Origin of the sequence: Microbacterium sp. 1154 (assembly GCF_031455375.1) — a bacterium.
Lineage (GTDB): Bacteria > Actinomycetota > Actinomycetes > Actinomycetales > Microbacteriaceae > Microbacterium.
Window position 1 is genome coordinate 55917 of sequence record NZ_JAVDSN010000006.1, and the last position, 90810, is coordinate 146726.

General features: G+C 71.3%; 72 protein-coding genes (1 of these 72 cut by a window edge). 41 read left to right on the plus strand and 31 right to left on the minus strand.

The genetic code is table 11. The annotated features are described in order from the left end of the window. Nucleotides 1–577, minus strand: partial view of an SDR family NAD(P)-dependent oxidoreductase gene (locus J2X55_RS15650; RefSeq protein ID WP_309824532.1) — the 5' portion only. 179 nt of this gene lie to the left of the window's left edge; only the first 577 of its 756 coding nucleotides appear in the window; the start codon lies at nucleotides 575–577; the stop codon falls past the left edge of the window. Between the two features lie 137 nt (nucleotides 578–714). Then, nucleotides 715–2214, minus strand: coding sequence for an amino acid permease (locus J2X55_RS15655; protein WP_115920965.1), 1500 nt, complete (start codon nucleotides 2212–2214; stop codon nucleotides 715–717). 176 nt (nucleotides 2215–2390) lie between these two features. Here J2X55_RS15655 and J2X55_RS15660 point away from each other — a divergent pair, with 176 nt between their 5' ends. Both J2X55_RS15660 and J2X55_RS15665 read left to right on the plus strand, forming a co-directional pair. Continuing rightward, the gene (locus J2X55_RS15660) at nucleotides 2391–2735 is read left to right on the plus strand and encodes an Lsr2 family protein (RefSeq protein WP_309824534.1); all 345 of its coding nucleotides are present in this window, start codon (nucleotides 2391–2393) and stop codon (nucleotides 2733–2735) included. A gap of 130 nt (nucleotides 2736–2865) precedes the next feature. Continuing rightward, on the plus strand, nucleotides 2866–3282 hold the full coding sequence (locus tag J2X55_RS15665; RefSeq protein ID WP_309824536.1) for an Lsr2 family protein: 417 nt from the start codon (nucleotides 2866–2868) through the stop codon (nucleotides 3280–3282). A gap of 69 nt (nucleotides 3283–3351) precedes the next feature. Here J2X55_RS15665 and J2X55_RS15670 read toward each other — a convergent pair whose 3' ends face one another. Then, nucleotides 3352–4425: a Glu/Leu/Phe/Val dehydrogenase family protein gene (locus tag J2X55_RS15670; RefSeq protein WP_115920959.1), complete on the minus strand. Its 1074-nt coding sequence runs from the start codon at nucleotides 4423–4425 to the stop codon at nucleotides 3352–3354. A 187-nt stretch (nucleotides 4426–4612) separates the two neighbouring features. Here J2X55_RS15670 and J2X55_RS15675 point away from each other — a divergent pair, with 187 nt between their 5' ends. Continuing rightward, the gene (locus tag J2X55_RS15675) at nucleotides 4613–5089 is read left to right on the plus strand and encodes a YbaK/EbsC family protein (protein WP_115920957.1); all 477 of its coding nucleotides are present in this window, start codon (nucleotides 4613–4615) and stop codon (nucleotides 5087–5089) included. Between the two features lie 100 nt (nucleotides 5090–5189). On the opposite strand, the gene J2X55_RS15680 is transcribed toward J2X55_RS15675, so the two are convergent. The 4 genes from J2X55_RS15680 to J2X55_RS15695 all read right to left on the minus strand — a co-directional run bounded on the left by J2X55_RS15680 (nucleotide 5190) and on the right by J2X55_RS15695 (nucleotide 10420). Beyond that, entirely contained in the window at nucleotides 5190–7145 is a 1956-nt protein-coding gene (locus J2X55_RS15680; protein WP_309824540.1) for a glycogen debranching N-terminal domain-containing protein, read from the minus strand. After that, nucleotides 7142–7975, minus strand: a complete 834-nt coding sequence (locus tag J2X55_RS15685) for a carbohydrate ABC transporter permease (protein ID WP_309824622.1) — start codon at nucleotides 7973–7975, stop codon at nucleotides 7142–7144. The genes J2X55_RS15680 and J2X55_RS15685 overlap by 4 nt, the downstream gene beginning before the upstream one ends. 77 nt (nucleotides 7976–8052) lie before the next feature. After that, the gene (locus J2X55_RS15690) at nucleotides 8053–9159 is read right to left on the minus strand and encodes a carbohydrate ABC transporter permease (protein ID WP_115920951.1); all 1107 of its coding nucleotides are present in this window, start codon (nucleotides 9157–9159) and stop codon (nucleotides 8053–8055) included. A gap of 10 nt (nucleotides 9160–9169) precedes the next feature. Next, nucleotides 9170–10420, minus strand: coding sequence for an extracellular solute-binding protein (locus J2X55_RS15695; RefSeq protein ID WP_309824542.1), 1251 nt, complete (start codon nucleotides 10418–10420; stop codon nucleotides 9170–9172). Nucleotides 10421–10625: 205 nt separating this feature from the next. Between J2X55_RS15695 and J2X55_RS15700 the strand changes: the two genes are divergently transcribed. Next, on the plus strand, nucleotides 10626–11624 hold the full coding sequence (locus J2X55_RS15700; RefSeq protein WP_115920949.1) for a LacI family DNA-binding transcriptional regulator: 999 nt from the start codon (nucleotides 10626–10628) through the stop codon (nucleotides 11622–11624). A gap of 37 nt (nucleotides 11625–11661) precedes the next feature. On the opposite strand, the gene J2X55_RS15705 is transcribed toward J2X55_RS15700, so the two are convergent. Further along, nucleotides 11662–12435, minus strand: a complete 774-nt coding sequence (locus tag J2X55_RS15705) for an IclR family transcriptional regulator (RefSeq protein WP_115920947.1) — start codon at nucleotides 12433–12435, stop codon at nucleotides 11662–11664. 61 nt (nucleotides 12436–12496) lie between these two features. Between J2X55_RS15705 and hutH the strand changes: the two genes are divergently transcribed. Beyond that, nucleotides 12497–14035, plus strand: a complete 1539-nt coding sequence (gene hutH / locus J2X55_RS15710) for a histidine ammonia-lyase (protein ID WP_309824544.1) — start codon at nucleotides 12497–12499, stop codon at nucleotides 14033–14035. A 23-nt stretch (nucleotides 14036–14058) separates the two neighbouring features. Here the strand turns inward: hutH and J2X55_RS15715 are convergent, their stop codons facing one another. The 5 genes from J2X55_RS15715 to J2X55_RS15735 form a co-directional block, all read right to left on the minus strand. Further along, complete coding sequence (locus J2X55_RS15715; RefSeq protein WP_309824547.1) at nucleotides 14059–14523, minus strand: histidine phosphatase family protein; 465 nt, start codon at nucleotides 14521–14523, stop codon at nucleotides 14059–14061. A 226-nt stretch (nucleotides 14524–14749) separates the two neighbouring features. Then, on the minus strand, nucleotides 14750–15097 hold the full coding sequence (locus tag J2X55_RS15720; RefSeq protein WP_309824549.1) for a gamma-glutamylcyclotransferase family protein: 348 nt from the start codon (nucleotides 15095–15097) through the stop codon (nucleotides 14750–14752). A gap of 77 nt (nucleotides 15098–15174) precedes the next feature. Beyond that, entirely contained in the window at nucleotides 15175–16449 is a 1275-nt protein-coding gene (locus J2X55_RS15725; RefSeq protein ID WP_309824552.1) for a DUF445 domain-containing protein, read from the minus strand. Further along, the gene (locus J2X55_RS15730; RefSeq protein WP_309824555.1) at nucleotides 16449–17609 is read right to left on the minus strand and encodes an acyl-CoA dehydrogenase family protein; all 1161 of its coding nucleotides are present in this window, start codon (nucleotides 17607–17609) and stop codon (nucleotides 16449–16451) included. The genes J2X55_RS15725 and J2X55_RS15730 overlap by 1 nt, the downstream gene beginning before the upstream one ends. Before the next feature lie 73 nt (nucleotides 17610–17682). Then, the gene (locus J2X55_RS15735) at nucleotides 17683–18435 is read right to left on the minus strand and encodes an alpha/beta fold hydrolase (protein ID WP_115920935.1); all 753 of its coding nucleotides are present in this window, start codon (nucleotides 18433–18435) and stop codon (nucleotides 17683–17685) included. Nucleotides 18436–18507: 72 nt separating this feature from the next. Here J2X55_RS15735 and J2X55_RS15740 point away from each other — a divergent pair, with 72 nt between their 5' ends. Beyond that, the gene (locus tag J2X55_RS15740; RefSeq protein ID WP_115920933.1) at nucleotides 18508–18912 is read left to right on the plus strand and encodes a pilus assembly protein CpaE; all 405 of its coding nucleotides are present in this window, start codon (nucleotides 18508–18510) and stop codon (nucleotides 18910–18912) included. 51 nt (nucleotides 18913–18963) lie between these two features. Here the strand turns inward: J2X55_RS15740 and J2X55_RS15745 are convergent, their stop codons facing one another. Next, nucleotides 18964–20169 (minus strand): MFS transporter, encoded by a 1206-nt coding sequence (locus tag J2X55_RS15745; protein ID WP_115920931.1) that lies wholly within the window; start codon nucleotides 20167–20169, stop codon nucleotides 18964–18966. A gap of 387 nt (nucleotides 20170–20556) precedes the next feature. On the opposite strand from J2X55_RS15745, the gene nrdH reads away from it, so the two are divergent. Genes nrdH through nrdF form a run of 4 tightly spaced genes read left to right on the plus strand, consistent with a single transcriptional unit; the run spans nucleotide 20557 to nucleotide 24408 of the window. Further along, a complete protein-coding gene (gene nrdH, locus J2X55_RS15750; RefSeq protein ID WP_058625194.1) occupies nucleotides 20557–20790 on the plus strand; it encodes a glutaredoxin-like protein NrdH in 234 nt (77 codons plus the stop codon). 28 nt (nucleotides 20791–20818) lie between these two features. Beyond that, complete coding sequence (nrdI, locus tag J2X55_RS15755; RefSeq protein ID WP_115920929.1) at nucleotides 20819–21259, plus strand: class Ib ribonucleoside-diphosphate reductase assembly flavoprotein NrdI; 441 nt, start codon at nucleotides 20819–20821, stop codon at nucleotides 21257–21259. Next, nucleotides 21241–23397, plus strand: a complete 2157-nt coding sequence (gene nrdE / locus J2X55_RS15760) for a class 1b ribonucleoside-diphosphate reductase subunit alpha (RefSeq protein ID WP_115920927.1) — start codon at nucleotides 21241–21243, stop codon at nucleotides 23395–23397. Before nrdI ends, nrdE begins: the two co-directional genes overlap by 19 nt. Nucleotides 23398–23433: 36 nt before the next feature. Next, complete coding sequence (nrdF, locus tag J2X55_RS15765) at nucleotides 23434–24408, plus strand: class 1b ribonucleoside-diphosphate reductase subunit beta (protein ID WP_074696716.1); 975 nt, start codon at nucleotides 23434–23436, stop codon at nucleotides 24406–24408. Nucleotides 24409–24518: 110 nt separating this feature from the next. Here the strand turns inward: nrdF and J2X55_RS15770 are convergent, their stop codons facing one another. Continuing rightward, the gene (locus J2X55_RS15770) at nucleotides 24519–25700 is read right to left on the minus strand and encodes a S8 family serine peptidase (protein ID WP_309824560.1); all 1182 of its coding nucleotides are present in this window, start codon (nucleotides 25698–25700) and stop codon (nucleotides 24519–24521) included. After that, the gene (gene eccCa / locus J2X55_RS15775; RefSeq protein WP_309824562.1) at nucleotides 25697–29683 is read right to left on the minus strand and encodes a type VII secretion protein EccCa; all 3987 of its coding nucleotides are present in this window, start codon (nucleotides 29681–29683) and stop codon (nucleotides 25697–25699) included. The genes J2X55_RS15770 and eccCa overlap by 4 nt, the downstream gene beginning before the upstream one ends. A gap of 128 nt (nucleotides 29684–29811) precedes the next feature. Between eccCa and eccD the strand changes: the two genes are divergently transcribed. The 12 genes from eccD to J2X55_RS15835 all read left to right on the plus strand — a co-directional run bounded on the left by eccD (nucleotide 29812) and on the right by J2X55_RS15835 (nucleotide 54917). Next, complete coding sequence (eccD, locus tag J2X55_RS15780) at nucleotides 29812–31257, plus strand: type VII secretion integral membrane protein EccD (RefSeq protein ID WP_309824563.1); 1446 nt, start codon at nucleotides 29812–29814, stop codon at nucleotides 31255–31257. A gap of 55 nt (nucleotides 31258–31312) precedes the next feature. Continuing rightward, complete coding sequence (eccB, locus tag J2X55_RS15785) at nucleotides 31313–32587, plus strand: type VII secretion protein EccB (RefSeq protein ID WP_309824565.1); 1275 nt, start codon at nucleotides 31313–31315, stop codon at nucleotides 32585–32587. A gap of 84 nt (nucleotides 32588–32671) precedes the next feature. Further along, entirely contained in the window at nucleotides 32672–32965 is a 294-nt protein-coding gene (locus J2X55_RS15790) for a hypothetical protein (RefSeq protein ID WP_103206313.1), read from the plus strand. A 31-nt stretch (nucleotides 32966–32996) separates the two neighbouring features. Then, nucleotides 32997–33281, plus strand: coding sequence for a hypothetical protein (locus J2X55_RS15795; RefSeq protein ID WP_103206314.1), 285 nt, complete (start codon nucleotides 32997–32999; stop codon nucleotides 33279–33281). Nucleotides 33282–33340: 59 nt separating this feature from the next. After that, nucleotides 33341–33673 carry a hypothetical protein gene (locus J2X55_RS15800; protein ID WP_103206315.1) on the plus strand — a complete coding sequence of 111 codons (333 nt, stop codon included), beginning with the start codon at nucleotides 33341–33343 and terminating at the stop codon, nucleotides 33671–33673. A 43-nt stretch (nucleotides 33674–33716) separates the two neighbouring features. After that, nucleotides 33717–37016 carry a hypothetical protein gene (locus tag J2X55_RS15805; RefSeq protein WP_309824566.1) on the plus strand — a complete coding sequence of 1100 codons (3300 nt, stop codon included), beginning with the start codon at nucleotides 33717–33719 and terminating at the stop codon, nucleotides 37014–37016. After that, nucleotides 37013–37414 (plus strand): YbaB/EbfC family nucleoid-associated protein, encoded by a 402-nt coding sequence (locus J2X55_RS15810; RefSeq protein ID WP_115920915.1) that lies wholly within the window; start codon nucleotides 37013–37015, stop codon nucleotides 37412–37414. Before J2X55_RS15805 ends, J2X55_RS15810 begins: the two co-directional genes overlap by 4 nt. Next, nucleotides 37404–37721, plus strand: coding sequence for a hypothetical protein (locus J2X55_RS15815; protein WP_115920913.1), 318 nt, complete (start codon nucleotides 37404–37406; stop codon nucleotides 37719–37721). The genes J2X55_RS15810 and J2X55_RS15815 overlap by 11 nt, the downstream gene beginning before the upstream one ends. Nucleotides 37722–37777: 56 nt before the next feature. Then, the gene (locus J2X55_RS15820; RefSeq protein WP_309824568.1) at nucleotides 37778–48397 is read left to right on the plus strand and encodes a hypothetical protein; all 10620 of its coding nucleotides are present in this window, start codon (nucleotides 37778–37780) and stop codon (nucleotides 48395–48397) included. 48 nt (nucleotides 48398–48445) lie between these two features. Continuing rightward, a complete protein-coding gene (locus J2X55_RS15825) occupies nucleotides 48446–51445 on the plus strand; it encodes a hypothetical protein (RefSeq protein WP_309824569.1) in 3000 nt (999 codons plus the stop codon). Between the two features lie 11 nt (nucleotides 51446–51456). Beyond that, complete coding sequence (locus J2X55_RS15830) at nucleotides 51457–51930, plus strand: hypothetical protein (RefSeq protein WP_309824570.1); 474 nt, start codon at nucleotides 51457–51459, stop codon at nucleotides 51928–51930. Beyond that, a complete protein-coding gene (locus tag J2X55_RS15835) occupies nucleotides 51915–54917 on the plus strand; it encodes an AAA family ATPase (protein WP_309824571.1) in 3003 nt (1000 codons plus the stop codon). Before J2X55_RS15830 ends, J2X55_RS15835 begins: the two co-directional genes overlap by 16 nt. Before the next feature lie 57 nt (nucleotides 54918–54974). On the opposite strand, the gene J2X55_RS15840 is transcribed toward J2X55_RS15835, so the two are convergent. Both J2X55_RS15840 and J2X55_RS15845 read right to left on the minus strand, forming a co-directional pair. After that, nucleotides 54975–55511, minus strand: coding sequence for a sigma-70 family RNA polymerase sigma factor (locus J2X55_RS15840; RefSeq protein WP_115920903.1), 537 nt, complete (start codon nucleotides 55509–55511; stop codon nucleotides 54975–54977). Nucleotides 55512–55636: 125 nt separating this feature from the next. Continuing rightward, nucleotides 55637–57568, minus strand: coding sequence for an Hsp70 family protein (locus J2X55_RS15845; RefSeq protein WP_115920901.1), 1932 nt, complete (start codon nucleotides 57566–57568; stop codon nucleotides 55637–55639). Between the two features lie 170 nt (nucleotides 57569–57738). On the opposite strand from J2X55_RS15845, the gene J2X55_RS15850 reads away from it, so the two are divergent. Both J2X55_RS15850 and J2X55_RS15855 read left to right on the plus strand, forming a co-directional pair. Then, entirely contained in the window at nucleotides 57739–58410 is a 672-nt protein-coding gene (locus J2X55_RS15850; protein ID WP_115920899.1) for a response regulator transcription factor, read from the plus strand. Then, nucleotides 58407–60185: a hypothetical protein gene (locus J2X55_RS15855; RefSeq protein ID WP_309824576.1), complete on the plus strand. Its 1779-nt coding sequence runs from the start codon at nucleotides 58407–58409 to the stop codon at nucleotides 60183–60185. Before J2X55_RS15850 ends, J2X55_RS15855 begins: the two co-directional genes overlap by 4 nt. On the opposite strand, the gene J2X55_RS15860 is transcribed toward J2X55_RS15855, so the two are convergent. After that, complete coding sequence (locus J2X55_RS15860; RefSeq protein ID WP_309824577.1) at nucleotides 60165–61112, minus strand: ATP-binding protein; 948 nt, start codon at nucleotides 61110–61112, stop codon at nucleotides 60165–60167. The two genes, J2X55_RS15855 and J2X55_RS15860, sit on opposite strands and share 21 nt — an antisense overlap. A gap of 96 nt (nucleotides 61113–61208) precedes the next feature. Between J2X55_RS15860 and J2X55_RS15865 the strand changes: the two genes are divergently transcribed. Further along, the gene (locus J2X55_RS15865) at nucleotides 61209–61376 is read left to right on the plus strand and encodes a hypothetical protein (RefSeq protein WP_181906569.1); all 168 of its coding nucleotides are present in this window, start codon (nucleotides 61209–61211) and stop codon (nucleotides 61374–61376) included. 9 nt (nucleotides 61377–61385) lie between these two features. Here the strand turns inward: J2X55_RS15865 and J2X55_RS15870 are convergent, their stop codons facing one another. From J2X55_RS15870 to J2X55_RS15880, 3 genes are read right to left on the minus strand one after another with little or no spacing between them, the layout of a single operon-like run. Next, nucleotides 61386–62309, minus strand: a complete 924-nt coding sequence (locus J2X55_RS15870; RefSeq protein ID WP_115920893.1) for a nucleoside hydrolase — start codon at nucleotides 62307–62309, stop codon at nucleotides 61386–61388. Further along, nucleotides 62306–63166: a ribokinase gene (locus tag J2X55_RS15875; RefSeq protein ID WP_115920891.1), complete on the minus strand. Its 861-nt coding sequence runs from the start codon at nucleotides 63164–63166 to the stop codon at nucleotides 62306–62308. Before J2X55_RS15875 ends, J2X55_RS15870 begins: the two co-directional genes overlap by 4 nt. 15 nt (nucleotides 63167–63181) lie before the next feature. After that, entirely contained in the window at nucleotides 63182–64138 is a 957-nt protein-coding gene (locus J2X55_RS15880) for an FUSC family protein (RefSeq protein ID WP_309824580.1), read from the minus strand. A 397-nt stretch (nucleotides 64139–64535) separates the two neighbouring features. Here J2X55_RS15880 and J2X55_RS15885 point away from each other — a divergent pair, with 397 nt between their 5' ends. Then, nucleotides 64536–65000, plus strand: a complete 465-nt coding sequence (locus J2X55_RS15885) for a DUF3817 domain-containing protein (RefSeq protein WP_309824581.1) — start codon at nucleotides 64536–64538, stop codon at nucleotides 64998–65000. A gap of 14 nt (nucleotides 65001–65014) precedes the next feature. On the opposite strand, the gene J2X55_RS15890 is transcribed toward J2X55_RS15885, so the two are convergent. From J2X55_RS15890 to J2X55_RS15905, 4 genes are all read right to left on the minus strand, one after another. Then, nucleotides 65015–65584, minus strand: a complete 570-nt coding sequence (locus J2X55_RS15890; protein ID WP_309824582.1) for a hypothetical protein — start codon at nucleotides 65582–65584, stop codon at nucleotides 65015–65017. Nucleotides 65585–65658: 74 nt separating this feature from the next. After that, nucleotides 65659–66762, minus strand: coding sequence for a methyltransferase (locus J2X55_RS15895; RefSeq protein WP_309824583.1), 1104 nt, complete (start codon nucleotides 66760–66762; stop codon nucleotides 65659–65661). Between the two features lie 53 nt (nucleotides 66763–66815). Further along, nucleotides 66816–66965, minus strand: coding sequence for a hypothetical protein (locus J2X55_RS15900; RefSeq protein WP_013585971.1), 150 nt, complete (start codon nucleotides 66963–66965; stop codon nucleotides 66816–66818). 24 nt (nucleotides 66966–66989) lie between these two features. Further along, nucleotides 66990–67796 (minus strand): EI24 domain-containing protein, encoded by an 807-nt coding sequence (locus J2X55_RS15905; RefSeq protein WP_115920881.1) that lies wholly within the window; start codon nucleotides 67794–67796, stop codon nucleotides 66990–66992. A 120-nt stretch (nucleotides 67797–67916) separates the two neighbouring features. On the opposite strand from J2X55_RS15905, the gene J2X55_RS15910 reads away from it, so the two are divergent. The 5 genes from J2X55_RS15910 to J2X55_RS15930 all read left to right on the plus strand — a co-directional run bounded on the left by J2X55_RS15910 (nucleotide 67917) and on the right by J2X55_RS15930 (nucleotide 73765). Then, nucleotides 67917–68747 (plus strand): hypothetical protein, encoded by an 831-nt coding sequence (locus tag J2X55_RS15910; protein WP_309824589.1) that lies wholly within the window; start codon nucleotides 67917–67919, stop codon nucleotides 68745–68747. 87 nt (nucleotides 68748–68834) lie between these two features. Continuing rightward, nucleotides 68835–71351, plus strand: coding sequence for an ATP-dependent Clp protease ATP-binding subunit (locus J2X55_RS15915; protein WP_309824592.1), 2517 nt, complete (start codon nucleotides 68835–68837; stop codon nucleotides 71349–71351). A 303-nt stretch (nucleotides 71352–71654) separates the two neighbouring features. Beyond that, nucleotides 71655–72536, plus strand: a complete 882-nt coding sequence (locus J2X55_RS15920) for an LLM class flavin-dependent oxidoreductase (RefSeq protein ID WP_309824594.1) — start codon at nucleotides 71655–71657, stop codon at nucleotides 72534–72536. Next, nucleotides 72533–73309, plus strand: a complete 777-nt coding sequence (locus J2X55_RS15925) for an LLM class flavin-dependent oxidoreductase (RefSeq protein WP_309824597.1) — start codon at nucleotides 72533–72535, stop codon at nucleotides 73307–73309. Before J2X55_RS15920 ends, J2X55_RS15925 begins: the two co-directional genes overlap by 4 nt. 48 nt (nucleotides 73310–73357) lie before the next feature. Continuing rightward, nucleotides 73358–73765: a hypothetical protein gene (locus J2X55_RS15930; RefSeq protein WP_309824598.1), complete on the plus strand. Its 408-nt coding sequence runs from the start codon at nucleotides 73358–73360 to the stop codon at nucleotides 73763–73765. Nucleotides 73766–73856: 91 nt separating this feature from the next. Here the strand turns inward: J2X55_RS15930 and J2X55_RS15935 are convergent, their stop codons facing one another. Beyond that, nucleotides 73857–75506, minus strand: a complete 1650-nt coding sequence (locus J2X55_RS15935; RefSeq protein WP_309824600.1) for a RecQ family ATP-dependent DNA helicase — start codon at nucleotides 75504–75506, stop codon at nucleotides 73857–73859. A 215-nt stretch (nucleotides 75507–75721) separates the two neighbouring features. Between J2X55_RS15935 and J2X55_RS15940 the strand changes: the two genes are divergently transcribed. Beyond that, complete coding sequence (locus J2X55_RS15940) at nucleotides 75722–77266, plus strand: ATP-dependent DNA ligase (RefSeq protein ID WP_309824601.1); 1545 nt, start codon at nucleotides 75722–75724, stop codon at nucleotides 77264–77266. 4 nt (nucleotides 77267–77270) lie between these two features. Further along, nucleotides 77271–77897 carry a hypothetical protein gene (locus J2X55_RS15945; protein ID WP_309824603.1) on the plus strand — a complete coding sequence of 209 codons (627 nt, stop codon included), beginning with the start codon at nucleotides 77271–77273 and terminating at the stop codon, nucleotides 77895–77897. A 433-nt stretch (nucleotides 77898–78330) separates the two neighbouring features. On the opposite strand, the gene J2X55_RS15950 is transcribed toward J2X55_RS15945, so the two are convergent. Together J2X55_RS15950 and J2X55_RS15955 are read right to left on the minus strand one after the other, a co-directional pair. Continuing rightward, nucleotides 78331–79191 carry an NYN domain-containing protein gene (locus tag J2X55_RS15950; protein ID WP_115920861.1) on the minus strand — a complete coding sequence of 287 codons (861 nt, stop codon included), beginning with the start codon at nucleotides 79189–79191 and terminating at the stop codon, nucleotides 78331–78333. Between the two features lie 47 nt (nucleotides 79192–79238). Then, nucleotides 79239–80222 carry a Gfo/Idh/MocA family oxidoreductase gene (locus J2X55_RS15955; RefSeq protein WP_309824605.1) on the minus strand — a complete coding sequence of 328 codons (984 nt, stop codon included), beginning with the start codon at nucleotides 80220–80222 and terminating at the stop codon, nucleotides 79239–79241. A 228-nt stretch (nucleotides 80223–80450) separates the two neighbouring features. On the opposite strand from J2X55_RS15955, the gene J2X55_RS15960 reads away from it, so the two are divergent. From J2X55_RS15960 to J2X55_RS15990, 7 genes are all read left to right on the plus strand, one after another. After that, nucleotides 80451–81476, plus strand: a complete 1026-nt coding sequence (locus J2X55_RS15960) for a LacI family DNA-binding transcriptional regulator (protein ID WP_309824606.1) — start codon at nucleotides 80451–80453, stop codon at nucleotides 81474–81476. Between the two features lie 332 nt (nucleotides 81477–81808). Next, a complete protein-coding gene (chvE, locus tag J2X55_RS15965; RefSeq protein ID WP_115921069.1) occupies nucleotides 81809–82912 on the plus strand; it encodes a multiple monosaccharide ABC transporter substrate-binding protein in 1104 nt (367 codons plus the stop codon). 159 nt (nucleotides 82913–83071) lie between these two features. Next, nucleotides 83072–84598, plus strand: a complete 1527-nt coding sequence (mmsA, locus tag J2X55_RS15970) for a multiple monosaccharide ABC transporter ATP-binding protein (protein WP_103206467.1) — start codon at nucleotides 83072–83074, stop codon at nucleotides 84596–84598. Next, nucleotides 84585–85850, plus strand: coding sequence for a multiple monosaccharide ABC transporter permease (gene mmsB, locus J2X55_RS15975; RefSeq protein WP_309824610.1), 1266 nt, complete (start codon nucleotides 84585–84587; stop codon nucleotides 85848–85850). The genes mmsA and mmsB overlap by 14 nt, the downstream gene beginning before the upstream one ends. A 197-nt stretch (nucleotides 85851–86047) precedes the next feature. Further along, a complete protein-coding gene (locus J2X55_RS15980) occupies nucleotides 86048–87376 on the plus strand; it encodes a histidine kinase (protein WP_309824611.1) in 1329 nt (442 codons plus the stop codon). After that, nucleotides 87364–88029, plus strand: coding sequence for a response regulator transcription factor (locus tag J2X55_RS15985; protein WP_309824613.1), 666 nt, complete (start codon nucleotides 87364–87366; stop codon nucleotides 88027–88029). Before J2X55_RS15980 ends, J2X55_RS15985 begins: the two co-directional genes overlap by 13 nt. After that, complete coding sequence (locus J2X55_RS15990) at nucleotides 88026–88853, plus strand: hypothetical protein (RefSeq protein ID WP_309824614.1); 828 nt, start codon at nucleotides 88026–88028, stop codon at nucleotides 88851–88853. Before J2X55_RS15985 ends, J2X55_RS15990 begins: the two co-directional genes overlap by 4 nt. Here J2X55_RS15990 and J2X55_RS15995 read toward each other — a convergent pair. After that, complete coding sequence (locus J2X55_RS15995) at nucleotides 88832–89746, minus strand: EamA family transporter (protein WP_115920849.1); 915 nt, start codon at nucleotides 89744–89746, stop codon at nucleotides 88832–88834. The two genes, J2X55_RS15990 and J2X55_RS15995, sit on opposite strands and share 22 nt — an antisense overlap. Before the next feature lie 40 nt (nucleotides 89747–89786). On the opposite strand from J2X55_RS15995, the gene J2X55_RS16000 reads away from it, so the two are divergent. Further along, a complete protein-coding gene (locus J2X55_RS16000) occupies nucleotides 89787–90284 on the plus strand; it encodes a MarR family transcriptional regulator (RefSeq protein WP_309824617.1) in 498 nt (165 codons plus the stop codon). Nucleotides 90285–90353: 69 nt separating this feature from the next. Here J2X55_RS16000 and J2X55_RS16005 read toward each other — a convergent pair whose 3' ends face one another. Continuing rightward, a complete protein-coding gene (locus J2X55_RS16005) occupies nucleotides 90354–90665 on the minus strand; it encodes an NIPSNAP family protein (RefSeq protein WP_309824618.1) in 312 nt (103 codons plus the stop codon). Between the last annotated feature and the right edge of the window lie 145 nt (nucleotides 90666–90810).

The window sequence follows — 90810 nt, forward strand, 5'->3', positions numbered from 1 at the left end:
GCTGCCCGGGCAGCAGGTCGGTGGCGACCGACGGCGGTTCCAGTTCGAGCACCGAGACGCTCGTCCCCTCGAGCTGCAGTCGGAGCGACTCGCTGAAGAGGTGGATCGCGGCCTTCGTCGCGTTGTAGGTGGGGGTCGCGCGCAGCGGCACGAACGCCAGACCCGACGAGACGGTCATGATCGTGGCATCCGGTCGGCTCTGCAGGTGGGGGAGCAGGTGCGCGATGAGCCGCAGAGGGCCGAGCACGTTGGTGACGACGGTCTCTTCCGCGGATGCCAGAACCGCGGCGCCCGCGGTCCAGTCCTCGACGCGCATGATCCCCGCCATCGCGATGACGACGTTCAGGTCGGGGTAGCGGCGAACGACCTCCGCGCTCGCCGCGCGGATCGACTCGGCGTCGGCGGTGTCGATGAGCACGGTGTCGAACCCACCCGCGGCTGCGACCTCGTCGAGACGCTCCCGGCGTCGGCCGCCGACGATGACGGTGTTGCCGGCGTCGCGGAGTCGTTCGGCCAGGGCCAGGCCGATCCCGCTCGTGGCGCCGGGGAGGAAGACGGTGTTGCCGGTGATGTCCATGAGCCCAGTCTCGGACGCCGCGTGCGCGATGACCAGGGCGTGGCCATCGGGGGATCGCCGGTACCTGGATAACGACGGATGCCACGACCCCGAGCGTTCTGAGAACGACGGAGACGTGGCATCCGGTGCCTGCTCTCTTACTCCTTCGGCGGCGAGACCACGTTCGGCTTCGTCCCCTCGAGCGGAGCGCCCGTGCCGACGCGGGCGTGGCTGCGCGAGTAGGCGAAGTAGATCGCGAAGCCGAGAGCCAACCAGATGAGGAACCGCAGCCATGTCTCCACCGAGAGGTTGAGCATGAGGTAGGTGCAGATGAGCGCCGAGAGGATCGGCAGCACGGGGCTCCACGGCACGCGGAAGCCGCGTTTGAGGTCGGGGCGCTTGCGGCGCAGCACGATCACGCCGATCGAGACGAGAACGAACGCGGAGAGGGTTCCGATGTTGACCATCTCTTCCAGCACGCCGATGGGCGTGACGCCGGCCACGATCGCGACGATCACGGTGACGAGGATCGAGATGACCCACGGGGTGCGGAAACGCGGGTGCACCTTCGCGAGCGCCCCGGGGAGCAGGCGGTCGCGCGACATCGCGAAGATGATGCGGGTCGCCCCGATCATCAGCGTCAGCACCACGGTCGTCAGACCGGCGACCGCGCCCGCGGCGATGACCGTCGCCATCCACGTCTGACCGTGGAACGCGAAGGCGTTCGCGAGGGCCGCCGAGGGGTTCAGCTCGGAGTAGGGCACCATGCCGGTGACGACGATCGCCACGGCGCAGTAGAGGATCGTGCAGATGATCAGCGAGGCGATGATGCCGATCGGCAGATCGCGCTGGGGGCGCTTGGTCTCTTCCGCCGTCGTCGCCACGACGTCGAAGCCGATGTAGGCGAAGAACACCAGGGCCGCACCGGCCAGGATTCCCCCCACGCCGAAAGTGGCGGGCTGCAAGCCCGAGAGGAATTGCAGGAGGGGCTGCGTGAGGCCCGACGCCGATTCGGTCGGCACGGATGCCGGCACGAAGGGGCTGTAGTTGGCCGGATTGATGAACAGGATGCCGGCGATGATGACGAACAGCACGATGAAGAGCTTCACCGCCACGAGCACGAGGTTCACCCGCAGGGACTCCTTGATGCCGAGGGTCATGAGCCCGCCGAGCACCAGGACGAGCAGGATCGCCGGCAGGTCCACGACCCCGCCGTACGAGACCTCGGGTGGGAGGATGATTCCGAGCTGCTGTAGGAAGGTGCCGAGATACGCGCTCCATCCCTGTGCCACGACGCTCGCGCCGAGGAACATCTCGAGGATGAGATCCCACCCGATGATCCACGCGAACAATTCGCCCAGGGAGGCGTACGAGAACGTGTAGGCCGACCCGGAAACGGGCACCGTCGAGGCGAACTCGGCGTAACACATGGCCGCGAGACCGCAGGCGATCGCGGCGATGATGAAGCTGATGACCACGGCGGGGCCGGCGACGTCATGGGCCGCGCGACCGGTCAGGGTGAAGATGCCCGCGCCGATCACGACGCCGACGCCGAAGACGGTCAGATCGACGGCGCTCAGGGATTTCTTGAGGCGGAACTCCGGCTCATCGGTATCGGCGATGGACTGCTCCACCGACTTGGTACGGAAAAGGCTCACGCGACGCTTCCTCTGTCTCGAGTGATGTCCTGGGAGCGAACACCACCCGTGGAGGATAGTCCCCCGATGGGCACCCTGCCTATCCGATCGACGGGCTGGACGGCGCCACTTTTATCAGAGATGACTTATGCGGGAAATTCATCGAATGCGGGTGTAAGGTTTTTCGTATTATGGCTATGAAGCACATCACGCACCTCGTCGACGACCTCGACGGCTCCGTTCTCGAAGACGGACAGGGAAAGCAGATCACCTTCTCCGTCGAAGGTCGCGCTTACGAGATCGACCTCTCCGACCGCAATGCGGACAAGTTCTACTCGGCCATTGCGCCGTTCGTGGACGCGGCCCGTTCGGTGTCCCGCGGTAATTCGTCCGCGCGTCGGCCCCGCGCCGCCGCTCGCCGCTCGAACGACGTCGATCTCGGCGCCGTACGCGAATGGGCTCGCGCGAACGGACACACCGTGAGCGACCGTGGCCGAGTTCCCGCGACGATTCTCGACGCGTACGCCGAGGCGAATTCCTGACTTTCGGTCCCTATCCTCTCGGCCGGGTGCGCAGGCACCGGCCGAGAGGATTTCGGTGTGTCCGCCCCGTCGTCGGTGGCGTGCGGATGGCGCGGAGAAACGCGGATCGCGTCCTCTGGCGCCGGGGCCGGTGAAAGCGGGTGCGTCGACGGGTGAATTCCGCCCGCTTTGCCCGGAATGCACCCGGTCGGCGGCATATGGTCACGGCATGGCGAAAAAGCACATCACGCAGACGATCGACGATCTCGACGGATCGGTCATCGAAGACGGAACGACCCTGACCTTCTCTTTGGAGGGCCGTTCCTACGAAATTGATCTGTCTGTCGACAACGCCGAGAAGCTCCGCGATGCCTTTCGGCCGTTCATTTCCGCGGCTCGGGTGATCGGGTCTGCTCCGACGATCCCTCGCCGCACCCCGCGGGGGCGCGCCATTCCCACCCGCGATCTGATCGACGTGCGCGCGTGGGCGCAGAAGAATGGCTACCCGATCAATGATCGGGGCCGCATTTCCGGCACTGTTCTCGCGGCCTACGACGCCGCGCACTGACCTTTCCCACAACAAAGAACCGGATGCCCCGATCGGTGGCATCCGGTTCTTTTTCTTTCTCGCGGTGAGCTAGACGAGCGCGGTGCGCCCCGCGCCCGCGGCGAGTCGCTCGGCGGCGAGCCCCTCCGCGGCGGCGAGCGGGGTCACGCCGCGGCTCGCGGCTTCGTCGAAGACGCGGCGAACGGTGTCGCCGATCCCGGCGACCCGGCCCATGATGTCGTCGAGGCTGCCGCGCTCCTTGGCCACCAGGTCGAGGTAGATGACCCCTCCGGCGTTGACCACGAAGTCGGGCGCGTAGAGGATGCCGCGGGCGGCGAGCCGATCGGCGCCGGAGCGGTCGGCCAGCGGGTTGTTCGCGGGGCCGCACACGGCGCGGGCGTCGAGGGCGTCGATCACGTCGTCGGTGAGGACACCGCCGATACCGGCGGGGACGAAGACGTCGGCGGGGATGAGGTGCGCCTCGCTCGGCTCGACCCAGGACGCGCCGAGCTCGGCGGCGAGGGCACGCTTGGCGGGGTTCACGTCGGTGACGGTCAGGACGGCGCTCTCGGCGGCCAGACGCTCGGCGAGGCGCCCGCCGACCTGCCCGAGACCGGCGATCGTGACGCGCCGACCCGCGACGTCACCCGTGCCGACGGCGCGCTCGAGGGTCGCGACGAGGGAGGCGTAGACGCCGAGGCTCGTCGGACCGGCGGGCTCGCCCGAGCCGCCTACGGTGTCGGGCAGGCCCACGACGTGCGGGGTGCGCTCGCTGACGACGAGCATGTCGTCGGTCGTCGAGCCCACGTCTTCGGCGGTGCGGTACAGGCCGCCGAGGCTGTCGACGGCGTCGCCGAGGTCGAGGAAGGCGGCTCGTCGCCGGTCGGCGTCGAGCACGGTCCCCTCGGGGAGGCCGATGACGGACTTCCCGCCTCCCGCGTCGAGACCGGCCGCGGCGTTCTTCAGCGTCATCGCCGCCGAGAGACGGAGAGCGTCGCCGAGCGCGTCGGTCCATGAGGGGTAGGTCCACAGGCGCGCACCGCCGAGAGCGGGGCCGAGGACGGAGGAGTGCAGAGCCACGGCGACGAGCAGACCGCTGCGTCGCCCCGTGATCACCTCCACGCGTTCGTGCGTGAAATCGGGCAGGGGCAGAGCGTTGGTCATCGCGTTCCTTGTCGTCGGCCGCCTTGTGGGCAGCGCTTCTCGGAGGCCGCGGCGTTGCGGCATCCGGAGTCCATTCTGACGGCTCGCTCCATGCTGCGCGAGCGAGGGCGCGGCGTGCCGGCAGGAAGCGCGGGAACCGCGCGATCCGGGGCAGGGCGCCCCGCGCGGGCCGCCTTATGCTGACGGCATGACCGACGCTCTCCCCGCCCGCAGCCGTCTCGTCGCCGCGTCCCTGGACGCAGCGGGAATCGACGGTCGGATCGTCGTGCTCCCCGATGCCGCATCCACCGCGGTCCTCGCGGCTGCAGCCCTGGGGGTCGACGTCGGGGCCATCGCGAACAGCCTCGTGTTCTGGAGCGACGACGAACCCCTGCTCGTCATGACCAGCGGCGCACACCGCGTCGATACGACGGCTCTGGCCGAGCGGCTCGGACGCGGCGGCATCCGTCGTGCCACCCCCGATCAGGTGTTGACCGCCACCGGGCAGCCCATCGGGGGAGTGGCCCCCACCGGGCACCCGCAACCACTGACCACGGTCGTCGACGAGGATCTCGCCGCGTTCCCCGAGATCTGGGCCGCGGGCGGCACCCCGCATACCGTCTTCCCGCTGACCTTCGCCGAGCTGGTGCGGCTGACCGGCGGCACGGTCACGCGGGTGGCGTGAGGTCGCGCGGCCGGCCGGCTGGGGCCCGGGGCCATTTCTGGTGCCCCGCCGCGGAGGGGGCGCGGGGGCGGCGACGATCGGACCGCCACCCCCGGCGGGCTCACTCCCCGGGGGCGGGCCCGAGCGCGGTCAGGCACACCACCGCGGCGGCTGCTGACCACGCCTGGGGCCGGCACGCGGCCGGGTAGGGCGTGGGCACGGACGAGTGTGAGCGCGGATCGCCGGCGTGGAGCTCGGGAACGCGGTATCCGAAGCCCTCGGCGGCATCCATCAGCCCCTCCACCACCGCCCGCGCCGACGCGACGAGTCCCGCGCGCAGCATGCCGTGCGCCGCAATCGCGGTGTCGTGCACCCAGACACTGCCTCCGTGGTACGACAGGGGCCAGTATCCGGCGGCATCCGTCGACATCGTACGGATGCCGAAGCCGCTCGACATGCTCTCGCTGAGCAGCAGCGAGGCGACGTGCACCTCTTCGTCGGGAGAGAGGATGCCGGTGCCGAGGAGATGTCCGATGTTGCTGGTGAGCGTGTCGACGGGGCGCTTGTCGCGGTCGAGCGCGATCGCCGGGTACCGCCCCTCGGGCGTCTCGACCCAGTACGTCGAGGCGAAACGCGTCTTGAGGTCGGCAGCCCAGGCGCGCCAGAACGAGATGTCGTCGGCATCCGCGCCTCCTCCGAAACGCTCGAGCAGGTCGGCGCCGGCGAGAGCCGCCTCGTAGGCGTAGGCCTGCACTTCGCAGAGAGCGATCGGTCCCTCGGCGAGGCTGCCGTCGCGCCATTGGACCGAGTCGCCGGAGTCTTTCCACCCCTGATTCGACAGGCCCGTGCCGAGGCGGTCGATGTAGTCAAGGAAGCCGTCGCCGTCGCTGTCGCCGTAGTCGCGAATCCAGCCGAGCGCCCGGCGGAGCGCGGGCAGCAGCTCGCGCACCTCGCCGTCGGGCATGCCGGCGCGGTGGGCATCGGCCAGCAGACAGATCCACAGCGGCGTGGAGTCGACGCTGCCGTAGTACTTCGGCGGCAGCACGATTCCCTCACCCGGCATCTCGAGCGCGGAAGCACGCAGTTCGTGCAGGATCTTGCCCGGCTCCTGCGCCGTCTGCGCGTCGTCGTCGGTCCCCTGCAGGCGCGCGAGGACGCGGAGAGTGGATGCCGCGATCTCACGGTCCACCGGAAGGGCGAGGCGCGCGGCCCAGATGGAGTCGCGTCCGAACAGGGTGAAGAACCACGGCGCCCCGGCGGCGAAGAATTCGTCGCGCGGGTGCTCGGGAAGCACCAGACGCAAAGCGTCGAGATCGTCGAGGGCTGTCCGCAGCCACCGCGACAGGCGCGGGTCGGGAGCTGTGGCAGCGACGCCCGCGGCATCCCATCGGGCGGGTGCGGTGGCGGAGCCCACGACGAGGGTGTCGTCGCGCAGCCTGAGCGACCAGCCGACCTCGACCTCGCCGAACGCGGGCACCTCGACGCTCCATGTGGCGACCACGCCGTCGACACCGGATGCCACCCGGGCCCCGGGAGCGACCAGTTCGAGCCCCTGCGCTCCGGCGTCGACGCGGGCACCAGCCCCGTCGATCGTGACGTCGGCACGGCGAGGGAGCGCGTGACCGGACTTCACCTCGTGCAACTGCGCGAATTCGGGCTCGACCCGCAGGCGCAATGTGGCGCGAACGGGCCGGTCGAGTCGCGAGCGCAGGGTCCACGCCTCGCTGACGACGCCGTCGGCGACCCTCCGATCACGCAGAAGCCGCACCTTGGGGTCGGGGGTGGTGTCGTCGATCCCGCGGAGGAGTCCGCCGAAGACCACGCGCGATGCTCCGTCAGGAGCGGTCGAGATCCACTCGATCGTGGAGTCGTCGCACGACAGGGTCAGTGCCCGGACGTGCCGCACGTCGCCGTGGTAGAGGCCGTGCACGGCCGCGGGGCCGATGTCGCCCGTGGTGTCGGACCAGACCTGGGTCGGGGCACGTAGCACGATGAGGGCGTCGTTCAGCAGCGGTTGCAGGGGAGCCGAGGCGACGGCGGTCGCGGCGGGCGAGGTGGTCGTGGGGGCGGTGGTCATTCTTTGACGGCTCCTTCGCTGGCGTTCATGATGCGTCGCTGGAAGACGAAGAACACCACGGCGACCGGGATCGTCATGATGGCTGCTGCCGCGAGCTTGAGGGGGAACTGACTGCCCTGACTGAGCTGACCGCTCGCGAGCGAGGCGACGCCTTTGGTGAGGGTGGTGAGTTCGGGCGACTGGGTGGAGATGACGAAATGGCTGAGCTCGTTCCACGAGCCCTGGAACGACAGGATCACGATGGTGATCAGGGCGGGCCGCGCCATCGGCAGCACGACCGACCAGAAGATGCGGAACGTGCCCGCACCGTCGATGCGCGCTTGCTCTTCGACGGACGGCGGGATCGACTCGAAGAAGTTCTTCATGATGAAGACCCCCGCGGCATCGACCAGCAGCGGCAGGATCATGCCGGCGTAGGAGTCGTAGATGCCGAGCTGGTTGATCACGAGGAACTTCGGGATGAGCAGCACGACGGTAGGAACCGCCATGACCGCGATGAGTCCGGCGAAGACGAGACCGCGCCCCCGGAACTGCAGCCGCGCGAGCGCGTACCCGGCGAGCGAGTTGAAGAACACGCGCCCCGCGGTGACGAAGACGGTCACCACGACGGAATTGCCGAACCACACGGGGAAGTCGGAGTTGAGGAACAACCGTTCGTACGCCGCCCACGTGAAAGGCTGCGGCGCGAGCGAGATCGGGTCGGCGGCCGCTGCGGCATCCGTCTTGAACGACGTCGCCACCTGCACGAGGAAGGGGTAGATGTAGATCACGGCGAGCACGATCAGAAGGGCGTAGAGGCCGATCTGCCAGCGGAGCGCTTTGCGCGACATGCGGTGCTTCGTCGGCTTCTCGGGTCCGCCGAAGCGCTGTTCGGCGAGGACCGTGGTCTGCGGGGATGAGGTCGCGGTCATCGTCGGCCTGCCTTCGTGGGCACTTCGTATTGGCGGAGTCGTCGCTTCGACACGGGACGATCGCGCAGCACGAACCGCTGCAGGATCGTCAGCGCCACGATGATCACGAACAGCACGAAAGCGATCGCCGCGCCCTGGCCCCACTGCTGAGACAGGAACGCCGAGGAGTAGCTGAGATAGGCGGGGGTGAGTGTCGTCTTGCCCGGGCCGCCCTGGGTGCCCGTGTAGATCTGGTCGAACACCTGCCAGGTGCCGATGAGGCCGAGTGTCAGCACCGTGAACAGCACCGGCTTGAGCTGCGGAAGGGTGACACGCCAGAACCGCTGCCAGCCGTTCGCGCCGTCCATCATCGCGGCTTCCTGGACGTCGCCGCCGATGTTCTGCAGTCCCGCGATGAAGAGCAGCATGAAGGTCCCCGAGGTGGTGAACACGGCCATGAGGATGAAGGCCGACATCGCGACCGAGGGGCCGGCGAGCCAGTCCCACCACGAGACGCCGAGCAGGGTGTTTCCGGTCAGAAAGGCGGGGCCGCTGCTCACCCCGACGGCGCCGAGCAGGTTATGAACGACGCCCGAGGGGTCGCTGAACCAGTTGGGCCCGTTGATGCCGAGCCACGACAGCACCTCGTTGACGGCACCGGATGCCGAGAACAGGAAGAGCCACAGCACCGTGATGGCGACTGAGCTCGTGACCGAGGGGAAGTAGAAGGCCGTGCGGAAGAGCCCCCGGCCGCGAAGGATCGCGCGATTGACCAGCACCGCGAGAAACAGCGACAGCGCCGTCTGAAGAGGCACGACGAGCAGCACGTACCAGGCGTTGTTGCGCAGCGCCGTGCCGAAGTCGCGCTCGGCGAGCCCGCCCCCGGTCGTGACGGCGGCGTAGTTGTCGAGGCCGACGAAGCCGACGTTCGACGAGAAGGGGCTGCCACGCCCGGTCCAGTCGGAGAAGCTCACCCACAGCGCCATGAGCACCGGCACCAGAAGGAAGACTCCGAGGATGAGGAGGACGGGGGCGGTGAACAGCCACCCGGCGGCGGCCTCGCCGCGCCGGATCCCCGAGGAGGGGGAGCCGGCGCGGCGGGGCGCCGAGGTGAGAGCACTCATGAGGGGGCGCTCACTTGACGATTGCCTCGAGGTTGGACTGAGCCGTCTTCAGCAGGGCCTGCGGGTCGCCCGTCTTCAGCGACTCCAGCTGTGCGTTGAAGTCGGTGATGACGTCGGCGGCGCCGGCCATGTTCGGCGGGAACTGCGCGTACTCGGCACCGGCGAGGAAGGCTGAGAGGTCGGGGTTGGCGCTGGTCCACGCGTCGGCGGCAGACTGGATCGAGGGCATCGGGCCGAACGCCTTCGAGAATGCCAGCTGCTGGTCTGTGCTCGTGAGGTATTCCACAAGCGAGCGCGCCTGGGCTTGGTTGCCGCTGTCGGCGGCCATGCCCCAGCAGTTGGTGAACTGCAGTGTGCCCTTGCCACCGGGACCCGCGGGCAGCTCGGCGACCTGATACTTCACGCCCGGGTAGTCGGCCGACATGGCGCCGGCGATCCAGTTGCCCTCGATGACCATCGCGGCCTTCTGGGTGCCGAACGCCTCGCCGCCCCACCCGGCACCCACGTCGGACGCGAATGCAAAGGTGCCGTCGTTCAGGTGCGTCTTGACGAAGTCCAGCGCCTCGACGTTCGCGGAGCTGTCCGCCGTGGCCGTGCCGTCGGTGACGAGCCCGCCGCCGGCCTCGGCCATGAAGGCTCCGACGCGCTGGTACTCGGCGCCGAACGCCAGGCCCACGCGGCCGTCGGTGGTGAGCTTCTGTGCGACGGATGCCAACTGGTCCCAGGTCGCGGGAACATCAGCTTCCGTAAGACCGGCCGCCGTCCACAGGTCGGTGTTGATGATGAGAGCCAGGGTGGAGAAGTCCTTGGGTGCGCAGTAGAACTTCCCGTCGACGGTGAAGTTGTCCACCAGCGACGGGTAGAAGTCGTCCTTATTGGCCAAGTCGTCGCCGTAGGCGGCGATCGAGCCGTTCGCGGCGTAGCCGGCGAGGGCCTCGGGGGCGAGGTAGAAGAGGTCCGGTGGAGACCCGGCCGCGAAGCCCTGAGAGAGCTGCTGGGGGAGATCGTTGGCGGTCTGGACCTCGGCCTGTACGCCCGACTGCTCGCTCCAGGCGGCGACGGCGTCGGTGACGGCCTTCGTCTCGGCGTCGCCTGATGAGCCGATGAGCAGTTTTAGCGTGCCGCCGCCGGAGGCCTGACCTTCGCCGGGGGTGTCGTTGAAGCCCGACCCGCAGGCCGTCAGGGTCAGGGCGCCGGTGGTCAGCAGCGCGCCGGCTCCGAGCCAGCCTCGCGCGCGGCGGTTGGGGGTGTGCCGTGTCATTGTCTCTCTCCTTCGATGAGGCATGCGACCCCTCCGCGGTGCTCGGAGGGCCATCTTTTGAACGTTCAAATGATGGTTCGACAACGGTAGAGAACGGCGGGCCTAGCTGTCAAGAGGACGTCCAGCGTCCTAGGCTGACGATCTGGCCGGACTCGTTGCGGCCCGGGTCGGATCTCTCCGGAGCGGACCGAGGGGGAGGGCACACATGGCGAAGGCGCCCACTGTCGACGACGTCGCGCGCGTCGCGGGGGTTTCCCGGCAGACCGTCTCGAACGTCGTCAACACGCCGGATATCGTCCGCGAAGCGACGCGCCTGAGGGTCGAGGCGGCGATCACCGAGCTCGGTTATCGGCCGCACGCCGCCGCCCGCCGGCTTCGCACGCGCCGCAGCTCGACCATCGGTATCCATCTCGATCCCTACGCCGGTGGTATCTCGGGCGTCGTCCTGGACCGCTTCGTGCACGCTCTCACCGAACGCGCGGGAGAGCGCGACATGCGTGTGCTGCTGTATGCAGCGCGCACGCCCGAAGAGGAGATCGCCCGCCTCGGCGACCTTCTCGAGGGGGGAGAAGTGGATGCCGTGGTGGTGACCGGAACCTTCCACGGCGACCCGCGCACCGGCTGGCTGATGGACCGGGGGCTGCCCTTCGTCTCGTTCGGTCGCCCGTGGGGCGAGGACGACGTCGAGGAGCCCGCGCACCTCTGGGTCGATGTCGACGGGGCCGCCGGGACCCGCGCTGCGACGGCACACCTGCGGGAGCGGGGCGTCGCGCGCATCGCGTTCCTGGGGTGGCCCTCCGGCTCGGGCACGGGTGATGAACGTGAGCGCGGGTGGCGCGAAAGCCCGGCCTCGGGGCCGCGATGGGTCGTCGAAGAGAACGTCGCCGCCGCACGCGACGTGGTCGCCGCGGGCCTGGCGGCTGACCCCGGTGTGCGCGGCATCGTCTGCGCGAGTGATTCACTCGCGATCGGCGCGCATCTCGCCGTGACCCTGGCCGGTCGCACCGATGTCGCCGTGATCGGTTTCGACAACACCCCCGCCGTCGAAGCTCTCGGGCTCTCGAGCGTGGAGCAGCTGCCCGAGAGGGTGGCATCCGGCGCTCTCGACCTGCTCATGGGCGAGAACGGCACGGTCGTCGCGCCACGCGCCGCGACGGCCGGGGCCGCGCACGTGCTCGTGGAGCCGCGGCTGGTGGTGCGCTGAGGCGCCACGATCCTCCCCGGGGCTGAGGGGCGCGCGACTATGCGTGGCGGCCGATGCGGCGGGCGAGTTCGGCGGCGGTCGCGGATGCCGCGGACGCCAGTGCTTCCGCATCACGCTCGGGCCCGTCGGCGGGCCACGTGATCGCGACGGCCGCGGCGGGCCACCCCGCGTGATCGAGCACGGCGGCGGCCACCGACCGAAAGCCCGGTGTGACCTCCCCGTTCTCGCTCGCGTGTCCGGCGACGCGCACCTCGCGCAGCACCTCGCGGAGGTCGCGCGGGGTGGCGGGGCCGAGGCCGTGGCGCTGCGTGAGGGCCGTGGCATCCGGGAACAGTGCCCGCACCTGCTCGCGGGGGAGAGCCGCGAGCATGGCCCGGCCCGTCGCGGTGAGGTGCGCGGGAAGACGGACGCCCACATCGGTCACGAGCACGGGGCGGCGCGGGGCGCGTTCATCGACGATGTAGAGCACGTCGCGCCCGACGAGCACGGCGAGGTGCGCCGATTCTCCGACGCGGTCGGACAGCCCCGCGATGAGCGGCCGGCCGAGGCGCGCGAGCGGCTGCTGCCGGGCGTAGCCGCCGCCGAGCTCGAAGGCCGACGTTCCCAGGCCCCAGCGCCGATCGCCGGGGAGGTGCACGACGTAGCCGTGCTGTTCGAGGGTCGCGAGCAGGTGATACGTGCTCGAGCGAGGGATCTCGAGCGCGGTCGCGATGGACTGAGCGGCCATCGGTCCGGGCTGCCGCGCGAGCAGCGAGAGAATCCGCAGCGTCTGATCGGCCGCCGGAACCTGGGGACGGGATTTGTCTGACATGACAGACACAGGATGCCAGAACACCCGCGTTCCGCGGCATCCGAGGCGGTGGAATCGGCGTATGAACGCGAGCGTCACCGTCGGAACAGCCCCCCTCACCCCTCGCGAGGTCGTCGACGTCGCCCGGCACGGCCTCCGGGTCGACGTGGACGCCGACGCGGTGCGGCGTGTGGCCGACACCCGGGCGCTCATCGACGGGCTCGCCGACGACCCCCAGCCGCACTACGGCATCTCGACGGGATTCGGCGCTCTCGCGACGACCTTCATCGCCGAGGACCGCCGGGCGCAGCTGCAGTCCAGCCTCATCCGCTCGCACGCCGCCGGAACCGGCGCCGAGGTCGAGCGCGAGGTGATCCGCGCCCTCATGCTGCTGCGCTTGCAGACCCTCGCCACCGGTCGCACCGGCGTCCGCCCCGTCGTCGTCCAGACCTACGCCGCCCTGCTGAACGCGGGGATCACCCCCGTCGTGCGCGAGTACGGCTCGCTCGGCTGCTCGGGCGACCTGGCTCCGCTGTCGCACGTCGCCCTGGCCGTCATGGGCGAGGGCGAGGTGCGCGATGCCTCCGGGGAGCTTCGGGCAGCCGCCGACGCGCTCGCCGCGGCGCACGTCGCCCCCGTCGCCCTGCGCGAGAAAGAGGGCCTCGCCCTCATCAACGGCACCGACGGCATGCTCGGCATGCTGCTGCTGGCGCTTCACGACCTCGACATGCTGTTGACGACGGCCGACGTCTCGGCCGCGATCTCGATCGAATCTCAGCTGGGGACGGATGCCGTGTTCGCCGCCGACCTCATGGCACTGCGCCCGCAACTCGGCCAGGCCGACTCGGCGGCGAACCTGCGCGCGTTCCTCGCCGATTCGCCGATCGTGGCGAGTCACCGGGGCCCCGAGTGCACGCGCGTGCAGGACGCCTACTCGCTGCGCTGCGCCCCGCAGGTGCACGGTGCCGCCCGTGACACGATGACGCACGCCGCCCTGATCGCCGAGCGCGAGCTGGCATCCGCGGTCGACAATCCCGTCGTCACGGTCGATGGACGCGTCGAGTCCAACGGCAACTTCCACGGCGCGCCCGTCGCCTACGTGCTCGACTTCCTGGCGATCGCGGTGGCCGACGTGGCCTCGATGTCGGAGCGGCGCACAGACCGCGCTCTCGACGTCTCGCGGAGCAACGGCCTGCCGCCTTTCCTCGCCGACGAGGTCGGAGTGGACTCGGGCCTGATGATCGCTCAGTACGCCGCGGCCGGCATCGTGTCGGAGCTCAAGCGCCTCGCCGCCCCCACCTCCGTCGACTCGATCCCGTCGAGCGCCATGCAGGAGGACCACGTCTCGATGGGCTGGGCCGGCGCCCGTAAGCTCCGCCGGGCGATCGACGGACTCTCGCGTGTGCTCGCGATCGAGGTGCTGACCGGATGCCGGGCCCTCGACCTGCGCGCCCCGCTCCAGCCTGCGCCGGTCACGGGCGCCGTCCGTGCTCTTGTCCGGGAGCGCGTGCAGGGCCCCGGCCCCGACCGCTTCGTCTCGCCCGAGATCGAGGCCGTGACCGAGCTCGTCGCCTCGGGAGCGGTGGCCCGGGCCGCACGTGCCGCCGTCTCTCGCGGGTAGGGCCCCGGGCCCCTGGGACGGGCCTACGGCGTGAGCAGCTCGAACTCGTCGGGAGGGGTGGCGTCGACGTCGTCCCATGTGCCTTCGTGCCACGTGAAGATGGCCACGGCGCACGTGACCATCCGTTCGTCGCGATCGGCGAGCCGCGACACGAGCGCGCTCATTCCGGGATCGTGGGCCACGACCATCACCTCGTCCGCACCGGCGCCACGCGCGGCGGCGAGGATCTGTGCGGGCTCGGCCAGGTAGAGCTCCGCCTGCTCGGTGATCGGGGCCTCGAACGCGCGGGCGAACGCCTCGGCCGTCTGCCGGGCGCGGAGGGCCGTGCTTGAAAGGACCACCTCGGGTCGGACACCCTTCCGCAGCACGGTCCGCGCCATCGTGGGTGCGTCGCGGCGGCCGCGGTCGTTCAGGGGGCGGTCGTGATCGTCGAGGCCCTCGTCGGCCCAGTCCGACTTCGCGTGCCGCGCGAGGATGAGTTGGATCATCGTCTTTCCGCCAATCCTGCCGGGAACCTCTGAACGCACGGCGCGAGCCGTCGCACCGTGCGAGCGTCGGGGGAGCCGGTCACGGCATCGACCCCGGTGTCGTCGGCGATCAATACCGCGTCGTCGCACGGGGGTGCGCTCGCTCCCCGGACGGTCAGCGTGCCGCGAACGCGCCCGCGATGAACGGGGGCGGACGTGCGGTCGCACGCGTCGACGGTGAGGACGCTCATGCCACGTACACCCAGGCGCGGACACCGCTTGCCAGAACCACGGAGGCGCGACGGTACAGCGACACCTCGTACTCGTCGGCGGCATCGAGCTCTTCGGGCGTGAGGTGCAGCACACGACCGAACACACGATCGCGCGGGTCGTCGGTGCGGCGCAGGATCGGGTGGCGGTCGAGGCCCGAGAGCTGAGCGACGCGTTCGTCGGCGATGTCGGTCCACTCGAGCCGGTACCCCGCGAGGGCGTCGTCGTCGCCGTCGACGCGATGGCCGAAGGTGTCCAGCTGCACGTCGGGCAGCTGCAGCGTCCCGTACGTGAAGAGGGGCTCCATGCCCGAACCGTCGCTCACGCGCACAACGCTACTCACGTGCCGAGCGCCTGGGGCGAGGAGATCTGCGACGTTTCGGCCAGGTGTTGCGCGAACCGTCATGATCCCCATACGAGGTGCGCGACGGTGAAGATGACCAGGCCCGCCAGCGCACCCACGATCGTTCCGTTCAGACGGATGTACTGCAGGTCGCGGCCGACCATGAGCTCGATCTTCTCGGTGGTCTCTTCGGCATCCCAGCGCTCGACGGTGTCGGTGATGATCGAGGCGATGTCGTGGCGGTAGCGCCCGACGACGAAGACCGCCGCGTCGGTGACCCACCCATCGACGCGCTTCTGGAGGGCTTCGTCTCGTTGCAGACGGGCGCCGACCTCGGCGAGGGCTGCGGCGGCGCGGCGACGCAGAGCGCTCTCGGGGTCTGCGAGCGAACGCAGCAGTCCCGTCTTCGCCGTGTTCCAGGCGTCCGCCGCCAGTTGGCGCACGCGCGGGCTGTCGAACACGGCGGCCTTGGCTTCTTCAAGGCGGACCATCGTCGCGGGGTCGTGCTGCAGGCTGTCGGCGAGGCGACCGAGGTACCCGTCGATCGCCCCCCGCGCCTGGTGGTTCGGATCGGCGCGAACGGCGTCGACGAACTGCACGGCCTCGCGGTAGACGGTGTCATCGACGAGACGGGCCGCCATGCCGGGGACCCACGACGGGAGCCGCCGCGAGACGAGCCCCTGGAAGGTGTCGCGGTTGTTGCCGAGCCAGACCGCGATGTTGTCGAGGGCCAGATCGACGGCGCCGTGGTGGGCGCCCGAGCCGATGACGCGTTCGAGCCAGCCGCCGATGGAGGGACCCCAGTCGGGGGAGAGCAGGTGCTCGCGGGCCAGGTCTTCGATGAGGCCCTGCACGTCGTCGTCGCTGAGCGCGGTGAGGATGCTCGTGGCGAGCGTCGCCCCCTCGGCCGCGACGCGATCGGCGTGGGCGGGATCGGCGAGCCAGGTGCCGGCACGAGCCGACAGGGGCGTCGACTCGAGCTTGGTCCGAACGACATCGCCCTCGAGGAAGTTCGTCTCGACGAACTCGCCCAACTGGCGCCCGATCTCGTCTTTCCGCCGCGGAATGATCGCTGTGTGCGGGATGGGGAGCCCCAGGGGATGCCGGAACAGCGCGGTGACCGCGAACCAGTCGGCGAGCGCGCCCACCATCCCGCCTTCGGCCGCGGCGCGGACGTACTGCAACCACTCGACCTCGCGCTGCAGCGAGAACGAGACGGCGAAGACGACGGCCATCGCCAGGAGCGCGCCGAGAGCGACGCCCTTCATCACGCGCAGGGCGCGGCGGCGCTCCTGATCGGCCGGGCTCAGCGCCCTGGTGGGGGTGCGCGCCATCACTCGGTCACCGGTCCGAGCCATGCGGCCGCGGCGGTCGAGTGAGCGGACTCGGCGTCGGAGGGGTGGAACATGCCGGCGAGCACGTCGCGGTACAGCCGGCTCAGTTCGTTGCGCGAGAAGTAGGCCGAGCCCCCGCCGACGAGGATCGCGTCGTCGACGACCTGCTTCGCCATGGTGACGGCGCGGTGCTTCACACCCGACAGGAGAGTGAACCATCGGCCGCCGTGGTCGGCGAGGGTGTCGACGTCGGAGGCCAGCGAAGCGAGCTGCGGCGGAAGAGCGTCGTACGCGAGCGCCATGTCGGCCACCCGCCAGCGGATGTCGGGGTCGTTGGCATAGGTCGTCCCCGTCTTCTTCGATCGGCGCGAGCTCGCGGCTTCGACGGCCAGGTCGAGCGCGCGTCGCGCGATGCCGGTGTAGACCGAGGCCAGCAGGATCTCGAAGACGGCGAAGATGCCGAACACGAGCGGGTCGGGCTGCGGGCCCGGGTCGATCCGACGCACGACGCGGTCGGCCGGAGCATGCGCCCCGCGCAGTTCGGTCGTGCGGCTCTGCGTACCGCGCATGCCGAGGGTGTCCCAGTCGTCGCGGGCCACGATCTCGTCACTGCGATCGAGGAACGCGAACACCATCTTCGGACCGTCCGGCGAGGTCTCATCGAGCCCGTGCACACCCAGGTGGTCCCACACGGGGGAGAGGGAGGTGAAGATCTTCGTCCCCGTGAACGTGTAGCCGCCGGCGCCGTCGGGGCGGGCCTGGGTGTCACTGCCGAAGAGCACGAGGTCGTTGCCGGCTTCGCTGATGCCGAACGCGAAGACCTCGCCCGCCGCCGCTCCCCGCTGGACGTGCTCGAGATCGGCCATGCCCCGGTCGCTCAGGACCTTCGCGACACCGGTCCAGACCAGGTGCATGTTGACGGCCAGGGCGGTTGCCGGAGCAGCCCCCGCGAGGCGCTGCTGGAGCAGCGACGCCTCGGCCAGGCTGAGCCCCGCTCCGCCCAGATCCTCCGGTACCAGGATGCCGAGATACCCGGCCGCCCGGAGCTCGTCGAGATCGTCGTGCGGGAAGGTGTTCTCGCGATCGTGCACCGCGGCCCGCTCACGGATGCGCGCGAGCAGGTCGTCGGGGAGGTACCGAGCCGGGTCGAACGAGGTCATGGCATCCATTCTGCTCGGCACCGCCGACATTGCGCGCCGGGCTGGCACCGCGCCGGAAATGGCGTATGCGAGGTCAGCGGAGGGCGTCGAGCACCGCCGCGACCGCCGCCTCGGGGCGGTCCCGGTGAGGGGAGTGCCCCGCACCCTCGATGACGCTCATCGTGACGACCGGGTTGCGCAGGACCTCGGCCGCCAGGTCTCCCGTGAAGATCGAGTGCACCGCGGGGTCGGCGCCCACCACGTGGGTCGGCACGGTAAGAGCGGCCGCGGCGGAACGCACGTCCCACACGGCGTTCTGCACGCTCGTCTGCTCGACCGCCCAGCGGCTCGCCCGCTGCGTCGCCCGGGCCTTCAGCTCGACGTCGATCGGATGCCACTCGGGGTGCGCCGCTCGGACCGCGCCGACGCTCGGATCCGCGAACGACCGCTCCTGGCTCACGCGCACGACCTCGCGGTCGTCTTCCGACAGGGCGATCGCGGGGTCGATCAGCACGAGCCGGCGGGTCCACTCGGGATTCCGAGCCGCGGCGAGTGTCGACGACGCGCCGCCGAGCGAGTGCCCGATCACCGCGTCCCAGGGTCCCCCTCGCTCGGGGAGCGTTCCGGCCAGATCCGCCGCATACGACGACAGGCGGTAGTCGAGGGTGCGCGGTGCATCGCCGTGGCCGCGGAGGTCGACGGCCACGGCGTGCCACCCCGCCTCCGCCAGGGCGTCGCCGTACCGCCACATGAGAGCGCCGTCGGAGCCGAGTCCGTGGGCGAGCAGAACCTGCGGTCCGTGCGGGTCGCCCCACGACAGTCGGGGGAGGGTCACCGGTGTCGACATGGCATCCATCTTGCTCCGTCGTCGCGGCCCGCGGCGGCGCCGCCGTCACACAACGCCCCCAGAATGGATGCCATGATCTCGACCGAGTTGGCCCAGGCCCTGCGTGAGGCGGGATTGGTGTGGCATCCGCGATCGGGCGACCGCTTCCAGCTCGACGAGCCGGAATTCGAGGCCGACGTCTTCACGGTGAGCGACATGACGGTGGAGCCGCGCGATTACCCCACCGGTCGCATCCTGGCCTTCAACGGCACCACCGAATGGGCGCTCGACTCGGTCGCCACCGAAGACGCGCTCTGGCTGCCCTCCGAGTCCCAGCTGCGCGAGATGCTGCGCTCGACCTTCCGGTCGCTGCGTCGTCTTTCCGACACCTACGAGGTCGAGATCTCGATCGGCGGCTCGAGGCTGGTGTTCGATCACCCGGCTCCGGCCGATGCGTACGCGCTCGCGGTGCTCGAGCTGTTGCGGCGCACCCACTGACCCACGGGTCGAGCGGTTCGGATCCGGGATGCCGAGCACCCCGGCATCCGCTCAGGTGATGGTGTGGACCGGCTCGGTGTCGGGGATGGGACTCGCGTCGCGGTGCCGGAGATCGGGGAAGCCGCGCACGAACACCGCCGCGACGACGAAGCCCGCCACCGCGAAGCCCGCCGCGGCGACGTACGCACCGGTCGGGCCGACGCCGTCGACCAGGAACCCCGCGACCGCCGAGCCCGCGGCGGCGCCGATGAGCTGACCGGTGCCGATCCAGCCATAGGCCTCGGCCGTTTCGCTGAAGCGGACGCTCGCCGAGGTCATCGCGAACATCACCGCGAGGGCCGGGGCGATGCCGGCGCCGGCGACGAGGAGGGTCGCGCCGATCCACCACGCATTGAGCGAGAAGACGGTCAACGAGAGGCCCAGGGCCACGATCGCGAAGCGGCGCGCCATCGCCCAGGGGCCGATGGGGATGTGGCCGAACGACAGCCCGCCGGCGAGGCTGCCGACGGCGAAGACGGCGAGGATCAGGCCGGCCTCGAGCCCGCCGTGGTCGAAGGTGGCCACGACGCCCGCTTCGACGGCGGAGCAGGCGCCGATGAGGAGGAACCCGGTCGCGGTGGCGAGGATGACCGGCGGCTTGGCGAGCACCCGGCCGAGACCGCGGCGGCTGCGCGGGATGCGCACGCGGCCGACCTCGGGGCTGAGGATGAACCACGCCCCACCGCCGAGCAGGATGATCACGACGAGGAGAAGACCCGGGACGGTGCCGACCTGCGTCGCCACCAGCGTGATGAGCACGGGCGCGAGCACCCAGATGATCTCTTGGAGGGATGCGTCGAGCGAGTAGAGCGGGGTGAGTCGCTTGGCGTTGACCATCTTGGGGTAGATGGTGCGCACGGCCGACTGCACCGGGGGAGTGGAGAGACCCGCGATGAGACCGAGCGCCATGTAGAGGGGGAGCGGCATCTCGATGAGCGCGAGTGTCGTGATCGCCGCCGCGCACACGAGGAGAGTGACGGTGAGGACACGGCGCATGCCCCAGATGCCCATCCAGCGGCTCGTGACCGGGCCTGCGACGGCCTGGCCGATGCTCGTGGCGGCCAGCACCAGACCCGCCGCTCCGTACGAACCGGTGACGTGCTCGATGTGCAGGAGGACCGCGAGGCTGGTCATGCCATTGGGGAAGCGCGCCGTCAACTGCGCGGCGATGATGCGCCCCACGCCTGGGGTTCGGAGGAGTTCGCGGTAGCCGGCCACCGGATAACGCTACAGCCGACGTCCGACATGCGCCGAGGCACGTTCGTGCCGGGTCGGCGCGACACGCCGCGACACGCCCGTCGGCCATTTCGCTCGCCTGTGCAATGTCGGAACCCCCGTCTACCGTCCGATCTGTGGACAGACGTCGACCGGCGCCGCGAGAACCGCGGAATCGCGCCTGTTAACAAGACTCCGGAAGGGGGGGCGATCTGTGGATGAAATCGTGGACAACCTGTGTTGTACATGGGGAGAGACGGTGGAAAATCACATCGATGTAACTACTACCCCTTGTGGTGCCTTCCGATGTCCGTCCCCATATGTAGTATTGAGGTCCCGGCTGGCCCTACCCGCCCGGACACAGATTTTCCAGGGGAGAGAGAGAACGACATGGCGATCACGGTCTACACCAAGCCGTCCTGCGTCCAGTGCACCGCGACCTACCGCGCACTCGACTCGAAGGGCATCGAGTACAACGTGCTCGACCTGTCCGAAGACCCGTCGGCGCTCGAGCAGGTCAAGTCGCTCGGGTACCTTCAGGCACCCGTCGTCGTCACCGACGAAGACCACTGGTCGGGCTTCCGCCCCGACAAGATCGACGAGCTCGCTTCGCGCCTCGCCTGATCCGGCGACGGGCTCTCAGACCTCCGTCATGAGCACTGTCTTGTCGGCGACCGAGGCTCCGCTGCTGGTCTACTTCTCGAGCGTGTCGGGCAACACCGCGCGTTTCATCGAGAAGCTCGGCAAGCGGGCCGTGCGTATCCCGCTCCGGCCGACCGATCCGCCCCTTCACATCGACGAGCCCTTCGTGCTGGTCACCCCCACGTACGGTGGGGGTGCCGGCCGGGGCGTCGAGAAGGGTGCGGTGCCCAAGCAAGTCATCCGGTTCCTCAACGAGGAACGGAACCGACGCAACATCCGCGGCGTGATCGCCGCGGGAAACACGAACTTCGGCGACGCGTTCTGCCTCGCCGGCGACATCATCGCGCGCAAATGCGGGGTGCCGCACCTGTACCGGCTGGAAGTTTTCGGCACCCCCGACGATGTCGAGCGGGTCAACGAGGGATTGGAACGATGGTGGAAGTTGAGCTGACCGACGTGGACTTCAAGACCGAAGCGCGATTCGAGGGACTGGACTACCACGCCCTCAACGCGATGCTGAATCTGTACGACGCCGACGGCAAGATCCAGTTCGACGCCGACAAGCGCGCCGCGCGGGAATACTTCCTGCAGCACGTGAACCAGAACACGGTCTTCTTCCACTCGCTCAAGGAGCGCCTCGACTACCTCGTCGAGAAGGAGTACTACGAGCCCACCGTGCTCGAGAAGTACTCGATGGACTTCATCCAGGAGCTCAACGACCGCGCGTACGGTGCGAAGTTCCGCTTCGAGACCTTCCTGGGCGCCTTCAAGTACTACACGAGCTACACGCTCAAGACCTTCGACGGAAAGCGCTACCTCGAGCGCTTCGAGGACCGCGTCGTCATGACCGCCCTCGCGCTCGCCGACGGCGACTCGCGGCTGGCCGTGCAGCTGGTCGACGAGATCATCTCGGGCCGCTTCCAGCCCGCGACCCCCACCTTCCTCAACGCCGGCAAGGCACAGCGCGGCGAGCTCGTGTCGTGCTTCCTGCTCCGCATCGAAGACAACATGGAGTCGATCGCCCGCGGCATCAACTCCGCCCTGCAGCTGTCCAAGCGCGGCGGCGGCGTCGCCCTGCTGCTGTCGAACATCCGCGAGGCGGGGGCTCCGATCAAGCAGATCGAGAACCAGTCGTCGGGCATCATCCCCGTCATGAAGCTCCTCGAAGACAGCTTCAGCTACGCCAACCAGCTCGGTGCGCGTCAGGGTGCCGGCGCGGTGTACCTCAACGCCCACCACCCCGACATCCTGCGCTTCCTTGACACCAAGCGCGAGAACGCCGACGAGAAGATCCGCATCAAGACGCTGTCTCTGGGTGTCGTCATCCCCGACATCACGTTCGAGCTCGCCAAGAACGGCGAGGACATGTACCTCTTCTCGCCGTACGACGTCGAGAAGGTCTACGGCAAGCCGTTCGGCGACATCTCGGTCACCGAGAAGTACCGCGAGATGGTCGACGACCCGCGCATCAAGAAGACGAAGATCAACGCGCGCGAGTTCTTCCAGACCCTCGCCGAGATCCAGTTCGAGTCGGGCTACCCGTACATCATGTTCGAGGACACGGTGAACAAGGCCAACCCGATCGCCGGACGCATCAACATGTCGAACCTGTGCTCAGAGATCCTGCAGGTCAACACGCCGACCACGTACAACGAGGACCTCTCGTACGACACCATCGGCAAGGACATCTCCTGCAACCTCGGCTCGATGAACATCGCCCTCGCGATGGACGGCGGCGACCTCGGCCTCACGGTCGAGACCGCGATCCGCGCCCTCACCGCCGTCAGCGTGCAGAGCCACATCGCCTCGGTGCGTTCCATCGAAGACGGCAACGACCGCTCGCACGCCATCGGCCTCGGCCAGATGAACCTGCACGGTTACCTCGCTCGCGAGCACGTCTACTACGGCTCCGAAGAAGGCATCGACTTCACGAACATCTACTTCTACACGGTGCTGTTCCACGCGCTGCGTGCCTCGAACCGCCTCGCGATCGAGCGCGGCACCGCCTTCGACGGCTTCGAGAACTCCACTTACGCGTCGGGCGAGTTCTTCGACAAGTACACCGACCAGGTGTGGGAGCCGCAGACGGCCAAGGCCAAGGAGCTGTTCGCGAACGTCCAGATCCCCACGCAGGACGACTGGCGCGAGCTGAAGGCGTCCGTGCAGGCGCACGGTATCTACAACCAGAACCTGCAGGCCGTGCCCCCGACCGGTTCGATCTCGTACATCAACAACTCCACGAGCTCGATCCACCCGATCGCCTCGAAGATCGAGATCCGCAAGGAAGGCAAGCTCGGTCGCGTCTACTACCCGGCTCCGTTCATGACGAACGAGAACCTGGAGTACTACCAGGACGCGTACGAGATCGGCTACGAGAAGGTCATCGACACGTACGCCGCCGCGACGCAGCACGTCGACCAGGGCCTGTCGCTGACGCTGTTCTTCAAGGACACCGTCACCACCCGCGACATCAACAAGGCGCAGATCTACGCGTGGCGCAAGGGCATCAAGACCATCTACTACATCCGTCTGCGTCAGCTGGCGCTCGAGGGCACCGACATGACCGAGTGCGTCTCGTGCATGCTCTGACCCGCTGACCCCATCGATCAAGGACACAGGAACGACATGGCTGAGAAGCTGCAGTTGCTGAACCACGTGCAGGCCATCAACTGGAACCGCATCCAGGACGATAAAGACCTCGAGGTCTGGAACCGTCTGGTCAACAACTTCTGGCTGCCCGAGAAGGTGCCGCTGTCGAACGACATCCAGTCGTGGAACACGCTCACCCCCGAGGAGCAGACGCTCACGATGCGCGTGTTCACGGGGCTCACACTCCTCGACACCATCCAGGGCACGGTCGGCGCGGTCTCGCTCATCCCCGACGCGATCACCCCGCACGAGGAAGCCGTCTACACGAACATCGCGTTCATGGAGTCGGTGCACGCCAAGAGCTACTCGTCGATCTTCTCGACGCTGTGCTCCACGAAGGAGATCGACGAGGCCTTCCGCTGGTCGACCGAGAACGAGTTCCTTCAGAAGAAGGCGCGCATCGTCATGGACTACTACCGTGGCGACGACCCGCTCAAACGCAAGGTCGCTTCGACCCTGCTCGAGTCGTTCCTGTTCTACTCGGGCTTCTACCTGCCGATGCACTGGTCGAGCCGCGCGAAGCTCACCAACACGGCCGACCTGATCCGCCTCATCATCCGTGACGAGGCCGTGCACGGGTACTACATCGGCTACAAGTTCCAGCGCGGTCTCGAGACGGTCGACCAGGCCCGTCGCGACGACATCAAGGACTACACGTTCTCGCTGATGTACGAGCTCTACGACAACGAGGTGGGCTACACGCAGAGCCTGTACGACTCGGTCGGACTGAGCGAAGACGTGAAGAAGTTCCTTCACTACAACGCGAACAAGGCGCTCATGAACCTCGGCTACGAGGCGATGTTCCCCGCGTCGGTCACGAACGTGAACCCCGCGATCCTCTCGGCCCTGTCGCCGAACGCCGACGAGAACCACGACTTCTTCAGTGGGTCGGGCTCGTCGTACGTCATCGGCAAGGCCGAGGCGACCGAGGACGACGACTGGGACTTCTGAGTTCTGTCGGCGGCTCTAGCTGCCATCCCTGAGGAGGGCCCCCGCGAACACGCCGGGGCCCTCCTGCGCGTGAGGGGCCGGACACAGGGCGTCTCGAAGAGAAACGTCCATCACCCGCGAGATGGGCGACGGACAGCCCGCGCGGCGACGAGGGGCCCGAGAACGGCGGCCGCCGCGCCCAGCAGGCCGAGGCCCAGAACCAGCGCAAGACCTCCGGGCCGCTGGTCGGCCGGCGGGGGGACCTCCAGCGTCAGCGCCTCGTCGTGCGCGGCCACGATCTGCCCGGGGGCGAGGCGCGAGATCGCGGCGACGGGGTCGACCACGCCGGCTCCGAGCGACGGGTCGGTGCTCGCTCCCTCCGGAAGCGGTCGAGTCGGCGCATCGGCCGTGGCCATCAGGCGCTGGATGACGGCTGCGACGGTGAGCGTGGGGTCGTCGGCCCGGACGAGGGCCGCGGCACCGGCGGCGTAGGCGACGGCGAGGCTCGGCTCGTCGCCGACGACGTGCCCCGCGCCGTCCGGCACGGCACCCACGAGACCGGTAGAGGGGGCCGCGATATCCGGCGCGGCACCGAGCCGGGACGCCTCGACGCCGCCGTCCTCGCCGAGGGGCGCGACCGACAGCACACCGTCGAGGCGGGCCGGGTAGGCCGCCGCGTCCGTCATCGGGGAGCCTGCCGCGGCGACGACGAGGACATCGGCGGCGACCGCCGCCTGCACGGCCTGTTCCAGCTCGGGAGAACTGGTGGTCGCCGTGAGCGGGACCGCGATCACCCGGGCGCCCTCATCGACCGCTGCCGTGATACCCCGTGCCAAGAGAGTCGGCAGCGCGTCGACGAGCGCGATGTCGTCGGGATCGTCGGTGATGCGGACGGGAAGGATCGTCGCCCCCGGTGCGAGTCCCACGAACTGGGTGCCCTCGACGGCGTGCCCGGCGATGAGGGAGCCGACGAACGTGCCGCGTCCGTAGCAATCGCTGTCGGCGGGACCGCCCGCCAGGTCGACACCCGGCAGCACCTGACCCTGCAACGACGTCGCCGCCGCGCTGACCCCGGTGTCGAGCACGGCGACGACGACGTCGCCCGTCGTGCGAGCCCACGCGTGCTCGGCGCCCATCCGCTTCTGCCCCCACGAAGCGCCCTCGATGACCGGCGAACCGGCCGAAGCCGCGCACGACGCCGCGGCTGCCGCGGGAAGGCTCGGCAGTGCGACAGCCGGCAGCCCCGCCGCGAGGGATGCCACGGCGACGATCGCGATGCGTCGGAGCGTGCGCCTCGTGCGGTCGAGGCTCATTGCGGCGGCTCCGTCCAGCCGATCTGCAGACCGGTTCCCCCGCGTCGCGTGAGAAGGGACGCGCGTCCGGCCGGCAGCGGCCTGCCCCGGCCCGGCGAGAACGTCATCGGCTCGGATGCGGGCATCGAGAGCGTCAGCTCGGGTGTGTTCGACTCGTGCAGGCGTCGGATGACGGCATCCATCGCCGTTCTGCTCGAGCCCGCGCCCGCCCGGGCGAGGACGAGGTGCAGTCCGATGTCGCCCGCCTGCGGGATGAGCTCGACGAGCGGCGCGAGTGGGCCAGACATCCCCCCGCCCAGCAACAGGTCGTAGTCGTCGACGAGCACGAAGAACTCCGGGCCGCTCCACCAGTCCCGCCGACGCAGCTGCGCCGGTGTGATGTCGGCGCTCGGTACGCGGCCGCGCAGTTCGGCGACGAGCTTCGCGACCACCTGCTCGGTGGCCGAGGTCGAGAAGGCGGTGGCGAATTGATAGTTCTCGGGCGCCGACTCGACGATGCCGCGGCGCGGGTCGATGACGACCATCCGCACGTCGTCGGGCGCATACGCGTCGACGACGCCGCGCGCGATGAGGCGAAGGGCCCCGGTCTTGCCGCTCGCCGAGTCGCCGACGATGCTCAGGTGCGGCTTCAGCGCGAAGTCGTGCCACACCGGCTGCAGGTCCTGCTCGCCGTGCCCGAGCGCGATGATCGGGCCGGGCAGCGTCGGAGCGGGCAGCACGGCGGCGTCGAGCACCGCGGGCAGCATGCGCACCGGCGGGGCGACGGGACCGTCCCACGCCTCGTCGAGGGCCTCGCCGAGACCTCGGGATGCCGCGGCGAGCCCCTCCACCGAGGTGTCGCCGTCGATGCGCGGCACGCCGGCGAGGAAGTGCATGCCGTCGACGGTGATGCCGCGTCCCGGCAGCTGCGGCACGGTCGCCGCCTTGCGCATGCCGTGGACCGAGTCGATCGGGTCGCCCAGCTTCAGCTCCACGCGCGTTCCGAGCTGGTCGCGCAGCGAACTGTGCACGTCGGTCCAGCGGCTCGTCGAGATCATGACGTGCACGCCGTAGGCCAGGCCCTGCCGCGCGATTTCCCGCAGCGTCATGTCGTGCTCCTCGAACTCGGCGCGCAGGGCCGCCCAGCCGTCGACGACCAGGAAGACGTCGCCGAACTGCTGTTCGGCGAGCTCCCCGGCGGCGCGCTTCGCGCGGTACTCGGCCATGCCTTCGAGAGCTGCGTCGGTGAAGAGCTGTTCGCGGTCGCGGAGCAGGGTGCGCACTTCCGCGATCGTGCGGGCGACGTGCTCGGCCTGGCGGCGGGTGGCGACACCGCCGACGTGGGGGAGTCCTTCGAGCGTCGAGAGCCCGCCGCCACCGAAGTCGATGCAGTAGAACTGCACCTCGGCCGGGGTGTGCGTGAGCGCGAGGGCGCTGACCATGGTGCGCAACAGCGTGGTCTTGCCGGATTGGGGACCGCCGGCGATGCCGACGTTGCCGCCGGCGCCGGCGAGGTCGATCTCGTAGAGCTCGCGCGTCTGCTCGTACGGCTTGTCGACCACGCCGATCGGCACACCGAGGTGTCCGGAGCCGGTCCAGCCGATGGCGTGCAGTCCGCGGGCCGGATCGACCAGCAGCGGCGGCAGGAGCTGATCGAGCGTCGGCGGCGCGGCGAGCGGCGGCAACCAGACCTGGTGAGCCGGGGGCCCGAAGCCGACGAGGCGGTCGACGATCATCGACATGACCGTGTCGTCGACCCCCGGCGATGCCCCCGTGGGGGCGGGTACGGCGGCCGTTTCCTCTGGCATGGGCAGCGACGTGTCCTCGACCACGGGGGGCGCGACGCGCGGCGCCTGGAAGACGACGACCTGCTGGCGCACTTCTTCCTGTCGCTCTTCGCGCGTGCGCCGCCGGTAGGTGCCCGAGACGTACGCGGCTTTGAACCGTGTGAGCGTCGCGACGTCGCTGCGGAGGTACCCGTTGCCGGGCGCGTTCGGCAGTTGGTGCGCGTCGGGGACGCCGATGACGCTCCGGCTCTCCATCGCCGAGAACGTCCGCAGGCCGATGCGGTAGGACAGGTGGCTCTCGAGTTTCGTCATGCGGCCGTCCTCCAGTCGCTGGCTGGCCAGCAGGAGATGCACACCGAGGGAACGTCCCAGTCGTCCGATCATGACGAACAGCTCCGCGAAGTCCGGATTGGATGCCAGGAGCTCACTGAACTCGTCCACGATGACGAACAGCGTCGGCATGGCCTCGAGTGGCGCGCCCGCGAGCCGCGCCTTCTCGTGCTCGAGCAGCGACGAGTAGTTGCCGGCCGCGCGCAGATACTCCTGCCGCCGGTTCAGCTCACCCGCCAGGGCATCCTGCATACGGGTGACGAGCGTCGCCTCGTCGGCGAGGTTCGTAATGAGCGCCGAGACGTGGGGCAGCTCGTCGAGGCCCAGGAACGTCGCGCCCCCCTTGAAGTCGACGAGAACGAAGTTCAGGGTTTCGGACGAGTGCGTCATCGCCATACCGAGCACGAGCGTGCGCAGCAGCTCGCTCTTGCCGGAGCCGGTCGCTCCGATGAGCAGGCCGTGCGGCCCCATGCCGCCCTGGGCGGCCTCTTTGATGTCGAGATGCACGGGGTGTCCGCGCTCATCGACGCCCAGCGGGATGCGCAGGCGCGTGCGATCGAGGCCTTCGCGCAGAGAGCTCGCGGGGGACCACTTGTCGACGTCGTCGATGCCGAGCAGCGTCGGCAGCTCGAAGTCGGACACCATGGGCTCGCTCGCATCCGTCGAACGGCCGCCCGCACGGTACGGGGCGATCACGCGAGCGAGCGCCGTCGCGGCGGCGATGCTCATGGCATCCGGAACGCACAACAACGAGCGCTGCACGCCCTCGGTGCGATCGCGGCGGAGCATGTGTACGGCATCCGTCCGCACGTCCAGCAGCAGGCCGGACGTGTCGTTCTCGTCCACCTCGATGCCGAGGGTGATCGCGGTGGTGCAGCGGTATCCGCCCGACGTGATGCGCGACCCGGGCACGGGGGCGATCCCGTCGAAGACGACGAGATGGTAGGGCTCTTCGGCGGTGGGAGAGGCGCCGGGCTCGAAGCGGGAGCGCCCGTTGATGTCGGCGTCGATCAGCTCGATGAACTCGGCGACGTCCGTCGCGAAGAGTCGCGCGGATCCCGCTCCGTCCTGGCCGCTCGGGTGCTGCGCGTGCGGCAGCCACTTCGTCCAGTCCCAGTCGGCGGCGCGCTCCGGTGTTGCACAGATGGCGACGCGCAGCTCATCCGGCGCGTGCGTCGTCACCGCTTGAGCCACGAGCGCCCGGGCCATGCTCCGCGCGGCATCCGCGTCGCCGGTGAGCCGGATGTCCGCGAGACGACGCACGAACAGGGAGACGGGAAGGTCGGGCACCGACCCGTGCACGGCGATGAAGCGCCGCAGCGCTCGCGCCGAGAGGGGCTCCAGATCGGCGATGGGCTTGGTCGATAGTGGCGTGATGCGCTGACTGAGGCTGTGGGACCCGGTGCCGATGCGCAACTCGCCGAAGTCCCCGTGATTGCCGCGACGCTCCCACAGACGCGCGGTCATCGCCATGTTCGACAACGACGCCGGGTCGGGATGCCGCCACATCAGGGAGGCGCGCTGCTGCGCGGCCGCACCTCGGACCTTCCCGCGCATCTGCCCGAGGTAGCGGAGGAAGTCGCGGCGGTCGCCGCGCACGGTGGTCCGGCGTTCAGCCGCGGCCCGGGTGAGCTGCACCAGCACCATGAGCACCGCCAGGGCGAGCATGCCCAGGAAGAGCCCGACGGCGAGGGCGGGATTGCGCTCGCCGAGGAAGACGAGCATCATCACCCCGCTGATGAGCATCATCGGCACCATCATGAGCATCGTCAGCGGGTCCTTCGGCTGCAGCTCGGGCAGCGAGGGCGGCTCCTGCAGCTCGATGTCGCCCGAGGGCAGCTCGGGCGGCTTCTCTCTCTGCTGCCTGCGGAAGGGGATGGTGCTCATGTCGGCTCTCCTCGCTGCATGTGCGTCACCCCTTCCACGGCTGTCCCCCCGTGTGTGGTTCATCGCGCCGCGGCGGAGGTCGTGCTCCCCCGATGAACCCTCGCCTCGTCGTGGCGCGTGTGCAGTGCATGACGACGCTTGATCAGCGCACAGCACCCGGCACGATAGAGGACCCCCGGCGGGCCGAGGAGCCCTTCGTCGCCGCGAGCACCGGCGATATGTGCCGGCTCAGCGTCGTCGGACCGACCTCCCGCGTCGAGCTCGCCGTCCCGTCGCACATCCCGATCGCGGAGTTGCTGCCGACGATCGTGGGTCATCTCGACCCGTCGCTCGCCACGCGGGGCCTGGACCACGGAGGGTGGGTGCTGCAGCGTCTCGGCCACGCGCCGCTCGATGAGGACCTGGGTACGGCATCCGCAGGACTCCTCGACGGCGACGTGCTGTTCCTGCGCCCGCGCGCAGCCGCGCTCGCCCCGGCGCAGTACGACGACGTCGTCGACGGCGTGCAGTCGGTGCTCGACGCGCGCGATGACGACTGGTCGTCCAGGTCGACGCGCCGCGCGGCTCTGGCCGCGACCGCGGTCGCCTCCGTGGCGGCCGTCGTGGTCGCCGGCGGTGCCGGCACGATCGCGCCCCTCATCGCCGGGACGCTCGCCCTGGTGCTGCTCGCCGCGGGTGTTCTCGTCGGGCGGCTGTGGGACGACCCGATCGGCGCACTCCTGACCGGTGTGGGCGTCATCGCGGCCGGCGTCGCGGGGGCGACGCTGCCCGCCGCCCTGTTCCCCGGTACCGAGGTCTCGCCGCTGGCGACCCTCGCGACGGGAGCCGCCCTGTGGGGCGTCGCGGCGGGTGCGGCCGCCTACGCGCGCGGCGGCGTGCGTCCCGTGTTGCTGGCCTCGGCGGGCGCGGCCATGTTGGCGGTCTCCGCCCTTTCCCTGCCGCTCGTCCTGGGTCTCGACCTGGCCGCTGCGTCGGCGATCCTCGTGGTCCTCGCGCTCGGTCTGGCGCGCGGCATCCCGGGGCTCGCCGCCTGGATCGGGGGACTGGCCGTCGACTCGGTACCGCTTTCGACGGCGGAGTTCCAGACCGGCTTGGACGCGGTCCCGGCCGACGACGTGCAGCGGCGCGCGACGGTCGCACACGAGACGGCCACCGCCCTGTGGATCGCCTGGGCCGCCCTGCTGTGCGCCGCGCTGATCGACCTCGCGCTGGTCCGCGAATGGACCTGCGCGGCCCTGACGGTCGCCGCGAGCGTCGGCGTCGTGCTGCAGGCGAGAGAACTTCACGCGACGCTCCAACGCGGTGCGGTGCTCGTCGCGGCCGCGCTGCCGGCGGCGGTGCTCGGTGTCGCGCAGGCCGTGCCCCTCGACCCGGTGTGGCAGATCCTGTCCGTCCTCCTGCTGGTCGTCGTCGCCGCCAACGCGTGCGTGCTGGCCCTGGTGCTTCCCCGCACGCGTCTCGCGCCGACCTGGGGGCGCGCCGGCGACGTCCTGCACTGGTGCTGCGCCGTCGCCGTCCCCGGTCTGATGCTCGCCGTGGCCGGTCTCTTCGACTGGATCGCGGACATCGTGTGAACCATCCGCGGCCGTGCGGCCGTGGTCGAGATGACGGCAGGAAAGGAGAGACGACATGTACGGCAGACGGGATCTCGTCGACGCGCACCTCTTCCTGCGCGGGCGTCTCTCGGCGGCGGTCCTGCGGTCCGACCCCGACTCGCCCGACCGTCCGCTGCGGCGCACGTCGACCGGCATGGGGATCGGCGCCGCCGTCGCGGCCGCCGCGATCGTGGTCGTGGTCGTGCTCAACCTGTTCCTGTTCACGACGAACGACAGCTGGCGCGAGCAGCGCGGCGCGCTCCTCGTCGACGAGACCACCGGTAGCCGCTACGTACTCATCGACGATGTGCTCCACCCCGTCAGGAATCTCGCATCCGCCGCCCTTCTCGTCGGGGGACCGCCATCGGTCGTCCGGGTCTCGAGTGCGGATCTCGCGTCCGTGCCCCGGGGCCGCGCGGTGGGGGTCGAGGGTCTTCCCGACGAACTGCCGTCCGCGTCGTCGCCCGCACCGACGTGGATCGCGTGCGCGGCCGACGACACGACGTCCCTGACGATCGGCGGAGCGCCCCGGACCACGCCCCTGGGCGACGGCGACGGAGTGCTCGTGACATCGGGTGGGCAGCTGTGGCTCCTCTGGGACGGGGTGCGCTCGCGCGTCGCAGATCCCTGGGCCGCGCGCGCGATCGGCTTCGAGCCGACGCAGGCTCGCCCGGTCGAGCCCGCGTGGCTGGACACGATTCCCGGCGGTCGCGACCTCGATCTGTCGCCCCTCACGCTCGGCGGGATCGGACCGGAGATCGCCGGACAAGCGACCACGCTCGGGCAGGTGATGGATGCCGAGGGCGACGGGTCACGCTACGTCGTGACCTCCAGCGGTCTGATGCCCATCACCGAGACGGTCGCGGCGTTGCTCACCGCCGCCCCCGCCTCGGGACTGCCGTCGCCGCGCGCTCTGGACCGGCGTGATCTCGTCACGGCGCAGATCACGGATGCCGCGGCGTGGCAGGACGAGCTGCCCCGCACGCCCCCGACACCGATGGCACCGGATGCGGCGCCGTGCTCGGTGTGGGCAGACGGGCGGACGACCATCGCATCCGTCGAGACCTCCGCGCTCGTCGAGTCCGGGGGAGCCGTCGAGGTCGCCCCGGGCTCCGGGCTCCTCGCCGCCACGGCGGCCGCGCCGGGCGTCAGCGGAATCGGTCTCTACCTCGTCTCGGACGACGGCACGAAGTATCCCGTCGCCGACACCGCCACGGCATCCGCCCTCGGGCTCGACGCCTCTCGTTCTCCTGCCGTGCCGGAAGCGCTTCTCGCGCTCCTGCCGACGGGTCCCACGATCGCGACGTAGGAGAGGAGGCGCCCGAAGGTTTCGCATCCACGTCCCCATTCGTTCGAACTCATCCCCTCATCACCCCCGAACAAGGAGAAATTCATGGCACAGCTCACCGGTTTCGAAGCAGGAACCCTCCAGCAGATCATCAGCCGCACGATGGAGCAGGTCTCCGCGATGGAGGCCGCCCGCGGCCGCGTCGAGGACGCCACCCAGACGATGGCCGCGGCGGCGCGAGCGGAGGCCGGCATCGTGCTGCAGCGCCGGCTCACCGAGTGGCAGAGCGAGTACAGCGACATCAAGAACAAGCTCGACGTCCTCAACACCCAGGTGCAGGCGTTGCTGACGCAGCGCACCAACACCGACGACTCGACCACGTCCAGCGCCGCGGCCTGATCGCCCCCCTTCCCCCCGAAAGGAAAACGCTATGTCCTTCAACGTCGACCTCGTCCAGTTCGAGGTAGCCAACCAGTCGCTCAACAGCTCCTGTCAGGAGGTCGAGCAGATCCTGCAGAACATCTACGACACGATCCGCCCGATGGGCGAGGCCCAGTGGGGCCGCTCGCTGCCCGTGTGGGGCGAGCTGCAGCAGCGCTGGAACGTCGAGTACGAAGAGGTCCAGCAGGCCGGCCTCAACATCAAGAACGCCGCCATCCGCGTTCGCGAGGAGTTCTTCGACGGCGACGTGCGCGGCGCGGCCGTCTTCAACTGAGCACGACGGGGTACCCGCCGTCGGGCGGGTACCCCGTGACCCCGACGAGAGGAGAAATCGTGGCAGATGACGGTACCCGCGTCGCCTTCGATCGCGAACAGTACAAGCAGGTCAAGGCGTTGGTCCAGGACGTCGAGACCACCACCGACGACGCGCTGTACGGCACGGATGGCTACGCCATCAGCTCGGATCTGCGTGCCCAACCCGTCGAGGCGAGATGGGAGGCCGCCGCGCAGGTCGGCAACACCGTCTCGGCACTCGCCGGTCAGGTGCGTTCGTTCACGGACACCTTCACCGAGAAGACGCTGCCCGAGTTCCGCGACCAGCTGGACAAGGCGGAACAGCTCTTCGAGGAGACCGACGACCTGAGCGCGGTGCAGGCCCAGGCCTGACGCGAAACCCATCCCGAGAACCCCCTGCGAACGAGGAGACGACATGGCCGAAGACGAGACCACCACGGGCTCAGGCGACCACGGAGCGACGGGCGCAGGGGGTTCGACGAGCGGGTCCACCGCGACGGGGGACATGGGGTTGGAGGCGCTCCTCGCTCTTGTCGCGGGCGTGGAGGACAGCGGGCTGGCGACGGTGCTCGACGAACTGCAGACCGCCGAGAACGGATGGATCGGCGGGACGCCCGGCGGCGCGGGGCGTGACGACTGGTCGGCGGACATGCGGTACGGGTACTTCCACTACGAGGACAACGTCCGCACGTACGAGCTCATCAACAACCCGGAATCCGGCGTGCGTTTCGCCGACGCCTTCCAGGCGCTGAGGAACAACGTCGCCAAAGTGGCCAGCGACAACGGCCCCGGGCTCAGCGCTCGACGCTCCGATACGGCGGCCGCCCTGTTCGAGAAGTTCACTTCCGTGATCGGGCAGAACGCCGAAGAGATGTCCGCGCGCGCGACGGCGCTCGGGGCGGAGGACTCGTCGATCCGCGGGTCGGCGGCGACGGCTCTGCTGGCGCAGCTCACCGCTCAGCGGAAGTCCCTCGAGTCCATGCACCGTCAGCTCACCGATGACGGCGGCGTCGGGGCCAACCTCCGGACGGTGGCCGAGGCGGTACGCACCTTCGAGACGTCGGTGCAGAACACGTGGAACCAGCACCAGGAGGCCATCGCCAATCGTGCGGCCCAGGCCAAGTCGGCGGTGATGGAGGACATCGTCCGGTACATCGAGGAAGCCGACCGGACCTGGCGCGCCGGGGCGAAGGGACGCAACGGCATGACGGTCGAGCACGCCAAGGGCGTCTTCGCCGCGTACACCTGGGGCGACCGTGCACAGCTCGCCCCGCCGGGATTCACCGGCGTCGGCGGAGATCTGCGGAGCCCGTCGACGTACGGCCCGATCAACCGCGCGATCTCGCAGTCGGTGCGCGATGTCCTCGCGACGGCCGCCGCCGAGGTCTACGCGGCCCAACAGACGCTCGAGACGGCCCTGCGATCCTCGTTGCGAGCTCTCAAGCAGATGCAGGACCCGACCGCGATGCCGGAGGACTCGTCGGTTCCCTACCCGGGAGGGAACGGAGTCGGTGGTGACGGCTCGGGCGGGGGCAACAACCTCCCGGACCTGCGCGATCTGCTCGAAGACGTATACGGGGACGGCGGCGACGGCGAGAACGGTCCGGGCGGCGGCGGCGGAGGCGCATCGGGCAACGGCGACGGTGTGTTCGGCGACGGTCCCGGGGGCGGCGGGGGAGCGTCGGGCAACGGCGACGGTGTGTTCGGCGACGGTCCGGGTGGCGGCGCCGGAGCTTCGGGCAACGGCGACGGAGTCTTCGGCACCGGTCCCGGGGGCGCCGGAAGCGGTGCCGCGGCCGGGGTCGGCGGCGGGGGCGCGGGCTTGGCGAGCGGAGCCGGTCTCGGCGACGGTGGGGGCTTCGGCGCGACCGGCGACGGTACGGGTTCGGGTGGCGCTGGTGCCTTCGGCGGATCGGGCTCCGGCGGCGCGGACGGCCTCGGAGCGAACGGCTCCGGGCCGGACGGCGCGGGGACCGGCTCGTGGTCCACCGGCGACGCCGGGAGCGGCCAGGGCATCGGTGGCGTCGGTGTCGTCGGTACGCCCGGGGGCGGCGGGGGTGGCTTCGGAGGCTCGCGCGGGACCACCAGCGGATCCGCCGGCCGACGGCCCGGGACGAGCGACGGTGCCTACGATGACGGGGCGTCGCTTGTTCCCGATGACGTGGCCATGCCCGACCTCGACGAACCGGTGGCGGACTTCGCCGGGCTCACAGCTCCCACCGAGTCCGGAGGCGGCGCCGGTGTGAACGGAACGGCGCCGGCGCCCGGAGCCGGTCTTTCCGATCTCGGGTTGCCGGGAGCGGGCGCCGGCGGCGGTGCCGGCTGGACGACCCCCGGAGCGACCGCGGGCGGTACGGGTGTCGGAGGGGACCTCGGCATGGGTGCCGGCAGCACGGACTCCGACTGGTCGGCGGGCGGTGCCGGGTTCGGGAACGATGTCGGCGCGGGTCCCAGCGGTGCGGGCGGTGCCGGCGCGGACGGGTCGGCGGCCGGCGGCGGCGCGGGCTTCGACGGCGGTGCCGGCGCGGGTGCTCCCGGCGCCGGTGTCGGTTCCGACGGGGCCTCGGGCGGTGTCGGCTTCGGCGAGGGTGCCGGTGCGGGCTCCGACTGGTCATCGGTCGGTGTCGGCGCGGGCGGGGGCGGATCCGGCGCAGACTGGTCGACCGGGGGAGCCGGGTTCGGGAACGACGTCGGCGCGGGTTCCGGCGGTGCGGCGGGCCCCGGATCGGACTGGTCGACGGGCTCCGGCGGTGTCGGTTTCGGCGACGGCCTCGGTGCGGGTTCCGGTGCGGGTTCGGACTGGTCGTCGGGCGGTGCGGGGGGTTCCGGGTCGGACTGGTCGACCGGCGGTGGCGGTGCGGGCTTCGGCGACGGCTTCGGTGCGGGTTCCGGTGCGGGTTCGGACTGGTCGACGGGCGGTGGCGGTGCGGGCTTCGGCGGTGACACGGGCGCCGGCGCGGGCGGTCCCGGATTCGACTCGCTTCCCGGCGTCGGTGGCACCGGGGACGATTGGGCTGCCGGCGGCGGTGCCGGTGCCGGGCAGGACGGTGGCACCGGATTCGAGTGGTCGCCCGGACGAGGTGTCGACGGTCCCACCCCCGGCATCGGCGCGGACGCGGGCGACTTCGCCGCGGGCGGCGGTTCGGGCTTCGGTGGCGGTGGTGGCATGAGCGATCTCCCGAACGTCGGCGGTGGCGGATATTCGCCCGGCGGAGGCGTCGGCGGGGCCGGCATGCTCGGAGACGCCGGCTCGGGCATCGCCGGCTCGGGCGGCGGAGCGGGCGACGCAGCGTCCTTCGGCGCCCCCGGCGGCGGCGCCGGCGGAGACACCTGGGGCGCGACCGACGGCGTCCGCGGTCAGGACGATTTCGCCGCGGGCGGCGGAGCAGCCGGTGCCGGAGCCGTCAACGGCGGCGCGGCCGGCGGCGGAGGGATGGGCGGCGGAGGGATGCCGATGATGCCGATGTCGCCGCAAGCACAGGCGTCGCGCGACCGGGACCGGGAACGCAACACCTGGCTGTCCGAGGACGAGTCCGTCTGGGGCACGACCAACGCGGACGGCAACGGGGTCGTCGGCCTCGGCGAGGAACGCGAGCCGGTGCAGCCGACCCACGTCCCGGCCGGTGTGGCCGCCGGACGTGCGCCCGTCGCGCGCAGGCGCGCCGAGACCGGCGCGTCCGAAGAGGCTGCGGTGGCGCAGCAGAAGGGATCATGATGCAGTTCACCGGAGACGACATCGAGCAGATGATGGCGGAAGTGCGACAGACGCACGCCGATCTCGCCGCGCGCGCCGCCGACATCGACGCGCTGACGGCGACCGCGACATCGAAGGACCGTGTGCTCAGCGCCACGGTGGACGCGCGCGGTGTGCTCACCGATCTGCGTGTGACGGGCCAGTCGTGGCGCGAACTCGCGCCGAAAGAGCTGTGCGCCAAGATCGTCGCCGTCGTCGCACAGGCGCAGCGCGAGGTGCAGGAGCGCGGTCAGGCTCTCCTCACCGAGAGTGGACCGGACGGCCTCGATCCCGCGGCGGGACTTCCGACCGCCGACGAGATGACGGCCATGATGCAGACCATGGTCGACCAGCTGCAGGGCGGTCGCCATGAGCGGTGACCGCTTCGCCGCCGATCCCGACCGTCTGCGTCAGAGCGCACGACGGATCAGCGCCCTGCACAGCCGGGTGCGGGGTCTGTCCGCGACCGTCGAGCAGCTGGCATCCCGTTATCCGAATGCGGCCGGCGACGGCGACTTCAAGGAGTCGTACGACACGAACTACGTGCCGGCGGCCGAGGCCGCCCGGGCGTTCACCGCTCAGCTCGCGGCCTCTGTCGAGGAACTCGCCCAGGACACCGCGACCGTCGCCGGCGAGTTCGCGGAGACGGAGAACGTCGCGGTGCGTGAGAGCCGACACCAGAAGTAACCGGCGCAAGACCGGCCCGGCGGAAAGCCACCGGGTGATCGAGGAAGGGGGACGCGATGGCGCTCATGGTCAGCAACGAGGCCGCGAACCTCTTCCTGGTGCTCGCGGGAGAGCGCTTCCCGATGGCGAACGAGGACCAGCTGCGCGACCTCGCGCGGGGCTGGCAGATGGCGGCTCGTGAGCTGAACGACCTCGACGGCGACCTGCGCCGCGATCTGATGGCGACGCAGCGCGGCTTCACCGGCAGAAGCCGCGACGCGTACGACCAGTACATCGTCTCGCTCACCGAGGGCGACGCTCTGCGCGAGGTCGCCGAATCGATGCTCTCGAGTTCGCAGTTCCTCGCGAAGCTCGCTCTCGACGTGGAGTACACCAAGTACACACTGATCGGTGCCCTGATCGCGCTCATCGCCGAAATCGCCTGGGCCATCGCCATGGCCGTGCCGTCGTTCGGATCGTCCTTGGCGTGGCTCGCCGCGCGCAAGGCGATGTACTCCATCTTGTTCCGTACGGTGCTGCGCAAGCTCCTCGCCGAGATCGCGAAAGGGGCGGCGTTCAACGTCCTGAGCGAGGTCGCCATCGACGCGGTCGCGCAGCTCGCACAGATGGCGGAGGGCAATCGCACCGACTGGGACGGTGACAAGACCTCCGGTGCGGCGGCGGGCGGCGCCCTCGCGGGCATGTTCGGCGGCGCCGTCATCGTCGGTGGCGCGGCGATCGGCAAGGGCCTCGGCAAGGGCGCCGGCGACATCGCCGTGCCCGGAGCGGGAAAGGGCGTGGGCGACGACGTTCCGGACGGCGCGCCCAGCTCGAGTCCGACGCCGTCTTCGAGCCGGCCGCCGAGCCCCAGCCCGGCCCCGAGCCCGGCCCCGAGCCCCCGTTCGGACCCCACTCCGACGCCCAGCTCGAGCCCGACGCCCGGCCCGAATCTGACGCCGGGCGGCTCGGGGTCGCTGCCGGTTCCCTCGACGACGGGAGCGGGACCACGCCCGCACGGCTGGAGAGAGACCGGTCAGGGCATCGTCACGGACTTCGCCGGCGAGGCGTTCGTCGAGGTGATGACGGAGGGCACGTACAACGCCATCCAGGGCCAGGGGTTCGATGTCAGCGCCGGCGGAGTGATGTCGGCGGCATCGTCCAGCATCGGCACGGGCCTCGGCGAGGCTGCCGGATTCCACCTCGGCGGTGGGTCCGCTCAGAGCGGCGGGGATGCCACGGGCGGTGGGGATGCCACGGGCGAGGGGACGCGCGGGGACGATCGATCCGTCGCGACGTCCGACGGCGGCGCGGCGGATCCCGCCCCGATGTCGGTGACGATTCCGGGCTCGGGCTCGGGCGCGGGGGCGGGACGAACCCCGGGGCCCACCGGGACGCCCGGCGCAGGAGCGGGCACGGGCCCGGGCGGACGCCCGGCGGACGAACCCGACCGCGCCGGGCTAGGGCCGGAGCCCGGGCGGAGATCTTCCGGTGCGGAGAAGCCGTCCGGGTCCACCCTCCCGCCGGCGCCGCGGGGGGAACGCCCGCACGCCGAGTCCTCGATCGGGGCGGCGGCACGGACCGATTCGACCGCCCCGCGCCCGGTGGCATCCGTGCCCTCCGAACAGCCCTCGTCACCGGATCCTGTCGGTCTGTCCGCGACTCCGGGCGCCGCTCACGCGGCGACCGCGCACCCCGGGGCCTCCGGCGGACCGGGGACGCCGACCGAGACGCGTACGACGGACGGCGAAGGCGCGACGGGTGACCGCGGCGAGACGGCGACCGGACCGACGGCGCCGCCCGACTCGGCGACGACCCCCGGTGTCGAGGCGCGGCCGGCTCCCGCCCGTCCCGCGGACGCGGTGACGCCGAATCCTGTGGTGGCGTCCGGCTCTACGGCGACACCGAACCCCGCGGTGACGGCGGACCCCGCGGTGACGGCGAGCTCTACGGCGACGCCGGACTCCGCGGCGACGGACGCGACCGGCCCGGCGCCGGCAGAACCCACCGGCTCGGCACCGGTGGACACGGGACCCGGCCGCGCGGCGTCCGACTCGGCGGGGCCCGGCGAGGCGGTCGCCGGGATGCCCGCCGCGACGCCGGCCGACGCGGTCGCGCCCGACGAGACCACCGCCGCGACGACCGAGCCCGCCCCCGCCGAGACGCCGGCCCCGGTCGGCACGCCGGTCCCGACGGCGACGGACGCGGCGACTCCCGGCCCCGCGGCGGCCGACGCGCCGACGCCGGAACCCGTGGCGACCCCGGCTCCGGGACAGGCAGCTTCGGCGACGTCCGACCCGGGAGTCGCTCCCGGCGCGGTGCGTTCGGATGCGGTGCCTGCCGACGCGGTGCCTTCCGACGTGGCGACTTCCGGGCCGGCGACGCCTGGCGCGTCTACGCCGGGACCCGTGCCGGCACCCGTCTCGACGACAACGCCAGATCCGATCGCCGCTGAGCCGGCAGCGACATCCGGGCCGGCGACGTCCGACCCGTCGACGCCTCGACGCGAGGCGACGCCGGCCCCGGTGCTGGCGGAAGCGGCGACGCCCACACCGGCGGAGTCGGACGCGGCGACCCCCGGTCCGGCACCGGCCGACGCGTCGGCTCCGGAACCCGTGCGGACGCCGGCTCCGGGACGGGCCGACTCGGCGACGCCCGAGCCAGGGGTCACGGCCGACGCGGCGCTGACGGACATGCCGACGCCCGGGCCGGCCACGTCCGACGCGCCGACGTCTCGACCCGCGACGTCAGCGGATCCCTCGCCGCTAGACCCGGTGACGCCCCGCCCCGCGGTGACGCCCGACCCCGCGGCGGCGGACGCCGGGACGGCCGGCCCCTCGGCGACGCCGGACCCGACGGCTGACACGGTGACGGCCGAGCAGTCGGCGACGCCCCCCGCCACCGCGACGCCTGACTCGACCACGCGGCCCGGTCCGACGGCCGACGCCGGAGCGGACGGTGCACAGCGGGGGCGACCGCAGGACGACGTCCGCACCGACGCCGAGGATGGCACCGCTCCACCCGTTTCGCCCGACGGCGGGTCAGACACGTCGCGCCCGCCGGCCGACAAGGTCGAGCCTGATCGCCGCGCAGAGAGTTCCGCAGCAGACGGGCGGGAGTCGGCCGAGGCGTCACCGGCGGCCTCGTCCGCGGCGTCCCCCGATCGCGCGCGTTCCGCGGGAGACCCCGCTCCCGTTTCCGCGACGGCCGATCCGACGGAGACCCCGAACGGCTCGCCGGGTGAGGCGACGGCATCCGGTCGCCGTCCGGGCCGCACGGATGCGGTCGACTCTTCCGCCGACATGGCCTCGGGCGGGCTGGCCGTCGCGCCGGCGGCCGGGCCGCGCGCGGACGCACCGGCGCCCGCCTCGGGGACGCCCGCACCGACACGGCAGACCGCGCCGACGGACGCGGTACCGGGAGCTGCGCCGTCGAAGGCCCCGACGACCGTCCCGCCGTCAGCGCCGCCGACGGGGTCGACGTCGTCGCCGTCCACGCAGCCGAAGGCATCGACCGCGCTGCCCTCAGCCCTTCCGGCGTCTTCACCGACACCGGCCCCGACGCCGGCGCGCGTCAGCCCGGGGCTCGCGGCCGTCGGCACGGCCCCGGGTCAGCAGAAAGGCGCGCTGCAGGAGGCGGGCGGCCACCCGGCGCCGGGGCAGGGACCGGCGAGCACACGCCCCGCGGTGCCGTCCTCACCGACGGCCGTGGCGCCCGCGCCGGCGGCGTCCCCCGCGGCGGCGACGCCTTCGTCGTCTCCGGCTCCGGCGTCGCCCACCCTCTCTCCGCCCCCGCCGCCTCCACGGTCGCACCGCGCGCCGCGAACCCCCGCCCCGGCGACCGCGGGCCCTTCGCGGACCGACGGCAGCCCGACTTCTCCGCGGCCGACTGCGCAGCCGCCGGCACCGAATCCGCGACGGCTCGCCGCGAGCGACGAGGGATGGCGGCACGCGCCTGATGCGACAGCGACGTGGTCGGACCCCTCCACCCCCGTCCGCGAGTCGGACTGGCGCCCCCGACTGGCGTCCGCGACGCCGCATCGCGTCGACCAGACCGCTTCCGACGTGCGCACCGACAGGCGGACAGGACGGCCCGACCGCTTCGAGGGACGCCTCGCCTACGACCGAGCGCGCGTCGTCGTCCCCGATGGTCGAGCGATCCAGGTCTACACCGTGCGCGTGCACCTGGTGCGGGGGACCGGCGTCACCGACGCACAGATCACCGCCGCACAGGATCGCGCCCGGGCGAGCGTGACGGACATCGTGAATCGCGGCTACCGGCTCCCCAGCGGCGATCAGATGCAGCTCGACGTCGAGTTCACCCCCACCGCCGCGACCGCGCACGCCACCGTCCGGGTCGTCACCGGCGTCGACGAGGTGGGGACGACCGGCCGGGGGCCGGAGGGAAGGCCGGTCACCGAGACGGACCAGCGGACGTGGCGGGCCGACGAATCCGGAGCGGTATTGACGCACGAGCTGCTGCGTTTCCTGGGCGTCGCCGTCGAGTCGCCCGATGCGCGGCGCATCTCCCTGCATCCGCGTCATCTCTGGGCGATCGAGCGCATCGCCGACGGCGAACACCGACTGCCGGACCGGCAGTATCCGGCCAACGACCTCCTCCAGGGCCAACCGCTGCCCGTCTCGACCATCGACGACCCCCGCGACCTGCGGACCCAGGTCGCCGGTCATCTGGGCGTGCGACCGGACCGTGTGTCGCGGTCCCTGGGTCTGGACGATCGGTCGACGGCGGCGGAGGTCGCTGCCGCGTGGCGCGGCGTGCTCGCGTCCGGGGTCATCACGGTCGATGGGCAGACCGCCGCGGTGCGTCGCACCGACGTCCGCATGCCGGCCGTGACGCCGACAGCGCCCGCGGCGAAACCGGCGGCGACCGCCGACGCCCCGGCGACAACGAAGCCCGAGACCCCGGCCGAGGATGTCTTCTCTCGCACGCAGAACGTGGAGACCGGGGACAAGAAGTCCCTGAGCACCTCCCACCAGGTGGCAGGGCAGGTGACGGTGGCCGCGGGCTTCGGGCCGGGGTACCCCGCCGTGACCTTCGGCCTGGGCGCCGGCACGGGCTCCGATCTCGGCGTCAAGACGACGCTCAGCGAGTCGGCGACCCCGGCGACCGCACCGACGCCCACGCACGCCGCGGTGTCCCTGGCACTCACGACGGGCGCCAGGACGACACCCGTCCGCGTCGACATGACCCTGTCGATGCCCGAGCTGGAGCACACCGCGCCACACGCCCGCCCGCAACGCGGACGCGCGCCGGGGGCGCCCGCCGACCCGCGCAGCGCCGACCTCCGCGGCATCCGTCCCCAGCGCGCCACCCATCTCGACACCGCCGCCGTCCGCCCGACGTCGCAGAGGGACGTCGACGCGCTCACGAGCCTGCTCACGGTGTCGGGGGCGGCGGCGGCCAAGGGCGACTCCCTGACGTTCTCGGTGGATGCCAGAGCGCCGGAGGTCACCTTCCGCGGTGTGTCCGCGGGGTCGAGCAAGACCGCGAGCAGCACCGCCTTCTCCTCAGGCTGGTCGAAGAACAACGAGCTGAACGCCACGATCGGTGCGCGCGGGCGCGTGCGCAGCTTCTTCCGCACCGGCGGCGGCCTGACCGTGACGCTGAGCGGCCAGCACGGTGGATCGAAGGAGCTGAAGCACTCCAGCTCCCGCAGCGACGACGACAAGCTGGCCGTCTACACCCTCTCCCGTACGGTCCGGGTGGCGTCGGGGCGCGGCGCTCCGCAGCCGGTCGAGGTCCGTACGACGTTCTCGGTGCCGATCGCCGATGCCGCGGCGCGTGGGCTGTGGATGCCGGATGCCGTCGCCCCCGCCACCGGGAACGCACCGTCCGTGACGCCGGGCGCCGACACCGCCTTCGATCCGTCGAAGGACTCCTTCGTGTCGGCGCCCCCGGACCTGGCGGACCAGATCGCGACGGGACTCGGGCTGTCGGAGAAAGGCGCCGGTGCCGTTGCGGGTCGGTTCGACGGAGACGCCGGCAAGGCCTCACTGCACGACGCCGCCACCGGCGGGGCGGCCATCACCTGGCAGGAGGGCGGCCGGACGCACCGTGTCACCGTGCAGGCCGACATCGCCCTCACCAACGCCGACGACACCACCGCCAGCGTTCCGACCAAGCGCGAGGAGTCCCTCGCGAGCAAGCTCGAGATGACGGTGGACTCCAAGCGCGGTCAGCGCATCACCTTCGGGGGGCTGCTCCTCGCCGCGTCCGGGGCCCCGGCGACGAGCGCACTCGGCCCGGATTGGGGTCGCGCCTCCGCCCAGGTATCCGCCGGGCACCAGCGTTCGGTCAAGAGCTCGGCATCCCAGACGCTGAAAGAGACGCGTGCGGCGTCCGGTGACACGCCCGCGGCGTACCATCCCGCACACACGACCCTCCGGGTGGTCCACGAGTCCACCGCGGATGCGAACGTCTTCCAGCGTGCTCTCGCGGGCGGCCGGCTCCTCGGAAGCGGTCCGGCGAGCAGCCGGCACCGCGCGGAGACGCCGAATGCCGGCCGGTCGATCCCGGTGAGCGGGGTCGTCGTGCGTCGTCCTCAGCTGGACGGCGCCGCGCCGACCTCCTCTGGCGGGCGCACCCTCGTGGGAGCGGTCCGTGACAGCGCATTCCGCGCGATCGACGTCGCGGCTCTCGGCCCCTTCGCCAAGGTCGAGCGCATCCACGGGCACGAGGTGCACGCCGAGGTGCTCGAGGCCGCGCTCTCCAAGCGCGGCGACCTCACCCGCGGACCCGGCGCGCGACACCGCCGCATCTGGGGCAGCGGGAACTTCTCGAGTTGGGGCCCGTCGACCTTCGACACCACGTCCGGCACCACCTCCCGCACCCACGCCCTCACGCGATCGCCCTTCACCAAGCCGGGCGAGGTCACCGCATCGTCCGTCGCGGCGCTCGCGTCCGACACCGGACTCCGCACGATCGCGAACGCCGGGCTCGGCGGTCGCCACGTGTCGACGGGCGATATGACGCTCACCGGCAAGCTCGGCGACCTGCGCGGCTCGGTCGAGGTGGAGCAGCGCCTGGGCAACCCCACGTTCGTCACCACCCGACAGGACCGGACCTTGACGCGCGGCTCCGGGGAAGACCGGGGCGTCGGAACGTCACGGGAGTGGAACGTCGGCGTCGGCGGCGACGCGATGCTGCGCGCGGTGGTGCCGGGCTCGAAGAACCGTTTCGTCATGCAGGGAGGGATCAAGGCGGGGTACACCTACGGCCGATCCGCGGATCACAGCCTGTCGACCGGCAGATCGACGGAGCGCAGCCGGACGGGGGAGACAGTCGTCCTCCGCTTCGACGCCGAACGCACCTATTCGCCCACCCTGGAATTGCGCCGGTGGCGGTGGCGTCGAGGGTTCGACAACCCCTCGTACACCCGCTACGAGCCGGCGTCCGTGGACGTCGAGCTGCCCGCCGCCGAGGCCGCGAAGCTGCTGCTGGCACACGGTGCCGCTCTGCCGCCCGAACTGAGCGCTCACGCTCCCGCGGCCCCGGCGTCTGGTCCGTCCGTCCCGTCACCCGCTTCGGGAGTCACCGGGTCGTCTGCGGGCCCGAGCACGGGAGCTTCGGCGGGCCCGAGCACGGCGCCGTCGGTTCGTCCCGTGGGGCAGCCGGGCAGCTACGAGATGACCCCGCTTCCTCGCCCGCAGCCGTCGCCCGGCGGTGGGACCGCGGCGACGAACGCCCCGAGTGCCTCGGCGACCGGGACCGGCGACCCCCTCGCGCCGTACCGCGACGACTCCGATGCCGTCGTCGGGCACAGCACGATCTCGGCACAGGATCTCGACTCCATGGATGCCACCTGGCGACCGCCGGGCGTCGGGGACGCGGATCGCGGATTCATCGCCGCCGAGGTTCGGCGTCTGCTCACCGAGGCGCCGGGCTCCGGGTTCCTCCGCGATGCGATCGTCGGCCCCAACCGGGTCACGATCCCGCTGCCGGGAAGCTCGTTCAGCCAGCGGACGGCGACGATCGAGGTCACCGTCGCTCATCGACCGGATCCGACGGATGCCGAGAAGCGGACGACCCTGACGGGGGAGAAGCTGTCGACGGACCGGTCGCACGGCGTCGCCCGAAAGAGCAGCAGCTTCCACGCCGTCGATGTCGGAGCCGACGGTCGGCTGGGATTCAACACCCGGGCCGATGCCGACATCGACCACCCGGGCGCGGAGATCGCCCCGCAGCACGACGTGACCGCGTTCAACCGCCGATGGGACAAGAGCGCGTCCGAGCCGGTGTCGCCGACGGTGACCGTCACCGCCGAGCACGAAGCACTGGAGCAGCATCACATCCCCGTCACCTTCGACGTGGACGTGAGGATCCACGAGCACGTCAGCGGTGCCATCGACGCGATGCTGCCGCGCAGCATCACCGAGGGAACGCATCAGACCCTTCCCCCGCTGTCGTTCACGGGTTCTCTCGACATCCTCGAGCCGCAGAACTCGCCGGAGGTGATCGCGTCCGCGCCGCCCGCGCCGAGCGCCAAGCAGTTCCGTCTGCCGGCGGCGGGAGCCTGGCGACCCGTGCGGTGGGACCACACGGGAGGCGACGCCATCCGGGCTGCGGTGCACGCACGTCTCGGTTCGCTCGGGGCCGAGCGGCCGGGCGACGTCTACGACGAGGCGCTGCGTGTGTCGATCTCGGACGGCTCGCTCTTCGCGGCGCTTCCGCGAATCGTCTCGGGCGAGACGTTCCGCTCCGACGACCTCATCGCCCGCCGCGGGGCCTTCCGCGACGTCCGGTCGCACGTCTCCGTCTCCGGCGCGCTCGTGGCGCCGTCGATCCGGTTGGACACGACCGCGCCGGAGACGACGCTGAAGCATTCCGTCGACCTCGGCACCGGTACGGCCGCCGGGCGAAAGCAGGCGGACGAGACGGGCGCGACCCTCCAGTTCGGCATGTTCGGCGAGACCGATGGCGGCTTCGCTTTCGGGGGGTTCACGCCGTCGTGGAAGGTGTCGTCGAGCCGGACGGACGAACACGGGGAGGACGTCAAGACCTCCGAGAAGATCACGCACAAGGGCCGGTCGTTCATCGTCGACGCGCACCTGCGGTTGAAGGTGGATGCCGGGACCACGACCGTCGTGAGCAGCGACGGCGAGCGGCGACCGGACGAGATCGATGTGCCCGTGGTGCTGCAGGTATGGGAGCAGCAGCTCGGCGCCCTCGATCTCGTGGTGCCCGCCGACATCGCGGGCGACGAGGCCCGTGACGCCGACGCCGCGCGCGAGACCGCGAAGGCGGCGGCGCGCGAGGATGAGGCTCGCGACGCACGTGAGGCGGCCCGGCAGCGGGCGCGGGACGCAGAGGATCGGGCCGAGCGGGAACGTCGGGCCGAGGAGGATCGCAGGGCCCAGGCGAAGGCGGAGGAGGAGCGGAAAGCCGACGAGAAGCGGAAGGCGGACGCTGAGGCTGCGCGCAGGGCCGAGGAGGAGCGCGAGCGTCGGGAGGCTGAGGAGAAGCGCAAGGCGGAGGAGGAGCGCAAGGCGGAGGCGGAGCGCAAGGCTGCGGAGGAGCGCGAGCGTCGTGAGACAGAGCGCAAGGCGGAGGAAGAGCGCGAGCGTCGGGAGGCGGAGCGCAAGGCCGAGGCGGAGCGCAAGGCCGAGGAGGAGCGCAAGGCTGCGGAGGAGCGCGAGCGTCGCGAAGCCGAGGACAAGCGCAGGGTGGACGAGGAGCGCAAAGCTGCGGAGGAGCGCGAGCGTCGCGAAGTTGAGGAGAATCGCAGGGCGGAGGCGGAGCGCAAGGCAGCGGAGGAGCGCGAGCGTCGCGAAGCCGAGGACAAGCGCAGGGCGGAGGCGGAGCGCACGGCCGAGGTGGACGCGGAGGCGAAGCGGAAGGCCGAGGCCGAGCGGAACGACCTCGAGGAGAGACAGCGCCGGCACGACGAGGACCAGCGCCGGCACGACGCCGAGAAGGCCGCCGAGGACGCTCAGACGGATGTTGAGGACGACAGCTCCGCGCGCGATGACGACGGCTACGAGGCCGACGACGAGGCCGACGGCGACGATTCCGACGACCAGTCGGGCTTCGGCTGGGGCTCGGACGACGGCGACGACGACCGCGAGTCGACCTCCGCCACCGACGATGCGTCGGTCCCGTCGATTCCGCCGGTCCCAGGCGTCCCGGCCCCAACGGTCCCCGCCTCGGCGGTCCCGACCCCAACGGTCCCGGACCCGGCGGTCCCGGGTGCACCGCCGCTGCCCGGACCCGACGGTCCGTCGCAGACCGCCGCGGTCGACGACACCGACTCCGAGTACGTGACAGCCCCGAGCGAGCCACCGTCCGACGCGGAATACGTCACGGCGGCAGAGCCCGAGGTCGACGAGCCGCCCTCCCGCCCTGCACCGCCCCGGCCCCGCGCCACGACACCGCCCCCCGCGGCGCCGCCGCCCCCGTTGGCGTCGGCCGACGGCATCCGGGATCTCCCGTCACCAGCCGTCCAGGCACCCCTCCCGTCGCCGGGCCACCTTCCCGACGCCCCTCCGCCGCGTGCGGTGTGGATCCCCGATGCGCCGATGTCGGGATACGTGCCCGAGGAGGAGGACGAGCACGAGGACGACGGCGTCCTGCTTCCCGATGGCACGACCACCGGGGACGGGTCGGTCTTCGACGCCCAGGCTTTCTTCGACGATGCGCTCGCGGGAATGAGCGCACCAGCCGGGACTGCCGCGACCAGATGAACCCTGCACGCCTCCGCGCCCGTGGTCGAGATGAGGAAAGGGGATGCCGTGTCGTCGATCACCGTGGAACGGACGGGTTTCGGGATCGTCGTCGCCGCCCCGGGCGACGCGGAGACCGCGTCCCTTCTCGATGGATTGCCCCCGCTGCGGGCCGCGCGCTATCTGGTGGCGACGCCCGCTCTGGAGCAGTCGCTGCGGGAGGCCGCGCCCGAGGTCGTCGACGCGGTGCGGCCCCACCTCGACGGCACCGTCGTCGTCCCGGCCGAGGGACTCGCCGCGGAGGGTGCGGACGGTGCAGAGACAGGCAGCGCCCGGTTGGCCCGACTGCTCGGTGTTCCGGTCGTCGCGCCCGAGGGGCGTTTTCTTCCGTGTCCGGGCACGCTGTTCTCCGTCGGGAGGGGGGACGGCTGGATCACCCGGACCCCGCAGGGCGCACGCGTTCCCTCCGGACGGCGCTACCCGGCCCCGAGGTGGCAGCAGCACCTCCCCGCGAACCTGGCCGGAACAGCGCACATCCCCGCCGGGCTCTGGGTGACGGCGGGTGCCGAGGCGCGCCACGCCGTCCGTCTGGCGGGCGTCGCGGTCAGGGAGGAGCAGCTGCTCGTCGTCGTGGGCAGCCCGGCGGAGCCGGCTCCGAGCCCGGAACGGCTGGAGACGGTCCTGCGGGCACTGCCCGCGGAGGTGCGGTCGGCGGTCGTGCTCGTCGGCTACGGTCCCGGCAGCCTCGATCTCGCCACCGTGCGCGACCTGGCCGCGACGCTGGAACAGCCGGTCCGCATCGCCCACGGGGTCGAGATCGACGGGAGGTCGGTCCGGCTCGACGGGGACGAGACCACGCCGCCGGCGACGCTCGCGACCGAGAGCGTATGCGCCCCCAACGGGTCCGTGCGCCTCGAGCGTTGGGAGACGCCGCCCGGTCTCGTGCCCGCACCCGCGGGCGGTTACCGCTTCGACGAGAAAGCGCGGACACGTCGCCGGGCGAGCGCGGACTGGCAGGTGCACATCGTCCCGACGGGGCTGCTGGTGGCTCCGGTGGGGGAGCGGCTCGTCGAGTCCGGCGCCGCCGCCACGGTCGGCGATGCGCTGGGCGTCTACCTGCAATGCGACGGCGCGAGGCGGCCGACGGGGCTGCCGCGCCTGCTCGCCCCCCTTCTCGCGCGCCTGGAGCGCCTCGGGACCGTCGCCATCCACCCGCTCGATGCGACGGCCCGGCGCGTCGTCCGTGACGCGTATCCCGGCCGGTGGGCGCCCATCGAGGCGCTCGCGTTGACTCCGGACGGCAGGCTCGTCGCAGCCACCATGGATGCCAGCGGTGACACCCCCGAGGTCGACGGAGCGGTCGCCGCCGACGAGACGGCCGTCGGACCCACCGGGAACACGGACGCGGTGACGTCGTCGTCCGATCCTTCGGGACACTCGGTCGGCGGGCGGGACCGCCCCGACGCCGCGGACCGCGCCCTCCCCTCGGGGGGCGAGGAGCCACGGTCGCCGGGGAGCCCGGTCACGGTCGACGCCGTCGTGGGCGGCGTAGGCGAGACCCGACCCTCGCGAGGGAGTGCCGTCGGCCGTCGAGCCCGTGGCCCGCTGGCCACGGCCGCCCTCGAGGGCGAGCACGCCGACGCGAACCGGTCGTCGCCTGCTCCGCCCGAGCCCGGTGCCCTTTCCGTCTCCGACGGGGGGTCCGGCGCTCACGAATCGCCCATGACCCGGTCGAGTGCCGCGCCGACGGCGGCCGCCTCGTCCGCGCCCGCCGCGGAGCACCCGCGGGCGTCGTCCGACGCCGCCACACCGTCGGCCGCCTCGGCCCCCACCCCGGCCGCCGCCACTCCGGCTGCCCCGGCCCCTGCCGCGCCCGCCCCGGCCCCTGCCGCGCCCACCCCGGCCGCCGCCACTCCGGCTGCCCCGGCCCCTGCCGCGCCCGCCACGGCCGGCGTCACTCCCGCTGCCGCCCCAGCCCCGCCCGTCCAGACCGCCCCCACACCGGCGACCCCGCAGGCCGGAGGCGCCCCGCGGGCGGGCCTGACCCGTGCCCTGCAGGGATCGGCGTTCACCCCCGCACCCGGCCCCGCCTCGCGGACGGGGAGCATCCCCGGCGAGCCACGGCGCACCTCCCCGCACGACCCCGTGGCCCACGTGTCCCCGTCCGGTGCGGCGCCCGCCCCGCCCGCCGCACCGGCCCCGACCGCGCCTCTACAGACGACCGCTCCCGCCCGGCCGACGGCACCGCAACGGGCGACCCCGCCCGCGCAGACGACCGCCACCGCATCGCCGAGCGCACCCGCGTCGGAGCAAGCGAGCGCCGGCGCGGTCGAAGCGGCATCCGTTCCGGCCTCATCGGTGCCGGAGCGCGCGCCGGTTTCGTCCGTCGAACCGCCCGCCGTCGCCCTCCCTCGCCGTCTGAGCGAGGTGCCCGTCGGCGCCCGCTCGACCGCGGAGCAGCGGCACGGCGTACGGACGGCGCTCGGTCCGCGGTACGACATCGCCAGTCGTACCGTGTCGCACCTGCTCGCGCAGCAGCCCGGCATGCGGGCCTCCACCGGCGACCGCTCCGCCATGCTGACGGGCCTCTCGCTCGTGCGAATCTTCGCAGCGGAGCCGCACGCCGAGTATGACCTCGACTTCCACATCTGCCTCGCGGAGGGACTCGCGATGCTCCCCACCGCTCGGACGGTCGTCGTCCGTGGCATCCCGTCCGCCGCCGGTGCCGCGCCGGGTGACGTCCTCCGGCTGCGGATGCCGCTGGTCGCCGCCGCCGCCGACGGCCCGGCGACCGGTCCGGCCGAGGCGCTCATCTGGACCACGAGCGGCCGTCGGCTCGACCGCGTGCTGCACGGTGTGACAGGGGCGGAGGACATCGCGCTGCCCGCCGGCATCCGTCTGCGCGTGCTCGAGGGCGACGGCGGTCCCGCCGCCCGGATGCTCCTCGCCGAGGAGGGGGCCGGGACCGAACGGGCACTCGCGAGGCTCCGTTCGGCGGCGGAGGCGCGCGGTGACCTGCGTGCGCACACGGACGACCGTTGGCTCGGCGATCTGCCGTCGGCGGCGTGAGGGGCGGGACGATGAGCGAGCACACTTCGGACGGGGGACGTCCGGCGGGCCTCCTTGGCCGGGTCGCGCGCCGTCTGCGCCCGTCCCCGCTGACGGTGATCGCGCGGGTCTTCGACGGTCAGTACAACGGAGCACCGTGGTTCGCGCCCGAGCACCCCGTGATCGTCGACCCGGTCGAGCGCGAAGACATGCTGGGACTGCTGCGCTCCGGCGCCGTCATCCTGCATGCCGCCCAGAAGCTGCGCGATCACGTGGGCGGCCAGGACGCGGCCGTCCCCGCCTCGCTCCGCTCGGACGGCGTCTGGGTCTGGAGCGACGCCTGCGCGTACTTCTTGGAACGGTACTGGATCGCGCCGGACACGGAACTGGTGCGGCACCTGCGCACCGCGGGTCCGCCTCGTCCCGTCGACGCGAAGACCTGGCGGCGCCTCTCCGCGGCGATCCGCCCCGACGCCTGGAAGGGCACGACATGGCCTCTCGACTGACCGCACGGGAGCGCACCGTGCTCACCGTCGCCGCCGACCTCCCCGACTGTCATCCGTCCATCGCGTCGGCCCTCGCCTCGGCCGATGACGGCGACGTCATCTCGATCCGCCCGGGTCTCTACCGCGAGTCGCTCGTCATCGACCGTTCCGTCTCGCTGTCGGGCGTGGGGGATGCCGGTGAGGTACGCATCGAGGGCGTCGACGGTCCCGCGGTGTGCAGCACGGCGGAGGCGCGGATGTCCGGCCTCACCCTCGCCCGGACCGACGGCGACGTGGCCGTCGACGTGGCCTCCGGGACGCTGTCGTTGGACGATTGCACCGTCGAGGCAGCGACGGAGGTCGCGCTCGTGGTGCGGGCCGACGCGCAGCTGTCGCTGCACGACAGCCGCGTCGCGAACGACGTCGGTGCCGGCGTGCTGGTCTTCGAGGGCGGTCGGTCGGAGATCACCGGCGGCAGGCTCCGCGACATCGCCACGACAGCCCTGGTCGTGCGAGGCCCGAGCTCCGCCCACGTCGTCGACGTCGTCATCGCGTCGGCTCCCGGCGGCCTGCTCGTCGCCGACGGCGGGCAGGTGACGGTCGCACGCGGCCGGATCGCCGATATCACCGGTGCCGCGATGACCGTCGAAGGCGGAGCGAGCCTGGATGCCACCGGCACGGTCATCGTGGACGGCGGCGGCATCGGGGTGCTCGTGACGTCCGGGGGCTCCGCGACCCTCGCGGACGTCACGATCCGCAATCCCGGGGGCCAGGGCGTCGTCGGCATGGCCGACGCGGTCATCGACCTGACAGGGGTCGGCATCCACGACGGCGCGACCCACGCGCTGCACATGGTCGAGCGCGCGCAGGTGACGGCGAGGGCGTGCGAGCTGCGCGGTGCGGGGCACGATGCCGTCGTCGTCGCGGGCTCCGCGTCGGTCACCCTCGTCGACTCCACGATCTCCCGTCCGGCCGGGACGGGCGTGATCGCGTCGGACGAGGCGACCGCGGCGCTGACGGACGTGCGGATCGTCGAGCCCGAGGTCGCCGGGGCGATCGCACGGGACAGTGCCCGGCTGGTGCTCGAAGGCGGTTCCGTGCGCGGCGGGCGGCAGGGGGCGGTGTGGCAGGGCTCATCGACGGGTGCACTTCGACGGACTCGCCTGCGAGACGTCGCCGGCGATGCGGTGCATGTCGATCCCGACGCCGACGTCGAGCTCGACGAACCGCTAACCGGTGACGAGGGGGACGAGTCCGAGGTGACGGAGGTGGAGCGGCCGTCCCCGGCGGAGCCCACCGGTGGCACGGATGCCGCCGCGCGCCCGGACGGGGCGAGCGAGCTGGACCGCCTTCTCGCGGAGTTGGACGAGCTCGTCGGGCTCGACAGTGTGAAGCGCCAGGTCGAGACGCTCGTGCGCATGCATCAGATGGCCGAACGCCGCGCCGAGGCGGGCCTGCCTTCGCCTCCCATCTCGCGACATCTCGTGTTCGCGGGCTCGCCGGGGACGGGTAAGACGACCGTCGCGCGACTGTACGGGCGGATCCTGGCCGCGCTCGGCATCCTCCGGACCGGCCAGCTCGTCGAGGTCGCGCGCCCCGACCTCGTGGCCGCCGTCATCGGCGGCACCGCGATCAAGACGGCGGAGATGTTCGGGAAGGCGCTCGGAGGCGTGCTATTCATCGACGAGGCGTACGCCCTGTCGAAGGACGGGGGGTCGAGCAACGACTTCGGAGGCGAGGCGATCGACACGCTCGTCAAGCTCATGGAGGATCACCGCGACGACGTCGTGGTCATCGTCGCGGGGTACACCAACGACATGCGCACATTCATGGCGGCCAACCCGGGTCTGTCGTCGCGCTTCTCTCGAACGGTCGAGTTCGCCGACTACTCGTCCGCCGAGATGGTGACCATCGTCGAGGGGTTGTGCCGGGTGAACCATTACAGCCTCGAGTTCGAGACGCGAGCGGCGCTGCACGACTACTTCACCAAGCTGCCCCGCGACGAGACCTTCGGCAACGGTCGCACGGCGCGCAAGGTGTTCGAGGAGATGCTCGGCCGTCAGGCCTACCGCCTCGGCAATCTCACGGAGGTGGACGCGCTCACCCTCACGCGTCTCGTGCCGAACGACCTGGGCCCGTTGCCCGGATCCGCGATCGGCGCCGGCGTCGGCCGCGTCGACGAGGAACGCGTCGAGCAGCTGCTCGGAACGCTCCGCGAGCTCGTCGGGCTCGACGACGTCAAGACCGAGGTGCAGGGGATGGTCGACCTGCTGACGTCGGCGCGCCGCAGGCAGGCTGCGGGGCTGCCCGCGCCCTCCCTCAGCAGGCACCTGATCTTCGCGGGTCCTCCCGGCACGGGTAAGACGACGGTCGCGCGTCTCTACGGCTCCCTTCTCACGGCGCTCGGGGTGCTGGCGCAGGGCCAGGTCACCGAGGTGTCGCGCGCCGACCTCGTCGGCGAGTACGTGGGGCACACGGCGCGGAGGACGACCGAGGCGTTCGACCGCGCGCGCGGCGGCGTGCTGTTCATCGACGAGGCCTACACGCTCGCGTCGGGCGGGGGCAACGGCGCGGACTTCGGAAAGGAGTCGGTGGACACGCTCGTCAAGCTCATGGAGGACCACCGCGACGAGGTCGTCGTCATCGCGGCGGGCTACGAGCGCGAGATGGACCAGTTCCTCGCGACCAACCCAGGTCTGGACTCGCGCTTCTCGCATCGCGTCAGGTTCGCGAACTACACGCCGGACGAGCTGGTCACGATCGTGAACCAGCATGCGACCAGCTCGGGGTACGAGTGCACGGGCTCCGCGGTCGCCGCTCTGCGCGGGCACTTCACGGCCGTCGATCGCACGGCCTCCTTCGGTAACGGCCGGTACGCGCGACAGGTCATGGACGCGGCGATCGCCAACCACGCCCGCCGCACCCGCACGATCGAGGATCCGTCGATGGACGACCTCGTCCTGCTTCTGCCGGAGGACATTCCCGCGGCCGGCGTCATCGGCGCCTGACGCCGGACACGACATCACCCGCCGGGTGCGGACCCGGCGGGTGATGTTCCGTGCGTCTCAGGCGACGAGAGCCGCGCTCTGGGAGCGGATGGCTCGCAGCGCATGGAACACGCGGCTCTTGACCGTGCCGACCGGGACGCCGAGCCGCTCGGCCGCCGCCGCGGCGGTCTGATCGGCGAAATAGACCTCCGCGAGCGTGGCACGGTGCACCGGCGACACGACGGCGAGAAGCTCCGTCACGACGACGCGGTCCTCGACCTCGTGCGCGGGGTCGTCGACGGATGCCGTTCGCTCGGCGTCGAATTCCGACCAGGCGATCTCCGCCGGACGGGCCCGACGGGCGCGGTGATGATCCATCGCGATGTTGTGGGTCACGCGCGTCAGCCACCCGCGCACCGACCCGCGCTGCTCGGTGAGGCGGTCGAGGTGGTTCCACGCGCGCAGCATGGTCTCTTGCACGACGTCCTCCGCGGTGGCGGTGTCGCCGTCGAGCAGACGCGTGGCGTAGCGCACGAGACCGCGCCGGTGCGTGGTGACGAGCTGGTCGAACGAGGTCGGGGTGTTGTGTGCGATCGGGGCCGGGGGGATGCCCATGGACGAGTCCTTCCTTTGGTGGACGGTTCTTTTCGATCGTCCGACCGCGCGGAAACGCTGTCTCTGGGCTCATCCCCCGTGTCGGGTCGTCATCCCGACGCGACGGGTGGGGCTGTCCCTACCCGTCATGTGCCGCAGCGAACGGCTGTCGGGTCGTCGCCGACGAGGTCCTCCCATCGCACATCGGAGAACGTCAGGTCGAGGGCGCCGGTGCCGAACGCCACGAAGGGGGTGTCGACGGCGCGGGGATCGAAGCCCGAGACCGTGAAGCAGGCGGCCGGGACGATGACGCGCTGCGTGGCTCCCTCCGTGAGGGCGTTGATGGTGCTCGTGATGTCGACCGCGCCGCCGCAGGGATATCCACAGTGCGCGGCGACCTCGAAGAACGTGGCCGCTCCGCTGTTGCGTGTGACGTCGAAGACGAGTGCTCCGCCGCCGTCGGCGATGTCTTCGAGGTCGATGGACGCGCCGGAGCTCTGCGCGTACAGCTGGGCGGGGGAGTCCCCCGTCCACACCGCGTGGAAGCCGGCATCCGTCTGCGTCAGCTGGAGGTTCGGGCGCGAGGCCTCCTTCTCGTCCAAGGGCGTCACACCCCACACGCCGGCCGTGTCGCTCGACTGCACGAACCAGTCGAGCCCGGTCGTCGAACTTCCGTCGGTGAGGATGGGGAAGGCGAGGGTGGCGGTCGTGGTCGCGGCCGCGGCGGCGGCCGGTGCGGGCGCCGCGACGACGGTGGGCGGGGCGCTCGCCACCGGGCTTGCCGCGGTGCTCGCCGCTGTCGGGGTCTCACCGCGTCCCGACCACGAGGCGGCGGTGACGATGGCGGCGCCGGCGACCGCGGCGACGGCGAGACCGGCGAGGAGCATCGAGCGCCGACGGATCCGGGGGCGTCCCGTCGTCCCCGGGCTGGAACTCGCGAGGAGGGTCGTCGGCAGAGGTTTCGCGGCGGCCGTCTCGTGGGGAGCGTCGGGCCGTGCCGGCATGGTGTGATCGGATCCCCCTGCTCGCGCCCGCGCCCGTTCGGCTGCCCCGAGCGCGACGGTGAATTTAGGGAGGTGGGTGGCGGCTATGGGCTTGCCGATCGACGACACCTCTTCGGCCACGAGCGGGATGCGCGACGACCCGCCCGCGAGGACGACGACGTCCACGTCGTCGGGGTCGAGGCCCGCTGAGGCGATCGAGCGCAGCAGAGCAGCCACGGCCGTCTTCACCATGGGGCGGATGCTGCTCTCCAGGTCGAGCCGTTTCAGGGTGATCGCCTTCTCGGCTCCGTCCAGGTCCAGGCGCACCACGGTCTCTTCGTGGACGGACAGTGCTTCTTTGGCGCTCGTACACGCCTCGTCGACCGAGGACAGGATCGCGACGTCGTCGGGGTCGGCCGGATCCAGGGCCGATAGCCGTCCACCCAGGCGTTGGTCGATGAGGCCCCGGACGGCGTCGTCGAAGTCGTCTCCGCCGAGATGCTCGATCCCCTCCGGGGTGCCGAGCACCTCGGGCCCATCGCTTTGCACGCGGAGGACGGCGGCCTCGGTGTTCCGACCCCCGAGGTCGAAGACGGCGAGGATGTCGCCCTCGGCCAGTCGCCGATCGCGCGCGAAGAACGTCGCGGCGGCGACTGCATCGGCCACGATCTCTTCGATGCGCACGCCGGAGAGCTCGGAGATGCGTGCGAACTGCTCCCGGCGGTAAGGACCCCACGCGGCGGGACACGTGACGACGACACGCTGCGGCGCCTCGCCGTACTCCTCGGTCACCGCGGCGACGACGTCGCGGAGCTGCGCGGCCATCAGCGCCTCCGGCGCCGTGCCGACGCCGCCGATGAAGATCGGAGTGGGGTCGCCGAGCCGCCTCTTGAACCCGCGCACGAGTCGCGTCCGGTCTTCGTGCGCGGCGTTGGCCGCTGCCTGGCCGGTCAGGATGGTGCCATCGGCGGCGACGAAGGCGACGGAGGGCTCGACGAGGTGCGGCGAAAGGTGTGCGGCCCGCACTCCGAGTTCGTCGCCCACGGCGACCGCGATCGAGGTCGCTCCGAGGTCTACGCCGATCGAATATGGCATGGGGCTCCTTCCGGTGTCCGCGCTCCGTATCGAGCCCGGATACGAGGCAGACACTAGATGAATAGTGTGAACGGGGCCTACCCGGCTCCGCGGGGTCTGTCGCCGGGGGCCGCGATAGCATAAGGGCGCGCGCCGGCTGGACGCCGTGTGACGCGAGGAACGGGGCTTCGATGCGGGTGGCGATCGCCGACGACGGTACCTTGTTCCGCGAGGGGCTCGTGATGCTGCTCGCCGCGGCGGGTCACGACGTCGTCGCCGCGCACGACGGCGGCGATGAGCTCCTCCTCACGCTGGGTGCGGAGCAGGTGGACATCGCCATCCTCGACATCCGGATGCCGCCCGGCGAAGAGGGCGGGTTGGCGACCGCCCGGAAGATCCGGGCGCAATACCCCGACATCGGGCTGTTGATGCTGTCGCACTACGCGGAGTCGCACTACCTGCGAGCGATGCTCGAGATCGGTACCGAGGCCATCGGCTACCGTCTCAAGGAGCGCATCGCCGGCGTGCAGATGCTCAACGACACGTTGGAGCGCATCCACGCGCGCGAGATCGTCATCGAGCCCGTCCTCGCGAGCAGGCTCATCGAGATCGGCGAACATCGTGACACCGCGATGGCGGGCCTGGGGGAGCGCGAGCTGGACGTGCTCCGACTGATGGCGGAAGGGCGGGCGAACCGATCGATCGCGGAGCAGCTGTTCGTATCGGTGAAAGCGGTCGAGAAGCACGTCGCGTCGCTGTTCGTGAAGCTCGAGATCCCCGGTGACGCCACCATGCACCATCGACGGGTACTCGCCGTGCTGAGCTACCTGCAGGCGCAGAAGGTCGGTGGGGTCGGCAGATGACGGCGCGCAGCGTGCCCCGTCGCATCGTGGACGTCATCGCGACGACTCCCCGCGACTCGCTGCTCCTCGCGCTCCTGCAGAACCTCGCCCTCGGCCTCGCCGATGGTGAGGCGTCCACGCCGCGGCTGCGGTTGCTGCAACGCCTCGACGACGGGCATCTTCAGCGGTTGGCCTCGTGGCCTCAGGACGACGAGGGCTCCGAGCGTGCGCATGCCGATCATCACGCGGTGCCCGGCGTCGGGGTCCTGGAGATCGCGCCCCCTCCCGACCTCGCCGTCGCGAGACGGCGACGGCTGCTGGTGGAGTCGTGTGAGTGGCTCGGGGCGACGGTGCGCGCCGACCGTGCTCTGCGGGAGCTCGATCGAGCGCGACAAGAGGCCCTGTCGAGCGAGCAGGATGCCGAGCGGGCCGAGGTCCGCGCCGGACGAGTGCGCGAGGGGGAGCGCATCCGGCTCGTGGACAGCCTCACGACGACGACCGTCGCCGATGTCGCCGAACTCCGCCGTCGGCTCTCGCCGCCCGCGGGAGCCGTGGAATGGCCGGCCGTCCACGCGTTGACGGAACGCCTCATCGATGAACTGCGCGACACGGTGCGCGGGGTCTTCCCCGCGATGCTGCCCACGTGCGGCGCCGAAGAGACGCTCCGCGAACTCGCGGCGGCGTCAGTCTCGCCCGTCACCGTCGTCGGTGATCTGGGGCGTCGGACGAGCTGGGACGTGGAGTCGGGTTTCTATCACGCCGTGGCCGGTGTGCTGCGGGCGATGGCGCGCACAGGAGCGCCCCTGACGTTGGCACTTCACCGTGCGTCCGGGCTGGTCGCGGCGGTGCGAGGCAGGGGACGGGACGGCGACGCGGTCGAACGGGCGCTGCGGATGGAGATCGAGCGCATCGGCTCGCTCGGCGGCGAGCTTCGGGTGCGGGAGCGAACCGACGGGGAGGTCGAGGTGGTCGTGGAGATGCCCGATCGCGGCGACGTGAGCTCGCTGCCCCTCTCGAGCCGGCAGACCGCCGCGCGCCCCATCTACGTGCGCGTGTCCGCGCTCCTGGATGCCGCGGATCTGCCGGACGGAGAGCTCGAGGCCTGCCGTGACGCGCTGGCCACCCCCGTGACCCTGCTCGTGGTCCAGGGGCCCTCGCCGGCGCCCATGCCGGGCGTGCAGACGGTGCTCTGCGACGAGGCCGCCGATGCGGCGCTCGGCGCCGAGGTGCGGGATCGTCAGGGCCGCTGGGGGCCGATCGACGCGGTGGTGTGCGCGCTCGCGCCGCGCCTCGGATTCGTCGACGCGCTGTCGAGCGAGCAACTCGTCTTCCGTGACGGCGTCGCCCCCGCCGAAGCCGTCACGACGCTGTCGGCGAGGGCACCGGTCCTCGTGGCGCGCCGAGCGCTCGACATGCTCTTCGCGTCGGCGTCGCGGGCGGGCGCCACGGCATTGCTCTGGGAGATCGACCGGTTGCGGTCTCACTCCCTCGAACTCGTCGAGGACGCGCTGCTCGACGAGTACGTGCGCGGCACGGCGCACTCGATCGTCGATGCCGACGCAGCGCGCCTCCTCGGCGCTGCGGGCGGTGATCCGCGCGTCCGCCTCGGTCTTCTCCCCGACGCCGGGGACGAGCGGGTGCACGCGGCGGCTGTCGCCGCCGTCGAACGGTGGCAGCGCGCGGCGGCTCGACCGGGTCTGGGTGGTTCCGGACGGCGGGCTGTCGAGGTCCTGCAGCGGAGTGCGGCCGGTGTGCTCGACCGCGAGAGGTCTTCGTCAGTACGGCACGCTGGCTGAGATGCGTGTCCCGGCGCCGGGCGAGGAGTCGACGTCGAGGACGCCGCCGATCGCCTCGATGCGGTGCGCGAGGGAGGCGAGACCGCCCGCTTCGCCGCTCGCGGTGAAACCCGGACCGTCGTCGCTCACCCGGACGAGCGCGCGGCCGCCCTCGAGTCGCGCCTCGACGAGGATGCGCGCCCCGGGCGCGTGCCGACGGGCGTTGCCGACGGCTTCGAGGGCGAAGTAGTACAGCGCCGACTCGACGACGGGCAGCAGCCTCGCGATCTCGGTGCGGACCTGCACGTTCGCGTCCTCGAGCTCGGCGAGAGCGCCGCTCAGCCCGTCCCGCGCCAGGGTGGGCGGCAAGACGCCTCGCGCGGTGGTGAGCAGGAGCCGTTCGGCCGTGTCGAGCTGTTCGCGCAGGCGGGCGAGCCGTTCCTCGTCGCCCTGCTCGTGCTGGTGGTGCTCGGCGATCGCCATCGTCATGCGAAGGGCGACGAGATGGTGCTGAGCGCCGTCGTGGAGGTCGCGCTCGAGGCGGCGCCGCTCGTGCTCCATGTCGGCGGACGCGCGCCAGCGGACATCGTCCCGTCGTCGCACCGCTTCCTGGCGTCGACGTCGGGCGTGCCACACCCCGTCTTCGGCGGCGTAGGGGGTCAAAAGCAGAAGGAGCGGCTGCCATGCGCCGGCACCGGGCATCGCCGCGGCGGGTGCGACGGTGGCGATGATGTCGGGGTCCGATCCGAGTCGGAGGCTCGCGACGTCGTCGCCGGGGGCGGCCTCGCGAGCGCTCCAGCTCAGTGCCTTCGTGCCGAGCCGCAGTTCGCACCGATGCGCGCCGATCGCCTCCGCGACGGTCGCGAGCAGTGTCGACGGCGGAGGAGGGGTGTCCGATGCGGTGAGCGCCGTGGTCAGCGCATCGCCGATCACGTCTTCGGCGCGCACGCTGTGACGCTATCAGCCCGTCTGTCGGCGAGCGGTGGCGATCGATCCGGGTCTCCGCATCGCCGGGGGAGTTCCGGATGCTCCTACTCTGGACCCATGGCCCGCGACGCGCATGACGACCAGGAGCAGCGCGCCCTGCGCGCCATCGAGGCCATCACCGCCGGTGCGGACGTCGGCGACGAGGCGTTCCGTCTCGCGAACGAGTTCACCGACCGCCACACGTCCCGATTCGGCGCCTGGCTCAAGCGCCGCCGTCGTCGCTAGAGCGAAGACTCAGCTCGGCCACTCCCGCGCTTCGAGCCGCTCCAGCAGGACCTCGGCGGCGGACCCCTCCATCGCGCGGACCCATCTCTGCGTCCGGGATCCGCTCGACGACACCGTCCGACCGCGCTCGCCCCGCTCCAGCCGCACGTCGACCGTTCCTGCCGAGACGCTGACGCCGCGCAGCGCCCCCGCGGCGACCATCGCGGCCAGCGGGTCGTGCAGTGCGCAGCGCCGGTCGGGGAAGACCCCCGCGTAGAAGTCGAGGTAGTGCGGCAGCATGCGCGCCAACGCGTGCGGCAGGGCCCCGGGGATCGCTTCGAGGCGCACCAGGTCGGTGGCATCCAGGGTCTGCGTCATCGTGACGTCGAGCGGCACGAGCGTGGTGTCCCAGTCCTGAGCGAACACGACGGCGGCGGCCTCGGGGTCGTTGTGGATGTTGGCCTCGGCCCACGCGGTGACGTTGCCCGAATGGGCGAACGCGCCGCCCATCACGACGAGGCGGTCGAACCGCGCGACCCCGGGTGCCTCGGCGTAGGCGGCGAGGTTCGTCAGAGGTCCGAGGGCCAGAACGGTGAGGTCCGGATGCCGTGACGCGAGGTGGTCGATCAGCTCGACCGCCGCGCGGGCATCGTGGGCGCGGGCTGCCGCCGTCAGGGCGATGCCGCCGAGCCCGTCGTCGCCGTGCACGTGCGGGGCGCCACCGGCGTAGGCGCGGCCGCGGAAATCATGGGCGCCGATCGCGACCGGGATGTCGTCTTCGCCGGCGAGCTCGAACAGCGACAGGGTGTTGGCGGCCGCGCGGGCGGCATCCGTATTGCCCGAGACGGTCGTGACGCCGACGATCTCGACGGACGGCTCGGCCAGCAGGTAGGCGAGGGCGAGGGCGTCGTCGATGCCGGTGTCGCAGTCGACGAGGATCGGGCGGCGGCTCATGCGGGGACTCCGTAGGTATCGAGGGCGTCGAGCGCCGGTTGCGAGGCGTCGTCGGCGACGGCGGCGGATCCGACGGCGCAGGCGCGGGCGAGGGCGTCGGTCTCGGCGTCGCCGCGAAGCAGGCCGACGACGAGCGCCGCGCAGAACGCGTCTCCCGCGCCGACGGTGTTGCGGACGGTCGTGGGCACGCCCGCAGCCGAGGCCACCAGCTCTCCGTGGCGGTAGAGCCTCGCGCCCTCGGCCCCGAGCGTCACGCAGAGCAGGGGAGCGTCGTGCACCTCGGGCAGCTGCGCGTACTCCGTCTCGTTCACGATGACGAGGTCGCACCGCTCGAGCACGTCGACCGGCAGCGGTCGGGCGGGGGCGGCGTTGACCGCGAGGAAGCCCGCCGCGCGCGCGGCGGCTGAGACGACGGCATCCGAGACCTCCAGCTGCAGCAGGACCGCGGATCCGGGCGCGATGCCGAGCGCGTCGGCGTCGATCGCGGCGTTCGCGCCCGCGCAGACGACGATCGAGTTCTCGCCGGTCGCGTCGACGACGATGAGGGCGGTTCCCGTCGCGGCGTCCGCGGTCTGCACGCCCGAGGCGTCGACGCCGATCGCGGCGAAGCGTTCCCGGATGCCGTGACCCTCCGCGTCGTCGCCCACGGCGCCCACGAGCCGCACGTCGGCGCCGAGGCGGGCCGCGGCCACCGCCTGATTGGCGCCCTTGCCCCCGGGGCCGCGGTCGAGGACCCCGTCGGCGACGGTCTCGCCGGGGCCGGGGGAGCGGTGGACGCGAGCGGTGAGGTCGACGTTGATGGCGCCGACGACGGTGAGCTGGGGAGAGATGGCGGGGGCCTTCCGATGAGAGGGGATGCCGGGACCGGGCGCTCAGGTGCGCGCGGAGCGGCGGCGCAGGCCCGCCGACACGATCGCGACGAGGGTTCCGACCGCGACGCCGATGACCGTCTCGATCACGCGGTCGCGCAGCAGCAGCTCGGGGGCGACGGGGGAGGCGAGCGACACCATGAGCAGGGCGAGCGGGGTGATGAACAGCATCGCGATTCCGTAGTTGCGGCCGACGAACAGTTCCGCTCCCGCCTGCAGCGCCACGGCGACGAGCAGGACGATCACCGGCGGCAGGTCGAGGGCGAGAAGACCCGCGGCGATCAGCACGCCCAGAAGGGTGCCGACGAGTCGTTGAGCGCCGCGGATGACGCGCGCCGTGACGTGCGCTCCGCCGACGGCGGCGACGGCACCCACCATCGCCCAGTACCAGTGGGTTCCGACGAGAAGGGCTCCCACGACGCCGGCGAGAAGAGCCGCGACGCCGACGGTCGCCGTCATCTCCCACGCGACCGCGCCGATGGCCGGGCGCGTCCGCGGCGGGCGCCGCCAGGAGCCGCGGCGGGCGAGGACGAAGACGCACGTCACGAGCAGACTCCACAGCACGCTGGCGCCGCCCACGACGAGCACTGTCAGGAACGTCCCCCCGGTGGCCGGGAAGCTCGCGGTGGCGCCCGCGGCGAAGACGGCGAAGAGCGCGCCGGGCGGGTGCCACTGGGCCCGGTAGGCGAAGAGGGTCACGACCGCGGCCAGAGCCGCGACGACGGCGACGCTCGCGAGTGCGGGGGTGGACAGGGCCGAGAGGGCCGTTCCGATGAGCATGCACGAAACCAGGACCGCGCCCGCCACGGCCTGCATGCGCACGCGGGTGCGGGGCAGGTCGGTGCGGCCGTAGAGCGCGGCGAAGGCCCCGAAGCTCGCGTAGACGCTCAGGTCGAGCCGGCCGAGCGCCAGGAGCACGAGGAGCGGCACGCCGACGCTCAGAACGGCGCGGAGAGCCACACGATGATCCCCGCGATGCGGCCCCACGCGGATGACCCCGGTCCACACACGCCCCCGGGATTCCGCCATCCCTTCAGCCTACGCGCCCGGCTCGGCAACGCCGGGCGGGGTCGCGTCGTCGACGGTCGCGAGCGGAGGGATGCTGTGGCGTCAAGGGCGTGGCATCCCTTGCTCCATCTGATGGGGTGGAGCGATGGATGTCGAACGCGAGAAGACCCCGGTCGAGCCCGGCCCGGAGCCCGACACCTCGACGGCGGCGGAGGGGGCGAGGTCGGACCCCTCGCTGGACGGGGACGATCAGCCGATCGAGTGACGCTTCGACGTCGAACGGTGCGCCGGTGGGCGGCGGGGCGTTCTGCGTAGGGTGGGAAGCCCCCGCACCCGAACGAGGAGAGACGTGTTCCGCACGCCCCTGACCCTGTTTCGCACGCTCGCGATCGCCGAGGCGGTGTCGTGGACGCTCCTGATCGGCGGATTGGTCCTGCGCGCCGTGGCCGACCTGCCCGTCGCGGTGTCGATCGGCGGGGGGATCCACGGCTTCGTGTTCCTCGCTTACGGCGCGACGGCGGTGCTCGTGGCGCTGAATCAGCGATGGGGTCTCGGGCCGACCGCGATCGCGGTGGTCAGCGCCGTGATCCCGTACGCCACGATCCCCACCGAGATCTGGCTGCACCGCACCGGGCGTCTGCGGGGCGCGTGGCGCCTCGACGACAGCGGCGACCCGCGCGATCGCCGGCCGCTCGACCGGTTGCTCCGCTTCTTCCTGCGCCGGCCGTGGGCCCTGGCGCTCGTGCTTGTGGCCGTGGTCGCGCTCGTCTTCGTCGTGCTGCTCTCCGTGGGTCCTCCTGGCGGTAAGGGCTGACCACGCGCCTCGCGTCAGCGCACAAGGATGCGCACGCTCGCGGGCACGATGCGGCAGGTCGCCGTGAAGGTCTCGACCGTCCCCGACAGGGTGGCCGTCGCGCGCCCCACGCCGAGGAAGGCGACCGTGCCGTCGTGCGCGTGGACGCGGGGGGACCGGTCGGAGAAGTGACGCATCTCGTCGCTCGCGGGGCTCGCGAAGGCGAGGTCGAGTTCGACGGCGACGATCGGGCCCGTTTCGGAGCTCACCCGCCAGTCGATCGCTGCGAGGCCGCCGCCGCGACTGGTCATCGCCAGTGTCGTCGACCCGCACTCCTCCCCGCCCACGACCTCCGTGCGCAGGGGCTCCGACAGCGGTGTGCTGTCGGCACCGCACAGGTCGATGCCGTGGACGCGGGCGTAGCCGCGGCCGTTGTCGGTGATGCTCGAGCAGTCCGCGAGGAGCGGGGCGGTGAGCGCATCGGAGAGAGGATCCGCCCGCACGGTGCCGGTCGCCGGGGCTCCGGTGGCGGTGGCGCCGGGTGCGAGCACCCCCGCGAGGACGACGACCGCGACGAGAGCGGGAGCGGCGCTTCGGATCCGCACGGCGCACCTCCTCGTCGACGTCGGACGAAATCTACGCCGCGAACGGGGTGCGCGCCACGGCTCGCCCCGGACGGTCAGCGCTTCGTCGAGACCGTGACCGTGAATTTGCGGTCGCGCGCCACCTGACGCGTGGGACCGACGAGCCGCTCCAGCGATGAGCGGTACTGCAGGGAGCTGTTCCACACCGTCCACAGCTCGCCGCCCGTCTCGAGCACGCGCGCCGCGTCGGCGAACATTCGGGGAGCGAGGCCCTCGTTGATGGCCGCACCCGCGTGGAACGGCGGGTTCAACGCGATGAACGAGGCCGTGGCATCCGGTTGCGATCGCAGCATGTCGTCGCGCACCACGCTCACGCGGTCGGTGACCCCGTTGGCCTCGGCGGTAGCCCGCGCGGAGGCGACGGCGATCGCCGACTGATCGCACGCGATCACCCGCAGGGAGGGATGCCGCACGGCCAGGGCCGACGCGACCACCCCGGTTCCGCAGGCGAGGTCGATGGCCTGGTCTGCGCGCGGCGCGGGGAGGTGCGCGAGCAGCAGACGCGTCCCGATATCGATCGACGCACCAGCGAAGGCCCCGCCGAAGGCGCGGATCCGGATGCCGTCGACCTCGGCGGCCTCCGGCTCGGGGGCTGCGCCGTCGTGCGGACCGCGGGCGGTGAGGACGCGCGACTTCTGCCGCGCGTGCGAGACGTCGACGCGTTCGAAGAACCGCCGCAGCACCTCGTTCATCGACACCGTCATGTGCTTGAGGCGGCCGCCCGCGAAGACGACGACGTCGGGGTGCGCGTGGAGGGCGATGAGGCCGGCGATGTCGGACAGCGCCTGCAGCGACCGGGGGAGGCGTAGCAGCACGACGCGGGCGTCGATCAGCAGGTCGGCATCGAGGGTTCGGGACTCGAAGGCGCCCTCGAGCCCGACGTCGGCGGCGTTCAGCGACAGGGCTTCCTCGCCCAGCAGCTCGTCTTGTTGGATCCGGATGCCGCGTGCTCCGGCATCCGCCGCCGCCAGAGTGAGTGCTCCGTACGCATCGCCGATCACGACGAGTTCCCCCTCGCCGAGGCCGGCTCGCGCGTCGGCGGACTCGTCGAGGATCAGACGGTCGGCGGCGTCGACGGCGGTGAGATCGGGGCCCTCGAGATCGGGGCGGCGACGCAGGGCGTCGAACGAGAAAGGCACCGGACCACGCTACCCGGGGGTGACGTGACGCGGTGCCTGACCGAGATGCGGGCTCAGCGGGTGCCGAAGTGGAACGGCAGGGCCAGCGAGGCCGAGACGAGGATGATGCCGAGCGCGAAGAACAGCGCGGGAGCGGCGAGAGAGAACGAGAGGCCGGTCAGCAGCATGCCGCCGACGAACAGGATGAGAGAGACGATGAACATGAGGATCCCTTCGGTCGCTCCAGGCTATCGTGCCGAGTCTGCGGGTGCGTCCGCCACAGGGGCGGGTTGCGCGGGCAGAGTGCCCGGGGTGCCGCTCGAGCGCGGAGGGATGCCGAGTGCCGCGTGCGCCCACAGCGTGCTGCCGGCGACGGCTGCCGGCATGACCGCCACCGCCCCGAGCGGGACGAGGAAGCACAGCTGTGTCGCGACGCCGAAACCGAGGGCACGTGCGCGATGGGTGCGGAGGAGCCCTTTTCGAGCGCGCCTGTCGAGTCCCCGGGCGGAGAGGGCGCGCGAGGTCAGCTCGTCGGCCAGCAGCCACCCGGTCAGCAGCACCCCGGTGACGAACCCCAGGACTCCGCCGACGAAGGGGACGAGGCCGATGAGCCACGCGAGGGCAGCGGCAAGGATGCCGCGGAGGATGAGACGCACGCTGTCGCCGACAGCCCGCCAGAACCCGTACTCGACGTCGGGGACCACGCCCGTGGCGCTGCGTTCCGTCGCGCGCCAGATGCGGTCGTAGAACGGCTCGCCCACGGCGAGCGTGACGGCGGTGAACGAGACGACGACGAGCAGAAGTGCCGCCCCGAACGACGCCAGGCCGATCGCGGTGCGCAGAGCGCCGGCCCAGAAGGGAGCCCACGCGTCGGCGAACGGCGTCCAGTCGTCGACGAGACCGGGCAGGACGAGACCCCAGGTCACGAGCGCCGCGCCGAAGATCAGCCCGACCACGGCCCCCGGGATGAGCCCGAGGGCCATCGCCCCGGGCGTGCGACGCCACTGACCGAGACCGCGGGCGAGCAGGGCCGCCCCGGCGAGGAATTCGCGCATGCCGGGATTCTGACAGACACCGCCGACATCGACCGACGAGGTTGCGCCCGCCCCGTCCGGCGCTCCCGTCCGCGGGGTGCGTGCTGCGGCGATGTCGCAGGGGGATGCCAGGATGCCGCTATGCGCATCCGCACCACGTCGATGCAACGTACCTACCGGTACGTCCGCTTGGCGCTGATCGGTGCGACGGTCTTCCTCGCCGTGGGTGTCGGTCTCGAGCTCGCGAGCGGCGACGGACTGCTATCGGTCAGCGCGGCCTATTACACGCCCGCGGGTCCGGTGTTCACGGGCGCGCTGAGCGCGGTGGCCCTCGCTCTGCTGGCCCTGTCGGGGCGCAGCCTCGAGCAGGGCCTGCTCGATATCGCGGCGGTGCTCGCCCTCGTGATCGCCTTCGTCCCGACCGCGGTCTCGTCGAGCGCGTGCCTCGACGCGGCGCAGTGCGTGCCGCCCGAGGTGCGACCGACCGTGGCGAACAACGCCGCGGCCGTGGCATCCGTGGTCCTCCTCGGGGTGATCGCTGCGGGGATCCTGTCGCGCGTGCAGGGCACCGCGAGTCGCGGGGTGGCGCTCACCATCGGGGTCATCGTCTCACTCATCGCCGGGGGAGCGGTGTGGGCGGCGATAGCGCCGGACGCCTTTCTCCGGTGGGCTCACGAGGTCGCGGCGGTGGCGTTCTTCGTGCTGATCGCGGCGGTGGCGTCGATCGCGGCGTGGAGGCCGCAGCGAGCGGGGCGGCTCCGGCGGGGAGTGCGTCGCGCCTACGCGGCCGTGGCCATCGGGATCGTGCTGACCCTCGTCCTGCTCGTCGTCGGGGTGCTGTCGGGAGGGGGCCGCTCGGGTCTTCCGGTCGTGCTCGTGGGCGAGTCGGTGGCCCTCGCGCTGTTCGCGGTGTTCTGGCTCGTTCAGACGGTGGAGCTCTGGAACGAGGTCGATCCGACGCTCCGGGAATAGATGCGGTAAACCCGCGTTGAAGTTGATACGACGGCGCTCAAGTAGCAAACTTGAGCGGACTGCACTCACGTATCTCAGGAGACGGAATTGCCCGAAGACTTCACCCCCGGCGACGGCGCCCAGTCGTTCGACGAGTTCCTGGCCCGCTACCTCGCCGGCGAGCAAGCGCGAGCCGAGCGCTCGATCGACCTCAGCCGCTTCCTCAGCGCCCGCACGCAGGACGCCCTTCAAGAAGCCGGACGCTACGCGCTCGGCCGCGGTCAGCGCGAGCTCGACGCGCTTCACGTGCTGCACGTGCTCGTCGGGCGCTCGCCCGCGAAGGAAGCCGTCGCGCGCCTCGGCGCCGACCCCGCCGCGATCGCACGCGCCGCCGAGAGCCGCCTGCCCGCCGCCGCGAGCCCCGCGAACGTCGACGGTGCCGTCGTCGCCGGCTCCGTGCAGCGCGCCCTGTTCCACGCCTTCCAGGTGGCCCGCGCCGCCGGTTCCACCTATGTCGACCCCGACCACCTCTTCTTCGCCCTCGTCCTGGCCCAGGACGCACCCGCGGGGCAGATCCTCGCGCAGGCCGGAGTCACCGCCGAAGCGCTCACCCAGGGCGTGCGCGAGACCGTCATGGGCGGTGACGAGACCGAAGCGCCCGCCGAGTCGGCATCCGCCACTCCGAGTCTCGACCGATTCGGCACCGACCTCACGGCCCGGGCCCTCGCGGGAGAACTCGACCCGGTCATCGGTCGGTCCGACGAGATCGAGCAGACCATCGAGATCCTCAGCCGTCGCACGAAGAACAACCCCGTGCTGATCGGCGAGGCCGGCGTCGGCAAGACCGCCGTCGTCGAGGGTCTCGCCCGCGCCATCGTCGCGGGCGACGTTCCCGAGCAGCTGCGCGAGACGCGCGTGGTCTCGCTCGACCTCGCGGCGATGCTCGCGGGCGCGCGGTACCGCGGCGACTTCGAGGAGCGCCTCACCCAGACGATGGATGAGATCGCGGCATCCGACAAGCTCGTCGTCTTCATCGACGAGGTGCACACCCTCGTGGGCGCGGGCGGCAGCGGAGACGGGTCCATGGACGCCGGCAACATCCTCAAGCCCCGACTGGCCCGCGGCGACGTGCACCTGATCGGCGCCACGACGCTGCGCGAGTACCGCACGATCGAGAAGGACCCGGCGCTCGAGCGGCGCCTGCAGCCCGTTCGCATGGGCGAGCCGTCGATCCCGGATGCCGTGGAGATCCTGCGCGGCCTGCGCTCGGCGTACGAGGAGCACCACGCCGTCCGCTACACCGACGAGGCCCTGCGCGCCGCCGTCGAACTGAGCGACCGGTACCTGCCGGACCGCGTGCTGCCCGACAAGGCCATCGACCTGATCGACCAGGCGGGCGCGCGTCTGCGGCTGCGCCTGGGCGTGACCGTCGACACCACGTCCCTGCTCGAGCGTCTCGCGACCCTCGAGGCCGACAAGAACGCGGCCGTCTCGGCCGAGCACTACGAGGAGGCCTCGCGCCTGCGCGATGAGATGGCCTCCGTGCAGCAGCGGCTCGACGAGGCGACGGCCGGCCCCCGCGCCGCCGCCGTCGTCGACGAGCCCGAGATCGCCGCGGTCATCAGCCGCGCCACCGGCATCCCGGTGGCCCGCCTCACCGCGACCGAGCGCGGGCGCCTCACTGAACTCGAGACCGAGCTGCACGCCCGCGTGATCGGCCAGGACGACGCGGTCGCCGCCGTCGCCAAGGCCGTGCGTCGCAATCGCACCGGCATGGGAGACGAGAACCGCCCGGTCGGCTCGTTCCTGTTCCTCGGCCCCACCGGCGTCGGGAAGACCGAGCTCGCGAAGGCTCTCGCGGGCTCGCTGTTCGACGACGACGCCGCGGTGATCCGATTCGACATGAGCGAGTTCGGTGAGCGCCACACGGTGTCGCGGCTGATCGGTGCCCCTCCGGGATACGTCGGCTACGACGAGGCGGGCCAGCTCACCGAGCGCGTGCGCCGAAACCCCTACGCGGTCGTGCTGTTCGACGAGATCGAGAAGGCCCACCCCGACGTGTTCACCCTGCTGCTGCAGGTGCTCGACGACGGCCGGCTCACCGACGGTCAGGGACGCACGGTCGACTTCCGCAACACGGTGATCGTGATGACCTCGAACCTGGGCGCCGAGTTCCTGGCATCCCGCTCGGGCGCCATCGGCTTCACCACCACGGGCCGCGAGTTCGCCGACGCCGACCTGCGCGACCGCGTGATGGGCAAGCTGCGCGAGGCCATGCGACCGGAGTTCCTCAACCGCATCGACGACATCGTGCTGTTCCGCAAGCTCGAGAAGGCGCAGTTGCGCCAGATCGTGGGGCTGTTGCTGGGAGCGACCTCGCGGCGGCTGGCGTCGCGCGACGTGTCGTTCGAGATCACCGACGCCGCGGTGGACCGGCTCGCCGAGCTCGGGTACGAGCCCGAGTACGGCGCCCGGCCGCTGCGTCGGGTCATCCAGCGCGAAGTCGACGATCGCATCGCCGACCTGTTCGTGTCGGGCGAGCTCGGCGACGGGGGAGCGGTCACGGTGGATGCCACGGTGTCCGGCTTCACCGTCTCCTCCGCCGCGCGGGCGCTCGCCGCGTAGGACGACGTTTCAACGCCCCGGGGCTCCGGCTCCGGGGCGTTCGGCGTGTGCGGGCGGCGTCAGCCCGTACGACCGTGCGACGCGGACCGCTGAGCGGCTGTCGCGTTCCGGGCTCCGGAGGGATGCCGCTCTCCCGGGCGTCGATGGCGGAGATTGCGCCGTGGCTGGCGGGTAGTTCCGGAGCATGGCACGGTCGGACGTGCGGGACATCCGGCATCGGCACCGCGGTCGACCGGGCGGGGGCGGGCGATCGGAACGTCCGACGCGCACCCCGATGTCCGAGGTTCGCGGCAGAGTAGAGGCATGAGTCGTATCGGCACGATCTTCAGCCCGTACCCGCATCCGCCCGAGCAGCTCCGCGACGCCGCGCGAGCGGCCGAAGACGCGGGGGTCGAAGAACTCTGGTTGTGGGAGGACTGCTTCCGCTCCTCGGCGTGGGCGGCCGCGGCCGCGGCTCTCGCCGTCACCGACCACCTGCGCATCGGCGTCGGCATCGCGCCCCTGCCGCTGCGCAACGTCGCGGCGTCGGCGATGGAGATCGCCACGATCGAGCGCATGTTCCCGGGGCGCCTTCTGCCGGGGTTCGGCCATGGCGTGCAGGACTGGATGCGCCAGGTCGGGGCCAAGGCCGCCTCGCCGCTGACGCTCATGAACGAGCAGCTGCCCGCGTTGCGGTCCCTGCTCGCGGGCGAGACCGTCAGCACCGAGGGGCGTTACGTGAAGCTCCGCGACGTGAGCCTCGACTGGCCGCCCGCACAGGCCCCCCGCGTCTACGCCGCCGCCGAGGGCCCCAAGACCCTCGCCCTCGCGGGGGCCGTGGCCGACGGAGTGGTGCTCGACAGCAAGCACACCGTCGACGAGGTCGCGACCGCCGTGCAGATCGTGCAGGAGGGTCGGGCCGAGGCGAACCGCGAAGGCCGCGTCGATGTCGTCGCCTACGTGCTGACGGCTTTCGGTCCCGACGCCCGCGAGCGCGCGACCGCGGTGCTCGCGGATCGCGAAGATGCGGCAGACCGCGTGCTCGCGGGCTCCGTGTCCGAGGTCGCCGAAGGGGTCGCCCGTTTCCAGGCAGCGGGCGTCGACGACGTCGTGCTGCTCCCCACCGACGACGTCGACCTCGCCGCGTTCTTCTCTGCGGTGGGCCAGGTCGCGGTGGCCGTGCCAAACGCGGGAGGGGTGTCATGACGCGCGGTGCCGTCTCTCTCGGTCTCGCCGGATCGCTCGGGCCCGAGGCGGTCGCACAGATCGCCCCGGCCGTCGAGAGCGCAGGCTTCGACACTCTGTGGATCAACGACACCCCCGACGGCGACGCCCTCGCGGCGCTCGCCGCCGCCGCGCGGGTCACCGATCGACTTCGCCTCGCGACGGGCGTCATCCCCGTCGACCGCCGACCCGCCGACGCGATCGCCGCTGACGTGGCGTCGCTGGGTCTTCCGCTGGATCGCTTGACGCTCGGAATCGGCTCGGGCATGGCGAAGCAGGGTGCCCTCGCGCGGGTGACCGAGGCCATCGCGGTGCTTCACGAGGCGGGCGTGCCCCGCGTGCTGGTCGGTGCGCTGGGACCGAAGATGCGTCGCACGGGCGCAGAGCTCGCCGAGGGTGTGCTTCTGAACTGGGTTCCGCCGGTCGAGGCCCGCGCTCAGGCCGAGGCCCTGCACGCGATCGCGCCGGCCGCCCACATCGCCGTGTACGTCCGCACGGCGATCGTTCCGGCTGCGCGCGAGCGCCTCGACGCCGAGACCGCCCTCTACGCGTCGTTCCCGAACTACGCCGCCAACTTCGCGCGGATGGGGGTAACTGCCGCCGACACGACGATCCGCGACGTCACCGAACTCGCGGACGCGCTCGAGGCCTACACGGCGGCGGCGAACGAGGTGGTGCTGCGCGCGATCGTGCCCGAAGACACGGTCGAGGCCTACGTCGAGTTCGCGCGGAGGACGGCACCGGCCCCGGGCTGAGCCCACCGGGGCGGCCCCGGCCCCGCGCACGGGTGACAGACTGACCGGATGCCGCGCCGCACAGGTCTCACCGTCCGCTCCGTCGCCCGCGGGGCCCTTGCCCTTCTGCTCGTGGGGGCCGGGGTCGGCCATGTCACGTGGGGTCGCCGCGGCTACCGGATCGTCGTCCCGGGGTGGGCCACGCGCCTGCTCCGAACCGACAAGGACGCCATCGTCGTGGCATCCGGAGCCGTCGAGGTCGTCCTGGGTGTCGCCCTCGTCGCGCTCCCGCGGGAACGCGGACGCATCGGCGCGGCGATCGCCGCCTTGTTCGTCGCGGTGTTCCCCGGCAACGTGCACCAGTGGCGGACCGGGCGCTCGGCGCCCGGGTTGAACACCGACCGCGCGCGTTTCGTCCGCCTGTTCCTGCAGATCCCGCTCGTTGCGTGGGCGTGGTGGTCGACGCGGGCACGCTGACGCCCCGGAGTGCTTCGAGGCGGGTGCGCTGACGCTCGCGCCCGTTCGAGCGGCCCCCGGAACGGCGGAACCCGCGGCGAACTCCCGCGCCCTACGCCGCTTCGCCGAGCTCCAGGATGCCGTTCTCGAACGCCGAGCGAGCGAGCACCTTGTACCCGTGGTCGGCGAAGAACACCGTGAGCCGGTCGTCCTCGATCGCCATGACCGTGCCGGTGCCGAACTCACCGTGCTCGACGGTGGAGTCGATCCGGATGCCGTCATCGTCCGCTGACTCCGCCGCTTCATCGACCGGGGCGACGGTGCCCGCGTCGCACCGGTCGCACGACCCGCACTGGGCCGGGGACTCGACGCCGAAGTACTCGAGCAGCGCCCGCCGACGGCAGTGCGTCGTCTCGGCGTACCCGCGCATGATCTCGATGCGCGAGGCGCGGATGCGCTCCTCGGCCTCATCGCGTTCGCGGACGGCGCTGACCGCGTCGCCCGCCGATGCCTTCGACCGTGCCGAGACGCCGTCCGGGCCCGACACGGCGAGCTCGCACGCGACGAGCTGGTTGAGAACCCGGCCGATCGCCCGCACCGAGCGTCCGCTGTCGTCGGCGATGTCCTTCGCCCGCTGGGGCTCCGCGGCCCGCTGCAGCACGTCCCACACGCCCGCGATGTCGGCGCGCTTGGTGTGGCCGCCGGCGAAGAAGGAGCGCAGCGAGAAGTCCTCGGCGCGGTAGTGCAGGATCGCCCGAGCGGGCTGCCCGTCACGCGCTGCACGGCCGATCTCCTGAGCGTACGCGTCCAGCGACTCGGTCACGTCGGCGTGCACGACCAGGCGCACGTCGCTCTTGTCGACGCCCATGCCGAACGCCGAGGTCGCCACCACCACGTCGAGCTCTCCCGCGCTCCAGGCGGAGTGCACTTCGTCGCGCTTCTTCTGTGCCATCGCGCCGTGGTATGCCGCGGCCCGCAGGCCCAGCTCCCGCAGCTCCTCGGCGTAGGAGTCGGTGCCCTTGCGCGTCGCCACGTAGAGCAGCGCCGGGCCGCCGGCATCCTGGACATCCGCGATGACGGCGCGACGCTTGTCGGCGTCGTGCTCGTGCCGGCGGACCGCCATGTGGATCTCGGGGCGGTCCATTCCGCGCACCTCGAGGTGGGGCTCGCGCATGCCCAGGCTCGACACGATGTCGTCTCGGACCGGAGCGGATGCCGTGGCGGTCAACGCCAGCACCGGGGGGTGGCCGAGCGCTTCGATGGCGTCGCCGATGCGCGCGTAATCGGGGCGGAAGTCGTGGCCCCAGGCCGAGACGCAGTGCGCCTCGTCGATGACGACGAGACGCACGTCGGCCTTCGCGAGTCGGTCGAAGACCTCCGCGTTGGCGAGTTGCTCGGGAGCCAGGAAGGCGTACACGGCGTCGGGGCCCTCGATGGCGGCCCACGCTTTCTTCTTGGCGGCCGCGCTGGTGCGGGAGTTCAGGGCGACGGCGGCGGGGGCGTCGGGGGCCGCGTCGATCGAGTCGATCTGGTCGCGCTGCAGGGCGAGGAGCGGCGAGATGACCACGGTCGTCCCGCCCAGTTCGCAGCCCGCGATCTGGTACACGGCCGACTTGCCGGCGCCGGTGGGGAAGACGACGAGGGTGTCGCGTCCGCTCACGACCGCATCGATGGCCTCGGCCTGACCCGGCAGCAGATCGTCCCACCCGAACACCTCGCGGGCGGTACGGGCGGACTGTTCGAGTGTGGCGGGAGCGTTCACGAGACCTCATTCCTGGGTGGAGGACCCCCAGCACACTTCAGACCTCCGACATCGCCCCGGGGGTTGCGAGGTGGGGCCCGATCTGTTCTCGCGACGCCGCGGCCGGAAAACGCCACCGTTTCGAAAGAGGCCGTGTCCCTCGCCGATGCATGACACCGCCGAGCGACCCGCACAAGAGCCGACTCGATGTCGGAGGGGGATGCCAGGATGCCGACATGCTCTTCGTCGACATCGAGACCGCGCTCGCGGCGGTGACGAACACGCGCTCGCGCCTGGCCAAGGTCGACGCCCTCGCGACGCTCCTCCGCGGACTGGACCCGGACGAGATCGAGCCGGCGGTCGGGCTGCTCACCGCCTCACCGCGTCAGGGCCGCCTCGGCGTGGGCTGGCGCACGCTCTCGGCCCGCGACGGCGACCACGCCGACGAACCGACCCTGACCATCGGCGACGTCGACGACGCCTTCACGGGGCTGACGCAGATCGGCGGCGCCGGTTCGGCGGCCGTTCGCACGCGCCTCCTCGACGAACTCGCCGCTCGGGCGACGGCGCCGGAGTGGCACCTGCTCATCCGCATCATGACGGGAGAGCTGCGAACCGGTGCCCTCGAGGGCGTGCTGCTGGATGCCGTGGCCCGGGCCTCCGATCGCGACGGCGCCCTGGTGCGCCGGGCCGCCATGCTGTCGGGCGATCTGGGCGAGACGACGCGCATCGCGCTGACGGGCACCGCCGACGATCTCGCGGCGGTCGGACTCGTGGTCGGCCGCGGCGTGCAACCCATGCTCGCCTCGACGGCGACGAGCGTGGCAGAGGCGATGACGGTCGCGGGTCGCGCGTCCGTGGAGTACAAGCTCGACGGCGCGAGAGTCCAGGTGCATCGGCACGGCGACGAGGTGCGCGTGTTCACCCGGACGCTCGCCGACATCACCCATCGCGTCCCCGAGATCGTCGAGGTCGCGCTATCCCTCCCGGTCGACGACGTCATCCTCGACGGCGAGACGCTCTCGCTCGACGAGGATGGCGGCCCGCGGCCGTTCCAAGACACGATGGCGCGCTTCGGCGCCGAGACGGCGCGGGAGATCGCCCTCCGGCCCTGGTTCTTCGACATCCTCCACGTCGATGGTCGCGACCTGGTCGACGAACCGCTCGCCACCCGTCTCGACGAGCTGCAGCGGGTCGCGAGGGAGCACCGCATCCCCGCCGTGCTCACCGACGACGTCGAGGTCGCCGACGCTTTCGCCCGCGATGCCCTCGCCGCCGGTCACGAGGGCGTGATGGTGAAGGGCCTCGACGACCCCTACACCGCGGGACGGCGCGGTAAGAGCTGGCTCAAGGTGAAGCCGGTCCACACCTTCGACCTCGTCGTTCTCGGCGTCGAATACGGGTCGGGGCGGCGTTCGGGATGGCTGTCCAACCTGCATCTCGGCGCACGCGACCCCGAGGGTCGTTTCGGCGACCCCGGCGGATTTGTGATGGTCGGCAAGACCTTCAAGGGCCTGACCGACGACCTGCTGCGGTGGCAGACGGCGCATTTCGCCGAGCGGCAGACCGGCGAGCTGCCGGGCGGTATTCGCGTGGCCCCCGACACCGTCGTCGAGATCGCCATCGACGGCGTGCAACGGTCCGTACGGTACCCCGGCGGCGTGGCGCTGCGCTTCGCCCGGGTGAAGACCTACCGTTCCGACAAGACGGCGGCCGAGGCCGACACGATCGACACCCTGCGCGCGCTGCTGCCCGGCGGCGGAGCAGCGACGGAAGGATGACACGATGAGTCTGGCTCCCTGGCTCGATGGCGAGCTCGGTTACCGCAGCTTCGGCGCCCCCGGCGCCCCGCGAGCCGTCTTCGTCCTCCGTACCGGCGACGTTGCCACCACCGATCCCGATGCCCGGGTGACCTCGGGCTTCGATGTGCGGATCGTCGCGGTCGGCCTCGACGCGCCGGAACTCGAGGATCCGCCGGTGTTCGGCGGGCAGACCCCCGCGGGGCTCACGGTCGAGGCGCTGAAGGCCCTGCTCGAACGCGAGGCCCCGGGTGCGGCGGTCGGCGTCGTGGGGGAGCGGTCCGCGGGACCGATCGCGCTCTACCTCGCGGCGGCGATGGGAGGGGTCGTGGACCGTGTCGCGATCGTCGGCGTCCAGAGCCCGACCGATGCGCTGAGTCGCGACCTGCGCACGCCGCTGCTCGACGATCTCGCGGCCGACGTCCTGGTGCTCGTGGGTCAGGACGGCCCGGCGGGACAGGGCGATGCCGCATGGTACGTCGATCGGTTGCGGTCGGGCGCCGCCGAGGTCGTCCACCCCGACGAGATCGACTCGGTCACCGGCGAGGTCACGCTCACGTCGGTGTGGTCGCGCGTGCTGACCCACGTCGCCCCCGGCGCCGAGCGCCGCTGACGGCGCGGGTCCACACCCGCGCGCGGAGCCGAGCGGCCCGCCCCACCTCTTCGCCCTGTTGAGTGTCCAAAACACCCGGACGCCCGTCGAAATCGTCCGGGTGTTCTGGACACTCAAAGTGAGGGCGAGCGTGCCCACGAGGCGCGCATCCCGCGAGGCGCGCATCCCGCGAGGCGCGCGTCCCGCAAGGCGCGCGTCCCGCGTCCGTGATGCCGTGAGCTGACCGCGCCCCGGCGGGTCCGCGCGCCCGCGTAGCAGCCTTGCCCTTCCGCGCCCTGTTGAGTGTCCAAAACACCCGGACGCCCGTCGAAATCGTCCGGGTGTTCTGGACACTCAACGACGGCGTCGACGCGCGAGCGACCGCGCAGGGCCTCTCACCCGCGCGCGGGCGCCCCTGCCCGCCAGTGCGCAGGGTTCGCGCGACCGCGCCGGCTCAGCCCCGCGAGACGGCCTTGACCTGCACGACGTTCGACTCCTCGTCGACCTCGACGTGGTCGGTCTGCGCCTTGAGGAAGTCCGAGAAGCTGCGGAACCCGAGCGCCTTCTCGCTGAACGACGGATCCAGGCGCTTCATCAGGTCTTTCACCGCCGACGCGTGCAGCCACTCGCCGTCGGCGCGTTCCGCCTCGAGCTGCATGGCGCGCTCGAGCAGATCGACCGCCGGATCCTTCGAGCGCTTGCGCGCGCGGGGCCGCGAGGGAGCGGCATCCTTCTTGGTCTCGGCGAGATTCGGGATGCCGGGGAGCGAGTCGTAGGCGTCGAAACGGTCGCAGGCCGCGGCGAGCGACTTCGCCGTGGACCCGGCCACGCCGACCCCGACGACGTACCGGCCGAGCCGCTTGCACCGCTGCGCGAGGGGGACGTAGTCGCTGTCTCCGGCGACGATGACGACGTGCGACAGGTCGGGGAGGCGGAACATGTCTTCCACGGCATCCACCGCGAGGCGGATATCGGCGCCGTTCTTGGCGTAGGCCGCGGCCGGGAAGAGCTGCACGAGATCGACCGCGCGCGCCACGAGCTGCGAGCGGTACTCCGCGTTCACGGGTGATGACCAGTCGGCGTACGCACGGGTGAGCACGAGCGTGCCGAACGAGGCGGCGTAGTCGATGACCGCGCCGACGTCGATGGTCGCCTTGGTCAGTCGCTCGGCGATCTCGGGCTCGGTCGGGTTCTCGGCGATCTTCTGCCGGTCGCGCGAATATGCATTCCTCCCGTGCACGCGGTCGTACCAGGACATGACGATGTTGTCGAAGTCCAGGTAGACGGCGACGCGGGCGGTCTGGGTGTCGGGCATGCCTCCAGTCTGACCCGTCGCGGCGAGACGCGGGTAGCCCCCGCCGCTCACCGCTCGCCGGGGTAGACCACGCCGATCTGACGGCGCACCTCGTCGAGCACGCCCATGATGGCCACCGTCTCGTCGATCGACAGGACGTCGTTCGACCCGGCACCGGCCGCGACGAAGCGTTCGGCCGCCTGCGCCTGGAACTGCATGCCGCGACCGTCGACCTCGGTCGTGAACTCCTCGATCACGTCGCCGTCGGGCGAGACCACGCGGAACGACGTCGGGGTGTACCAGACGCGGTCGATCTCGATGCGGGCCTCGGTGCCGACGATCTGGGCGGTGTTGAGACCGGCTCCGCGCGATGACGACACGGTGGTCGACAGCGCCCCGCCGGCGTGGACGAACGCCGTCGCCACCTCGGCGTCGCTGCCCGCGTCGGACAGACGGGCCAGGGCAGTGACGCGCTCGGGGAGACCCAACACGTCGATCGCGAAAGAGATCGGGTAGATGCCGAGATCGAGCAGGGCTCCGCCTCCGAGAGCGAGGTCGTTGAGGCGGTGCGCCGGGTCGGTCGAGATCTTCTGCGTGTGGTCGGCCGAGACCACGCGGATCTCGCCGAGAGTGCCGGCGGCGAGGATCTCGCGGATGCGCACCATGTGCGGCAGGTACCGCGTCCACATCGCCTCCATCGCGAGAAGGCCCTTCTCGGCCGCCTTCTCGCGGATCTGCGCCGCCTCGGCGGCGTTCAGCGTGAAGGGCTTCTCGACCAGCACGTGCTTGCCGTGCTCGAGGGCGAGCAGGGCGTTGTCGATGTGGCCGGGGTGCGGCGTGGCGATGTACACGATGTCGACGTCGGGGTCGGCGACGAGCTCTTCGTACGAGCCGTGCGCGTGCGCGATGTCGTACTGCTCGGCGAAGGCACGAGCGCTGTCGATGCGGCGCGAGCCGACGGCGGTGACGTCGAGGCCCGCGGTACGCAGGTCGGAGGTGAAGGCGTGCGCGATGCCGCCCGTTGCGAGGATGCCCCAGTGCAGTCCGGTCATGGGCTCCACCGTAGCCGCGTCCGCCGACATCGGCGTCGCGCGCGCCCGTCGTGCTCGCGAGCGCCGGATGCCGGCATCCCGACGACCCCGCGGGATCCCGCACCCACCGCATGCCGCCGACCCCGCCCGCACCCGGCGGATGCGACCGCATTCGGGGGCACGGAGCCGCGTCGGTTATCCTCGTGTGACCGGTCACGCAACAGCGCGCGACCCGCGATGAGGCGGACCATGAGCGACACCGACACCCCGGAGGCGACGGGGCGTGCCCCGAGCATCCGCGACGTCGCTCGTCTGGCGGGGGTGTCGTACCAGACCGTCTCGCGCGTGATCAACAACAGCACGCAGCTGCGCCCCGAGACCGCCGCGAAAGTGCGTTCGGCGATCGCCGAGCTGAAGTTCGTTCCGAACCAAGCCGCCCGCGCCCTCGCCACGAGCCGCTCGCGCCTCATCGGGGTGCTGGGTCCGCGGGCGACCACCCATGGCACCGCCTCGATGGTGCAGGCGATCGAGTCCGCCGCCCGCGCCGCCGGCTACCGCCTCACGGTGACGAACCTCGCCACGAGCGCCCCCGACGACGTGCGCTCGTCGATCGACCACCTCATGCAGCAGTCGGTCGAGGGGATCGTCGCGGTGGCGCCACAGACGCGGGTCGTGCCGATCCTCGACGAGCTCCAGCTGCCGGTGCCGGTCCAGATCGTCACCTCGACGGACACTTCGACCACCCACAACGACCAGAGCGCGGGGGCCCGCGCGGCCGTGCGCCACCTCATCGAGCTCGGTCACTCGCGCATCCTGCACATCGCCGGTCCGCGCGACTGGATCGAGGCCGATCACCGCATGCGCGGGTATCTCGCCGAGATGGATGCCAACGACCTCTCGCCGCGACCGCCCGTCCTGGGCGACTGGACGGCGCAGTTCGGGTTCGAAGCGGGACTCGAGCTGCTGCGCACGGAGGACGCGACGGCGGTGTTCGCGGGCAACGACCACATGGCGCTCGGGTTCATGCATGCCGTCCGGGCCATAGGCCGCTCGGTCCCCGAGGACATCTCGGTCGTCGGGTTCGACGACGTGCCCGAATCCGCTCACCTGTGGCCCCCGCTCACGACGGTGCGACAGGACTTCGTGGGCATCGGCGCGCGGGCGGTGGCCGACCTCCTGGCATCCCTCGGCGAGGCGAACGGGGGCGGATCGGTGGTCGAGCCCGACCATCTGCGTCTCATCGTCCGCTCGTCGACCGCGCTGCCCCGGGCGTGATCCGCGCGGCGCTCACGTCACGTTTCGGCAACGGCTGGACTTCGAGCGCACCGGGACTTGACAGTTCTGCCCGGCGGCGAGGTAGCATCGCTCACACAATGTGAACGGTCACATGACTGGGTCACACGGCCGACGGGACTCGCTGCGGAGCGGATCCGTCGAGACGAAGACGTTTCGAACGACGCGGGTCGCACCGCCTCGCCGAGGGCCCTTCGTTTCGCCCCCGAAACCGTGCGCCCCGATGTGCCCCGTCTGCACTGCCCGCGGTGGGCTCCAGGGGGAGGCGCCGCGACAAACACCCAACGGAGGGAACCAGAGTGAAGAAGCACAGCATGCTCAAGGCGATCGCGGGAGCGGGCGTCCTGGCGCTCGGCATCGGCCTCGCCGGTTGCGCGGGAGACCGCACCGGCGCCGGCAGCGGAGACTCGCAGGAAGCCGGTGGCACCATCGGCGTCGCCATGCCGACGCAGCAGTCGGAGCGGTGGATCGCCGACGGCAACAACGTCAAGTCGCAGCTCGAGGATCTCGGCTACCAGGTCGACCTGCAGTACGCGAACGACGACATCCCCACCCAGGTCTCGCAGATCGAGAACATGATCACCACGGGCGCCAAGGCCCTGATCGTCGCCTCGATCGACGGCACCACGCTCACCGACGTGCTGCAGCAGGCCAAGGACGCGAACATCCCCGTCATCGCGTACGACCGCCTCATCAACGGCACCGAGAACGTCGACTACTACACGACGTTCGACAACTACAAGGTCGGCGTCCAGCAGGCCACCTCGCTCCTGACCGGCCTCGGCGTCCTCGACGCCTCGGGCAAGGAGACCGGCGCGGCCGGCCCCTTCAACGTCGAGCTCTTCGCCGGTAGCCCCGACGACAACAACGCCACGTTCTTCTGGAACGGCGCCATCGACACCCTCAAGCCCTACATGGACAAGGGCGTGCTGAAGGTTCCCTCCGGCCAGACCGAGTTCGGCCAGGCGGCCATCCTCCGCTGGCTGCCCGAGACGGCGCAGAAGCGCATGGAGAACATCCTCACCGTCATCGGCGGCACGAAGCTCGACGGAGTTCTCTCGCCCTACGACGGTCTGTCGATCGGCATCATCTCGGCTCTGACCTCGGGTGGCTACGCCGCCAACGACCTCCCCGTCATCACGGGTCAGGACGCCGAGGCCGGCTCGATCAAGTCGATCATCGCCGGTGAGCAGTACTCGACGATCTTCAAGGACACGCGCGAGCTCGCGAAGCAGGCCGTGACCATGGTCGACGATATCCGCAAGGGCGAGACCCCCGAGGTCAACGACGAGAAGACCTACGACAACGGCAAGAAGGTCGTTCCTTCGTACCTCCTGCAGTCGACGATCGTCACGAAGGACAACTACAAGGAAGTCCTCGTCGACAGCGGTTATTACACCGAGGACGACCTCAAGTAATCCCCCGGAGGGGCTGTCGCCCCTCCGCCCCGCCTCCGCCGCGGCCCACCGGGTCGCGGCGGGGGCTCCCGCGGGTCAGCGGCATCCCGCTCCCGCCCCACATTCCCACCGGCCCCAAGCCGGTTCTGCAAGGAGGACCTCGTGAGCACCATCCTCGAGATGCGCTCGATCACCAAGGAGTTCCCCGGCGTCATCGCGCTCGCCGACGTGTCACTGACCGTCGAGCGCGGGACGGTTCACGCCATCTGCGGCGAGAACGGCGCCGGCAAGTCCACCCTCATGAAGGTGCTCAGCGGCGTGTACCCCGCGGGCGACTACCGCGGCGAGATCGTCTTCGACGGCAACACCGTCGAGTTCAAAGACATCCGCGACAGCGAAGCGGCCGGCATCGTCATCATCCACCAGGAGCTGGCCCTCAGCCCATACCTCTCGATCGCCGAGAACATCTTCCTCGGCAACGAGATCACGAACCGCGGTCTCATCGACTGGGATGCCACCAACCGCGAGGCGGCCAAGCTCCTCGCCCGCGTGGGCCTGGGCGACAGCCCCGACGTCCCCGTCAACGAGATCGGCGTCGGCAAGCAGCAGCTCGTCGAGATCGCCAAGGCCCTGTCGAAGGACGTCAAGCTCCTCATCCTCGACGAGCCGACCGCGGCGCTCAACGACGACGACTCCGAGCACCTGCTCGATCTGATCCGGCACCTGCGCGGACAGAACATCACCTGCATCATCATCAGCCACAAGCTCAACGAGATCCGCGCGATCGCCGACGAGGTCACGATCATCCGCGACGGTCGCACGATCGAGACGCTCGACGTGGCGACCGGCGGCACGAGCGAGGACCGGATCATCCGCGGGATGGTGGGTCGAGAGCTCGAGAACCGCTACCCCGACCGCGACGTCGAGATCGGCGACGAGGTGCTGCGCATCGAGGACTGGAACGTCAGTCACCCGACCGATGCGAGCCGCGTCGTCATCCACCAGGCGAACCTGAACGTGCGCGCCGGTGAGGTCGTCGGCATCGCGGGCCTCATGGGCGCGGGACGCACGGAGCTCGCGATGAGCGTCTTCGGCAAGAGCTTCGGCTCGCGCATCTCGGGCAACGTCTACATCCGCGGCGAGAAAGCCGACACCTCGACGGTGCCCGCGGCCATCCGCAGCGGCCTGGCGTACGTGACGGAAGACCGCAAGGGTGCCGGCCTCAACCTCATCGACACGATCAAGCGCAACATCTCGATCGCCGGGATGCGCAAGCTCGTCAAGGGCGGGTTCGTCGACGGTGACGAGGAGTACCTCGTCGCCAACCGGTACCGCAAGTCGATGAACATCAAGGCGCCCAGCGTCGACGTGGTCGTGGGCAAGCTCTCGGGCGGCAACCAGCAGAAGGTCGTGCTGTCGCAGTGGCTGTACTCCGACCCCGAGGTGCTCATTCTCGATGAGCCGACCCGCGGCATCGACGTGGGCGCCAAGTACGAGATCTACACGATCATCAACTCCCTCGCGGCGCAGGGGAAGGGGGTGCTGGTCATCTCCTCGGAGCTGCCCGAGCTCCTCGGTATCTGCGACCGCATCTACACCCTCAGCGAAGGCCACATCACCGGCCAGCTGCCCATCGAAGAGGCCACTCCCGAGGCACTCATGGTGCTCATGACGAAGGAAAAGGAAGCCGACCATGTCAGCGCTTGACAACACCGTGACCCCCCAGGGTCCCGCCACGCCGAAGGGCCCCGTCGGCGGCGGTGCCGGCAACGGTGCCGGCGGCATCGTGCAGTTCTTCACGTCGCGCCTGCGCGAGATCGGCATCTTCATCGCGCTGATCGTGATCGTGCTGCTCTTCCAGGCGTTGACCGGCGGCCGTCTGCTCACCGCGGGCAACGTCTCGAACATCATCGTCCAGAACAGCTACATCCTGATCCTCGCGATCGGCATGGTGATGATCATCATCGCCGGCCACATCGACCTCTCGGTCGGATCGGTCGCCGCCTTCGTCGGCGCGGTCTCGGGTGTGCTCATCGTCCAGTGGGGCATGCCCTGGTGGTTGGGCATCGTCCTCTCGCTGCTCCTCGGCGCCGTCGTCGGCATGTGGCAGGGATTCTGGGTCGCGTACATCGGCATCCCGGCGTTCATCGTGACCCTCGCGGGCATGCTGCTCTTCCGCGGTCTGACGCAGATGACCCTGGGCAACACCCAGATCACGCCGTTCCCGACCGAGTACCGTGCCCTCGGTGGCGGGTACCTGTTCCCCGACCTGTTCCCGGCGGCGACCTCGCCGGCCGAGTGGATCACGGTCGCTCTGGGCGTGCTGACCCTCGTGCTCTTCGTCGTCTCGCAGGTGCGCCAGCGCGCCAAGCGCGCGGCGCTCGAGCTGCAGAACGAGCCGAAGGTCGCCTTCCTGGTCAAGCTCATCGGTGGCGGCGCGCTCATCGCGTACCTCACCTACCTGCTGGGTGTCGCGCCCGGCTCGCGCGGCACGCCCATCGTGCTCGTCGTGCTGGCGCTGCTCATCATCGGGTACTCGACCGTCATGAGCCGCAGCGTCTTCGGCCGCCACATCTACGCGCTCGGTGGCAACCGCACCGCCGCGAAGCTGTCGGGCATCAACACCCGTCGCGTCGACTTCATGCTTTTCGTCAACATGGGTGTCCTCGCGGCCCTCGCCGGCATCGTGTTCACGGGCCGACTGAACTCGGCCGGTCCGGGCGCCGGAAACCTCTTCGAGCTGGATGCCATCGCCGCCTCGTTCATCGGTGGAGCGGCCGTCCAGGGTGGTGTCGGCCGCGTGGTCGGCGCTATCGCCGGTGGTCTGGTCATGGGTGTGCTCAACAACGGCATGTCGCTCATGGGCATCTCGACCGACGTGCAGCAGTTCATCAAGGGTCTCGTGCTGCTCCTGGCCGTGGCCTTCGACGTGTGGAACAAGAACCGCACCCGCGGTTGATCCACGCTCCCCTCGAACGCCCCGTCGCCTCGTGCGGCGGGGCGTTCGTGCGTCCGGCGCGTGAGGGGCCGGTTCTTGTCGCCGACGCTCGCGCTCGGCGACAAGAACTGACCGCTCACGCGCGTTCGGGATAACCCGAAAACGCGCGGGGGCTGACCGGGCGGTGCCCGCGCGGGCCCCCCTCTAGCGTGGAACCCATGACCACGGCATCCGTCCTCCCGCCTCCTCCGCCGACGCCCGCGAGCGCAGAGCCCGCCCCCGCGGCCGGGGCGGATCAGCCCCTCGCCGCGCGCGTGCGGATCGTCTCGCCGGGTCGCATCGCCGGGGCGGTGGCCCACCTCGCCGCGCTCGGCGTCATCGGGCCGGGCGTCCTGGGCGCCGTGTTCGGCTTGTTCGGCGCCGGGGTCGGTCTCCTCGCAGCCCTGTTGATCGGTGTGACTGCCCTCGTCGCTCTCGTCTACGTGCTCTTCGCGATCGCGTGGTTCGAGCGGGTCCGCCTCGACGGCCTGTACGGTCTCGGGCTTCCCGTTCTGCGCCCGCGTCGGAGCGCACGCCCGGGCTTCGTCGGCGTCCTGCACACCATCTGGCTGCAGGCGATCGATCCGGGCCAGTGGCGTGCCGTCGCTTCGTTCACCATCGCGACGATCCTCGGAGTCAGCACGCTCGGGGTCGTGGGCTTCACGGCCTGGGGTCTCGCGGTGACGGTGAGTCCCCTCTTCGGCTGGTCGGACATCAACCTGCTCGGACTGCTCCCGCTTTACGGGATCGCTGCGCCCCTCGTGGGCCTGCTCGTCTTCGTCGCCTCGCTCGCCGCGATGGTCGGTCTCGCCGTGCTGCACGGTCTCATCTCCCGAGCGATCCTCGTGCCCTCTCGTGAGGTGCAGCTCGAGGAGCAGGCGCGTGCCTCCGACACCCGGCGCGCCGGGGCCGTCCGCGCCGCCGAGGTCGAGCGCACGCGCATCGAACGCGATCTGCACGACGGCGTCCAGCCGCGGCTCGTCTCGATCGGCATGACCCTGGGCCTCGCGCAGACCAAGATCGACGACGACCCCGAGGCCGCGAAAGCCCTCGTCGCCGAAGCCCATGCCTCGACCAAGTCGGCCATCACCGAGCTGCGCCAGCTCGCCCGCGGCATCCACGCCTCCGTCCTGGACGATCGCGGTCTCGACGCCGCTCTCTCGGCCCTCGCTTCGCGGTCCCACATCCCGGTCACTCTCGATGTGCGTCTGCCGTACCGGTGCTCCCGCCCGGCCGAGGCCGCGGTGTATTTCGTGATCGCCGAGGCGCTGACGAATGCGGCGAAGCACTCTCGTGCGACCGGATGCCGTGTCCACGTGCGCCTGCGTGACGACGCGACGCTCTGGGCACGGGTCGAAGACGACGGCCTGGGCGGCGCCCGGATCGTGCCCGGCGGCGGCCTGGACGGGATCGTCAACCGCGTCACCGCGGCCGGCGGCACCGCGCGCATCGACAGCCCCCAGGGCGGTCCGACCACGGTGGAGGCGAGCATCCCGTGCGCATCCTGATCTGCGAGGACTCGGTCCTGCTGCGCGAGGGGCTCGTCCGCCTCCTCGCCGACGACGGCCACGAGGTCGTGGCGGCCCTGCCGGATGCCGACGGTCTCGAGGCCGCGGTCGCGGAGACCACCCCCGACCTGTGCATCCTCGACGTGCGGCTCCCGCCGACCTGGACCGACGAGGGCATCCGCGCGGCGATCGCGCTGAGGTCCCGGCATCCGGGGCTGTCCGTCCTGGTCCTGTCGCAGTACGTCGAGGAGCAGTACGCCAGCGATCTCATCGCCGACGGGCAGGGCTCGCTCGGGTACCTGCTGAAGGACCGGGTGGCGGATGTGCGCGACTTCCTCGACACGGTCGCCCGCATCGCCGGGGGAGCGACCGTGCTGGACCCCGAGGTGGTCGGGCAACTGCTGGCCCGGCGCCGTCGCGACGAGCGACTGCAGCGACTCACCGAGCGCGAGCGATCGGTGCTCGCCCTCATCGCCGAAGGTCGTTCGAACCAAGCCATCGCGCAGGCCCTCTTCGTGTCCGAGGCGAGCGTCGAGAAGTACATCACCGCCATCTTCACCAAGCTCGGCCTCGAGCAGGACGAGACCGGCAACCGCCGCGTCATCGCCGCCCTCGTGCACCTGGGCCACGATCACACCGGAGCGACCTCATGACCTCGCACGCACCCTCGACCCCGCCGAACCCGGGCCCTCGGCAGGGAACGCCCTTCTTCGTCTCGCTCGCCACGATCGTCGTCGGAACGTGCATCCTCGCGGGGGCGGTCGTCTCGGCGGGAGTGAGCGCGGCGGCGACCCTGCGCGACAGCGGGCCCGCGTACGCCGCGAGCGAGACCTCGACGACCGGACTCACCGCGCTCGATGTCGACGTGGCCGGCGGCTCGCTCACGATCGCCTACGGCGACGTGTCGGAGGCGCAGCTCGACGTCGACGGGGGTGGGACGGGCGACTGGACGTTCGAACGCGACGGCACCACGCTGCGGGTGAGCTCTCCGCGGACGAACGTCGTCGGGTGGTCGAACCCCGCCGGTTCCGCGACCCTGCTCCTGCCGCGGTTGTCGACCACGACGAACCTCGACGCGCGCATCGAGGTCGCCGGTGGCGCCCTCAGGCTCGACGCCGATTTCACCTCCCTCTCCGTGCAGCTCGCCGGGGGCGACGTGGATCTCGCCGGAGACGTGCGCACGCTCTCCGTCTCCGTCTCGGGCGGCGCGGCTTCGGGCACGCTCACCGGGGTCGGGGACGCGACGCTCGAGGTCGCGGGAGGCAGCCTCGCCACGACGGTGCAGGGCGATGCCCCCGCACGCACGAAGGTCACGGTGACCGCCGGATCCGCCGACATCACCCTGCCCGACGACGAGTACAACGTCACGACCGACGGCGGCCTCGGCCGGGTCGACAACGGCCTGCGCACCTCGAACTCGGCGACCGCGGTCGTCGACGTCGAAGCGACGCTGGGTCAGGTGTCGCTGCGGTCGTAGCGCCGTTGCGCAGGGTCGGACCTCTCGCCCTGGGGTGGCAGGTTCCGGCCCCGCGCCCGGCTCGACACGGCGATCGCGACGAGCACGAGCACGATGCCGAACACCTGCGGGGGCGCGAGCGACTCGCCGCCGACGGCCACACCGAGCAGCACCCCGGTCACCGGGTTCAGCAGACCGATGAGTCCCACGGTGCCCGCGGGCAGGTGCCGGAGTCCCGTGAACCAGCACACGAATGCCAGCGCCGTCGCGATCACCGCGATCCCGACGTACGCGGCGAGGCCCGTGGCATCCACCGTCGGAGGAGCACCTTCGACCGTCAGGGCGACGGCGACCAGGGCGAGACCACCCGCGGTCAGCTGCCACGACGTGGTCGCCAGAAGGGGCGTGTCGTCTTTCCAGCGGGTCGTGAGAATCGCACCCAGCGACGACGCCAGAAGGGCGACGGCGGATGCCACGACCCCCGCGAGCGGAACGGCTCCGGTACCGAGGCCGACCACGAGCGCCACCCCCGCGAGGCCGAGGGCTGCGCCGACGGCCCAGCGTGCCGTGGGGCGCTGGGCGAGCAGGGGCCACGCGAGTCCGGCGAGGGCAAGCGGGGCGAGGGCCATGATCGAGGCGGCGATCGACGACGGCAGCAGCTGCGCCGCGACGTAGACGAGCACGAAGAACGCGCCGAAGTTCAGCATCCCGAGCACGGGCGCTTTCCACCACCACGCCCCGCGGGGCCGACGTCTCGCGAGCGCCCACAGCAACAGGCCCGCCGGCAGGGCGCGCAGGGCAGCCCCCCACAGCGGTGCATCGGCCGGCAGGAGGTGCCGCGTGACGACGTACGTCGCACCCCAAGCGACCGGTGCGACGGCAGTGACGGCGACGATGCGCCATTTTGCTTCCATGGAAGATATTGTACTTTCCGCGGAAGATAGAATGGATGCCATGACCCCGACGACCGACCGCGTCGACACCCTCACGGCGCAATGGCACGCCGAACGCCCCGACATCGACGTCTCGCCGATGCAGGTGATCGGACGCCTGCACCGTCTCGCCGATCATCTGCGCGACGAGCTACTCGCCGTCTACCGCCGCTACGGTCTCGGCGAGGGGGAGTTCGACATCCTCGCCGCTCTCCGCCGCGCGGGGGAGCCCTTCGCCGCGGCCCCCGGCGAACTCGCGCGCCACACGATGGTGACCAGCGGGGCGGTGACCAAGCGCGTCGATCGACTCCTGGCATCCGGTCTCGTGGTGCGCGATGACGATGCCGACGACGGGCGCGCGCGGGTCATCCGGCTGACACCGGCCGGACGCCGCGTGATCGACGAGGCGTTCACCGCCCACATGGCGAACGAGCAGCGTCTGCTCGCGCGCCTCGACGCCGAGCAGCGTCGTGCGCTCGAGGCGCTGCTGCGTGACTGGGGTGCGTCACTCGGCGTGTGAGTCGCGGACGCTCTTACGATCCGGTGGGACGCGGCCGGACCCGGGTCCCTTCCGAGGATTCGCTGCGCCTCAGGTTCGGGGGAGCAGGGGCCGTTGGATCCGTCGCTCGTATCGCACGATGCAACGCGTGCGCTGGGCGAGGTCGTAGGCCGCGACGCTGTCCGGGTCGAGGAGTGATGCTTCCCGATATCGTTCGTACTCCGCCAAAGACGGGAACGAGAACAGCGCGAAGGCCTCGTCGCTATCGCCTTCCGAGGGCAGGAAGTACCCGTGGTGGACGCCGCCGAACCGCGGAACGATCTGCATCCATCGCTCGGCGTATTCGATGAACGCGTCGATCGCTGCCGCGTCGATCTGGTAGCGAAGGTGGATCGTGATCATCGTTTTCTTCTTCCGCCGGGATGTGCGATGTAGGGCGCGGGTTTCGGGGGGGGGGGGGGGGGGGTAGGCCGACGCGATTACGAGCGGCGCGCGACGCGGCGTAAACCCGCTGCGTGATGCCGGGCTCGATGCGGGGGGCGAGTAA

Excerpts from the sequence above, each read along its gene's own strand:
- J2X55_RS15940 (WP_309824601.1), top strand. The coding sequence starts at position 75,722 with ATGCTCTTCGTCGACATCGAGACCGCGCTCGCGGCGGTGACGAACACG.
- hutH (WP_309824544.1), top strand. The coding sequence starts at position 12,497 with ATGAACGCGAGCGTCACCGTCGGAACAGCCCCCCTCACCCCTCGCGAG.
- eccCa (WP_309824562.1), bottom strand. The coding sequence starts at position 29,683 with ATGAGCACCATCCCCTTCCGCAGGCAGCAGAGAGAGAAGCCGCCCGAG.
- J2X55_RS15845 (WP_115920901.1), bottom strand. The coding sequence starts at position 57,568 with ATGCCATATTCGATCGGCGTAGACCTCGGAGCGACCTCGATCGCGGTC.
- J2X55_RS15840 (WP_115920903.1), bottom strand. The coding sequence starts at position 55,511 with ATGGGCATCCCCCCGGCCCCGATCGCACACAACACCCCGACCTCGTTC.
- J2X55_RS15795 (WP_103206314.1), top strand. The coding sequence starts at position 32,997 with ATGTCCTTCAACGTCGACCTCGTCCAGTTCGAGGTAGCCAACCAGTCG.
- J2X55_RS15660 (WP_309824534.1), top strand. The coding sequence starts at position 2,391 with ATGAAGCACATCACGCACCTCGTCGACGACCTCGACGGCTCCGTTCTC.
- J2X55_RS15670 (WP_115920959.1), bottom strand. The coding sequence starts at position 4,425 with ATGACCAACGCTCTGCCCCTGCCCGATTTCACGCACGAACGCGTGGAG.
- nrdH (WP_058625194.1), top strand. The coding sequence starts at position 20,557 with ATGGCGATCACGGTCTACACCAAGCCGTCCTGCGTCCAGTGCACCGCG.
- J2X55_RS15740 (WP_115920933.1), top strand. The coding sequence starts at position 18,508 with ATGATCTCGACCGAGTTGGCCCAGGCCCTGCGTGAGGCGGGATTGGTG.
- J2X55_RS15700 (WP_115920949.1), top strand. The coding sequence starts at position 10,626 with ATGGCGAAGGCGCCCACTGTCGACGACGTCGCGCGCGTCGCGGGGGTT.
- J2X55_RS15705 (WP_115920947.1), bottom strand. The coding sequence starts at position 12,435 with ATGTCAGACAAATCCCGTCCCCAGGTTCCGGCGGCCGATCAGACGCTG.
- J2X55_RS15730 (WP_309824555.1), bottom strand. The coding sequence starts at position 17,609 with ATGACCTCGTTCGACCCGGCTCGGTACCTCCCCGACGACCTGCTCGCG.
- eccB (WP_309824565.1), top strand. The coding sequence starts at position 31,313 with ATGTACGGCAGACGGGATCTCGTCGACGCGCACCTCTTCCTGCGCGGG.
- J2X55_RS15980 (WP_309824611.1), top strand. The coding sequence starts at position 86,048 with ATGACCACGGCATCCGTCCTCCCGCCTCCTCCGCCGACGCCCGCGAGC.
- J2X55_RS15865 (WP_181906569.1), top strand. The coding sequence starts at position 61,209 with ATGGCCCGCGACGCGCATGACGACCAGGAGCAGCGCGCCCTGCGCGCC.
- J2X55_RS15715 (WP_309824547.1), bottom strand. The coding sequence starts at position 14,523 with ATGATCCAACTCATCCTCGCGCGGCACGCGAAGTCGGACTGGGCCGAC.
- J2X55_RS15735 (WP_115920935.1), bottom strand. The coding sequence starts at position 18,435 with ATGTCGACACCGGTGACCCTCCCCCGACTGTCGTGGGGCGACCCGCAC.
- J2X55_RS15810 (WP_115920915.1), top strand. The coding sequence starts at position 37,013 with ATGATGCAGTTCACCGGAGACGACATCGAGCAGATGATGGCGGAAGTG.
- J2X55_RS15695 (WP_309824542.1), bottom strand. The coding sequence starts at position 10,420 with ATGACACGGCACACCCCCAACCGCCGCGCGCGAGGCTGGCTCGGAGCC.
- eccD (WP_309824563.1), top strand. The coding sequence starts at position 29,812 with ATGACGACGCTTGATCAGCGCACAGCACCCGGCACGATAGAGGACCCC.
- J2X55_RS15960 (WP_309824606.1), top strand. The coding sequence starts at position 80,451 with ATGAGCGACACCGACACCCCGGAGGCGACGGGGCGTGCCCCGAGCATC.
- J2X55_RS15995 (WP_115920849.1), bottom strand. The coding sequence starts at position 89,746 with ATGGAAGCAAAATGGCGCATCGTCGCCGTCACTGCCGTCGCACCGGTC.
- J2X55_RS15920 (WP_309824594.1), top strand. The coding sequence starts at position 71,655 with ATGAGTCGTATCGGCACGATCTTCAGCCCGTACCCGCATCCGCCCGAG.
- nrdI (WP_115920929.1), top strand. The coding sequence starts at position 20,819 with ATGAGCACTGTCTTGTCGGCGACCGAGGCTCCGCTGCTGGTCTACTTC.
- J2X55_RS15905 (WP_115920881.1), bottom strand. The coding sequence starts at position 67,796 with ATGCGCGAATTCCTCGCCGGGGCGGCCCTGCTCGCCCGCGGTCTCGGT.
- J2X55_RS15925 (WP_309824597.1), top strand. The coding sequence starts at position 72,533 with ATGACGCGCGGTGCCGTCTCTCTCGGTCTCGCCGGATCGCTCGGGCCC.
- J2X55_RS15900 (WP_013585971.1), bottom strand. The coding sequence starts at position 66,965 with ATGTTCATCGTCTCTCTCATCCTGTTCGTCGGCGGCATGCTGCTGACC.
- J2X55_RS15910 (WP_309824589.1), top strand. The coding sequence starts at position 67,917 with ATGCGCATCCGCACCACGTCGATGCAACGTACCTACCGGTACGTCCGC.
- J2X55_RS15945 (WP_309824603.1), top strand. The coding sequence starts at position 77,271 with ATGAGTCTGGCTCCCTGGCTCGATGGCGAGCTCGGTTACCGCAGCTTC.
- mmsA (WP_103206467.1), top strand. The coding sequence starts at position 83,072 with ATGCGCTCGATCACCAAGGAGTTCCCCGGCGTCATCGCGCTCGCCGAC.
- J2X55_RS15680 (WP_309824540.1), bottom strand. The coding sequence starts at position 7,145 with ATGACCACCGCCCCCACGACCACCTCGCCCGCCGCGACCGCCGTCGCC.
- J2X55_RS16005 (WP_309824618.1), bottom strand. The coding sequence starts at position 90,665 with ATGATCACGATCCACCTTCGCTACCAGATCGACGCGGCAGCGATCGAC.
- mmsB (WP_309824610.1), top strand. The coding sequence starts at position 84,585 with ATGTCAGCGCTTGACAACACCGTGACCCCCCAGGGTCCCGCCACGCCG.
- J2X55_RS15790 (WP_103206313.1), top strand. The coding sequence starts at position 32,672 with ATGGCACAGCTCACCGGTTTCGAAGCAGGAACCCTCCAGCAGATCATC.
- J2X55_RS15805 (WP_309824566.1), top strand. The coding sequence starts at position 33,717 with ATGGCCGAAGACGAGACCACCACGGGCTCAGGCGACCACGGAGCGACG.
- J2X55_RS15990 (WP_309824614.1), top strand. The coding sequence starts at position 88,026 with ATGACCTCGCACGCACCCTCGACCCCGCCGAACCCGGGCCCTCGGCAG.
- nrdF (WP_074696716.1), top strand. The coding sequence starts at position 23,434 with ATGGCTGAGAAGCTGCAGTTGCTGAACCACGTGCAGGCCATCAACTGG.
- nrdE (WP_115920927.1), top strand. The coding sequence starts at position 21,241 with ATGGTGGAAGTTGAGCTGACCGACGTGGACTTCAAGACCGAAGCGCGA.
- J2X55_RS15820 (WP_309824568.1), top strand. The coding sequence starts at position 37,778 with ATGGCGCTCATGGTCAGCAACGAGGCCGCGAACCTCTTCCTGGTGCTC.
- J2X55_RS15870 (WP_115920893.1), bottom strand. The coding sequence starts at position 62,309 with ATGAGCCGCCGCCCGATCCTCGTCGACTGCGACACCGGCATCGACGAC.
- J2X55_RS15830 (WP_309824570.1), top strand. The coding sequence starts at position 51,457 with ATGAGCGAGCACACTTCGGACGGGGGACGTCCGGCGGGCCTCCTTGGC.
- J2X55_RS15725 (WP_309824552.1), bottom strand. The coding sequence starts at position 16,449 with ATGGCGCGCACCCCCACCAGGGCGCTGAGCCCGGCCGATCAGGAGCGC.
- J2X55_RS15850 (WP_115920899.1), top strand. The coding sequence starts at position 57,739 with ATGCGGGTGGCGATCGCCGACGACGGTACCTTGTTCCGCGAGGGGCTC.
- J2X55_RS15950 (WP_115920861.1), bottom strand. The coding sequence starts at position 79,191 with ATGCCCGACACCCAGACCGCCCGCGTCGCCGTCTACCTGGACTTCGAC.
- J2X55_RS15815 (WP_115920913.1), top strand. The coding sequence starts at position 37,404 with ATGAGCGGTGACCGCTTCGCCGCCGATCCCGACCGTCTGCGTCAGAGC.
- J2X55_RS15690 (WP_115920951.1), bottom strand. The coding sequence starts at position 9,159 with ATGAGTGCTCTCACCTCGGCGCCCCGCCGCGCCGGCTCCCCCTCCTCG.
- J2X55_RS15685 (WP_309824622.1), bottom strand. The coding sequence starts at position 7,975 with ATGTCGCGCAAAGCGCTCCGCTGGCAGATCGGCCTCTACGCCCTTCTG.
- J2X55_RS16000 (WP_309824617.1), top strand. The coding sequence starts at position 89,787 with ATGACCCCGACGACCGACCGCGTCGACACCCTCACGGCGCAATGGCAC.
- J2X55_RS15930 (WP_309824598.1), top strand. The coding sequence starts at position 73,358 with ATGCCGCGCCGCACAGGTCTCACCGTCCGCTCCGTCGCCCGCGGGGCC.
- J2X55_RS15955 (WP_309824605.1), bottom strand. The coding sequence starts at position 80,222 with ATGACCGGACTGCACTGGGGCATCCTCGCAACGGGCGGCATCGCGCAC.
- J2X55_RS15855 (WP_309824576.1), top strand. The coding sequence starts at position 58,407 with ATGACGGCGCGCAGCGTGCCCCGTCGCATCGTGGACGTCATCGCGACG.
- J2X55_RS15835 (WP_309824571.1), top strand. The coding sequence starts at position 51,915 with ATGGCCTCTCGACTGACCGCACGGGAGCGCACCGTGCTCACCGTCGCC.
- J2X55_RS15770 (WP_309824560.1), bottom strand. The coding sequence starts at position 25,700 with ATGAGCCTCGACCGCACGAGGCGCACGCTCCGACGCATCGCGATCGTC.
- J2X55_RS15675 (WP_115920957.1), top strand. The coding sequence starts at position 4,613 with ATGACCGACGCTCTCCCCGCCCGCAGCCGTCTCGTCGCCGCGTCCCTG.
- chvE (WP_115921069.1), top strand. The coding sequence starts at position 81,809 with ATGCTCAAGGCGATCGCGGGAGCGGGCGTCCTGGCGCTCGGCATCGGC.